Here is a 115,343-nt window from a genome sequence, read left to right on the forward strand (position 1 = left end):
GAAAATTATATTACAATCTCCTCGCTAATAACTATTTAGCGTTTTCTACAACTTCATATCCTCTTACAAACAATAGAGTCATATAAGAAACAATAAATGAGAAGATGCTATACATGCCAACCCAAAAGAAAAATTTTGGAGTAAAGGCGATAACACCTATTATTAAAAAACTAGCAAACGTTACAATCGGCATTACGTAATACGTTTTCGTCTTGCGCGTTCCAATAACAGAAACGATAAAGATAAGTAATGGACAAATTAATAAGACGAAAATCAATTCATTCATAGTTATGTCCCCTTTTCTAATTGAAGTAATCTGTTGCTCGTAAACGTTTTGAAATAATTACTCTCATAATATAATTTCGCTATGTAATAAATAAACCCTTTTGAAGGTTAGTATATTTCAATATTTAACCTAAAAAGGCGTAAGCAAGTATTATCTTGCTTACGTTACAGGATAAACATCACAACGATAGTGGTGACGATTAAGCCGATAATAACTGGCAAAAAATTTCGGCGTGCGAGTTCAAATGGATCTACTTTACAAATAGCAGCGGCTTCACAAGCTGATGTGGTTATGGGAACAAATAGCGCTATTCGTGAGGCAACAATCTTTTTATTTATTGGAAATGAGTTGCTATCACTGTTAGAAAATGCTGGTCGTATGGGAATCCCTTTACCTTCAGCATTAACGAATGCATTTGAAATTTTAGATTAGTATAATGATATTTGTGTAAAATAAAATCTACTTAATTGTAAATAAAGCCTATGTATATGTGAAATAAAGAAGAGCCGTCCTGTTGGGCGGCTTTTTTCTTATTGATTCTCCTAATGTTTCCTTATTCATATTTAAATCTCGATCTCTCTAAGTTTAAAAATTTTTCAAACCTATTTATCAGATCTTCTTTCGTAGTTGGGACTTCTTGAGGCATATAATTAACAAAACTCACCATATCTTCTGGGTAGTGATGATTTCCATAAAACTCTGCAATTTCATTTAATAATTCATTATCTTCTTTACATCTTTCTTTTATTTCAGATAAACAAACAAATCTTAGTTTTCTATTCTCCTCTACTAACATTGTGCTTTCTTCATCTAATTGAGGAAAATAATTAGTTTTTATTTCTAACATCACCTTATCTAAATCTTCACTAGATACTCCCCATGCAAGTTCACTAACAAACTCACTTTCATCACCAATATCCATCAATTCTACCGCATAATCGGAAATGACGTCTTTATTAAAATAATTTTCTTGGATGCCTATAAAAATAGTTTTCCAGTCATACTTAATATGTTTATTTTTTAAATCTTTTAAGTTCATATTATTTACCTCTTACTTTTTTGGAATTTGATTTGGCTTACCCGTCATAACACCATTTTCAATGAATCTCCTGTGGCTCACATCACCATTGGGCTCAACAATCCATTCAAAAACACCTTTATTACCATTGTTACTTCCTGTTATTTGATATAATTCCCTTTTAATACGGTCCCCTCCTACTAGTGGAAACTCCTCCGCAAATCTTGAATAATTATCAATAACATCAGAAAAACCATGTTCCTTTGATACATGAGGGAACTCTTTTTCTATAAAAGGTTTCCCTTTTTCATCTCTTCCCCAAACTGGTTTTACATTATCAACCTTTTTTCCACTTCCAACTCGTTTTCCATCTATAACAGGTCCTTTAAGTTCTTCAATTACTCTAAGATTAGCTCCGCTGTTTGTCCCAGCAGTGACTTTTTTAGCTGTATTTGCAGCCTCAGTAGCCTTAGCAGTCATTTTAACTCCTTTTCCTACTTTAGCTATCTTTCCAAAGGGTGTAAGGCCGGCTACAGCCATGACACCTGCCCCAGCACGCTCCCACCCCGAAAGTTTTTCGCCAGTAGATGGATCAATACCATCCCAAACACGACGAACATCATATTCACCACTTATTTCACCAGCAATATCTCTAGCTAATTTTTTACCATCAAAGCCATTCTCTTCAGAAGAAGGTTTACCACACATTGCACCTTCTTCCATTGTAACATCTTGATTATCTGTATTGCGGAATTTTTCGGCAATTCGTTTCAGATCTTCTTCCACTTGTATAATTGAATTGATAGATGTAAAAGCTTTTGGTCTCGCTTCATTGAACATTTGAATGAACTGTTGATTAGAGGCACCAATCCATTGAAAACACAAATGATCAATTTCTATACATAAATTATTATGTATAGATTCTAATGCGATTCTGGTATTACTTGCACGATTAGCAACTTCTTCTAGCATTTCAGGTGTCACTTTGATTTGAACCATTTCTTTCCTCCCTTTTCCCAATTAAAATTATGAGATAAAAAGAAAAAAATGTAAACACAGAAATTTTAGACTAGTATAGTAATATTTATATAAAATAAAATTTGCTTAATTGTAAATAAAGCCTATGTATATGTGAAAGAAGAGCCGTCCTGTCGGGCGGCTTTTTTTATTTATATGTAATTAAAATTTACTTTTAGATAATGCTTTTAATATAGGTTTAAAGATTTTACTCAATAAACGAAATGCGTGGAAGATTGAACGAATGACTTTCATAAAGGTAGAATCTCTCCTTATTTTAAACACCTACTTTTTGTGTACTAGTTACACTTTTACTGTAGATCAGATATCTTTCTAACTTCTTTTTCCTTCGCTTTAAATTCTCTTTTATATTGCTTGAAATCCTGTTTATCTACTCTGAACGTTTCCCCAGTGGCAACATTTTTTACTAAATATGTTTTAAATGCAAATTCCCTTAATAAAAAATACACCAAAAATAATAGCAAAGATATCCCAAGTGTTGGTAATAGCTCAGTAATGGCGTAAATGAAACTTTGAAAAATACCGCTAATAGCAAGAGGGAGAGAACTTGTAGCGGTTAATGCTAATAAAAAGATAAAAACAATACAAATAATTGTCGTATCTTTTCGAAGAATAAAAAAGGTAATAATAGTGAGTAAACAAAGAATATAGAGAGCATGTAAAAGCGTTAATTCAACTCCCATAACATTCACATCCTTTAGGCATTCGTGTAGTTCATTGTATGAAAGCGGTGAAGGTATGTGAGTATAGGAAAAAGAAAAAAGTGAAATTTCATGTACTGTAATGGTAAGAATAATAAATGGATGTTACAATACAATTAATCCTAAAAATGGAATTAAAGGAGGACTTATGCGCAAAAAAATTGGATTTTGGGGATTCATCATATCTTGTAGTCTATTAATCATTTTAAATCTGTTTACAAGCAATGAATGGATAAGTATCATACCTGTTTTCGGGTTTGTATTTATACTTTTATATAACTGGGATGATATGAAACAATATAGTAAGAAAAGTATCGGAATTATGATAGGTATCACTGTTGTTTGCTCATTTTTCGTAGGGTTTCTTTTAATAGAAGGGCAGAAACAAATGGAGAAAATGTCTATTTTTCAAGAATGGATGTCTTCTGCAAAAGGTCTTTATATTGTACTTGTAGTTGTTATTTTTCTAAGAATTGTTATAAGCATAGCAAGTTACATATTAAAGGAGAAGTAGAATGGGGGAGTACGAATGAGAGAGAAAATAGGGTATTTTGGTGTGCTCGTTTGTTTACTATTATCAGTTATTTCAGGGCAATTTCTTAAAAGTGAATGGGTACCAGTTATATTAAGTATAGGAGTATTGATTTTTGCTCCTATGTATCGCTGGAATGAATGGAAAGCATATAGCCGAAAAAAGAAAATTGTTTTCAGTATCGAGTTTGTTATTATAATTAGCACGATTCCGTTTTTGTTATTGAAAGGAAATGAGATAATAGATGGAATTGTAATGTTTCAAGGGTGGCTATTTATTGCGAAATTGCTATATTTAATATGCATTTTAATATCGGTAGCGGTAGTCGCTAAAAAAGTAAACGAAAAGTTATTCGTTAATGAATAAAAGAAAATGCCACCTTATTCGGTGGCATTTTCTTACTTTACTGAATGAGCTTTTTGCATCTTTTTAATTAAACGAATTTGTCCGCGATGATTGATTTCATCTTCAAATACGTGAAACCATTTAAAGTAGTTATTTGCTGGTTTGTCATGCCAAAAGTCGGTCGTTTTAAATAGCCATTCGTCAGGTAAAGACTGAAATGTTTCGATCGTTTTAGAGCGCACTTCTTGTAACGTATTTATGTAAAATTCTATTGAGTTGCCTTTTATTTTCTCGCGTCCAAGATTTCCTAACTCAACAGCAGGTAACCAACGTTCTAATTCAGCATCTGTTGGTTCACGATCTTCAAAAGTATGAATTTGGTAGTAAAATTCAATAGCAGCCATATGGTACAAAAGCATACCAATTGAATTTGCTTCATCATCATATAAATAATCAAGTTCTTCAATTGTTAAGCCTTCGACAGCCTGCATTGTTGTATAGCGAGCGTAATTCATCATGGAAACAAGTTTTGAAAATTCAGGCTGTAAACCATCTATTTTATCGATTACAAAGTTCAATTAAAATTCCCCCTCTTTAAACAATTACTCCAGAGAAGGAATTCTATGTGTAAAGAAAAACTCCTGTTAAAAAGCACATGATTTTTAACAAGGAATAACTATTAGTTCCCGATTCGCTTTTGTAATAACTTCATATCCGTCTTTTGTAATGACGATATCGTCTTCAATTCTACAACCGCCCCAGTTCGGAATGTAAATACCAGGTTCAACGGTAACAACCATACCTTCTTCTAAAGTAGCCTTACTTTCTTGGGATAGGCGAAGAGGTTCATGTATTTCTAACCCAAGACCATGACCAGTAGAGTGTCCAAAATATTGACCGTATCCATGTTCTATAATGTAATCTCTCGTTATATCATCGATACTTTTCGCAGTTTCTCCAGGCTTAATTGCTTCAGTTCCACGTTTTAATGCTTCTCGTACAACGTTGTATATCTTTTTGAATTCTTCTGATGGTTCCCCGATTGCTACAGTACGTGTTATATCGGAACAATATCCGTCGTAAAGTGCACCGAAATCTAATGTAACAACGTCGCCTCGTTCGATTATTTTATTTGATGCAACTCCATGGGGAAGTGAAGAGCGAACGCCAGAAGCTACAATAATTTGAAATGATGAGGATGTAGCCCCTTTTTTTCGCATGAAAAATTCTAATTCATCTCGGACATCAGTTTCACTTATTCCTGGTTTTAGAAATGTAAGGATGTGGTGAAATGCTTCGTCAGCAATATTAGCTGCAATTTTCATTGTTTCTATTTCAGGTGTGTCTTTAATAATACGAATATCCTCGATGATTTCGCACACTTGCACCATTTCCGCATGTATGTATTTTTGTAAGTTTTTATATTGTTGTAATGTCATGTTATTTTCTTCAATTCCAAGTTTTTGAATGTTTAATTTCGATACTTGATTTGCAACTTCTTTCTCTAAATTTCCTTTATGCATAACAATTTCAGCGTCTTTTATTTGTGATTTCGCTTGATCTACGTAGCGAAAATCGGTTATAAAAACCGCTTTATCCACAGAGATTAAGACGACGCCAGCGCTGCCTGTAAAGCCTGTTGCATATTGGCGATTTTCTTTTTTTGTAATAAGTAATCCGTCAATTTCATATTTTTGTAGTTGATTTTGGATTTTATTAATTCTTAAAGTCATGTTAATTTCCCCCTTTTCACAGTATTGAATAAAGCAAATAGCGTGCCAAAATGTATATTTGAAGAAAAGATAGTAGGAACTACATATATTTTAGGGGAGATAAAAAATTAGCCGGTTATTTGTGGGAGACGGTTTGTTCATAAAATTAGGATTACTTCAATAATCAGTGGGGGGATGAAAAAATATTGATTGGAGGTGCACTTTATATACATACTGTAAAAAAATTTATACAGATGTGAAATGACACTGTCAATTTTTTTGACAATATTGAAGGGAAGAAAGATGTTATGAATGAGTGAATGGATATATGAACTGAATTGAAACCGTATAAAAAATGCGTCGCTTGCAAGCAACGCATTTTTTAATATTTAAGCTTTTAATTTCATTACAGTATCAGCATCCGGTGTTACATATACGGTTTGCTGATTGTCGTACGTAACAAAGCCAAGTTTTGCGCCACTCGGTTTTTTGACATGACGTATTTTCGTGAAATCTACAGGAACAGAACTAGAATCTTTTGCTTTACTGTAATAAGCAGCGATTTTAGCGGCCTCTTGTAAAGTCTCTTCCGTAGGTTCAAGAGAACGAATGACAACGTGGGACCCAGGTATGTCTTTCGTATGTAACCAAATTTCATCACGACGGGAGAATTTCGTTGTTAAATAATCATTTTGCTTATTGTTTTTACCGACGAAAATTTCTGTGCCATCACTAGCTAAATATTTGTCCAATACTGGTTTTGTCGGTTTTTTCTTTGAGTTTTTCTTCTTACGATTACGTACATAACCTTCTTCGGTCAGTTCTTCACGAATCTCTTCAATATCTTTTGAAGAAGCAACCTCCATTTGTTGAAGTAAGCTATCGAAATAAAGAATTTCTTCATTTGTTTTTACGATTTGTTCTTCTACAATAGCAACTGAATTTTTCGCTTTTTGGTACTTTTGGAAATAGCGTTGTGCATTTTCAGATGGTGTTTTTAAAGGATTTAATGTGATTTTTACAGTCCCACCATTTTCGTCGTAATAGTTAACGACTTCTATCTCTTTATCACCTTTTTTCAAAGCGTACATATTGGCTGTAAGTAGCTCTCCAAATAGTTGATATTTATCTGCTTTTCCGGCATCTTGTAATGTTTTTTCTAGTTTAATTAGCTTCTTTTCGTTTTTTGTTTTTTCATTTTGCATAAAGCGTTCTAAATCGTGAGCTTGTTGTTTTACACGATCGCGCTCTGCTTTACCAAAGAAGAAACGATCTAATAATTCACTAACAGATGAAAATGTTTTTTCGTTTCCTTGTAAGTGAGAAAGAGGGAATAGGTAAAAGAACTCTTTTCCATTTGCTGTTATCATTGCTGGCACGTACTGATGTGTTAGCAAAGGTTTTTGCAAGCTGAAGAAAGCTTCAGATAATGCTTTTTCATTTGCCATACCTGCTTTTTTTACAACTTCTTTTGCAAATAATGGGGAAATTCCCATGAATGCTCCGACAAGTTGTTTGTCCATGTTGCCAGATAAAAAGTCTAGCGGTTTAATAAAATCATCTTCTGTTTCGATAAGAAGCGGATTAACTTTATGTTGTGCCGGTGGGGCAACATATTCAGCTCCAGCATATACAGTACGATGTCGGTTTACCGCTAAAGAAACGTGTTTTAAGCTATCTAAAATAACATTTGTTTTCGTATCTACTAAGATAATATTACTGTGTCGTCCCATTATTTCGATTACTAATGTTTTTACTGATTCGTCACCGATTTCATTGCGACTGCGGACTGTAATTTGAATAATACGTTCTAAGTCAATTTGTTCAATTTTTTCAATAAATCCACCTTCTAAATGTTTGCGAAGAAGCATACAAAACATCGGCGGTAGCGCTGGTGAATTGTAGTTTTGATTTGTTAAGTGCATACGCGCATATGTAGGGTGAGATGAAAGAATCAGTTTTTGATTCTTTCCGTTTGCGCGAATATGTAATAAAATCTCGTATTTTGAAGGTTGATATATTTTGGAAATTCTTCCCGTGTAAAGAGAATTTGCAATTTCATGTGTAATCGCTCTTGTAAATAATCCATCGAATGCCATAAATGAACACTCCTTTCTAACTAAAAGTTAATTATAGCATTTTTTTGGACGAGGCTGAATAAGCTTTCATTAGAGTATGTCTGGAATCAGGAGGTCGATGGCAGGATGAATTGGTATGAAATGCGAGCACATGAAGTGGAGGAAAGAACGAATACGAATGTGGAGGTAGGTCTTACAGAGCAAGAAGCAGAGGGCCGATTAAAGAAATTTGGCACAAATGAATTGCAAGAAGCAAAGCGGCCTTCTGCGCTTATGGTGTTTTTAGCGCAATTTAAAGATTTTATGGTACTTGTTTTATTTGGTGCTACAATTATTTCAGCTTTTTTAGGAGAGTATATTGATTCGATTGCAATTGTTGCAATTGTTATTATTAATGGTGTCCTCGGTTTCTTCCAAGAGAGGAAAGCTGAAAAATCGTTGGAAGCTTTAAAAGAATTGGCAGCTCCTCAAGTTACTGTACTAAGAAATGGGAAGTGGATAAAAGCGCCGTCAAAAGCGCTTGTACTAGGTGATATTATTAAATTTTCTAGTGGTGACCGTATTGGCGCGGATGTTCGCCTTGTGGAATCTTCAAGTTTATATATTGAAGAATCGGCTCTTACAGGAGAGTCATTGCCTGTACAAAAGAAGGTAGATGCGTTACAAGGTCAAGATGTTTCAATTGGTGATCAAAAAAACATGGCATTTATGGGGACGATGATAACGAGAGGTGCTGGAACAGGGGTAGTCGTAGCAACTGGAATGAATACAGCTATGGGGCAAATTGCAAATATGTTGCAAAATGCTGAGCAAATGGAAACGCCATTACAAAGAAGATTAGAACAACTTGGAAAAATTTTAATTATTGTTGCTCTTATATTGACGGCTCTTGTTGTACTAGCTGGTGTATATCAAGGGAATGAAGTGTATCACATGTTTTTGGCCGGGGTTTCGCTTGCTGTTGCAGCTATTCCAGAAGGATTGCCAGCTATCGTTACGGTTGCGCTATCACTTGGTGTACAGCGTATGATTAAAAAGAGGGCAATTGTGCGAAAGTTGCCAGCTGTAGAAACGTTAGGCTGTGCTTCTGTTATTTGCTCAGATAAAACAGGAACAATGACACAAAATAAAATGATGGTAACACATATGTGGTCAGGCGGAGAATTGTGGAAAGTAACAGGTCAAGGCTATGAGCCAACAGGTTCGTTTATGAAAGGTGAAGAAGTAATTGACCCTACTAAGACGAAATCACTGTATCAACTACTTACATTTGGCTGTTTATGTAATAATGCGAATGTTATTCAAAAGAAAAAGACGTATGTGTTAGATGGAGATCCAACAGAGGGAGCTCTCGTTGCTGCTGCAATGAAGGCGGGAATATCACGTGAAGCTCTTAAAGGAAAGTTTGAAGTCATTCGTGAATTTCCTTTTGATTCAACTAGAAAAATGATGAGCGTTATCGTTCGTGATCGTGAAGGTAAAAAATTTGTTATTACAAAAGGAGCACCAGATGTTCTTTTGCAGATGAGTCAAACAATTTTGTGGGGAAATAAGCAGCAGCCTTTAAGTGAAATGTATCGAAAAGAAGTGCAGGCAGCGATTCATAGTTTAGGAAGTCAAGCTTTACGAACGATTGCAGTGGCATTTAAACCGTTAAAAGCTACAGATTCAATTGAACATGAAAGAGAAGTCGAGCAGGATTTTATGCTTGTTGGAATACAAGGAATGATAGATCCGCCAAGACTAGAAGTGGCGCAAGCGGTGAAAGAGTGTAAGGAAGCTGGTATTAGAACGGTAATGATTACGGGAGATCATAAAGTGACGGCAATGGCAATTGCGGAACAGCTAGGGGTTTTACCGGCGGGTGGACGCGTTGTTGAAGGTGTAGAACTTGCGAATATGGATGTAGAGGCATTAGAAGATATTGTAGAAGATACGTATGTATTCGCTCGTGTGTCTCCTGAGCATAAATTGAAAATCGTTAAGGCGCTACAAAATAAGGGACATATAGTAGCTATGACAGGTGATGGAGTGAACGATGCTCCAGCTATTAAAACAGCTGATATAGGGATTGCGATGGGAATTACAGGGACAGATGTTGCAAAAGAAGCTTCGTCACTTGTGTTGTTAGATGATAACTTTGCTACGATTAAATCGGCGATTAAAGAAGGTAGAAACATATATGAAAATATTCGGAAGTTTATTCGGTATTTGTTAGCATCTAACGTTGGTGAAATTTTAGTTATGTTATTTGCGATGTTACTTGCACTGCCATTGCCGATGGTTCCAATTCAAATTTTATGGGTGAACTTAGTTACTGACGGTTTACCAGCGATGGCATTAGGTTTGGATAAGGCTGAAGGAGATGTGATGAAGAGAACACCACGCCATCCGAAAGAAGGGGTGTTTGCTAGAGGGCTTGCATGGAAAATTATAAGTCGTGGTTTTCTAATCGGAGCAGTGACATTAGTAGCGTTTATTATTGCATTTAACCAGCATCCGAATGAATTGAAGTATGCACAAACGGTAGCCTTCGCAACATTAGTACTGGCTCAGCTTATTCATGTATTTGATTGTCGTAGTGAACATTCTATATTTCACCGCAACCCGTTTGGAAATATATATTTAGTAGGGGCGGTTATTATTTCTTTACTGTTAATGCTTGTAGTTATATATTATCCACCATTACAGCCGATTTTTAGCACAATGCCGATACAAGCACGAGATTGGTTGTTAATTGGAGGATTATCATCTATTCCGACCTTCTTATTAGTAGGATCCTTATTAACAAGAAAAAAGGAGAAAAAGAAAAAGCCGCTGTTATATAAGAAGGGATTAAACTTGAAATAGTCAATGATATGAAAATATGATATAATTTACAGAAGGTAGTAGAGCCTTGTCTCTATTGCCTTTTTCATTGAGTTATTTCATGGCTTGGATGTGATAAAGATGATTTGTAGTATGACAGGATTTGGAAGATCGAAGGTAGAAAACGATACTTTTCAAATAACAGTAGAAATGAAGTCGGTGAACCATCGTTTTTTAGAAATGAGTATTCGGCTTCCGAAGCAAATGATGGCGTTTGAAGACAAGATTCGTAAAATAATTGCAAAGCAAGTTCGCCGTGGACGTATTGAAGTGTCTATTAGTATAACAGGTGAAGGGCTTGTTGAAAGAAAATTAACTGTGAATTGGGAACTTCTCAAGCAGTACCAATCCATTATGGAAGATATAAAAGGGAAATTTCAATTACAAGATTCTATTACACTCGGGCAACTAATGGGAATGCCAGAAGTAACGGCAGTTGAAGAAATAGAAAATGTAAATGAACAATTTGAAACCGGTTTATATGAAGCTGTTCGCCAAGCTGCTCATATGTTGAAAACGATGAGAGATGGCGAAGGAGAACGATTACATAAAGATATAGCATATCGTTTGCAAGAGATTCATAATTGTGTAAATGCAATTATTCCACATGCACCAATTGTTACACAAAAATATCGTGAACGATTAGAAAATCGCTTAAAAGAATTACATAATCAAGATTTAGATGAACAACGATTGTTGACAGAAGTAGCAATATTTGCAGAGCGTTCAGATATTCACGAAGAATTAGTTCGATTACAAAGTCATTTAGATCAATTTCGTGAAGCACTGCAAATTACAGAGCCTGTTGGAAGGAAAATGGACTTCATCGTGCAAGAGATGCATAGGGAAGTTAATACGATAGGTTCTAAGGCAAATGACTTAACAATTTCAAAATATGTCGTAGAAATGAAAAATAACCTTGAAAAAATTCGTGAACAAGTACAAAATATTGAGTAGCTTTCAAAAAATATATAAAGTTATACGTGGTGGAGAAATCGGATAGACTTACTAGGAGGCGCAAACTATGGCCATGCGGTTTTTAAATATTGGATACGGAAATATTGTATCTGCTCATCGAATTATTGCTATTGTAAGTCCGGAGTCAGCTCCTATTAAACGGACAGTACAGGAAGCGCGTGAACATAATGCTTTGCTTGATGCTACGTATGGGAGAAAAACAAGGGCGGTTATTGTTATGGATGATGGGCATGTAGTATTAAGTCCAATTCAGCCAGAGACGATTGCACATCGTTTGAATAATAAAGAAGATTTAAGTGAGGAAGGGTAGGTTTTACATATTTATGAGAAGTAGAAGAGGATTGCTCATCGTTCTTTCGGGACCTTCTGGTGTCGGGAAAGGAACGGTTCGAAAAGAGCTGTTTAGCCATGAAGACACACGTTTTCAGTACTCTATTTCAGTAACGACACGTAAACCGCGTGAAGGTGAAGTAGATGGTGTGGATTATTTCTTTAAAGAGAGAGAAGAATTTGAAGAAATGATTCGTAATGAAAAGTTACTTGAATGGGCTGAGTTCGTTGGTAATTATTACGGAACACCGATTGATTATGTTGAAAAAACGTTACAAGAAGGAAAAGATGTGTTCTTAGAAATTGAAGTGCAAGGAGCAATTCAAGTTAAGAAAGCCTTCCCAGCAGGTGTATTTATTTTCTTAGCACCTCCAAGTTTATCTGAACTAAAGAACCGAATTGTCGGCCGTGGTACAGAAACTGAAGATGTTATTGAAAATCGTTTAACTGTAGCGAAAGAAGAAATCGAAATGATGGACGCTTATGACTATGTTGTAGAAAACGATCAAGTTGAATTAGCTTGCGACCGAATTAAAGCAATTGTGGTTGGTGAACATTGCCGCCGCGAAAGAGTGGCAAAATACTATAAAGAAATGACGGAGGGTCTATAATTATGTTAAATCCATCAATTGACTCATTATTAACAAAAATCGATTCTAAATATACACTTGTAACAGTAGCTGCAAAGCGTGCACGTGAAATGCAAATTGCTGACAATTGTGTTATTGAAAAGCCTGTTTCTTATAAATGTGTAGGTAAAGCATTAGAAGAAATCGATTTAGAAGTATTAAAATATGTACCAAGCGATGACACAATAATTGATTAAGACATTCTTTTCGACAAATTAAAACATAGACTTTATAATTTTCTATGTAACGGTAACAACCTATTTACAAGTAGGTTGTTATTTTTTTACGATAGGGATGAAAAGGAATCGAAAAAGACGGAACGAAATACTGGTACTGACGAGCTGGAAATTCTATTTCAGTAGAATAAGTTTGAAAAAGAAAGAGGACGAGTCATATGCTAAAAGGGAAAAAGATACTTCTATGTGTAACAGGAGGCATTGCAGTTTTTAAGGCGGCTGCGTTAACAAGTAAATTGACACAAGCTGGCGCTCTTGTAAAAGTAATGATGAGTGAGTCGGCAATGAAGTTTGTTACGCCTCTTACATTTCAAGCACTTTCTCGCCATGATGTATATACGGATACGTTTGATGAGAAAGACTCGGCTGTTATTGCTCATATTGATTTAGCGGATTGGGCAGATGTTGTACTTGTTGCACCTGCTACAGCTAATTGCATTGGAAAGTTAGCTGGCGGTATTGCTGATGATATGATTACAACTACTTTGTTAGCTACTACAGCTCCAGTGTGGATTGCACCTGCTATGAATGTGCATATGTATGAAAATAAAATTGTTCAAAAAAACATGATGACGTTAAAAACATTAGGATATACATTTATTGAGCCTGGGGAAGGTTTTTTAGCATGTGGTTATGTAGCAAAAGGAAGACTGGAAGAACCTGAAGCAATTATTGGACGATTAGAAGAGGCTTTCTCGGAACAACAACCATTGCAAGGAAAACGAATATTAATAACAGCTGGACCGACACGTGAAAAGATTGATCCGGTTCGTTTTATGACGAATTTTTCTTCTGGAAAGATGGGGTATGCGATCGCAGAAGTTGCAGCAAGCTTAGGTGCTGATGTCATACTTGTGTCAGGACCGACAGCATTAGAGTCACCATTACATGTCACAACAATACAAGTAGAATCTGCACAAGATATGTTAGAGGCAGTCCTTCAGCATTATCAGAGTGTGGATGTTGTCATCAAAACAGCAGCCGTTGCAGATTACCGTCCGAAATATGTTCATGATAATAAAATGAAAAAGAAAAATGGCGATGCTGTAATTGAATTAGAAAGAACAGTGGATATTTTAAAAACGTTAGGTGAGAAGAAGGACCGACAGTTACTTATCGGTTTCGCAGCTGAAACGACAAACATAGAGGAATACGCAACGAGAAAATTACGTGAGAAAAATGCAAATATGATTGTTGCGAATGACGTGAAAGCGCAAGGAGCTGGGTTTGGTACGGATACAAATATTGTGACAATGTATAGAAAAGATGGAGAAATCATTGAGCTGCCACTTTTAACGAAGAAAGAAGTGGCTCGTGAAATATTAAAGCAAATAGAAATGATGTTAGAAGATGATTATGTATGAAGTTTGCAAGTGTAATTGTTGATGTACCTGCACGTCAAACAGATCGACCGTTTGATTATATTATCCCTAAAAAATGGGAAGATATCGTGCAAACAGGAATGCGTGTAGTAGTCCCATTCGGTCCGAGGAAATTGCAAGGTTTTATTATTGGCATAAAGGATTCGGTTGAACTAGAAAGTAAAAAGTTAAAAGCGTTGTATGAAATATTAGATGTCACTCCGGTTTTAAATGATGAATTATTAAAACTTGGGTATTGGCTTACAAGTGAAACGTTATGTTATATGATTTCAGCTTTTCAGGTGATGCTTCCGACGGCGATTAAAGCAACATATAAAAAGCGTCTGCAACTTCGTAACCGAGAAGAAGTAGCACCAGAAATTCTTTCTTTATTTCAAGGGAAGGAAACGATAGATTGGGAAGTTATCGAAGCACAGCCGCACCTATATCGCACTATTCAACAAGAAATTAAAAATGGTACGACTGAAGTGGTTTATCAAGTAAAGGATAAAGTGCAGAAGAAGAAACAAAGAGTAGTTCAACCGGAGTTGCCGGCAGATAAATTGGAATTAGCAGCATTTGAACTGAAAAGTAAAAAACAACAAGATGTACTCTATTATTTTGTAGAAAACTACAAAAGTGTACCGTTAAAAAATTTAACAGAAGAATTACAAATAACAGATGCTCCAATAAAAGCACTTGTTAAAAAGGGTCTAATCTCAGAAAAGTATGTAGAGGTATACCGGAGTCCGTATGACGATGATGATTTTGAACAAACGAAACCATTTCCGCTTACTGAGGAACAAAAACAAGTAATTACACCGATTTTGTCATCAATTACAAATGAAACTTACAATCCATTTTTACTATATGGTGTTACAGGAAGTGGTAAGACTGAAGTATATTTACAATCTATAGCAGCGGTGCTCGAGAAAGGAAAAGAAGCAATTGTGCTTGTTCCTGAAATTGCGCTAACGCCCCAGATGGTAGATCGCTTTAAAGGTAGGTTCGGTTCGCAAGTTGCAGTTCTTCACAGTGCGCTTTCTGTTGGCGAGAAATATGATGAATGGCGAAAGATATTAAGAAAAGAAGTGAAAGTTGTAGTTGGTGCGCGTTCAGCTATTTTTGCTCCATTCGAAAATTTAGGAATCATTATTATTGATGAAGAGCATGAATCAAGTTATAAGCAAGAGGATAACCCAAAGTATCATGCAAGAGATGTAGCAGTGTGGAGAGGACAATATCATAAGTGTCCAATCGTTCTCGGAAGTGCAACGCCGACACTTGAATCGTTTGCTAGAGCGAAAAAAGGTGTCTATGGGTTGCTTACAATGGAAAAACGTATGAACAAGCAAGCTTTGCCGACTGTAGAAATTGTTGATATGCGTGAAGAGCTTCGTGATGGAAATCGCTCAATGTTTTCAAAGGCACTGCATGAAAAAATAGCAGATCGATTAGAAAAGAAAGAACAAATGGTTCTCTTTTTAAATAGAAGGGGTCATTCTACGTTTGTGATGTGTCGTGATTGTGGGTATGTCGTACAATGTCCGCATTGTGATATTTCGTTGACATATCACAAAATGAACCATCGTTTAAAGTGTCATTATTGTAGTCATGAGGAAAATATGCCAACGGAGTGTCCTGCTTGTAATAGTACGTATATTCGTTTCTTTGGTACAGGGACGCAAAAGGTTGAAGAAGAAATCACAAAACTATTCCCTGAGGCGCGGGTCATTCGAATGGATGTGGATACAACAAGCCGTAAAGGAATGCATGAAAAATTATTAAAGGCGTTTGGTGAAGAGAAAGCAGATATATTACTTGGAACACAAATGATTGCGAAAGGGCTTGATTTTCCGAAGGTGACGCTTGTTGGCGTTTTAACGGCGGATACGATGCTTCATCTACCTGATTTTCGGGCGAGTGAAAAGACGTATCAGCTATTGACACAAGTAAGTGGACGTGCAGGAAGACATGAATTGCCAGGTGAAGTTGTAATTCAAACGTATACGCCGGAACATTACAGTGTAGAATTAGCAAAGAATCAACAATATGATGTATTTTATGAGCACGAAATGCAAATGAGGCAAATGAGACAATATCCGCCATATTACTACGTTGTACTTGTAACTGTATCTCATCCGGAGTTATTAAAGGCAGTCCAAGTGACGGAAAAAATTGTCGGTCATTTACGAACGCATTGTTCAAGGCAAACAATGGTGTTAGGGCCGGTTGCTTCAGCAATTCCAAGGATAAAAGATAGATATCGTTACCAATGCATGATAAAATACAAACGGGAACCAAACTTAAAGAACGTGCTCAAAATGGTAAATGAACATTATCAAGCAGAAATGCAAAAAGAGCTACAAATCTCAATTGATTTTAATCCAACAATGTTAATGTAGCGGAGGGAAATATGGCAGTTTTAGAAATTGTAAAGCATCCAAATGAAGTGTTAGAAACACCATGCGAAAGAGTAATTAACTTTGATAAAAAGTTAGTGAAATTGTTAAAAGATATGCATGAAACAATGTTAATTGCAGACGGAGTTGGTCTAGCTGCGCCACAAGTGGGTGTAAGCTTACAAGTTGCTGTTGTTGATATAGGTGATGATACGGGTAAAATTGAATTAATTAATCCTGTTATTTTAGAAAAACGTGGTGAACAAGTAGGTCCCGAAGGCTGCTTAAGCTTTCCGGGACTTTATGGTGAAGTGGAGCGTGCAGATTACATTAAAGTACGTGCACAAAATCGTCGCGGTAAAATATTTTTATTAGAAGCGGATGACTTCTTAGCGCGTGCAATTCAGCATGAAATCGATCATTTACACGGTGTTTTATTTACATCTAAAGTGAAAAGGTATTATGAAGCAGGCGAATTAGAATAGGTTTAAAAGGAGCGGTTTTTGAATGATGAAAGTAGTATTTATGGGGACACCGGACTTTTCTGTGCCGGTGCTTCGTCGTCTTATCGAGGACGGATATGACGTAGTTGGTGTTGTAACGCAACCTGATCGTCCAGTTGGTAGAAAAAAGGTTTTAACACCTACTCCTGTTAAAGTAGAAGCGGAGAAACATGGTATTCCAGTAGTACAGCCGTTAAAAATTCGTGAAAAAGACGAATATGAAAAAGTATTAGCACTAGAGCCAGACTTAATTGTAACAGCAGCATTTGGACAAATCGTACCGAATGAAATTTTAGAAGCGCCAAAGTATGGATGTATTAATGTCCACGCATCATTACTTCCAGAACTTCGCGGTGGTGCACCAATTCATTATGCGATCATGGAAGGTAAAGAGAAAACAGGTATTACAATTATGTATATGGTAGAAAAATTAGATGCGGGCGATATATTAACGCAAGTAGAAGTAGAAATTGAAGAGCGTGAAACAACAGGTTCATTATTTGATAAGTTAAGCGAAGCAGGAGCACACCTTTTATCTAAAACGGTTCCTTTACTAATTCAGGGTAAACTAGAACCAATTAAACAAAGTGAAGCTGAAGTGACGTTTGCATATAATATAAAACGTGAGCAAGAGATAATTGATTGGACAAAAACAGGTGAAGAAGTATACAATCACATTCGCGGATTGAATCCATGGCCAGTTGCTTATACGACTTTGGCAGGACAAGTTATTAAAGTATGGTGGGGAGAGAAGGTCTCTATTACAGAGAAAGCTGAACCAGGTACAATAGTAGCTCTTGAAGAAGATGGGTTTGTTGTTGCAACAGGGAACGAGACAGGCGTTAAAATCACTGAATTGCAACCATCTGGTAAAAAGCGTATGAGTTGTTCACAATTTTTACGTGGAACAAAACCTGAAATTGGTACGAAGTTAGGAGAAAATGCATGAGACAAAATGTTCGTGAGTTAGCTCTGGATGGCTTAATTCAAGTAGAAAAAAGTGGTGCATATAGCAACTTACTTTTAAATAATTTGATTGAAAAAAATACAATTGACAGAAAAGATATTGGTTTATTAACTGAAATGGTATATGGAACAATTCAACGTCGTGACACACTAGATTATTATTTACAACCATTTTTAAGAAAAAAGGTTGAAGCGTGGGTAAGAGTGTTGCTTCGCCTATCTCTATATCAAATGCTATATTTAGACCGAGTTCCAGAAAGAGCGGCTATTCATGAAGCAGTTGAGATTGCAAAGCGTCGTGGGCATAAAGGGATTTCAGGCATGGTGAACGGAGTATTGCGTTCGATTCAGCGAGAAGGTGTACCTTCGTTAGAAGAAATCGAAAATCCAGTAGAACGACTTGCGATTGCAACGAGTCATCCAATGTGGCTTGTACAAGAATGGGCATCCGAATATGGTTTAGAGACAGCAGAGAAAATGTGTGAAGTAAATATGTTGCCACCTGTACCAACAGCACGTGTAAATGTTGATAAAGTAACGGTAGAAGAAGCGGTTGCGTTATTAGCTGATGAGGGTATAGAAGCAAAACGTGGCGAATTGTCAGAGGATGCAATTCAAATTGAAAGAGGAAATGTCGCACATACAGAAGCGTTCAAAAAAGGTTTCCTTTCTATTCAAGATGAAAGCTCAATGCTTGTAGCACGTGCTTTAGAACCGAATAAAGGAGATACAGTTCTAGATAGTTGTGCTGCTCCTGGCGGAAAAACAACTCATATTGCAGAGCGTTTGGACGGAACTGGTAAGGTAATGTCGCTTGATTTACACGCACATAAAGTACGTTTAATTGAACAACAGGCGAAGAGACTTGGTTTAGAAAATGTAGAAACGATGGCTTTAGATGCTAGAAAAGTTCAAGAGCATTTTGCAAATGAATCTTTTGACAAAATATTAGTAGATGCACCATGTTCTGGATTTGGTGTTATTAGACGTAAACCTGATATTAAGTTAGGTAAAGATAAGGGCGATAGTGAAAGGTTATCAACGATTCAACTTGCGATACTAGAAAAAATAGCACCATTGTTAAAACAAGGTGGTCGCCTTGTTTATAGTACGTGCACAATTGAAAAAATAGAAAATGAACAAGTAATAAAGCAATTTTTACAAGAGCATCCTGAATTTGAATGGGATACTACGATAAAAGATCGCATGCCAGAAAAGTTAAATCCGTATATTGATGAAGGTCAAGTACGAATTTTACCGCATTATTTTGCAACAGATGGCTTTTATATTGCTTGTTTAAGAAAGAAGGTGTAGCATCATGGAAACGACTGTAAAAAAACAAAAGAAAAATCTAGAAACAAAGAAACCATCAATTTATTCTTTACAACTTCATGAAATGCAAGATTGGTTAAAGGAACAAGGAGAACCTAAGTTCCGTGCAGGACAAATTTTTGATTGGCTATATAAAAAACGTGTAAAAAATTATGAGGATATGTCAAACCTTGCTAAAGGATTGCGCGATAAATTGTCGAATTCCTTTGATATTACTACTTTAAACACTTTAGTAAAACAAACGTCTTCGGATGGAACGATTAAATTCCTATTCCAGTTATACGATGGATACTCTATTGAAACTGTACTAATGCGACATGAATATGGAAATTCCATTTGTGTAACAACACAGGTGGGTTGCCGCATTGGCTGTACGTTCTGTGCTTCTACACTTGGTGGGTTAAAACGAAACTTAGAGGCTGGAGAAATTGTAGCGCAAGTAGTAGAAGTTCAGCGTGCGCTTGATGAAACAGAAGAACGTGTAAGTTCTCTTGTTGTTATGGGAATTGGAGAACCATTTGATAATTATGATAACTTAATGTCATTCTTACGCATTGTAAATCATGAAAAAGGAATTCATATTGGTGCAAGACATATGACAGTTTCAACAAGTGGAATTGTTCCAAAAATTTATAAGTTCGCTGAAGAAGATATGCAAATTAATTTTGCGATTTCATTGCATGCTGCAAATACAGAGATACGTTCAAAATTAATGCCGATCAACCGTGCTTATAAGCTACCTGATTTAATGGAAGCTGTTAAATACTATGTAAATAGAACAGGGCGTCGTATTACATTTGAATATGGCTTATTTGGAGGAGAAAATGACCAAGTTGAGCACGCTGAAGAACTTGCTGCGCTCTTAAAAGGTGTAAAATGTCATGTAAACTTAATTCCGGTAAACTACGTGCCAGAACGTGATTATGTACGTACGCCACGAGAGCAAATTTTCTTATTTGAAAAGACGCTAAAAGATCGTGGAGTGAATGTAACCATTCGCCGTGAACAAGGTCATGATATTGATGCAGCCTGCGGTCAGTTGCGTGCAAAGGAGCGCAAAGAAGAGACGAGGTGACTAGATGAAAGCCGTGTTTCTATCGGATAAAGGAAAAGTTCGTCAACATAATGAAGATAGTGCAGGAGTTTTTCGCAATTTAGATGGAAATATTTTAGCGGTAGTAGCAGATGGAATGGGAGGTCATCGAGCTGGCGATGTAGCTAGCTCGATGGCTATTCAATTATTCCATGATTATTGGAAGCAAACGCATAATATGAATGAGCCTAAAAAGGTAGAAAAGTGGTTACATACTAACGTTGGAATTATTAATGAGCGCATATATGCTTACTCTAAGCAGCATGCAGAATGTAATGGCATGGGAACAACACTTATAATAGCCATTTGTACATCGAATTTTGTGACGATAGGTCATATAGGAGATAGTCGGTGTTATATGGTATCAGAGGGGAAAATGACGCTTGTAACGGAAGATCATTCGCTTGTAAATGAACTTGTGAGACATGGCGAAATTTCAAAGGAAGATGCAGAATATCACCCGAAAAAGAATGTTTTGTTAAGAGCATTAGGAAATGAAGAAACAGTTGGATTAGATGTTAAAACATTGGTGCTTGAAGAAGATGATCAATTACTTCTTTGCTCGGATGGATTGTCTAACAAAGTTTCTATTGCTGATATGCAACAAATTTTACAATTGAATGAACAGCTCGAGGCGAAGGGAGAGCATCTCATTCAATTAGCAAATGATCGTGGTGGAGAAGATAATATTACCCTCGTTATTATTGATTATACGGATTCGACAAACGAAAGTAGGTGAAGTGCAACGTGCTGATTGGAAAACGCTTAAATGACCGTTATAAGCTGCTGAAAATGATTGGCGGTGGAGGAATGGCCAATGTATATTTAGCTCATGATGATATACTCGGCCGAGATGTAGCGGTAAAAATATTAAGACTCGACTATTCAAATAATGAAGAGTTTATTAAACGTTTCCATCGAGAAGCGCAATCTGTTACAACGTTGTCGCATCCAAATATTGTGAATATGTATGATGTTGGGGAAGAGGATGATATATATTATCTTGTAATGGAATATGTACCTGGACGAACATTGAAGCAATACATAATTGATCGAGGGATGTTACCGATAGGAGAGGCTCTTGATATAATGGAGCAGTTAACGTCCGCTATGGCACACGCCCATCATTTTGAGATTGTACATCGTGATATTAAACCGCACAATATTTTGATTCGAGATGACGGAGTGGTCAAAGTAACAGACTTTGGAATTGCGACAGCTACAAGTGCAGCAACGATTACACATACAAATTCGGTGCTCGGTTCGGTGCATTATTTATCACCAGAACAAGCGCGCGGCGGTATAGCGAATAAACAATCAGATATTTATTCACTTGGGATTGTTATGTTTGAATTGTTAACAGGAAGACAACCGTTTTCTGGTGAATCTGCTGTTGCAATTGCGTTAAAACATTTACAAAATGAAATGCCATCTCCAAAAAGATGGAATGAAAATATTCCACAAAGTGTTGAAAATATTATATTAAAGGCAACTGCGAAAGATCCGTTCCATCGATATCAATCTGCTAACGCGATGAAACGAGATATTGAAACAGCACTATACCCAGAACGAATAAATGAACAACCATTTTACATACCAGAAGATATGGAAGCAACGAAAGCGATTCCAATTATTCAACAAGAACAACTATTTCAAAATGTAAGTGATGAAACGATTGTATTAAAAGGAAGTAAAGTGGATGAACAAGTAAGAAAAGAAGAGACCAAATCAGGTAAGAAGAAAAAGCGAAATAATAAATGGCTGAAAGTTTTAATTACAACATTTTTACTTTTAGCGATAGGGATAACATTAGCACTTACTGTTATTCCAGGCTTCTTTATTCCGAAAGATGTGAAGGTTCCTGATGTGGCTGGTATGAAATATACGACAGCTGTAAATACATTGGTTGAAAAAGGTTTTGAAGTTACTGAACCTAATCTTGTATATACAGATGATGTTGAAGCCGGAAACGTGATAAAAACAGATCCTATAGCAGGAAGAGTAGTGAAAGAAAACTCTAAAATTACTATCTATCAATCAGGTGGGAAAAAGAAAAGTAAGATGCGTGATTTGACAGGAAAAGATTTCGAGAGTATAAGAGCTGAGTTAGAAGAAAAATATAAACAAGTTACAATAAATTATATTGAAAATGATAAGCCGAAAGGTGAAATTGTAGAGCAAATACCAACGCCTGATCAAATGGTTATAGAGACAGAACAAGAGCTGAAAATTTGGGTAAGTAAAGGACCTTATCAAATAAGACCAGGTGATTTTTCAGGATGGACTGAAAATAGTGTAAAAGGTTATTTAAATGAAAGAAAGCTTGTTTCTGATATACAAAGAGAGTATTCAGATAAGGTTGATAAAGGTCTTGTTATTTCACAGTTACCAAAGCCTGGGACACCTTTAAAAGAAGGAGATAAAGTATCGATTGTTATCTCCGATGGTCCGAAGCCTAAAGTGACGAAAACGGTAAAAGTGGATAACATTTCTATCCCATATGAAGCTTCTGCAACAGGTGAGAAAAAGCCGCAAACAATAGAAATTTATAAAGAAGATATGCAGCAAAAAATGGATAAACCAGTTGAAACGAGAACAATTACTGAGTCAGCGATTATTTCTTTAGAATTTGTAATTCAAGAAGGTGCAAAGGGACACTATAAAATTGTCCGAGATGGAGTAACGATTATGGACAAGGAAGTACCATATCCAGCTCAATAATAGGGAATTCCATCGTCCTTATATGGAAGATGGAATTTATTACTCTTGCCTGTTATGCTGTCTACATCGTGGACTGTATAACAGGCAAAAATATATGATTCAAAAAGCTGTAAAAGTGATACTGTTGTAAATAATATTTCAAATTTGATGGTAGATTAAATATATGAACCTGGATATATATTTGGTGGGCTTTGAACTAATTGTTTACAGAACGCTAGTCTATTCATATTTAATTGCAGTTTCATTTTATACAAAATAAAGGAGAATTATATGCCAGAAGGAAAAATTGTAAAAGCTCTAAGTGGGTTTTATTATGTGCAGAATGAGGAAGGGATTACACAATGTCGTGGGCGTGGTGTATTTAGAAAGAATAAAATTACGCCACTTGTAGGAGACCAAGTTGTTTTTCAAGCGGATAATCCGAATGAAGGTTATGTGTTAGAAGTATTTGATCGGAAAAATGAACTTGTTAGACCTCCTATTGCTAATGTTGATCAAGCTATTCTTGTTTTCTCTGCGGTAGAACCAGATTTTAATCCAGGACTGTTAGATCGATTTTTAGTATTAATTGAATATCATAACATTAAACCAATTATTTGTATTAGTAAGATGGATTTAGTAGATGAAAAAATGAGAGAAACTGTTGAATCTTATGCAAATGATTATCGTGAAATGGGTTATGATGTGTTGTTTACTTCTATAAATACATCGGAAAGTATTGATATTCTGAAACCATTTTTAGAAGGTTGTATTTCCGTCGTTGCAGGCCAATCTGGTGTTGGGAAATCTTCAATGCTAAACGTATTACGTCCAGATTTAGAATTGAAAACTAATGATATTTCTTCACATTTAGGACGTGGAAAGCATACGACAAGACACGTAGAATTAATTACAGTTGGAAGCGGACTTGTTGCGGATACACCTGGTTTTAGTTCGCTTGATTTCATAGATATAGAGGTAGAAGATCTTACATATTGTTTTCCAGAGTTGAAAGAAGCGAGCCAATACTGTAAATTTAGAGGGTGTACACACCTTGCTGAACCGAAATGTGCGGTGAAAGCTGCGGTTGAAGAAGGAAAGATTACCGAATATCGTTATAAGAATTACAAACAATTCGTAGAAGAAATTAGAGAGAGAAAGCCGAGGTATTAGTCATGATTAAAATTGCACCATCGATTCTATCAGCAGATTTTTCAAGATTAGGGGAAGAGATTAAAGATGTAGAAAAAGGCGGAGCTGACTACATTCACGTCGATGTAATGGATGGGCATTTCGTACCAAATATTACGATTGGACCATTAATTGTAGAAGCAATCCGTCCTATTACATCATTACCGTTAGATGTACATTTAATGATTGAAAATCCTGATAACTATATCCCAACTTTCGCAAAAGCGGGAGCGGATATTATTACTGTTCATGTAGAAGCGTGTCCCCATTTACATCGTACAATTCAGTTAATTAAATCTCATGACATTAAAGCAGGGGTTGTATTAAATCCGCATACTCCAGTTTCAACGATTGAGCATGTATTAGAAGATATAGACATGGTATTACTTATGACAGTAAATCCTGGATTTGGCGGGCAGAAGTTTATTCATTCTGTATTACCGAAAATCAAACAAGTTGCAGAAATGGTTAAAGAGCGAAATCTAGAAGTGGAAATTGAAGTTGATGGTGGTGTCAACGCTGAAACGGCAAGACTTTGTATTGAAGCAGGAGCGAATGTTCTTGTAGCGGGATCAGCAGTATACAATCAAAAAGACCGCGGTGAAGCAATTCGTGTAATTCGCGGATAAAGAATGAACGAACCTTTATCCTAGTGAAGCTTCTAGTTCATTAAGACTTCACTATTTATACATGTTAGAGTGGCAAATAAGGAGAAAGGCAATCTACCGAATGGCAGATTGCCTTTTTACAATAGAAGGGGAAGGAAAAATGATTATTCATATTTTAGCGGGAGGACCTGCAGAATACTGCGCAGATTTTTCGCGGTATGAAAATGAAGAAGTAGTTTGGGCGGCCGTTGATAGAGGAGTGTACCGTTTGTTGAAAAGAGGAATCACTCCGGCTGTTGCGTTTGGGGATTATGATTCAGTTACTGATGAGGAATTAGCATGGATGAGGCAACAAACAAATGAATTACATATCGTCCCGCGAGAAAAAGATCAAACAGATTTAGAAATTGCAATTAGCTGGGCTTTAGAACAGAAACCAAAATTAATTCGTATTTTTGGTGCTACTGGTGGAAGACTTGATCATGGTTTAGCAAATATTCAGATGCTTTTAAAGGGATTAGAAGTAAATATAGAAATGTGTATTGTGGACAATAAAAATGAAATAATGGTGAAAAAGTTTGGTATGTATATAATTGAAGGAAACGAACATTTTCCATACGTATCATTTGTACCAGTTACTGAAAGGGTAGAAGGTATTACACTTCACGGTTTTAAGTATCCCCTTACTAATAAAACAATAGAGTGGGGATCGACACTTTGTATTAGTAATGAACTCGTTGAGGAAAAAGGTACTTTTTCATTCACTTCTGGCATATTAATGATGATAAGAAGCACTGATTGAAGAAACAATTTTGCTCCTTGCATCATATAGTGAACAAGTGGAGTAATGGGGATTAGGAGGGAAACCATGAGATTTTATACAATTAAGTTACCTAAATTTCTTGGTGGAATTGTTCGTGCGATGTTAAATACCTTCAAAAAAGACTAAAAAAAGCACCTATTACCGGTGCTTTTTCCAATGGTATAATAAAAAAAGAGCCTAGCGGCTCTTTTTTTTATTATTAAACACGTTCGATTTTGCCAGATTTTAATGCTCTAGCAGAAACGTAAACACGTTGAACTTTTCCGTCGATGCGTACGCGAACTTTTTGAAGGTTAGCGCCCCATTTACGTTTTGTAGCGTTCATTGCGTGAGAACGAGAGTTACCAGAACGAGCTTTTCTTCCAGTGATAGCACAAACACGAGCCATTTATATTTCCCTCCCTTAACTACCGTAACATACGTAATTTTTCAATATTAGTCTTTTATGCGATGCTAAAAACACTACTATAATTTAACACAACTAAAAAGAGAATGCAACACCGTAGGAAAAAGAAATCAAGAAAAAATACTTGACACTATATGTCAATGAAGAAAAGGTGAAATCAAGAAAAATTGCTTGACATATTATAGTGGTACATGTTGTATAATAACAATGGACTATTTTGCTCATCATAAAAAAATGTAATTTAAAACATAAAATATGAGAGTGAAAAAGAAAGAACGATGGAATTTTCTTTAAAAAGATTATATGATAGTAACTAAAGTAGTCTAGCTCACTTTCACCATTTATGAAGGGGGAAACGAGATGTCAATTGAAATTAAAACGAAGTACGGTCAAATTGATATTAGTACAGATGTAATTGCAACAATTGCTGGAGGTGCCGCAGTAGATTGCTACGGTATCGTAGGTATGGCATCAAAAAATCAGTTAAAAGATGGATTAACAGAAATTTTACGAAAAGAAAACTTCACTAGAGGCGTTATTGTTCGTAAAAATGAAGATGAAGTACATATTGATATGTATATTATTGTGAGCTATGGTACGAAAATTTCAGAAGTAGCACATAACGTGCAGACTAAAGTGAAATATACATTAGATCAAACTGTAGGACTAGCAGTAGATTCTGTAAACATCTACGTACAAGGAGTTAAAGTAATAAACTTGTAATGTGCATTAAGGAGGAAAATCTGTGTCAATTCAAAAAATTGATGGAAAACGTTTATCACAAATGATCATTCAAGGAGCCAATAATTTAACAAATAATGTTCAGCTTGTTGATGCATTAAACGTATTCCCAGTTCCAGATGGCGATACCGGTACAAACATGAACTTATCAATGACTTCAGGCGCACGTGAAGTGAAAGCAAATCCTTCGCAGCATGCTGGTAAAGTCGGTGTAAGTTTAGCCAAAGGATTATTAATGGGAGCTCGTGGTAACTCTGGGGTTATTTTATCTCAGTTATTCCGTGGTTTCTCTAAATCCATTGAACAAAAAGAAGAATTAACGACAGTTGATTTTGCTGCAGCTTTAGAAGCTGGAGTAGAGGCAGCTTACAAAGCGGTTATGAAACCAATTGAAGGAACGATTTTAACGGTTGCAAGAGAAACGGGTAAATATGCAGTGACAGTTGCGAAAAAACAGCGCGACTTTGTTTTGTTTATGGAAGACGTTGTAAAAGAAGCAAACGCATCGTTAAATCGTACGCCAGATTTATTACCTGTATTAAAACAAGTTGGCGTTGTAGATAGCGGTGGTAAAGGTCTTGTTGTTGTATATGAAGGATTTTTAGCTGACTTAAAAGGAGAAACGATTTCTTCTGATATGCCTGCCCAACCATCTATGAATGACATGGTACGTGCAGAACATCACCGTAGTGTACAAAGCCAATTGAGTACAGAAGATATTAAGTATGGATATTGTACGGAGTTCATGGTGAAATTAGAGCCTGGAAAAATGAAGGAACATAATTTCTCTGAACAAAAATTCCGTGAAGATATTAGTGTGTACGGAGATTCACTACTTGTTGTATCGGATGATGAGGTTGTAAAGGTTCATATTCATGCGGAACATCCTGGAGATCCTATGAACTATGGACAACGTTACGGTAGTCTAATTAAGATCAAAGTAGAAAATATGCGTGAACAGCATACTGCTTTATTAGATGAACCTACCATGGTACCTGAACAAACGAATCAGCCAATAGAGAAACAACCGTATGGTATTGTAACTGTAGCTATGGGATCGGGTATTAAAACTCTATTTGAGAGCATTGGTGCAACGAAAGTTATCGAAGGTGGCCAAACGATGAATCCGAGTACGGAGGATATTGTGAAGGCGATTGAAGAGGCGAATGCTGAAAAAATCATCATCTTACCAAATAACGGGAATATCGTGATGGCAGCAGAACAAGCAGCGTCAGTTGTAGAACAAGAAGTTATTGTTATTCGTTCAAAAACAGTTCCTCAAGGTATGGCTGCAATGTTAGCATTTAATCCAGTTGGAACGCTAGAAGAGAATGAAGAAAACATGAAAGAAGCTTTAGCTCATGTGAAAACAGGTCAGATTACGTATGCTGTTCGTGATACGGAAATTGACGGTGTAGCGATTCAAAAAGATGATTTCATGTGTATTGCAGATGGGAAAATTGTATCTACAAATGCTGAGAAAGTAGGAGCTGCAAAGCAATTACTAGAAGCGCTAATTGATGAAGATTCTGAAATCGTAACGATTCTACAAGGTGAAGATGCAACAGATGAAGAAGTGGCTAAATTAGTTGCGTTTGTAGAAGAGAACTTTGAAGATGCAGAAGTAGAAGTACATGCAGGGAACCAACCGGTGTATTCTTTCATCTTCTCTGTAGAATAAGAAAAGATTCGATTTGAAAATAAATGGGTTACTTACTTGCTAATAGATAAGAAATAGTGATATGAAGTTTATTACTAGTTTTTATTCAAAAGGCTAGCATATTGATGATAGAAAAGAGCCTTGCTGCTAATAGTGAGGCTCTTTTCTTACGTATTGTACAACTTTGTTTTATCCCGCTATTTGTGGGCAGTAAAACTTCCACCCCCTATATTCGGCTGGAGCAAAGAAGTTAAGTGGGAGATTAACTGCCCGTAAGCGCCCACTGATTATAGTTTCACTTTATATAGAGGGATTAGAGTAGTTTCTCTTAGAATGCCTATGATAGAATATATAAGGTGAAAGAGAGCGATTACAGATGTCAATGATAATAATGGATAATCAATAGAATGAATCAAAGAAAATAATGTGACGGAGCGTGAGAATCTTGAATGAAGTTGTACAAGTTCCTGTTACGGATGTAAAGGGAATCGGAGGAGAAACATCTGAGTTGTTACACGAGATGGGAATTTATACAGTTTCTCATCTATTAGAACATTTTCCGTACCGCTATGAAGACTATGCGATGAAAGATCTTGCTGAAGTAAAGCATGACGAGCGTGTAACGGTTGAGGGGAAAGTTCATAGTGCTCCTTTACTGCAATATTATGGGAAGAAGAAGTCACGTCTTACAGTTCGTGTTCTCGTCGGTCGTTATTTAATTACAGCTGTATGTTTTAATAGACCATACTATAAACAAAAGTTAAATTTAGATGAAACGGTAACGATTACTGGTAAATGGGATCAGCATCGCCAAACAATTGCTGTATCAGAACTGAATTTTGGACCGGTTGTACGACAACAAGAAGTAGAACCTGTATATTCAGTGAAAGGAAAACTGACAGTAAAACAGATGCGCCGGTTTGTTGCACAAGCATTTAAGGAGTATGGAGATTCTATAGTCGAAGTGTTACCAGATGGTTTGTTAAGTCGATATAAATTATTATCACGCTATGAAGCGCTCAGAGGGTTACATTTTCCAGTGGGACAGGAAGACTTAAAGCAAGCGCGTCGCCGTTTTGTATATGAGGAGTTTTTCTTGTTTCAGTTGAAAATGCAAACATTACGGAAAATGGAAAGGGAAAACTCGAAAGGGACGAAAAAGGAAATTTCATTAGTAGAATTGCAAGAGTTTACTGATGCGCTTCCGTTTCCATTAACTGGTGCACAACGCCGGGTTGTAGATGAAATAATGAAAGATATGATATCTCCGTACCGAATGAATCGATTATTGCAAGGGGATGTAGGTTCTGGGAAAACAGTTGTTGCTGCGATTGCTCTTTATGCGGCGAAATTGGCTCATTATCAAGGTGCTTTGATGGTTCCTACAGAAATTTTAGCCGAGCAACATTATCAGTCGCTCGCGGAGACGTTTTCACATTTCGGTATGAAGGTTGAATTGCTAACAAGTTCTGTTAAAGGTGCGAGACGTCGAGAAATTTTGTCGAGATTAGAACAGGGAGAAGTAGACATCCTTGTTGGAACGCACGCTTTAATTCAAGACGAAGTTATATTTCATAGGTTAGGTCTCGTTATTACCGATGAACAGCATCGATTTGGTGTGGCGCAGCGCCGGGTTTTACGTGAGAAAGGTGAAAGTCCAGATGTATTGTTTATGACGGCGACCCCAATCCCGCGTACGTTAGCTATCACTGCATTTGGAGAGATGGACGTTTCTATTATCGACGAAATGCCAGCTGGTAGAAAGGTAATCGAAACGTACTGGGCAAAACATGATATGTTAGATCGTGTCCTCGGCTTTGTGGAGAAAGAGATAAAAAAAGGAAGACAGGCATATGTTATTTGCCCTCTTATTGAAGAGTCTGAGAAGCTTGATGTACAAAATGCTATCGACTTACATAGTATGCTGACTCATCATTATCAAGGGAAATGCCAAGTTGGATTAATGCATGGGAGACTATCATCTCAAGAAAAAGAAGAGATAATGGGACAGTTTAGTGAAAATAAAGTGCAAATTCTTGTGTCGACAACAGTTGTTGAAGTAGGCGTGAATGTACCAAATGCGACTGTTATGGTTATTTATGACGCGGAACGTTTCGGTTTATCACAGCTCCATCAGCTGAGGGGGCGTGTTGGGCGTGGTAGTGAACAATCATATTGTTTATTAATTGCGGACCCGAAATCAGAAACGGGAAAAGAAAGAATGCGCATTATGACTGAAACAAATGATGGATTTGTATTGTCAGAAAAAGATTTAGAGTTACGAGGTCCTGGGGATTTCTTTGGAAGTAAGCAAAGTGGTCTACCAGAATTTAAGGTTGCTGATATGGTACATGATTATCGGGCGTTAGAAACAGCAAGACAAGATGCAGCGATACTAGTTGATTCAGAAGCGTTTTGGCATAATGATCAGTATGCTTCGCTGCGTACTTATCTTGATGGGACAGGTGTGTTCCAGGGAGAGAAGCTCGATTAAAAGTAGTCTGCAAAAGTTTTTGTTGCATTCTACTTTTAATGATTATATACTACTTTTAGTACCTAGTCATAAAAATGGATGGTGCGGTATGAAAAAAAGAAGAAGTAAAAAAGAAAGACAAGAATTATTACAACAAACAATAGAAACGAATCCTTTTATAACGGATGAAGATTTAGCGGAAAAATTTCAAGTGAGCATACAAACTGTTCGTCTTGATCGTATGGAATTATCTATTCCTGAATTAAGAGAACGAATTAAGCATGTGGCTACAAAACAACATGAAGAAGACGTGAAATCTTTACCGTTAGAAGAGGTTGTCGGAGAAATTATTGATATAGAATTAGATAGACATGCGATTTCTATCTTTGAAGTAAAGGTAGAACATGTATTTAAAAGAAATCAAATTGCTCGTGGGCATCATTTGTTTGCACAAGCAAACTCACTAGCTGTTGCGGTTATTGATGAAGAATTAGCTTTAACTGCAAAGTCCACCATTCGATATATTCGTCCTGTAAAATTAGGAGAGCGTGTTGTTGCAAAAGTACGTGTTGAAGATGTAGAGAATGATAAAGGACGGACGGTTGTCAAAGTGCGTAGTTTTGTTGGAGAAGAACTTGTCTTTACAGGCACTTTTGAAATGTATCGATCTAGTAATTATAGTGAGGAAGGTAACAACTTATGAAAATCGCAATAGATGCAATGGGCGGCGATCATGCACCAAAGGCTGTAGTATTAGGAGCAATGAAAGCTATTAAGGAATACTCAGATTTACATATTACGTTAGTAGGGAAAGAAGAGGGAATTCGTCAATATTTAACGAGTGAAGAGCGAATTACTATACTTCATACGGACGAAAAAATTGAATCGACAGACGAACCAGTAAGAGCGGTTCGTCGAAAAAAACAAGCTTCAATGGTACTAGCGGCGCAGCAAGTAAAAGACGGCGTAGCGGATGCTTGTATATCAGCAGGTAGTACAGGAGCTTTGATGGCAGCTGGATTGTTTGTTGTTGGTCGTATGGAAGGAATTGAACGACCAGCTTTATCACCTACAATGCCAACTGTTGATGGAGAAGGGTTTGTTATGTTAGATGTTGGAGCCAACGTTGATGCAAAACCAATTCATTTATATCAATATGCAGTAATGGGCTCTGTTTACGCAGAGAAGGTAAGAGGAATTAAAAATCCACGCGTTGGACTTTTAAACGTTGGAACAGAGGATGGTAAAGGAAACGAGCTTTCAAAACAAGTCTTTGCTATGCTCAAGGATGCACCAATTAATTTCGTTGGAAACGTTGAATCAAGAGATTTATTGCAAGGTGTAGCAGACGTTGTTGTATGTGATGGTTTTACGGGTAATGTAGCGCTAAAATCATTAGAAGGAACAGCACTTGCGTTATTCTCTATGTTAAAAGAACAATTAATGAGTTCGTTTACGAGCAAATTAGCAGCAGCGGTATTAAAACCAAAACTTATGGTATTGAAAGATAAAATGGATTATTCGGAGTATGGGGGAGCGGCGTTGTTTGGATTGAAAGCTCCTGTCATTAAGGCTCACGGTTCTTCTAATGACCAATCGATATTTAGTGCGATTCGTCAAACGAGAGAAATGGTAGCGAAAGAAGTAATTCCTACAATTTCAAGTGTAATGGAGAAGGAGCCGCTTCAATAAGAGGAGGATTTGAAATGGGAAAAATAGCATTTCTTTTTCCGGGCCAAGGTTCACAGGCAGTTGGAATGGGTAGACAATTAGCGGAGAATAATAAAGAGGTTGCGAAAGTGTTTGCAAAAGCGGATGAGGTTTTGCATGATTCTCTTTCAGAAGTTATTTTTGAAGGACCGCAAGAAAAGTTAACATTAACGACAAATGCGCAGCCGGCACTATTAACAACGAGCTTTGCAATTTTAACAGCTTTGAAGGAGTATGATATTACACCTGATTTTGTCGCAGGACATAGTTTAGGTGAATATAGCGCTCTTGTAGCTGCTGGTGCATTAACATTCGAAGACGCTGTATATGCTGTAAGGAAACGCGGGGAATATATGGAAGAAGCTGTTCCAGGCGGGGAAGGTGCAATGGCAGCTATTTTAGGTGCGGATCCGGATATGCTGAAACGAGTTACAGAAGAAGTAACAAGTGAAGGATATGCAGTACAAATTGCTAATATGAATAGTACGAAGCAAATTGTTATTTCTGGAACAAAGCAAGGAGTAGAACTTGCTTCTCAAAGAGCGAAAGAAAATGGTGCTAAAAGAGCAATTCCGCTCAAAGTAAGTGGACCGTTTCATTCCTCGCTTATGAAACCAGCTGCTGAGAAATTCCAAAGTGTTTTAAATGAAATTACAATTCAAGACACGAATATTCCTGTTATTGCAAATGTTACGGCAGATGTTATTACGCGTGGTACAGATATTCAAGCAAAGCTAATTGAACAGCTCTATTCGCCTGTATTATGGTACCCATCTATTGAGTATATGGTGAATCAAGGGGTAGATACATTTATTGAAATCGGACCTGGAAAAGTACTTGCTGGTCTTATGAAGTCGATTGATTCTTCAGTGAAAGCATATGCGGTATATGATGAAGAGACATTAAGAGATACCATTTCAAATTTGAGAGGAGAAAGCTGATGTTAAAAGGGAAAGTAGCATTAGTAACTGGTGCTTCACGTGGGATTGGTCGTGCGATTGCTATTGATTTAGCGAAACAAGGGGCAAATGTTGTAGTAAATTATGCTGGTAATGAGCAAAAGGCGAATGAAGTAGTTGATGAAATAAAGAAATTAGGTTCAGATGCCATTGCAGTAAGAGCAGATGTTGCAAATGCTGATGATGTTACTGCAATGGTGAAACAAACTGTAGATACGTTTGGACAAGTTGATATTCTTGTAAATAACGCTGGTGTAACAAAAGATAATTTATTAATGCGTATGAAAGAAGAAGAATGGGATACAGTTATTAATACAAACTTAAAAGGTGTTTTCTTATGTACGAAAGCAGTATCGCGCTATATGATGCGTCAACGTCATGGACGTATTATTAATATCGCTTCTGTTGTTGGTGTAACAGGAAACCCAGGACAAGCAAATTATGTTGCTGCTAAAGCTGGTGTAATTGGATTAACAAAAACATCAGCAAAAGAATTAGCGAGCCGAAATATTACTGTAAATGCAATTGCTCCAGGTTTTATTGCAACTGATATGACGGATGTATTAGATGAAAATATAAAAGCCGAAATGTTAAAATTAATTCCTGCAGCTCAGTTTGGAGAAGCACAAGATATCGCAAATACTGTAACGTTTTTTGCTTCTGATCAAAGTAAATATGTTACAGGTCAAACGTTAAATGTTGATGGCGGTATGGTAATGTAATAAAAGAATCGATTTCACCTAGTTTTTTTGGACAATATTTTATATAATATTTGAGGGGAGGTGAATAGAATGGCAGATGTTTTAGAGCGTGTAACCAAAATTGTCGTTGATCGTTTAGGAGTAGAAGAAACTGAAGTAGTACCAGCTGCAAGCTTCAAAGAAGATTTAGGCGCAGACTCCCTAGATGTAGTAGAACTTGTAATGCAATTAGAAGATGAATTCGAAATGGAAATTTCTGATGAAGATGCTGAAAAGATTGCTACTGTTGGCGATGCTGTGACTTACATAGAGAGTCATCTATAATGCTTAAGTGAAGTCCCGTTTTTTAACGGGGCTTCTCGGCTTATATCTGGAGGGACCTATGCCGTACCGAAAACATAGAGAAAAAAAATACGAAGCAAAATATCGTGAAGCTTTTAAAGTATTTCAAGAAGAGATAGGTATTACGTTTACAGATGAAAAATTATTGATTCAAGCGTTTACGCATTCATCGTATGTGAATGAGCATCGAAAAAAACCGCATGAGGACAATGAGCGTCTTGAGTTTCTTGGCGATGCTGTATTGGAACTCACTGTATCACAGTATCTGTTTCAAAAATATCCGACAATGAGCGAAGGAGAGTTAACAAAACTACGTGCAGCTATTGTATGTGAGCCATCTCTTGTTCGTTTTGCAAACGAAATGTCATTTGGTAGCCTTGTTTTATTAGGGAAAGGTGAGGAAATGACGGGTGGACGTGAACGACCAGCTTTATTAGCGGATGTCTTTGAAGCGTTTATTGGTGCCCTTTATCTTGATCAAGGGCTAGAAACAGTTTGGGGTTACTTAAAAGAAGTTGTATATCCAAAAATTAATGAAGGTGCTTTTTCTCATGTGATGGATTATAAGAGTCAATTGCAAGAATTGATTCAGCGTGATGGTAGTGGCAATGTTGAGTATCAAATTTTGCAAGAAAAAGGACCGGCCCATAACCGAGAATTTGTGTCCCGTGTAACTTTAAATAATGAGGCATTAGGTCTTGGAAGTGGTAAGTCAAAAAAAGAGGCAGAGCAACAAGCTGCTGCAGAAGCATTGAAAAAATTAAAAGAACAATCATGAGGAATCCCCCTTTGAATGAGGGGGATTCCTTATGCATAGAATGAAACTTTCCTTTTATTTATAAATAAAAGGAGTGGGAAATCCGTATAGTAGTTTGTTTTCGTACAGACAACGTTTACAACAACGGAGAATAGGAGGAAGGCCTTTCGTGTTTTTAAAAAGATTAGAAATAGCAGGATTTAAGTCTTTTGCTGAGCGTGTATCTGTCGATTTTGTTCCAGGTGTAACTTCTGTAGTAGGACCTAACGGGAGCGGGAAAAGTAATATTACTGATGCAATTCGCTGGGTACTTGGTGAACAATCTGCAAAGTCATTACGCGGTGCAAAGATGGAGGATATTATTTTTGCCGGCAGTGATACGAGAAGAGCGGTTAATGTTGCTGAAGTTACATTAACTTTAAATAATGAAGACCAACGCTTACCGATTGAGTATAACGAGGTGTGTGTAACGCGTCGTGTATCTCGTTCGGGTGATAGTGATTTTTATATTAATAAACAATCTTGTAGATTAAAAGATATTATTGATTTATTTATGGACTCTGGTATGGGAAGGGAAGCTTTTTCGATTATTAGCCAGGGGAAAGTCGAAGAGATTTTGAGTAGTAAATCAGAAGAACGTCGTGGTGTATTTGAAGAAGCTGCGGGTGTGCTGAAATATAAACTTCGTAAAAAGAAAGCTGAAGGGAAATTGGCGGAAACACAAGAAAACTTAAATCGTGTACAAGATATTATTCACGAATTAAGTAGTCAAGTAGAACCACTAGAAAGACAAGCTTCTATTGCGAAAGATTATCTTGAGAAAAAAGAAGAATTAGAGAAAGTAGAAGCTGCGCTTATTGTACATGAAATTGAAGAATTACATGAAAAGTGGGAAGCGCTTCGAAATCAATTTGGGCATAATAAAGATGAAGAAGCTAAAATGTCGGCGAACTTACAAAAAAGTGAAGAAGAGCTTGAGGAATTACGCGGGCAATTACAAGCCGTTGATGAATCTGTAAATTCCTTACAAGAAGTTCTACTTCTGTCTAGTAAAGAACTAGAAAAACTAGAAGGGCAACGCGAGCTGTTAAAGGAAAGAAAGCAAAATGCAACGACACATTGTGCGCAGCTTGAAAAGCTAATTGTTGAGTTAACAGAGAAAACTACAAGTTATGATGGCGAAATTGAAACAAGTACAGAAGCTTTAATGCAATTTGTGAATCAAGTAAAAGAATTGGAGAAGAAATTGCATGATAACGAGCAATTACTTGCGACTTTTGCTGAGAATTTAGAGGAACAAATTGAGAATTTAAAAGGTGACTATATTGAACTTTTAAATCAACAAGCAAGTCTTCGTAATGAATTATCTATGATTGAAGAACAATCAAAACAGCAAAACTCTAAAAACGAACGACTTGATGAAGAAAATGAAAAGTATGTACAGATGCGTGTGGAAATTACAGCGAAAAAGGCGAAACTTGTAGACAGTTATGAGCAAGCGAGAGAGAAAATAGCTGGCATTATTTCTAACATACAGAAGACAGAAACGGCACTTGGGAAATGTAAGTCACAGTATAGTGAAAATGAAACGAAACTGTATCAAGCGTATCAATTTGTGCAACAGGCGCGCTCTCGTAAAGAAATGTTAGAAGAGATGCAAGAGGACTACTCTGGCTTCTATCAAGGGGTACGTGAAGTATTAAAGGCTAGAGAAAATAGACTACAAGGTATTGAGGGAGCTGTTGCAGAACTTCTGACTGTGCCGAAAGAATATGAAATCGCAATGGAAATCGCCCTTGGGGCAGCGATGCAACATATCGTAGTACAAACAGAAGAGCATGCTCGTAATGCAATTGCATTTTTAAAGCAAAATAAACATGGCCGTGCAACGTTTTTACCTCAAGCTGTTATTAAAAGCCGATCGCTATCATTTGATCAATTACGCATTGTGAATCAGCATCCATCGTTTGTCGGTGTAGCGGCAGAACTTGTGCAGTACAATAATAAATATGAGAATGTAGTTTCAAGTTTATTAGGTACAGTTGTTGTTGCGAAAGATTTACGCGGAGCAAATGAGTTAGCGAAACAACTGCAATACCGCTATCGTATTGTAACACTCGAAGGTGACGTAGTGAACCCGGGTGGTTCTATGACGGGTGGAGCTGTAAAACAGGCGAAATCCTCTTTATTGGGACGTCAACGTGAACTTGAAGAGTGGACTAAAAAACTAACTGACATGGAAGAAAAAACAACAAAGCTAGAAAACTTTGTTAAAGCAGTAAAGCAAGAGATTCAAGAAAAAGAAGTACAAATACGAGAGCTACGCCAAGGTGTAGAGACCGAACGTGTAGATGAACAGAAGCTAAGAGAAGAAATTAATCGTTTAGAATTAGATGAACATCGTATTAATGATCGTTTATCGATTTACGATTTAGAGATTGAAGGATTTTTACAAGATCAAGTAAAAATGCAAGGGCGCAAAGAAGAGTTAGAAAAGATTTTAGCAACTCTTCAAGTTGAGATTGGGGAATTAGATAGCAAAATCGTCGTTTTAACGAAACAAAAAAGTGAACAATATTCTTCAAAAGAAAAAGTTCAGAAGGAAATGACGGAGCTAAAAGTACAATCTGCTGAACAACAACAACGTTTGTCTAATCAAAAAGAAAAAGTCGAACGTTTGACGAAGGAAAAGGAAGAGACTGATGCGACGCTTGTAAAAACGAAAGAAGATTTAGCGTTCTTAAAGCAAGAGATGACATCTAATTCAAGTGGCGAAGAACAAATTACGAATATGATTGAGAAGAAAGCGTATGATCGTAATCAAACTTCGGAGTTAATTCGTTCTCGTCGTGAACAACGCGTATCATTGCAAGAAAGAGTCGAGCATTTAGAGCGCGGTGTGAAAGAAACAATAGGTAAACATAAATATATTCTTGAGATGCTGAAAGATCAAGAAGTGAAAATTAACCGACTTGATGTAGAGCTGGAAAATAGATTGCAACATTTACGTGAAACATATACTATTTCATTTGAAGCAGCAAAACTTAAGTATACAATGATGATGCCTGCAGAAGATGCACGTAAAAAGGTGAAACTAATTAAACTATCCATTGAAGAGTTAGGCGCAGTAAATTTAGGGGCAATTGATGAATATGAACGTGTAGCAGAGCGCCATACATTCTTATTAGAGCAAAGAGATGACCTAGAAGAAGCGAAATCGACATTGCATCAACTTATTACGGAAATGGATGAAGAGATGAAAAAACGCTTTTCTACTACGTTCGAAGGGATTCGAACAGAGTTTCAATCTGTATTCTCTGAATTATTCGGAGGTGGAAGAGCGGATTTAGTAATGACAAACCCAGAAGATTTACTAAATACGGGTATTGATATTGTAGCGCAACCACCAGGGAAGAAACTACAAAATTTAGGTTTACTTTCAGGGGGAGAGCGTGCTTTAACGGCAATTGCGCTCTTATTTGGTATTTTAAAAGTACGCCCAGTTCCATTCTGTGTTCTAGATGAAGTGGAAGCAGCTCTTGATGAGGCAAACGTTGCTCGTTTTGCGCAGTATTTAAAGAAATTTAGTGATGAAACGCAGTTTATTGTAATTACACACCGAAAAGGTACAATGGAAGAGTCTGATGTATTGTACGGTGTAACAATGCAAGAATCAGGGGTGTCGAAGCTTGTTTCTGTTCGTTTAGATGATGGCGAAGAACTTGTTGCAAGTAGATAGGAAGGATGGGAAGTATGAGCTTTTTAAAAAAATTAAAAGAAAAAATTTCAAAACAAACGGATACGGTAACAGAGAAGTTTAAACAAGGATTAGAAAAAACGAGAAATTCATTTGCTGATAAAGTAAATGACTTAGTGTACCGTTACCGCAAAATAGACGAAGATTTCTTTGAAGAATTAGAAGAAATTTTAATTAGTGCGGATGTCGGAGTTTCGACAGTGATGGAATTAATTGATCAGTTGAAAGAAGAAGTGCAACGTCGTAACATTCAAGATCCGAAAGAAGTACAGGCTGTTATTTCTGAAAAGCTAGTGGGCATTTACAAAGGTGACAGCGATTTTAGTAATGAAGTTAATATACAAGAGGATCAATTAACAGTAGTTTTATTTGTTGGTGTGAATGGTGTGGGGAAAACGACGACGATTGGTAAGCTTGCACATAAATTTAAATCAGAAGGTAAGTCTGTCCTATTGGCGGCAGGAGATACATTCCGTGCTGGGGCGATTGAGCAATTAGAAGTATGGGGCGATCGTGTTGGTGTAGAAGTAATTAAACAAGGGTCAGGATCTGATCCAGCGGCTGTTATGTATGATGCTGTACAAGCGGCAAAGGCCCGTAAAGTGGATGTATTGCTATGTGATACAGCGGGACGCTTACAAAATAAAGTAAACTTAATGAATGAGTTAGAGAAAGTGAAGCGCGTAATTGAGCGTGAAGTACCAGGGGCTCCTCATGAAGTATTACTTGTTATTGATGCAACAACAGGGCAAAATGGTTTAAGCCAAGCGAAAACATTCCGTGAAGCCACGAATGTTACTGGTATTGTTTTAACGAAGTTAGATGGAACTGCTAAAGGTGGTATCGTCTTAGCGATTCGTAACGAAATGGATGTTCCGGTGAAATTTGTTGGGCTAGGAGAGCAAATGGATGATCTGCAACAGTTTGATCCAGAACAATATGTTTATGGTTTGTTTGCGAACGTAGTAGAAACAGAAGAAGTGTAAGTGAAAGAAGCGGTATTTCCGCTTCTTTTTTTATAAAAATATGTGATGTTAAGAAAAAAACTTGACACTCTTTTATACTCCATGTAAACTAAGTCATGTAAAGGGAAATCACTTAACAAAGGATGATCCAACATGCTCGAGAAAACAACGAGAATGAACTATTTATTTGATTTTTATCAATCGTTGTTAACGCAAAAACAAAGAAGTTATATGTCGCTTTATTATCTAGATGATTTATCTCTTGGTGAAATTGCGGAAGAATTTGATGTAAGTCGCCAAGCCGTGTATGATAACATTAAACGGACTGAAGCGATGCTTGAAGAATATGAAGATAAATTAGTATTACTTCAAAAGTTTCAAGAGCGACAGCGACTTGTTGCAAAGCTAAAACAGCTACTCAGCGAAGAAGAGCATGTGAATGAAGAAATGAAACAAGTTGTTGAAGCTATCGAAAAATTAGATTAGGAGGGCGGCAATATGGCATTTGAAGGATTAGCCGACCGACTTCAACAGACAATGCAAAAAATCCGCGGCAAAGGAAAAGTTTCTGAAGCCGATGTAAAAGAAATGATGAGAGAAGTTCGTCTAGCTCTTTTAGAAGCGGATGTTAACTTTAAAGTAGTAAAAGATTTTATAAAGCGTGTGTCTGAGCGTGCTGTCGGACAAGATGTAATGAAAAGTTTGACACCTGGACAACAAGTAATTAAAATCGTACAGGAAGAACTTACAGAACTTATGGGCGGAGAGCAAAGCAAAATTGCTGTTGCTAATAAGCCACCTACTGTTATAATGATGGTTGGTCTGCAAGGTGCGGGTAAAACAACGACGACAGGTAAGCTTGCAAATTTGCTTCGTAAAAAGCATAATCGTAAACCGATGCTTGTTGCAGCGGATATTTACCGTCCAGCAGCGATTAAACAGCTTGAAACATTAGGGAAGCAATTGGACATGCCTGTTTTCTCCTTAGGAGATCAAGTAAGTCCGGTTGAAATTGCGAAACAAGCGATTGCGAAAGCAAAAGAAGATCATCACGATTACGTTTTAATCGATACAGCGGGTCGCCTGCATATTGATGAAGAACTAATGGGTGAATTAGCAAAAGTCAAAGAAGTTGCGAAACCGGATGAAATTTTCCTTGTTGTCGATGCGATGACAGGACAAGACGCGGTAAATGTAGCACAAAGTTTCCATGAACAGTTAGGATTAACAGGTGTTGTATTAACGAAATTAGATGGTGATACGCGCGGTGGTGCGGCATTATCTATTAAGGCTGTAACAAACACACCAATTAAATTCGCTGGTATGGGTGAAAAACTAGATGCAATTGAAGCGTTCCATCCAGAACGTATGGCATCCCGTATTTTAGGGATGGGCGACGTCTTAACATTAATTGAAAAAGCGCAAGCTACAGTTGATGAAGAGAAAGCAAAAGAACTTGAGCAAAAAATGCGTACGCTTTCGTTTACGCTTGACGATTTCCTAGAACAACTTGGACAAGTGCGTCAACTTGGACCGCTTGACGAATTGTTAGGAATGCTTCCTGGTGCAAATAAAATTAAAGGGCTGAAAAATGCACAAGTTGATGAAAAACAAATTGGGCATATTGAGGCAATTATTCGTTCTATGACTAAAGTAGAACGAGAACAACCGGAAATAATCAATGCTAGTCGTAAAAAGCGCATTGCCAAAGGTAGCGGTACAACGGTACAAGAAATCAATCGTCTAATCAAGCAATTTGATGATATGAAAAAAATGATGAAGACGATGACGGGAATGCAAAAAGGTAAGAAAAAAGGACTAGGTGGATTGAAGTTTCCATTCATGTAAGGAAAAAAGATGGCTCTGTTAAGAAAAAATACTTTACAAAGCAATAGTCTTTTTGCTAATATAATTATCTGTGTGAAATAAATTCGGAGGTGCTTTATAAATGGCAGTTAAAATTCGTTTAAAACGTATGGGAGCTAAAAAAACTCCTTTCTATCGTGTAGTTGTTGCAGATTCTCGTTCTCCTCGTGACGGACGTTTCATTGAGGAAATCGGTACTTACAATCCGGTTGCTCAACCAGCGGAAGTTAAGATCAACGAAGAAGCAGCATTAAAATGGTTAGGAAATGGTGCTAAACCATCTGATACAGTTCGTAACCTTTTCTCTAACCAAGGTATCATGGAGAAATTCCACTTATCTAAACAAGGTAAGTAATTGAGGCAATGACAATGAAAATGTTAGTCGAGACAATTGTTAAACCTCTTGTGGATCATCCTGGAGATGTAAAAGTTACACAGGAACTTTGCAACGGAGAAATAAAGTATCGATTAACTGTACATCCTGAGGATGTTGGAAAAGTCATTGGAAAGCAAGGGAAAGTTGCGAAAGCGATTAGAATGCTCTTGTATTCAGTGGGACATCATAATGATGAGAACGTCACACTGGAAATTCAATAAACGTAAAAAGGGCGAGGAGTTATTTCCTCTCCCTTTTTTAACATTTAAAGAGAAATTGCATGTTCCATATATAAAATGGAAATGCTTAATTTATATAGAAACCAGGGGTGACATACTATTTATGACAAAATGGTTTAATGTAGGGAAAATTGTAAATACTCATGGCGTAAAAGGAGAAATTCGTGTTATTTCTCGTACTGATTTTCCAGAAGAGCGATATAAAGTAGGGAACACGTTATACATATGGGATGAGAAAGGTACAGACTATCTTACAGTGAAGGTAACTTCTCATCGTCAACATAAGACATTTGATTTATTAACACTTGAAGGATACAACAATGTAGATGAAGTAGAGAAGTTAAAAGGTTCTTTAATAAAAGTACCAGAAGAGCAGTTAGGCGAACTAGCTGAAGGTGAATACTACTACCATGAAATTATTGGTTGCAACGTTGTAACGGAAGAAGGAGAAGCGTTAGGGACAATCAAAGAGATTTTATCTCCTGGTGCGAATGACGTTTGGGTGATTAAACGTCCAAAGGGTCAAGATTTGTTGATTCCTTATATTGATGACGTTGTACTTCAAGTTAACATTGAAAATAAATTAGTAACCATTCATGTAATGGAAGGGCTACTATAATGAAAATTGACATTTTAACATTGTTTCCAGATATGTTTACGGGTGTATTTGGTTCTTCAATTTTAAAGAAAGCACAAGAAAAAGAAGCGGTAGAGCTTCGTGTTGTCAATTTTCGTGAGTATACAACTAGTAAGCATAATAGTGTAGATGATTATCCGTATGGTGGGGGCGCTGGTATGGTATTAACCCCACAGCCTATCTTTGACGCAGTAGAAGAGTTAACGAAGGAAACAGACCGTAAGCCGAGAATCGTCTTAATGTGTCCACAAGGAGAGCGTTTCACGCAGAAGAAGGCAGAAGAGCTTGCTGGAGAAGAGCATGTTATTTTTGTATGTGGCCATTATGAAGGATACGATGAACGAATTCGTGAGCATCTTGTAACAGATGAGATTTCTATTGGGGATTACGTATTAACGGGTGGGGAATTGGCTTCTATGGTAGTCACTGACAGTGTTGTACGTCTTTTGCCAGGAGTGCTTGGGAATCAAACGTCACAAGTGGAAGACTCTTTTAGCACAGGTTTGTTAGAACACCCACATTATACACGTCCTGCTGATTTTCGTGGTATGAAGGTACCGGATGTACTAATGTCAGGAAATCATAAAAACATTGATGAATGGCGCCATAAAGAGTCACTACGTCGTACGTACACACGTAGACCGGATTTGCTGGAAGAACGAGAATTATCTAAGCAAGAAGAGAAATGGCTGGAACAGATTAAAGAAGACCGATAAGGGCTTGATATATTTTCTATTGCAACAGTCCTAGCAATATGCTATTATAACATTTGTGCTACTGAAATCAGTAGCCGTATTAACGATGTTCCGCTGTAATTTAATAAGACTTTATAAGAGCATCTGTTTAAAGGAGAGAATTTAATATGCAACAATTAATCACAGAAATCACAAAAGGCCAATTGAAAACTGACCTTCCTTCATTCCGTCCTGGAGACACTTTACGTGTACACGTAAAAGTAGTTGAGGGAACTCGTGAAAGAATTCAGCTTTTCGAAGGTGTTGTAATTAAACGTCGTGGTGGCGGAATCAGTGAAACATTCACAGTTCGTAAGATTTCTTACGGTGTAGGTGTTGAGCGTACATTCCCAGTTCACACGCCAAGAATCGCGAACATCGAAGTACTTCGCCGTGGTAAAGTACGTCGTGCTAAGTTATACTACTTACGTAACCTTCGCGGTAAAAAAGCACGTATTAAAGAAATTCGATAAGACATGTATGGGAGCTTGTAAATACACAAGCTCCCTTTTTCCAATCTATATGAAATTTTGGTATAATACGAGCAGCTTACATAACAGTGGAGGGGAAAGCATGAAGAAAGAGAAGAGCTCACTTTGGGAATGGATCAAAGCAATTTTGATTGCTGTTGTATTAGCGGGCGTAATTAGACAGTTTTTCTTTGCCCCAATTCTCGTAGACGGTGTATCGATGTCGCCGACTTTACATGACCGTGATCGAATGATTGTTAATAAAATTGGCTATCACATAGGTGATCCGAAACGCTTTGATATTATTGTATTCCGAGCGACGGAAGAAAAAGATTATATTAAGCGTATTATTGGCCTGCCAGGCGACGAAATCGAATACCGTAATGATAAACTATATGTTAACGGGAAACCTTATGAGGAGCCGTATTTAGATAAGCAGAAAAAACAACTTGCTGACGGACCGCTTACATATGATTTTACTCTTGAAGAAATGACAGGAAAGAAAACTGTTCCAGAAGGTCAATTATTTGTTTTAGGCGATAATCGTCGTTTTAGTAAAGATAGCCGTTCGATTGGTACAATTTCAATGGACCAAGTGATTGGTAAAGCAAATATGCTATATTGGCCGTTAAAAGATGCGCGTATTGTGAAATAAAAGAAAAAGAAGGTGGCAACATGGTAATTCAATGGTTCCCAGGACATATGGCAAAGGCTAGACGCCAAGTAACAGAAAAATTAAAGTTAATTGATGTTGTAATTGAGCTTGTAGATGCTCGATTACCTTTATCTTCTCGTAATCCAATGATTGATGAAATTATTACACATAAACCAAGGCTTGTTGTTTTAAATAAAGCGGATATGGCGGATGATCGTCTTACAAAGCAGTGGATTGCATATTTTGATGAAAGAGGTCAAAAGGCAATTTCAATTAATGCGCAAGCTGGACAAGGTATGAAAGAAATTGCAGCAGCTTGTAAAGTTCTTGTCAAAGAAAAATTCGATAAAATGGTTGCTAAAGGCATTAGACCAAGAGCAATTCGTGCTTTAATTGTAGGTATTCCAAACGTTGGTAAATCTACACTAATTAATAAATTAGCGAAGAAGAATATAGCAAAAACAGGAGATCGTCCTGGTGTGACAACGGCCCAGCAGTGGATTAAAGTTGGGAAAGAAATGGAATTATTAGATACACCAGGTATTTTGTGGCCTAAATTTGAAGATGAATTAGTTGGTCTTCGTTTAGCGACGACTGGTGCAATTAAAGATTCTATATTAAATCTACAGGATGTAGCTATTTATGCGTTACGTTTTATGGAAAAACATTATCCGGAACGTTTAAAAGAGCGATATAATTTAAATGACATTCCAGAAGAAATTGTGGAGTTATTTGATGCAATTGGAAAAAATAGAGGTTGCTTAATGGGCGGCGGAATGATTGATTATGATAAAACATCTGAGCTTATACTTCGTGAGCTTCGTGGTGGAAGATTAGGAAAAATGACATTTGAAACACCAGAAGAGTTTGCAGAGCAGGTAGAAGATGCGGAAAAAGTAGAAGAAGTATAAGACGTGCGTTTGTACGTCTTTTCTTTTTGGTTACGTTTAAAAGGAGTGTAAATAGATGCAAAAAATGACTATTCATGAAGCGGAATGTTTGCTGCAAGAAATTATGAATGAAGAAGACGAGCGTTTTCAAATGTTAGTGAAAGATGAGCGAAAAGGTGTTCAAAAACTAATTTTGAAGTGGTATAAACAAAAAGAGTTAGCGCAAAAAGAAAGAGAAAAATTTCTAGAAATGTCAAAGTACGAAAATGAGTTACGTGAAAAAGGGCTCACATACATTGCTGGTATTGATGAAGTGGGTCGTGGGCCGTTAGCAGGACCGGTTGTGACGGCGGCAGTCGTCCTTCCGGAAGATTTTTATATTCCAGGATTAAATGACTCGAAAAAATTAAGTGAAGCGAAACGTGAGCGTTTTTATGATGAAATTAAAGAGCATGCAATTGCGATTGGAGTTGGAATTATATCACCACAAGTTATTGATGAAATAAATATTTATCAAGCGACGAAGCAAGCGATGTTAGATGCCGTTGCTAATTTATCATGTACACCAGAATATTTATTAATCGATGCGATGAAGCTTCCTACATCAATTCCGCAAACATCAATCATTAAAGGTGATGCGAAAAGTGTCTCTATTTCAGCTGCATCTATTATTGCGAAAGTGACGAGAGATCGCATGATGAAAGAGTTAGGAGGAAAGTATCCTGCATATGGATTCGAACAACATATGGGATATGGGACGAAACAGCATTTAGAAGCGATTGAAGTACATGGAGTATTAGAAGAACATCGAAAATCATTCGCGCCAATTAAAGATATGATTCAAAAATAAGCTGTATATTCACAGCTTATTTTTTATTTTGGTATATAAACATTATTATTTTCGAAAAAGAATAAAGCGATTTCAGTTTTCTGACACTTTATTGTAGACAGCGTGCCAATCATCTTATACAATGGCAATGTAATGTTTTTTAAACATTAAAAAACTTTTCGAGTAAAACAGGAAAACAGGGGAGGATGGGACCATGAATATCCATGAGTACCAAGGTAAGGCAGTCCTTAGAAGCTATGGGGTTAGCGTTCCGAACGGGAAGGTTGCATTTACAGTAGAAGAAGCTGTAGAAGCAGCGAAAGAATTAGGAACGGAAGTATGTGTAGTTAAAGCGCAAATTCACGCTGGTGGACGCGGCAAAGCTGGCGGTGTAAAAGTTGCGAAAAATTTAGAAGAAGTTCGTACATATGCAGAAAGCATTTTAGGAACTACACTTGTGACGCATCAAACAGGTCCTGAAGGTAAGGAAGTAAAACGCTTACTTATCGAAGAAGGTTGCGATATTAAAAAAGAATATTATGTAGGTCTTGTATTAGATCGTGCAACTTCTCAAGTTGTTTTAATGGCATCTGAAGAAGGTGGAACAGAAATTGAAGAAGTAGCAGAAAAAACGCCTGAAAAGATCTTTAAAGAATATATTGATCCAGCAGTAGGTTTACAAGGTTTCCAAGCGCGTAGAATCGCGTTTAACATCAATATTCCAAAAGAACTTGTAGGACAAGCTGTGAAGTTTATGATGGGCTTATACAGTGCGTTTATCGAAAAAGATTGCTCTATCGCTGAGATTAATCCACTTGTTACAACAGGTGACGGTAAAGTTATGGCGTTAGATGCAAAATTAAACTTTGATTCTAATGCGTTATATCGCAATAAAGACATTTTAGAACTTCGTGATCTTGAAGAAGAAGATTCAAAAGAAATTGAAGCTTCTAAATATGATTTAAACTACATTCCTTTAGATGGAAATATCGGTTGTATGGTTAATGGTGCAGGTTTAGCAATGGCTACAATGGATATCATTAAACATTACCATGGTGACCCGGCTAACTTCTTAGATGTTGGTGGCGGCGCAACAGCTGAAAAAGTTACAGAAGCATTCAAAATTATCCTTTCTGACAAAAATGTAAAGGGTATCTTCGTTAACATTTTTGGTGGCATTATGAAGTGTGATGTTATCGCAGAAGGTGTTATTGAAGCGACGAAGCAGGTAGGTCTTGAGTTGCCTTTAGTTGTACGTCTTGAAGGTACAAACGTAGAGCTAGGAAAGAAAATTTTAAATGAGTCTGGTTTAAATATTGTTGCAGCAGAATCTATGGCAGACGGTGCACAAAAAATTGTTTCACTAGTGGGCTAATAGAAAGCGGGGGAGAAAAATGAGCGTATTAGTTAATAAAGATACAAAAGTTATTGTTCAAGGTATTACAGGTTCTCAAGGGTTATTCCATACAAAGCAAATGATTGAATACGGTACGAAAATTGTAGGTGGTGTAACACCAGGTAAAGGTGGCACTGATATTGAAGGCGTACCAGTATTTGATACAGTAGAAGATGCTGTGAAAGCAACAGGCGCAAACGCTTCAGTTGTATACGTTCCACCCGCTTTTGCGGCTGATGCAATTATGGAAGCTGTTGATGCAAAGGTTGATTTAGTAGTATGTATTACTGAAGGAATCCCTGTATTAGATATGGTAAATGTAAAGAGATATATGGCGGGTAAACATACACGTTTACTTGGACCAAACTGCCCTGGTGTCATTACACCTGACGAATGTAAAATTGGTATTATGCCAGGGTATATTCACAAAAAAGGTCATGTTGGTATCGTATCTCGCTCTGGTACATTAACGTATGAAGCTGTACATCAGTTAACGCAAGAAGGTATTGGTCAATCTACTGCTGTAGGTATCGGGGGAGACCCTGTTAACGGTACGGACTTTATTGATGCGTTAAAAGCATTTAATGAAGATGAAGAAACGCATGCTGTAATTATGATTGGTGAAATCGGCGGTACGGCAGAAGAAGAAGCAGCAGAATGGGTACAAGCTAATATGACAAAACCAGTTGTAGGCTTCATTGGTGGTCAAACAGCGCCTGAAGGCAAACGTATGGGTCATGCTGGGGCGATCATTTCTGGCGGCAAAGGAACTGCTGCTGAAAAGATTAAAACAATGGAAGCTTGTGGTATTAAAGTAGCGGAAACACCAGCTGTTATGGGTGAAACATTAATCTCTGTTTTAAAAGAAAAGGGATTATTTGAGACTTGTAAAAACTACTAATCTTTTTGAAAGACACCTTCTTATTAGAGGGTGTCTTTTTACACATTTTTTGTTTACATAATAAAAATTATGGGTAAGGAGAATTGAGATGAAAAGAGAACGTTTATTGCACCTTCATTACATGTTGGCGGATCATTGGAAGGCGATGGAGAGACTACTATATGTTGATCCAGAACTGAAGGGAATATACACTTTTAGTCCGAAACAATTTGAATATTACGCTGGAATATCCTCGAAAAAATCTTTAGAACTAGTAAATTTTCTTCAAATTTCAAATCTCCAACAATATGTATCCCAGTTAGAAAAAAAGAGAATATTTTATATAACAATATGGGATAAGGACTATCCACAATTACTGCGAGAAATACAAGATCCCCCTTTTGTTTTATACGGAAAAGGAGAAAGAGATTTTCTAAATAAAGTAAATAAATTAGCGATTGTTGGAACGAGAGAACCGTCTTTATATGGAAAGGAGAGTATGAAGTTTATTTTACAACCTTTACTTGAAAAAGAATGGCTTATTGTTAGTGGGTTTGCAAGAGGGATAGATACAATTGCTCATGAAGTTACAGTAAGGCAGCATTGCCCGACCATTGCAATATTAGGACATGGATTATCTTATATGTATCCAAAGGAGAATAGAGGTTTATATGACACGTGGAAAGATTATATATTGTTATTGACAGAGTATCCGCCCCATTATGTGCCGAAAAAATGGTATTTCCCAAAAAGAAATCGAATTATTAGCGGTATAAGTAAAGGTGTTTTAGTTGTAGAAGCAAAAACGAGAAGTGGATCCCTTATTACTGCAGACCTTGCGCTAGAACAAAATAGAGAGGTGTTTGCGCTTCCTGGACCTATATTTATAGAGAGTGCAGCGGGAACGAATCATCTAATTCAACAAGGCGCAAAGCTAGTAAGAAATGCGGAGGATATCCTTGAAGAAATTTTAAATTAACCATATATTTTTATGTTTTTATTAAACAATTATTGACAAATGGTAGATTGTCGCTGTATGGTATATTCATTCTTGATTGACAAAAACAAGAGAAATCAATAAGATTGATGAAGACTTGAATCCACCTCTTAAGGAGGCACTAGCATGTCAGATTACCTCGTAATCGTGGAGTCGCCTTCTAAGGCGAAGACCATTGAAAAATATTTAGGGAAAAAATACAAAGTCGTCGCGTCCATGGGACATGTCCGCGATTTACCTAAAAGCCAAATGGGGATAGAAGTAAAGAATAACTTCACCCCGAAGTATATTACCATTCGTGGTAAGGGTCCCGTTTTAAAAGATTTAAAATCAGCGGCAAAAAAAGCAAAGAAAGTCTATCTCGCGGCCGATCCGGATCGTGAAGGAGAAGCAATTGCTTGGCATTTAGCAAATACGTTAAATGTGGACGTTGAATCAGATTGCCGAGTTGTATTTAATGAGATTACAAAAGATGCAATAAAAGAATCATTTAAATATCCTCGTGCAATTAATATGGATTTAGTAGATGCACAACAGGCAAGGCGTATACTCGATCGTCTTGTTGGTTACAATATTAGTCCTTTATTATGGAAGAAAGTAAAAAAAGGATTAAGTGCAGGACGCGTACAATCTGTAGCAGTTCGTTTAATCATCGAACGTGAAAAAGAAATTCAAAGTTTTGAACCTGAAGAATTCTGGACAATTAAAACAGAATTTGTGAAAGGGAAAGACACATTTGAAGCAAGCTTTTACGGTGTAGATGGTGAAAAAGTTCAATTAACGAACGAAGCACAAGTGAACGAAATAATCGAAAAGATGAAAGACAATGCGTTTTCGGTTGAAAATGTAACGCGAAAAGAGCGAAAGCGTAACCCTGCATTACCGTTTACAACATCTTCCTTGCAACAAGAGGCAGCGCGTAAGTTAAATATGCGAGCAAAGAAAACAATGATGCTTGCACAGCAGCTGTATGAAGGGATAGATCTTGGAAAACAAGGGACTGTAGGTCTTATTACGTATATGAGAACTGATTCAACACGTATCTCAGAAACAGCTCAAACAGAGGCTCGTGATTACATTACTGAGGCGTTTGGTGCGGAATACATAGGAACAGAGAAGAGGAAAGAAACGAAAAAGTCGAAAGCACAAGATGCGCATGAGGCGATTCGTCCTACTTCGGTAATGAGAAAGCCAGAGGAACTAAAAAGTTTCTTAAGTCGTGATCAACTCCGTTTGTATAAACTGATTTGGGAGCGATTTGTTGCAAGTCAAATGGCATCTGCTATAATGGATACTGTTACAGCGAAACTCATTAATAACAATGTTCAGTTCCGTGCAAGTGGATCAGTTGTAAAGTTCCCAGGATTTATGAAAGTGTACGTAGAGTCGAAAGATGATGGTGCGGAAGAAAAGGATAAGATGTTGCCACCGTTAGAAGTAGGTGAAACTGTATTTTCAAAAGATATAGAACCAAAGCAACATTACACACAGCCTCCGCCGCGTTACACAGAGGCTCGTCTAGTAAGAACACTTGAAGAGCTTGGAATTGGGAGACCGTCTACTTATGTACCGACACTTGAAACAATCCAAAAACGAGGATACGTTGCTTTAGATAATAAACGCTTCGTTCCGACTGAGCTTGGTGGAATAGTAATCGAACTTATTTTAGAGTTTTTCCCAGAAATTATTAACATTGAATTTACTGCCAATATGGAGCAAAGCCTTGATGAAGTAGAAGAAGGAAATGCAAATTGGGTGAAAATTGTTGATGATTTCTACGTAGGATTTGAACCGCGCTTAGAAAAAGCGGAAAAAGAAATGCGTGAAGTGGAAATTAAAGATGAACCAGCTGGGGAAGACTGTGAATTATGTAGTCACCCGATGGTCTTTAAAATGGGTAAATATGGGAAGTTTATGGCTTGTTCAAATTTCCCGGAATGTCGTAATACAAAACCGATTGTAAAAGAAATCGGTGTTACTTGTCCGAAGTGTGATAAAGGGCAAATTATTGAACGCCGTAGTAATAAAAAGAAACGCCTTTTCTACGGATGCGGTACGTATCCAGAATGTGACTTTGTATCTTGGGATAAGCCGATTGGTCGTAAATGTCCGAAGTGTGAAGGTATGCTCGTAGAGAAAAAGTTAAAAAAAGGCGTGCAAGTACAATGTATTTCGTGTGATTATGAAGAAGAACAACAAATGTGAGCGTAACTGCTCACATTTTTTTCGGGAAGAAAAGGAAAGGTGATATATATGACAACACAAGTAGTAAACGTCATTGGCGCAGGTCTTGCAGGAAGCGAAGCAGCTTACCAAATTGCAAAGCGTGGTGTCCAAGTAAAATTATATGAAATGAGACCAGTAAGGCAAACACCAGCTCATCATACAGATAAATTTGCTGAATTAGTATGTAGTAACTCACTTCGCGCAAACACATTGACAAATGCTGTTGGTGTTATTAAAGAAGAAATGCGTCTAATGGATTCTGTCATTATTCGTGCAGCTGATGAGTGCTCTGTACCAGCAGGAGGTGCTTTAGCTGTAGACCGTCATGAATTCGCGGCGAAAGTGACTGAATATGTGAAAAATCATCCGAACGTAACTGTAATGAATGAGGAAATCACTGAAATTCCAGAGGGACCAACTGTTATCGCGACAGGTCCACTTACGTCTCCGGATCTTTCTGCACAATTAAAAAAACTAACAGGTGAAGATTATTTTTATTTCTATGATGCTGCAGCGCCAATCGTTGAGAAAGACAGCATTGACATGAATAAAGTATATTTAAAATCCCGTTATGATAAAGGTGAAGCGGCATATTTAAACTGTCCAATGACAGAAGAAGAGTTTGATCGTTTTTATGAGGCTTTAATTGCTGCTGAGACAGTGCCTTTAAAAGAATTTGAAAAAGAAATTTTCTTTGAAGGTTGTATGCCAGTAGAAGTTATGGCAAGTAGAGGAAGACAGACGTTAGTATTTGGACCGATGAAGCCTGTTGGGTTAGAAGATCCGAAAACAGGGAAAACACCGTATGCGGTTGTTCAATTACGTCAAGATGATGCAGCAGGAACATTATATAATATTGTAGGCTTCCAAACACATTTAAAGTGGGGGCCACAAAAAGAAGTGTTACAGCTAATTCCAGGACTAGAAAACGCAGAGATTGTACGTTATGGTGTAATGCATCGTAATACGTTTATTAATTCGCCTAATTTACTTCGTCCAACATATCAATATAAACAACGTGATGATTTATTCTTCGCTGGTCAAATGACTGGTGTAGAGGGTTATGTTGAATCAGCAGCATCAGGATTATTAGCGGGTATTAACGCTGCTCGACTTGTAAAAGGTGAAGAGCCAGTTGTATTACCACCTGTAACTGCAATGGGAAGTATGGCAAATTATATTACTGCGACAAATGCGAAAAACTTCCAGCCAATGAATGCAAACTTCGGTTTATTTACACCGTTAGAGAAGAAAATTAAAAAGAAACAAGAGCGAAATGAAGCATATGCTACACGCGCTTTGGAAATAATTCAAAATTTTGTAAATATTTAATTAAATTTCTTGCAAAGGCTACTAAGTTGTGATACGATTTAGTAGCCTTTATTGAGGTGAATTATATGGATGTGAATGTGAAGAAATTGTTACAATTATTCGTTGGATATTTACAAATTGAAAGAAATTATTCAAAATATACAATTGCAAGTTATCAAAATGATTTAGAACATTTTGTGCAATTTATGGAGCGAGAAGGCATATCCTCTTTTTTAGATGTTACATACGCGGATGTTCGTTTATACTTGACGACGTTGCACGATCAGAAGTTAGCCCGTAAATCTGTCGCAAGGAAAGTATCAAGCTTACGAAGTTTATATCGTTTTTTGATGCGTGAAGGTTATCAAAAAGATAATCCGTTTGCACTTGCGTCACTTCCCAAGAAAGAATTGTCAATCCCAAAGTTTTTATATGCTGAAGAGTTAGAGGGATTGTTTGAAGTTTCTGATACAGGGGCACCATTAGGTCAAAGGAATCAAGCTTTATTAGAGTTGATGTATGCAACTGGGATTCGTGTAAGCGAATGCGTTAATTTGCAACTTACCGACATTGACTTTGCAGTGGGAACAATTTTAGTGATGGGAAAAGGGAAAAAACAAAGATATATTCCGTTCGGAAGCTATGCACAAGATGCTTTAATTACTTATATAGAGAACGGGAGAAAACAGTTAGCTCAAAAGTCTGAAGAACAATCTCATATGGTATTTTTAAATGCGAAAGGTAAGCCGTTAACAGATCAGGGTGTACGTTATGTTTTGAACGAACTCATTAAGAAAGCTTCACTTACAATGCGGATAAGTCCCCATATGTTAAGGCATACATTTGCTACACATATGTTGGATGAAGGAGCGGATTTACGTACTGTGCAGGAGTTATTAGGTCATGAGAATTTGTCAACCACACAAATTTATACGCATGTCTCTAAAGAAAGATTGCGTTCTGTGTACATGAAGCATCACCCGCGGGCATAAATTGCTTTTAAGGCTATAAAAACATATAAAGGAGTTTTTTCTATGGGAAATTTCCACGCTACAACGATATTTGCAGTTCATCATAATGGAGAATGTGCAATGGCTGGAGATGGTCAGGTAACGATGGGAAATGCTGTTGTAATGAAACATACAGCTCGCAAAGTTCGCAAACTTTTCCAAGGGAAAGTTTTAGCTGGTTTTGCAGGATCAGTTGCTGATGCATTTACTCTTTTTGAAATGTTTGAAGGAAAATTAGAAGAGTATAATGGCAACTTGCAGCGCGCTGCAGTTGAGATGGCGAAACAATGGCGTGGTGATAAAATGCTACGTCAGCTAGAAGCAATGCTCATTGTCATGGATAAAACAACGATGCTCCTTGTTTCAGGTACAGGAGAAGTGATTGAACCAGATGATGGTATTTTAGCAATTGGTTCAGGCGGACATTATGCACTTGCTGCTGGTCGTGCTTTAAAGCAACATGCAAGTGAACATTTAACAGCGAAACAAATTGCGAAGGCCAGTTTAGAAATTGCAGGCGATATTTGTGTTTATACGAACCACAACATAATTGTTGAAGAATTGTAGAATCGTAAGGGAGGCATTTTATATGCATTTACATTTTACTCCGCGTCAAATTGTGGAAAAATTAGATCAATACATCATCGGTCAAAAAGATGCAAAGAAAGCGGTTGCTGTAGCTCTACGAAATCGATACCGTCGCAGTAAATTAGTTGAAAATTTACGTGATGAAATTGCACCTAAAAACATTTTAATGATTGGACCGACAGGTGTTGGTAAAACAGAGGTAGCACGGCGAATGGCGAAACTCGTTGGAGCACCTTTTATTAAGGTTGAAGCGACGAAATTTACAGAAGTTGGATATGTGGGTCGAGATGTAGAGTCGATGGTCCGTGACCTTGTTGAAACGTCTGTTCGCATTGTGAAAGAGGAAATGGTAGTTAAAGTTCAAGATAAAGCAGAAGAGCAAGCGAATCAACGTCTTGTTGAAATTTTAGTGCCGAGTCCGGAGAAGCAATCTGGATTTAAAAATCCATTAGAAATGCTTTTTGGTGGTAATCAAAATTCAAACCAAACATCTGATGCACAGGAAGATGATGAAATCGAAAAGAAACGTCAAGATGTGGAAAGAAAGCTTGCGGCAGGCCTTCTTGAAGATGAAGTGATATCAATCGAAGTGACGGAACAACAGTCTTCTATGTTTGATATGTTGCAAGGAACTGGCATGGAACAAATGGGAATGAATTTCCAAGATGCACTAGGAAGTATCATGCCGAAAAAAACGAAAAAACGTAAACTTTCTGTAAAAGAAGCAAGAAAACTCTTGACAAATGAAGAGGCACAGCGCTTAATTGATATGGATGAAGTTACACAAGAGGCTGTTTATCGTGCTGAACAGCTCGGGATTATTTTTATCGATGAAATTGACAAAATTGCTGGTAAGCAGTCGAATAGCGTAGATGTATCGCGTGAAGGTGTGCAACGTGACATTTTACCGATTGTAGAAGGATCGAATGTAGCAACGAAATACGGATCAGTAAAAACCGATTATATTTTATTTGTTGCAGCTGGAGCGTTCCATATGTCTAAACCGTCGGATTTAATTCCGGAATTGCAAGGGAGATTTCCGATTCGAGTAGAATTAACAAAATTATCGGCGGATGATTTTGTTAAAATATTAATCGAGCCTGACAATGCGCTAATTAAACAGTACACGGCGTTATTAGCGACTGAAGGTATAGAAATTGAATTTTCAGACGAAGCTATTCGTAAGATTGCTGAGATTGCTTATCAAGTTAATCAGGATACAGATAATATTGGAGCGAGAAGACTTCATACTGTTATGGAGAAGCTCCTTGAAGATTTATCGTTTGAGGCATCTGAAATTACGTTAGAGAAAATAACGATAACACCTCAATATGTTGAGGAAAAATTAGCGACAATAGCTAAAAATAAAGATGTGAGCCAGTTTATTTTGTAATAGTGTCATCAGGTGACTCGCCCTAGTTTCCAAGTGATGAAAAAATATGTAAGTAACATGTAGGAGGAAATTTTGAAATGGAATTATTAGCAAAAACGAGAAAATTAAATGCGTTATTACAGAGCGCAGCAGGAAAGCCTGTAAACTTTAGAGAGATGTCTGACACAATGTGTGAAGTAATTGAAGCGAACGTGTTCGTTGTAAGTCGTCGCGGTAAATTATTAGGATATGCGATTCACCAACAAATCGAAAACGAACGTATGAAGCACATGCTTGCAGAGCGTCAATTCCCAGAAGAGTATACGCAAAGTTTATTCAATGTTACAGAAACATCTTCAAATTTAGGTGTGGATAGTGACTACACAGCATTCCCAGTAGAAAATAGAGAATTATTCGGTCAAGGTTTAACTACAATCGTACCAATCGTTGGTGGCGGTGAGCGTCTAGGTACACTAGTATTAGCTCGTCTTGGTCAAGAGTTCTTAGACGATGATTTAATTCTTGCTGAATACAGCTCAACTGTTGTAGGTATGGAAATCTTACGTGAAAAAGCAGAAGAAATCGAAGAGGAAGCACGTAGTAAAGCTGTTGTTCAAATGGCGATTAGCTCATTATCTTACAGTGAGTTAGAAGCAATCGAGCATATCTTCGAAGAATTAAATGGAACAGAAGGTTTACTTGTTGCAAGTAAAATTGCTGATCGCGTAGGAATTACTCGTTCGGTAATCGTAAATGCACTACGTAAATTAGAAAGTGCTGGTGTTATTGAGTCTCGCTCTTTAGGTATGAAAGGAACATACATTAAAGTGCTAAACGACAAGTTTCTACAGGAACTTGCTAAATTAAAAACAAACTAATTTATAAAAAAAACTCTCCTCGCTTGAGGAGAGTTTTTTGTTTTTTTAAGTGAATGATTTTGCTTACGTAAGGCGTCATGACAACATTCATTAGAAAACTATTAATTAACCTTCAATTCCTTGCTTAAAGGAATTGAAGGTTGGTAATACTAGGATTTGAGCGTGAAAAAAAGAAAGTTTTACATTGTTCGCATTTTCGACTTGATTGTAATATTTCAGTATGATATAGTAAGCAGTGGTGTCAGTACAAAGTACACACGTTTACTGATTTAAGTGTTGGTGCTACGTTCGTAGTTTCGCTTAGAGATGAAGTAAACGGAGGATATCAAAAAAACCATTTAGGAGGAACTAAATTATGTCAGTAATTTCTATGAAACAATTGCTTGAAGCTGGTGTTCATTTCGGACATCAAACTCGTCGTTGGAACCCAAAAATGAAGCGTTACATCTTCACAGAGCGTAACGGTATCTACATCATCGACTTACAAAAAACTGTGAAAAAAGTTGAGGAAGCTTACAGAACGATGCGTGACATCGCTGCTGAAGGTGGAGACATTTTATTCGTAGGTACTAAAAAACAAGCACAAGAAGCTATTAAAGAAGAAGCAACTCGTGCTGGTATGTACTTCGTTAACCAACGTTGGTTAGGTGGAACTTTAACAAACTTCCAAACAATCCAAAAGCGTATCAAGCGTCTTAAAGATATCGAAAGAATGCAAGAAGATGGTACTTTCGAAGTACTTCCTAAGAAAGAAGTTGTTCAACTTAAAAAAGAGTTAGAGCGTCTTGAGAAATTCTTAGGCGGTATTAAAGATATGAAAGGTCTTCCAAGTGCATTATTCATAGTAGACCCTCGTAAAGAGCGTATTGCAGTTGCTGAAGCACGCAAATTACACATTCCAATCATCGGTATCGTTGATACAAACTGTGATCCGGACGAAATCGATCACGTTATTCCAGCAAACGATGATGCAATTCGTGCTGTAAAACTTCTTACATCTAAAATGGCAGACGCGATCCTTGAAACAAAACAAGGTGAAGAAACTGTTACTGCGTAACAAATTTGGAAAGGTGATAAGGGGTTCGGCCTTTTATCACCTTTTTTAAGGTATAAACACCTTTATAAAAGGTATAAATACATATTTTAGGAGGATGAAAAATATGGCAATCACTGCACAAATGGTAAAAGAACTTCGCGAAAAAACTGGCGCAGGTATGATGGACTGCAAAAAAGCTTTAACAGAAACTAACGGCGACATGGAGAAAGCAATTGACTTCTTACGTGAAAAAGGTATTGCGAAAGCTGCTAAAAAAGCAGACCGCATCGCTGCTGAAGGTTTAACTTTCATCGAAACAAACGGTAACGAAGGTTTAATCTTAGAATTAAACTCTGAGACTGATTTCGTTGCGAAAAACGAAGGTTTCCAAGCGTTAATTAAAGAATTAGCTGCTCACTTATTAGCTAACAAACCTGCTAACGTTGAAGAAGCTATGGCTCAAACAATCGAAGGCGGCAAAACAGTAGAAGAGCACATCAACGAAGCAATCGCTAAAATTGGTGAAAAACTTACACTTCGTCGTTTCGAAATCGTATCAAAAACTGATGCTGATGCATTCGGCGCTTACCTACACATGGGTGGACGTATTGGTGTATTAACAGTTCTTGAAGGTTCTACTGACGAAGCAGCTGCTAAAGATGTAGCAATGCACATCGCAGCAGTTAACCCTAAATACATCGACCGCGATGCTGTAACAGCTGAAGAAGTTGAGCATGAGCGTCAAGTATTAACACAACAAGCTTTAAACGAAGGCAAGCCTGAAAAAATCGTTGCGAAAATGGTAGAAGGCCGTCTTGGCAAATTCTTTGAAGAGATTTGCTTACTTGACCAAACATTCGTTAAGAATCCTGACATGAAAGTTCGTCAATTCGTTGAGTCTAAAGGCGGAACATTAAAAGGATTCGTTCGCTACGCTGTTGGTGAAGGTATCGAAAAACGCGAAGACAACTTTGCTGAAGAAGTAATGAACCAAGTAAAAGGTAACAACTAATACAGATTAGGGAACACATTGTGTTCCCTTTTTTAAAATAAAGATGTAAGCAATTGGAGGTTCATTATGAGTAAACCGAAATATAATCGTGTCGTTTTAAAGCTGAGCGGAGAAGCTTTAGCTGGCGAGCAAGGATTTGGAATTAACCCAGCTGTTATTAAGTCAGTTGCGGAACAAGTGAAAGAAATTGCAGAACTTGATGTAGAGGTTGCTGTTGTTGTTGGTGGCGGTAACATTTGGCGTGGGAAAATTGGAAGTGAAATGGGCATGGATCGTGCAGGAGCAGATTACATGGGCATGTTAGCAACAGTTATGAATTCATTAGCTCTTCAAGATAGCTTAGAGAATATTGGAATTCAAACTCGCGTACAAACTTCAATTGAGATGCGTCAAGTGGCAGAGCCTTACATTCGTCGTAAAGCAATTCGTCACTTAGAGAAAAAACGTGTTGTTATCTTTGCTGCAGGTACAGGTAACCCATACTTCTCTACAGATACAACAGCAGCATTACGTGCAGCTGAAATCGAAGCGGACGTTATTTTAATGGCGAAAAATAATGTGGATGGCGTATATAGTGCAGATCCATCTATTGACCCAACAGCTACGAAATACGAAACACTTACTTACTTAGATGTATTAAAAGCAGGTTTAGGTGTAATGGATTCTACAGCTTCTTCTTTATGTATGGATAATGATATTTCATTAATTGTATTCTCGGTTATGGAAAAAGGTAACATTAAACGTGCCGTTTTAGGCGAAAATATTGGAACAGTTGTAAGGGGGAAATAAATTATGGGACAACAAGTATTGAAGTCTTCAAATGAAAAAATGGAAAAAGCAGTTGCTGCTTATTCTCGTGAATTAGCAACAGTTCGCGCTGGTCGTGCAAGCTCGTCTGTATTAGATAAGGTACAAGTTGATTACTATGGTGCACCAACACCAGTTGTGCAATTAGCGAACATTACAGTTCCAGAAGCACGTTTGCTTGTAATTCAACCTTATGATAAAACTTCTATCGGTGATATTGAAAAAGCAATTTTAAAAGCAGATTTAGGCTTAAACCCTTCTAATGATGGAACTGTAATTCGTATTGCATTCCCTGCATTAACAGAAGAGCGTCGTCGCGATCTTGTAAAAGTTGTGAAGAAATATGCTGAGGAAGCAAAAGTTGCTGTTCGTAACGTACGTCGTGACAGTAATGATGACCTTAAGAAGCTTGAAAAAGCTGGCGACATTACAGAAGATGATTTAAGAGGATATACTGAAGATATCCAAAAAGAAACAGATAAATATATTGCAAAAGTTGACGAAATCGCAAAAAACAAAGAAAAAGAAATTATGGAAGTGTAATAGCGATAATTTCGCAAATATGACCCTCTTCTTAAGGGGGTCTTTTTACACTTTTAGGCATACGTCTGCTTGTTGGAGGGTATGAATGATGTTTAAAAAGTTTCCTTTTTTTAAAAGTAAAAAGGTCACATCGTTTGATCATCTCATTGAAAAAGTGAAAAAAGGATATATCCCAGAACATATTGCTATTATTATGGATGGTAATGGAAGATGGGCAAAGAGAAGAGCCATGCCTCGCATTGCTGGTCATCATGAAGGTATGCAAGTTGTGAAGAAAATCACAAAATTTGCAAGTAAGCTTGATGTGAAAGTATTAACTCTTTATGCTTTTTCGACTGAGAACTGGAAAAGACCGAAAAAAGAAGTTGATTATTTGATGAAGCTTCCAGAAGAATTTTTAGGTGCATTTTTACCAGAGTTGATTGAAGAAAACGTACAAGTCCGAGTAATAGGGCAAAAAGATCGTCTTCCTACGCATACGCGCAGAGCGATGGAAAAAGCCATGGAAGATACGAAAGAGAATACGGGATTAATTCTTAATTTCGCGTTAAACTATGGAAGTCGAGATGAAATCGTTTCTGCTGTGCAACATATGATGAAAGATAGTGAGGAAGGAAAAATTCGTTCGGAAGAAATAAGTGAAGAAAAGATTTCTTCTTACTTAATGACGAGTTCTTTACCTGATCCAGAGTTGTTAATCCGTACAAGCGGAGAGCTACGTATTAGTAATTTCATGTTATGGCAAATTGCTTATTCGGAATTTTGGTTTACAGATGTGTATTGGCCAGATTTTACCGAGGAACATTTGCTAAATGCGATTACAGACTTTCAACATAGAGGGCGCAGATTCGGAGGCGTGTAGAAAGAGAGGGTTTGGTAGTGAAACAGAGAATTATTACTGGAGTGATTGCTGCCGCGCTATTCATTCCCATCGTAATTTACGGTGGCGTGCCTTTTACAGTTTTAGTGTATGCACTTGCTTCTATAGGTTTATATGAATTAATTCGTATGAACAAGCTTACGCTTATTTCGGTACCAACAGTTTTAGCTGCAGTATTATTGTGGATTATTTTAATTCCGAGTAGTGCATCAGAACTGTTTACGTGGATTGGGTTAGGTAAATTAGAAATCACATTTGTGATTGTTTTATTACTTTTATCATATACAGTCCTTTCTAAGAATACATTTACTTTTGACAATGCTTCATTTTTACTTATGGCAACGACATATGTTGGAATGGGATTCTTATATTTAAATGAAACGAGAATATTAGGAATCAAATATGTGTTCTGTGCACTATTTGTCATATGGGCAACTGATTCAGGTGCATATTTCATAGGGAAAGCATTTGGAAAAAGAAAATTATGGCCAGAAATTAGTCCGAATAAAACGATTGAAGGTTCATTAGGCGGTATTGTTTGTGGAATTGTTGTTGCACTTGTTTACAATATGTTCTTCCCAGTTGAAGCGAATGTAGGAGTTTTAATCGTTCTGACGATTATCATTTCTATTTTTGGACAAATTGGTGATTTAGTGCAATCTGCATTTAAACGCCATTATGGTGTAAAGGATTCAGGTACAATTTTACCTGGACATGGTGGTATTTTAGATCGAACAGATAGTTGGTTATTTGTGTTACCAATTCTATACTTCTTATTACAATACAATTAATAAATGAACGAGGGGTTGGAGTCATGAAAAACATTAGTTTACTAGGTGCAAGCGGATCAATCGGTACACAAACATTAGATGTGTTACGCTCGCACCCAGACCAATTCCGTCTCGTTGCTTTTTCTGTAGGGAAAAATGTTGATTATGCAGTAAAGGTAATTCAAGAATTTTCCCCGCAAATTGTCTCTGTGCAAAGAGAGGAAGATGTTTTAAAATTACAAGCTGTTTCTGGTAATACAAAAGTAGTATATGGTAGCGAAGGCTTATTAGAAGTAGCGCTGCACCCAGATACAGAAATTGTAGTGAATGCTGTTGTAGGTAGCGTAGGGTTGTTACCGACACTCCGCGCAATTGAGGCGAAAAAAACAATTGGAATTGCAAATAAAGAAACGTTAGTAACTGCAGGGCATCTTGTAATGGAAGCAGCACGAAAACATAATGTATCGTTACTTCCAGTAGACAGTGAACATTCAGCTATTTTTCAATGCTTGAATGGTGAAAATGAAAAAAGAATCTCTCGCTTAATTATAACTGCTTCAGGCGGAAGTTTTCGTGATAAAACGAGAGATGAATTGCATCAAGTGACCGTAGAAGATGCACTTCGTCATCCAAACTGGTCAATGGGTTCGAAAATTACAATTGATTCTGCTACAATGATGAATAAGGGGCTAGAAGTAATTGAAGCACACTGGCTTTTTGGTATCCCTTATGAGCAAATCGATGTTGTTCTACATAAAGAAAGTATTATTCATTCTATGGTTGAATTTGAAGATCGTAGTGTAATGGCACAGCTTGGCTCACCTGATATGCGAGTACCGATTCAATACGCGCTTACATATCCTGATAGATTGCCTCTTTCAGACACGAAACAGTTAAATTTATGGGAAATGGGAACATTGCATTTTGAGAAAATGAATCAAGAGCGTTTCCGTTGTCTACGTTTTGCGTATGAAGCTGGAAAGACAGGTGGAAGTATGCCGGCTGTAATGAACGCGGCAAATGAAGTAGCTGTTGAAGCTTTTTTACAAAAGAGAATTGGTTTCTTAACAGTGGAAGACCTCATTGAAAAAGCAATGCACCATCACACTGTCATTGCACGTCCGAGCTTAGAGGAAATTCAGGAAATTGACGCAGCCACAAGACGGTTTGTGATGGAACAAATTTAGCAAAGGTGGTTATGGAATTGAATACAGCGATTGCCTTTATATTAATTTTCGGTGCACTCGTATTTTTCCATGAGCTAGGGCATCTATATTTCGCAAAAAGAGCAGGTATTTTGTGCCGCGAGTTTGCGATTGGTTTTGGTCCGAAAATATTCTCATTTGAAAAGAATGAAACGGTGTATACGATTCGATTACTGCCCCTTGGTGGCTATGTAAGAATGGCTGGCGAGGATGCGGACACAGTTGAGTTAAAACCTGGAAAAAAGGTTGGACTTGTATTAAATGAAAAAGACGAAGTTGTGAAATTAGTTTTTGACGGACATGAAAAATATCCAAATGTTCGTGTCATTGAAGTCGAACAAGCTGATTTAGAGCATAATCTTACAATTTTGGGTTATGAAGAGTACGAGGAAGAGCTGCAAACATTCCGAGTAAATGAAAAAGCTCGTATCATTTCTGCGGGAGAAGAAATTCAAATCGCTCCGTACAATAGACAATTTGGCTCTAAAAAATTGGGCCAACGTGCTCTAACAATCTTTGCAGGTCCTGCAATGAACTTTATTCTAGCATTTGTTATTTTTGTGATTCTTGGATTTGTACAAGGAGTTCCTGTTGACAAACCAATGGTCGGAAAAGTAATGGAGAATAGTGCTGCAGAACAAGCTGGATTAAAAGAAAACGATACAATTCAAGCAATCAATGGGAAAAACACTAGTACATGGAAAGATGTTGTAACGATTGTACGTGAAAACCCAAATAAAGAAATTACGTTACATGTAAAGCGTGATAGTGAGCAATTTAATGTGAAAGTAACACCAACGCTTGATAAAGAAGGAAAAGACGAAGTTGGTAGAATTGGTGTTTATTCTCCTGTAGAGAAAACAGTGATGGGTTCTATTAAATCAGGGTTTGAACAAACATACGAATGGACGAAACTAATTTTTGATTCTCTTGTGAAATTAGTAACGGGTCAATTTTCTATTAATGAGTTGTCAGGTCCAGTAGGAATTTATAATCTAACAGATCAAGTTGTAGATTATGGATTTACGCGTGTACTAAGTTTAGCGGCAGTTTTAAGTATTAACCTTGGTTTATTTAATTTATTACCAGTCCCAGCTTTAGACGGTGGACGTTTGTTCTTCTTCTTAATTGAAGCATTACGAGGAAAACCAATTGATCGTCAAAAAGAAGGAATGGTTCACTTTATTGGGTTTGCATTATTAATGTTGCTTATGTTAGTTGTAACATGGAATGACATCCGTAAGTTTTTCTTGTAAAATAAGAAGAAGTTTATAATGAAATAGAGCTCATAGAATAAAATCCCTCACCTAACTCGAGGTGAGGGATTTTATTGCGTGTAAGAGTAAAATGAAGAGGTGCGAATAAATGAAACAAAGTATGGTATTCAGTCCTACATTACGTGAAGTTCCAGCAGATGCTGAAATTAAGAGTCATCAATTATTACTTCGCGCAGGGTTTATGCGTCAAAATGCTTCTGGTATTTATAGTTTTCTACCATTTGGTTTAAAAGTGTTACACAAAGTAGAACGTATTGTTCGTGAAGAAATGGAGCGCGCAGGGGCAGTAGAACTATTAATGCCAGCTATGCAAGCTTCTGAATTATGGCAAGAATCAGGTCGTTGGTATTCTTACGGATCAGAATTAATGCGTATGAAAGATCGTAATGCTCGCGAGTTTGCGCTAGGGGCAACTCATGAGGAAGTAATTACAGATCTTGTACGTGATGAAATTAAATCATACAAAAAACTACCATTAACATTATATCAAATTCAAACAAAATTCCGTGATGAGCAAAGACCACGTTTCGGTTTATTACGCGGAAGAGAATTTTTAATGAAAGATGCGTATTCTTTCCATGCAACACAAGAAAGTTTGGATGAAGTATATAGCGGTTTATACAAAGCGTATTCTAATATCTTTGCTCGTTGTGGTTTGAATTTCCGTGCAGTTATCGCTGATTCTGGAGCAATGGGTGGAAAAGATACACACGAATTTATGGTGTTATCTGATGTAGGTGAAGATACAATTGCGTATTCTGATACATCTGATTATGCGGCAAATATTGAAATGGCTCCTGTTGTTGCTACGTATACGAAGAGCGATGAAGCCGAAAAAGCACTTGAAAAAGTGGCAACTCCAGATCAAAAAGCTATTGAAGAAGTATCTGCATTCTTAAATATCGCAGCGGAAAAATGCATTAAATCTATGGTGTTTAAAGTAGATGCGAAATTAGTAGTAGTACTTGTTCGTGGCGATCATGAAGTCAATGATGTAAAAGTGAAGAATGTATACGGAGCTTCAGTCGTTGAGCTTGCTTCACATGAAGAAATAAAAGAGTTATTAAACTGTGAAGTGGGTTCTTTAGGACCGATTGGTGTTACAGGGGATATCGAAATTATCGCTGACCATGCTGTAGCATCAATTGTCAATGGATGTTCAGGAGCGAACGAAGAAGGGTTCCATTATGTAAATGTAAATCCAGAACGTGACTTTAAAGTAAGTCAATATACAGATTTACGCTTCATCCAAGAAGGAGACCAATCTCCAGATGGAAATGGAACAATTCTTTTCGCACGTGGAATTGAAGTTGGTCATGTATTCAAATTAGGAACTCGTTATAGTGAAGCAATGAACGCAACGTTCCTAGATGAAAACGGAAAAACAAAACCACTTATTATGGGTTGTTACGGTATCGGTGTATCTCGTACAGTGGCAGCAATCGCAGAGCAGTTTAATGATGAGAATGGTTTAGTTTGGCCAAAATCTGTTGCACCGTTCCATGTGCATGTAATTCCAGTAAATATGAAATCTGATGCACAACGTGAAATGGGTGAAAATATCTATAACTCATTACAAGAGCAAGGATACGAAGTATTACTAGATGATCGTGCAGAACGTGCAGGTGTTAAATTTGCAGATGCAGATTTATTCGGCCTTCCAGTTCGTGTTACAGTTGGTAAAAAAGCAGACGAAGGTATTGTAGAAGTGAAAGTACGTGCTACAGGCGAGTCTGAAGAAGTGAAAGTAGAAGAACTTCAAACATATATTGCTAATATTTTAAAATAAGAAGAGGTACCTCGTAATGAGGTACCTTCTCTTTCTTTGTAAACGTATTTTGTAAAAGAAGAAGGAAGAAATCTTTCTTTGTAGTACGTTTCAATTTATAATAGCAAATGGAAGGAGAGTGCTTATGTCATTAACAAATGAACAACAAGAGCGATTTCAAATTTTGCTCCAACAGTTGCAAATACCAGAAGACCTTATAAATCAATATTTACATGGCGGTGGTATTGAAAAGCTAGTTATTGATAAAGCGAATAAAAGTTGGCATTTTGACTTACAAGTGCCACGTATTTTGCCGACAGAATTATATGAGTTGCTAGAAACAAAGCTTAAGCAATCATTTTCTCATATTGCAAGAACAACATTTGCATTAGAAGCAGAGAATAAACAATTTACAGAAGAAGAAGTGAAGGCATATTGGCCGCTTTGTACAGAACGAATTACATTTTCACCTATGTTCGCGTACTTAAAGAAGCAACTTCCGCAGGTCAATGGCGTGAAGTTGCTATTAAATGTGAATAATGAGCTGGAATCTACTACTTTAAAGAAAAACGTTGCGAAACCAGTAGGTGATCAATACGAAGCTTTTGGATTCCCGCGTTTTCAGTTAGACACACATATAAAGCAAAATGCAGAAGAAATGCAAAAGTTTCGTGAGCAAACACAGGAAGAAGATCGTCAACGAGTTATACAGGCTATGGAAGAGATGGCTAAAAGGCAAGCTGAAGAAAGTGATGTTGTTCACGAAGGACCAGTTGTGCTTGGTTATCTTATTAAGCCAGATGAAGAGATTACGCCGCTGCGTGAAATTCAAGATGAAGAAAGAAGAAAAACCGTTCAAGGGTATGTTTTCCATGTAGAGACGAAAGAACTTCGTAGTGGACGTACATTATTAACTTTAAAGATAACTGACTATACGGACTCTATTATGATTAAGATGTTCTCACGTGATAAAGAAGATATCCCGATGTTACAATCCTTGAAAAAAGGAACTTGGGTAAAAGCGCGTGGTTCAGTTCAAAATGATACATTCGTGCGTGATTTAGTTATGATCGCAAATGATATAAATGAAATAACGGGACCTTCTCGTAAAGATAAAGCAAAAGAAGGAGAAAAAAGAGTAGAACTTCATCTTCATACTCCAATGAGTCAAATGGATGCTGTTACTTCTGTTTCTAAGCTCGTTGCCCAAGCCGGAAAATGGGGGCATGAGGCTATTGCAGTTACAGACCATGCTGTTGCACAGTCGTTCCCAGAAGCATATTCTGCTGGTAAAAAGGCTGGAGTTAAAGTTCTATATGGTGTAGAAGCAAATTTAGTTAATGATGGTGTGCCGATAGCATATAACGAAGCACATCGTCTACTTGCAGAAGAAACATATGTTGTCTTTGACGTTGAGACGACAGGGTTATCTGCGGTATATGATACAGTCATTGAGTTAGCTGCTGTAAAGGTAAAAGGTGGAGAAATTATTGATCGCTTTGAATCTTTCGCAAATCCCCATCAACCATTATCGGCGACGATTATTGAATTAACAGGTATTACAGATGATATGTTAACTGATGCACCAGAAGTGGACGAAGTGTTTAAAAAGTTTGAGGAATGGATGGGTGACCATACACTTGTTGCTCATAACGCAAGCTTCGATATGGGCTTTATTAACGTAGGTTTTAAAAAGGCTGGGATAGAAAAAACGAAAAATCCAGTTATTGATACGTTAGAACTTGCACGGTTCTTATTCCCAGAAATGAAAAATCATCGATTAAATACGATGTGTAAAAAGCTTGATATTGAATTAACGCAACATCACCGTGCGATTTATGATACAGAAGCAACGGGATATTTACTTGTGAAGATGTTAAAAGATGTGATTGAAAAGGGATTTGAATATCACGATCAACTAAACGATAGTATGGGACAAGGGGATGCGTATAAACGTGGGCGTCCAAGTCATATGACGTTACTTGCCACATCAGATGTTGGGTTGAAAAACTTATACAAACTTGTTTCATATTCTCACCTGAATTACTTTTATCGTGTACCACGTGTACCACGATCACTATTAAAAAAATATCGCGAAGGCATTTTAGTAGGAACAGCTTGTGACAAAGGTGAAGTATTTGAAGCTATGATGCAAAAAGCGCCTGAAGAAGTAGAAGAAATTGCACAGTTTTACGATTACATTGAGGTTATGCCTCCAGAAGTGTTACGTCATTTAGTGGAACGTGAACTCGTTCGAGATGAAGGACAGTTAAAAACAATAATTTCTAACTTAGTAAAACTAGGTGAGACGTTAGATAAGCCAGTTGTTGCTACTGGGAATGTGCATTATTTAGATCCAGAGGACGCGATATATCGGAAAATTTTAGTCAGTTCGCAGGGAGGAGCTAATCCGTTAAATCGCCATTCATTACCGCCTGTACATTTCCGTACAACAAATGAAATGCTAGATTGTTTTTCATTCTTAGGTGAAGACAAAGCAAAAGAAATTGTTGTGACAAATACACACAAAATCGCATCATTAATTGGTGATGTTCGTCCAGTAAAAGATGATTTATACACACCGAAAATTGAAGGTGCTGATGATGAAACACGTGATATGAGCTATATAATGGCAAGAAGTATCTATGGAGATGAACTACCGGAAATTGTAGAAGCTCGTTTGGAAAAAGAATTGAAAAGTATTATTGGACATGGATTCGCCGTTATTTATTTAATTTCACATAAGCTTGTGAAAAAATCGTTAGTGGACGGTTATCTAGTAGGTTCGCGTGGATCGGTAGGTTCATCATTTGTTGCAACGATGATGGAAATTACAGAAGTAAACCCATTACCACCGCACTATGTATGTCCAAAGTGTAAACAATCAGAGTTCTTTAATGACGGTTCTGTAGGTTCTGGTTTTGATTTACCAGATAAAGAATGCCCAACATGTAATGTTCCATATGTGAAAGATGGCCATGACATTCCTTTCGAAACGTTCCTTGGATTTAAAGGGGATAAGGTACCGGATATCGATTTGAATTTCTCCGGAGAATACCAACCACGCGCCCATAACTATACGAAATTACTGTTCGGTGAAGATTATGTATACCGCGCAGGAACAATTGGTACGGTTGCGGAAAAAACCGCTTATGGGTATGTGAAAGGTTATGCTAATGATCATAACTTAACAATTCGAAATGCAGAGATTGATCGCTTAGTTGCAGGATGTACAGGTGTAAAGCGTACGACCGGACAGCATCCAGGTGGTATTATCGTTGTACCAGATTACATGGATATCTTTGACTTTTCACCAATTCAGTTTCCGGCTGATTCAATAGGTGCTGAGTGGAGAACAACGCACTTTGACTTCCACTCAATTCATGATAATTTATTGAAACTTGATATATTAGGACACGATGATCCGACTGTTATTCGTATGCTTCAAGATTTAAGTGGTATTGACCCGAAAACAATCCCAACGGATGATCCAGAAGTAATGAAAATTTTCTCTGGTCCAGAATCTTTAGGGGTAACGGAAGAACAAATTAACTGTAAAACAGGTACACTTGGTATACCAGAGTTTGGTACGAAATTCGTAAGACAAATGTTAGAAGAAACGAAACCAACGACGTTTTCAGAGCTTGTCCAAATTTCTGGACTGTCCCATGGTACAGATGTATGGTTAGGTAATGCGAATGAATTAATTTATAACGGTACGTGTACACTGAGTGAAGTTATCGGTTGTCGTGATGACATCATGGTATATTTAATTTATCAAGGCTTGGATCCATCATTAGCCTTCAAAATCATGGAGTCGGTGCGTAAAGGTAAAGGTGTACCAGAAGAATGGGAAGAGGAAATGAGAAATAACAATGTACCAGGTTGGTATATTGATTCATGTAAGAAGATTAAGTACATGTTCCCTAAAGCCCATGCGGCTGCTTACGTACTTATGGCTGTACGTATTGCATACTTTAAAGTACATTTCGCACTTTTATTCTATGCGGCATATTTTACAGTTCGTGCAGATGACTTTGATGTAGAGGCGATGGCGAAAGGTTCAGCATCCATACGTGTAAAAATTGATGAAATTGCACAAAAAGGATTGGATGCAGCACCGAAAGAGAAGAGTTTATTAACGGTACTAGAAATGACACTTGAAATGTGTGAGCGTGGTTATTCATTCCAGAAGGTTGATTTATACCGCTCGCATGCAACCGAATTTATAATTGATGGGGATACTTTAATTCCTCCATTTAATGCGGTTCCCGGTCTTGGTACAAACGCAGCTTTCAGTATTGTTGAAGCTCGTAAAAATGGTGATTTCTTATCAAAAGAAGACTTACAGCAGCGCAGTAAGGTTTCTAAAACGATTATTGAGTATTTAGATGGTCAAGGTTGTCTAGGAGATTTACCGGATCAAAACCAATTGTCACTGTTCTAATAGGTAGGAAAAATCTTTGCAAATCAACATTTGCTATGGTATACTATAAACCGAGATAACCATGTCATGTATATTTTGTGAAAAAGAGAGTGGGGAAACCCACTCTTTCGTGTTACTATCTACATTTTGCTGATGTAGATAGTAAAGATATTTCTGTCGTATATACATATTTTGTTACAAGTTTTACTTCTTAAATTTGGTAATACTAAGACAGATATTCCCTGCTTAACGGCAGGGGCTTTTGTTAGCTAACGAGAAAGAATAAGATAGACCGTCTTTATGAACGGGATCTTTTCTTGTAAATGGTACATGGCGGCAGGAAGGAGGCTGTTTATGGATAAGAAAGTCACAGAAATTGTAGAAGCATTTGCGCAGCCAATCGTTGAAGAGTTAAATCTTGAACTTGTAGATGTAGAGTATGTGCAAGAAGGACAAGACTGGTTCTTACGCGTATTCATCGATTCTGAAAAGGGAGTCGAAATTGAAGAATGCGGTGCGGTAAGTGAACGTTTAAGCGAAGCTTTAGATAAAGAGGATCCAATTCCTCATCTTTACTTTTTGGATGTATCATCTCCTGGAGCGGAACGTCCATTAAAGAAAGAGAAAGACTTCCAGCAAGCGGTAGGAAAACAAGTGGCAATTAAAACATATAAGCCGATTGATGGTGAGAAGATGTTTGAAGGAAAGCTACTTTCCTACGACGGTAATACAATTACACTACTATTAACAATTAAAACACGTAAAAAAGAAATCCAAATTCCAATGGATAAAGTTGCAAATGCGCGACTTGCTGTTACGTTTTAGTAAGAAGGGGGATCTTCATGAGCACTGAGTTGTTAGATGCTTTGCTCGTATTAGAGTCAGAAAAAGGTATTAGCAAAGATATTATTATTGATGCGATTGAAGCAGCATTAATCTCTGCTTATAAACGCAATTTTAACCAAGCACAAAACGTTCGTGTGAGCTTTAACCCAGAAGTGGGAACAATTCAAGTTTTAGCACGTAAGGACGTTGTAGATAATGTGTTTGATCCACGTCTTGAAATCTCTGTAGAAGAGGCAAGACAAATTAATCCAAACTACCAAGATGGTGACGTACTAGAAATTGAAGTAACGCCAAAAGATTTTGGTCGTATTGCAGCGCAAACTGCAAAACAAGTTGTAACACAACGAGTTCGTGAGGCGGAACGTGGTGTAATTTATTCAGAATTTAGTGATCGTGAAGAAGACATTATGGTTGGTATTGTACAGCGCCAAGATGCTCGTTTCATCTATGTAAGCTTAGGTAAAGTAGAAGCTTTATTACCTGTAAGTGAGCAAATGCCAAATGAGCAATATAAACCACATGATCGTATTCGCGTATTTATTACAAAAGTAGAAAAGACAACAAAAGGACCACAAATTTACGTATCACGTACACATCCTGGTCTTTTAAAACGTTTATTCGAAATGGAAGTTCCAGAAATTTATGATGGAACTGTAGAAATTCGCTCTGTAGCACGTGAAGCAGGCGACCGTTCTAAAATTTCTGTATATGCAGAGAATATCGATGTTGATCCAGTAGGTTCTTGTGTAGGACCGAAAGGACAACGTGTACAACGCGTTGTAGATGAACTAAAAGGTGAAAAGATTGACATCGTTCGCTGGTCGAATGACCCAGTTGAATATGTTGCAAATGCTTTAAGTCCATCACAGGTTGTTAAAGTACTTGTAGATGAAGCAGAGAAAGCAACAACTGTTGTTGTTCCAGACCACCAGCTTTCATTAGCGATTGGTAAGCGTGGACAAAATGCGCGTCTTGCAGCTAAATTAACAGGCTGGAAAATTGATATTAAAAGTGAGTCTGATGCGAAACAACTTGGTATTGTGACAGAAGAAGATAGCGTAATCGCATTCGGATTCGATTCAGCTGAAGACGAAATCGAATAGAGGTGATGAGTATGAGCAATCGAAAAGTTCCGTTACGAAAATGTATTGCGACGCAAGAGATGAAATCAAAACGAGAGCTAGTTCGCATTGTTCGTTCCAAAGAGGGCGAAGTGTCTATTGATTTATCAGGAAAAAAATCAGGACGAGGTGCATATTTATCAAAAGATAAAGAAAGCATTATTCAAGCCCAAAAGAAAAACATTTTGGAACATCATCTAAAAGCGAAAATCGACAGTTCTCTGTACGAAGAGCTTCTTGAGCTTGTTGAGAAGGAGTCGAAATAAGTGTCTGATTGGAAATCATTTTTAGGACTAGCAAACCGCGCTCGAAAACTTATTTCGGGTGAAGAACTCGTTTTAAAAGAAGTACGAAGTGGCAAAGCAAAGCTAGTATTGCTTTCTGAAGATGCGTCAGCGAACACTACAAAACGTATCATTGATAAAACCACGTACTACAACATACCAATGAGAAAAGTCGAAAATCGACAACAATTAGGGCATGCGATTGGGAGAGACGAGCGAGTCGTTGTAGCTGTTTTAGATGAAGGCTTTGCGAAAAAGCTACGTAGCATGCTCGATACAAATTACCGGGGGTGAAGGTATGAGTAAAATTCGAGTACATGAATATGCAAAAAAAAATAATATCTCAAGTAAAGATCTTATGACAAAACTAAAAGAGATGAATATCGAGGTTTCGAATCATATGACAATGTTAGAAGATGAAGTAGTAAACAAATTAGATAATCAATATAGCGCTGGAGCGGAAAAACCTTCTGTTGCAGATGAGTTTGAAGTAGAAGAGAAAGTTGTTCGCAGTAAAAAGAACAGCAATAAGAATAAGAAAAAAGGCAAAGCAAATGAAGATAAACGTCAAGATAACTTTGCTGGAAGACAACAAACACCAATAGTAGAAACACCAGATAAAATCACTTTCTCTGGAAGCCTTACAGTAGGTGACCTTGCTAAAAAGTTAAGCAAAGAGCCATCTGAAATTATTAAAAAGCTCTTCATGCTAGGAATTATGGCGACAATTAACCAAGACTTAGATAAAGATACAATTGAGTTAATTGCTACTGATTACGGTATTGAAGTAGAAGAAGAAGTAGTTGTAAGTGAAACTGAATTTGAAACATTCATCGATGAGCAAGATGATGAAGAAAACTTAAAAGAACGTCCAGCTGTTGTTACAATTATGGGACACGTTGACCATGGTAAAACAACATTGCTTGACTCTATCCGTAATTCAAAAGTAACTGCTGGCGAAGCTGGTGGAATTACTCAGCATATCGGTGCATACCAAGTTGATGTAAATGATAAGAAAATTACGTTCTTAGATACACCAGGTCACGCGGCATTTACAACAATGCGTGCTCGTGGTGCACAAGTAACAGATATTACAATTCTTGTTGTTGCAGCTGATGACGGTGTTATGCCACAAACAGTTGAAGCGATTAGCCATGCGAAAGCAGCTGGAGTACCAATTATTGTTGCTGTGAATAAAATGGATAAACCAGCGGCAAATCCTGATCGTGTAATGCAAGAATTAACAGAATATGAATTAGTTCCAGAAGCTTGGGGCGGAGACACGATTTTCGTACCAATTTCTGCAATTCAAGGCGAGGGAATTGACAACTTACTAGAAATGATCCTTCTTGTGAGTGAAGTAGAAGAATATAAAGCAAATCCAAATCGCTATGCAGCTGGTACTGTAATTGAAGCACAGCTTGATAAAGGTAAAGGAACTATCGCGACACTACTTGTTCAAAACGGTACACTTCGAGTTGGAGATCCAATTGTTGTTGGAACATCATTCGGTCGTGTTCGTGCAATGGTAAGTGATATTGGTCGTCGTGTAAAAGTTGCTGGTCCATCAACTCCTGTTGAAATTACAGGTTTAAATGAAGTGCCACAAGCGGGAGATCGTTTCATGGCATTCGCTGATGAGAAGAAAGCTCGTCAAATTGGTGAATCACGTGCACAAGAAGCGTTAGTTGCACAACGTGGTGAGAAATCTAAATTCAGCCTGGAAGATTTATTCCAACAAATCCAAGAGGGCGATGTAAAAGAAATTAACTTAATTGTGAAAGCAGACGTACAAGGTTCTGTAGAAGCAATGGCAGCATCACTTCGTAAAATTGATGTTGAAGGCGTAAAAGTAAAAATTATCCATACAGGCGTAGGTGCGATTACAGAATCTGATATTATTTTAGCTTCTGCATCTAATGCAATTGTAATTGGATTTAACGTACGCCCTGATGTGAATGCGAAGCGTACAGCTGAATTAGAGAAAGTTGATGTTCGTTTACACCGTATTATCTATAAAGTAATCGAAGAAATTGAATCAGCAATGCAAGGTATGCTGGATCCAGAATTCGAAGAAAAAGTAATCGGTCAAGCGGAAGTTCGTCAAACATTCAAAGTAACAAAAGTTGGAACAATCGCAGGTTGTTACGTAATAGACGGTAAAATTACACGTGATAGTGGCGTTCGTATTATCCGTGATGGCGTAGTAGTCTTCGAAGGAAAACTTGATACGTTAAAACGTTTCAAAGACGACGTAAAAGAAGTTGCACAAAACTATGAGTGTGGTATTACAATTGAGAGATATAATGATCTTAAAGAAGGGGACATCATTGAAGCATACGTTATGGAAGAAGTGAAGCGATGATTATCGCTTCACTCTCATTCGAGTGTATGATTTACGATGTGCATTCTTTAAAAGAGAAACGAGCAATTTTGCAACGTGTGTTAACTCGTGTGAAACAGCGCTATAATGTAGCTGTTTCTGAAGTTGGGCATCAAGATGTATGGCAACGTACAGAAATTGCAATTGTTTCCGTATCCTCAAATCGTGTTGTCTGTGAAAAAGAAATGAATCGTGTACTTGAGTATATCGATTCATTTCCTGAAATTGAACGTACGATAACACATTTGGAATGGTATTGAATGAGGTGAAGAGTTATGAAATTACGTGCGAACCGTGTGGGCGAGCAAATGAAAAAAGAATTAGGCGACATTATCAGTCGTAAAATTAAAGACCCACGTATTGGATTTGTTACAGTAACAGATGTACAAGTGAGTGGAGATTTACAAATTGCTAAAGTATACATTTCTGTTTTAGGTGACGAAGAACAGAAAGAAAATACATTAAAAGGTTTAGCGAAGGCAAAAGGCTTTATTCGTTCAGAAATTGGCCAACGTATTCGTCTTCGTAAAACACCAGAAATTACCTTTGAGTTTGATGAGTCTATCGGATATGGTCATCGAATTGATACACTTTTACATGAAATTAATAAAGACGGTAAACGTGAAGAATAATGGATAGACATTTGTCTATCCATTTTTTCAATGTAAAATAAGTTTTGCATAATTGCAATTACTACAAAAGAATAATGATGAGGTGAGTATATGGAAGGTGTAGTATTATTACATAAGCCAAAGGGAATGACATCACATGATTGTGTGTTCAAATTAAGAAAGATATTGCGTGAGAAACGAATTGGTCATACAGGGACACTGGATCCAGATGTAACAGGAGTATTACCTATTTGTGTTGGGCGTGCAACAAAAATTGCGCAATTTTTAACAAGTGAAACAAAAACATACGAAGGTGAAGTGACATTAGGATTTTCGACAACAACAGAAGATGCTTCTGGTGAAGTTGTGGAGAAACAAGATGTAAATCGTGTCATTACACGTAAAGAAGTAGAAGAGGTACTAGCGGAATTAACAGGGACAATTGAACAAATGCCGCCGATGTTCTCAGCTGTAAAAGTTAACGGGAAAAAACTATACGAATATGCAAGGGCAGGACAAGAAGTTGAACGTCCAGTTCGTACAATTACAATTCATGAATTTGTATTACTTGATGAACGTGAAGTTTTTGAAGGGGAAAATATTTCATTTCGTTTCCGTGTAACGTGTAGTAAAGGAACATATGTAAGAACACTAGCAGTAATGATAGGTGAAAAGCTTGGATTTCCATCACATATGTCTCACCTTGTAAGAACAGCATCTGGTGAATTTTTACTAGAAGATTGCATATCATTTGAAGAAATTGAAGAAAACGTGCAAAATGGAACAGTAGAGTCTATTTTCATCTCAATTGATGAGGCGCTAAGTAAGTTTCCAAAAATGGTTGTAGATGAAAAGCAAGCTGAAAAAATAAAGAACGGTATGTTCTTAAAGAATGAATTAGAAACAACAGCACCATTTATTACAGTATTTGATAAAAATGATCGTTGCTTAGCAATTTATGAACATCACCCAAAACACCCTGGAATGCTAAAGCCAATGAAAGTACTTGTGAATAATCAAGAACTAAAGCTATAATGAATTATTGGAAGGATTATTACAGAAAAAGGTGAATTCAAGCGTGAAACTTATTCATTTAACTCATCCACATGAACAAAATAAAATAGAATTACCACCTACTGTAATGGCATTAGGATATTTTGATGGCATTCATTTAGGACATCAACGTGTGATTCGAACAGCGAAAAAAATAGCGGATGAAAGAGGATGTAAAAGTGCTGTCATGACGTTCCATCCACACCCATCTGTTGTATTAGGAAAAAAAGAAGCGCATGTGGAGTATATTACACCGATGCGCCTTAAAGAAGAAATCATCGCAAGTTTAGGAATTGATATCTTATATGTGGTGAAATTCGATGAGCCATTTGCTGGATTATTACCACAGCAGTTTGTCGATGAGTATATTATTGGTTTAAATGTAAAGCATGTAGTAGCAGGCTTTGATTATTCATATGGACGTTTAGGAAAAGGGAAGATGGAGACTTTACCATTTCATGCAAGAGGGGAGTTTACACAGACCGTGATCGAAAAAGTTGAATATCAAGAAGAAAAAGTAAGTTCTACTTCATTACGAAAGTTAATTCGAAACGGTGAAATGGAACAAATTCCATCTATTTTAGGGAGAGCTTACACGGTAGAAGGAACAGTTGTACACGGTGATAAGCGTGGACGTCAAATTGGTTTCCCAACTGCAAATGTAGGTTTAAGTGATGAATATTTGTTGCCACCTGTAGGTGTATATGCGGTAAGATTGAAGGTTCATGATGAATGGCATGATGGTGTATGTAATATCGGATATAAACCAACTTTCAAAGAGAATGAGCGTCAATTATCTATTGAAGTGCATCTATTTGAATTTAATAAAGACATATACGATCAAAGTGTTACAGTGGAATGGCACATGCGTATAAGAGAAGAAAAAAAGTTTAATGGAATTGATGAGTTAGTTGCTCAAATCGCTCAAGATAAAAAGGTTGCCCAAGAATATTTTGCGAGCGTAAAGAATATACTTGCTTTTTCAAATGAAAAGTAGTATTCTATGTTATGTACTTTATGACAACCATTACTTGGCATTGCGACTCACCGATGCTTGCTAGGTAACTGGGGGTTTAATTATTAGGAGGTGAAATAGGATGGCTTTAACACAAGAGCGTAAAAATGAAATCATTGCACAATTTAGAACTCATGAGACTGATACTGGTTCTCCAGAGGTTCAAATTGCTGTCCTAACGGAGCAAATTAACACTCTAAACGAGCACTTACGTACTCACAAGAAGGATCATCATTCACGTCGTGGTCTATTAAAGATGGTTGGTAAACGTCGTAACTTACTTACTTACCTTCGTAATAGCGATATCACACGTTACCGTGAATTAATCACAAAGCTTGGCTTACGTCGATAGTCAAAGAAGCGGGAATATTCCCGCTTTTTTGTTAGGTAAAAATATATCTTCTACTCTTTATAGCTTACTTAATTTTCGGCAATACTAGAGGAAAGAATATTGTGATATACTATCCATTTACATAGAAGAATTGAATATTTTAAATTGAGAGGGGTACTTAAATGAGTCAGGAAAAGCAAGTCTTCTCGATAGATTTAGCTGGTCGTCAGCTAACAATTGAAACAAGTCAGCTTGCAAAACAAGCAAACGGAGCAGTATTAGTAAGATACGGCGACACAGCAGTTCTATCTACAGCAACTGCATCAAAAGAGCCAAAAAATGTAGATTTCTTCCCGCTTACAGTAAACTATGAAGAGCGTTTATATGCAGTTGGAAAAATCCCAGGCGGTTTTATTAAGCGCGAAGGCCGTCCAAGTGAAAAAGCAATTTTAGCAAGTCGTTTAATTGACCGTCCAATCCGTCCACTTTTCGCAGATGGTTTCCGTAATGAAGTACAAGTTGTCAGCATCGTAATGAGTGTTGATCAAGACTGTTCTTCTGAGATGGCAGCTATGCTTGGTTCTTCATTAGCATTATCTATTTCAGATATTCCATTTGAAGGTCCAATCGCAGGTGCGACAGTTGGTCGTATTAATGGCGAGTTCGTTATTAATCCAACAGTAGAACAGCAAGAACAAAGTGATATGCACCTTGTTGTAGCTGGTACGAAAGATGCAATTAACATGGTTGAAGCAGGAGCGGATCAAGTACCTGAAGAAACAATGTTAGAAGCAATTATGTTTGGACACGATGAAATTAAACGTCTAATTGCATTCCAAGAAGAGATTGTACAAGCTGTCGGTAAAGAGAAAACAGCAGTGAAACTTTATGAAGTGGATGCTGATTTGAACCAAGCTGTACGTGAAATGGCTGAGACAGATATGCATTCTGCAATTCAAGTGCACGAAAAACATGCACGTGAAGATGCAATTAGCGTAGTGAAAAAGCGTGTAATTGAGCATTACGAAGCTGAGGAAGCTGATGCTGATACATTAGGACAAGTAAGTGAGATTTTATATAAAATTGTAAAAGAAGAAGTACGTCGTCTTATTACAGTTGAAAAAATCCGCCCAGATGGTCGTAAAGGTGACGAAATTCGTCCTTTAGCATCAGAGGTTGGCATTTTATCTCGTACACATGGTTCTGGTCTATTCACACGTGGACAAACGCAAGCATTAAGTATTTGTACATTAGGTGCATTAGGCGATGTGCAAATTTTAGATGGTCTAGGTGTAGAAGAGTCAAAACGCTTTATGCACCATTATAATTTCCCTTCATTTAGTGTTGGTGAAACAAGACCAATGCGTGGACCAGGTCGTCGTGAAATTGGTCACGGAGCACTAGGAGAACGTGCTCTTGAACCTGTACTTCCATCTGAAAAGGATTTCCCATATACAGTTCGTCTTGTATCTGAAGTATTAGAGTCAAATGGTTCTACTTCACAAGCGAGTATTTGCGGTAGTACATTAGCGATGATGGATGCGGGTGTACCACTTAAAGCACCAGTTGCTGGTATTGCAATGGGTCTAGTGAAATCTGGTGAGCATTACACAATTTTAACAGATATTCAAGGAATGGAAGACCATTTAGGTGATATGGACTTTAAAGTAGCAGGTACTGCAAAAGGTGTAACTGCACTACAAATGGACATTAAAATCGATGGTTTATCTCGTGAGATTTTAGAAGAAGCATTACAACAAGCGAAAGTTGGTCGTATGCACATTCTAAATCACATGTTATCTGTTATCGCTGAACCTCGCATTGAGTTATCTGCGTATGCTCCGAAGATTATTACAATGGCAATTAACCCAGATAAAATTCGTGATGTTATTGGACCAAGTGGTAAACAAATCAATAAAATCATTGAAGAAACTGGCGTTAAAATTGACATCGAGCAAGATGGTACAGTATTCATTTCATCAATTAATCAAGAGATGAATGAAAAAGCGAAGAAAATTATCGAAGATATCGTTCGCGAAGTACAAGTAGGCGAAATCTACTTAGGAAAAGTTAAACGCGTTGAAAAATTCGGTGCGTTCGTTGAATTATTTAGCGGTAAAGATGGACTTGTTCACATTTCTGAACTTGCACTTGAGCGTGTAGGTAAGGTAGAAGACGTTGTGAAAATCGGTGATGAGATTTCAGTTAAAGTTATCGAGATTGACAAACAAGGTCGTGTAAACTTATCTAGAAAAGTATTGCTAAAAGAAGAGCAAGAAAAAGAAGCAGCTAAAGAAGAAGCAGCTAAAGAAGAAAACGCACAAGAGCAACAATAAGTGAAAGCCAGTTTAGCTGGCTTTTTTTGTTATGTAAAAAATGTGATTCATTTAGATTTTTATGTGAGTATAGGTATAGTTTTCATCATAACGCTCAAATTAACAAAGATAAGAAGAAAATGGTTTCTTTTTTTATAGTTAATGGGAGGGTTTATATGAAAGCTCGTATATTAGCGTACATATTTATATTTTCTTTATATATGGGTTGTGGCTCTTATTCCGTTTTTGCGCAGGATAACTTGCATGAAGAGATTCAAAAGCATGTAAAACAGTACGAGATTATGCCGCAAAATGCGATGATTGATAAGATTTGGAAGGCGACGCCTGGGTATAATGGAAAACAAGTGGATATAGAAGCGTCCTATAATAATATGAAGAAAATCAAGAAGTTTGATCAAAAACAACTTGAATTTAAGGAAGTATCACCGAGTGTTCACTTAGAAGATTTACCACCAGCTCCCATTTATCGAGGACATCCAAATAAAAAGATGGTGGGATTAACAATTAATGTGGCCTGGGGTAATGAGTATTTGCCACGTATATTAGAGATATTGAAAAAACATGATGTGAAGGCGACTTTCTTTTTAGAAGGACGCTGGGTGAAAGAAAACTTACGATTTGCCAAAATGATTGTCGATGCAAATCAAGAAGTAGGAAATCATTCTTACACACACCCTAATATGAAAACGCTGTCTACAGATGAAATACGAGATCAATTACAAAAAACGAATCGAATGATAGAAGCAGCTACAAATCAGAAAGTGAGATGGTTTGCTCCGCCAAGTGGAAGCTTTCGGGATGAGGTAGTAAAAATAGCGGATGATTTCCAAATGGGGACGATTATGTGGACTGTAGATACAATTGATTGGAAGCGGCCAGAACCGGGTGTGCTATTGCAGAGAGTAATGCGAAAAATACATCCAGGTGCTATTGTGCTAATGCATCCTACTTCACCTACAACAGAAGCGCTAGATACTATGATTAAAAATTTAAAGGAACAAGGATATAAAGTGGGGAATATTACAGAATTACTAGATGAAAAACGTGTGGATTAAATACATTTGCATGACATTCATCTCTAAACTTGTTATCATTAAATAATAGCAATTATTTAGAGAAACTGGCATTAGGAGGAAAGTTTTTGATTAAAAAATATACGTGTAAAAATGGTGTAAGAATTGTTATGGAGAATATACCAACTGTACGCTCGGTTGCGATTGGTGTATGGATCCACGCAGGTTCAAGAAATGAAAATGAAAAAAATAATGGGGTTTCACACTTTTTGGAACATATGTTCTTTAAAGGGACAGAAACGCGAAGTGCAAGAGAGATTGCAGAATCATTTGATAGCATTGGTGGACAAGTAAATGCTTTTACTTCAAAAGAATATACATGTTACTATGCGAAAGTGCTAGATGAGCATGCTAAATATGCATTAGATGTTTTAGCAGATATGTTCTTTAATTCAACATTTGATGAGGAAGAACTGAAAAAAGAGAAGAATGTTGTATGTGAAGAAATAAAAATGTACGAAGATGCGCCAGATGATATTGTGCATGATATGTTAACGAAAGCAACATATGAAACGCATCCGCTTGGATATCCTATTTTAGGAACAGAAGAAACGCTTGAAACATTTACAGGTGATACGTTACGTCAATATATGAAAGATCATTACACACCTGAAAATGTTGTTGTATCAATTGCAGGGAATATTGATGAAGCATTTTTACAAACTGTAGAGCAATATTTCGGTAGTTACGAAGGGACAACAAATCGTGAACAAGTACATAGCCCAATCTTCCATTTCAATAAAGTAGCACGTAAGAAGGAAACAGAACAAGCTCATTTATGTTTAGGATATAAAGGCTTGCAAATGGGACACGAAGATATTTATAACTTAATTGTATTAAATAATGTTTTAGGCGGTAGTATGAGTAGCCGTTTATTCCAAGAAGTACGTGAGCAACGTGGATTGGCGTACTCAGTGTTCTCTTATCACTCTTCTTATGAAGATACAGGAATGTTAACACTTTACGGTGGAACAGGTAGTAAACAATTAGATACACTGTATGAAACAATGCAAGAAACGTTAAATACGTTGAAAAATACAGGTATTACAGAAAAAGAGCTTGTTAACAGTAAAGAACAATTAAAAGGAAACTTAATGTTAAGTTTAGAAAGTACGAATAGTCGTATGAGCCGTAATGGTAAAAACGAATTGCTTCTTCGTAAACATCGTTCTCTTGATGAGATTATTGAAAGTGTAAACACTGTAACAAAGCAAAATGTAGACGAGTTAATTCGCAATATGTTTACCGATGAATTCTCTGCGGCACTTATTAGTCCAGATGGAAAACTGCCAAAAGGAATGAAACTTTAATCGATCTTGTAATTCATTCGCTTTCGGAAATAACCGTATCTCTTTTATATGAGATACGGTTATTTTTTTTATATATGCAGAATAGGTACTTATTATAGGATAACCTTCATAAAAAGTAGGATAGGGGGAGATTTAATGCGTTTAAGTGAATTAAGTGGCAAAGAGATTGTGGATTTAGAAAGAGCAGAAAAAATGGGAGTTTTAGGTCATGCAGATTTAGAAATTGATGAGAGAGATGGAAAAATACAAGCGCTTATTATACCTGCTGGGAAATGGGGAGGTTTTAAAAGAGAACAGCAAGAAGTGAGAGTAGAATGGAGCAAAATAAAGAAGGTTGGAAATGATATGATACTTTGCGATCTTACGAACCATTCAAGATCATAGTGAAAGATGACCATTTTGGTTGTCTTTTTTTTATCTTTATATAAAGAAGATAAATCACGTGTGCTTTTTGTTTTTCAATCACCTCAAACTCGTACATTACATATGATGTGGAGGAAAAAGAAAAAGTAGGCATTTTTCTTATAAATGAAAGAAAAAGAAGGTGAATTAGGGAATGTTGACTGAGATGCATATTGCTGTCATAGGAGGAGATGCACGGCAGCTAGAAGTAATTCGCAAGCTAGTCGAACTGGACGCGAAACTTTCATTAATAGGGTTTGAACAGTTAGATCATGGCTTTACAGGGGCAGCAAAGGAAAGTATACAAGATTTAAATTTCACTTCTTTAGATGCAATTATTTTGCCGGTTGCAGGGACGAATGCCAGAGGAGAAGTAGATACTATTTTTTCAAATGAGAAAGTTTCCATAACGAAAGAACAAATTGAAAAGACGCCAGAAAACTTCACTATATATTCAGGTATTGGTACACCTTACTTGGAAAATCTCGTAGCTACTACAAATCGCAAACTTGTAAAATTATTTGATCGTGATGATGTTGCAATCTATAACTCTATTCCGACCGTAGAAGGTACACTAATGATGGTTATTCAACATACTGATTACACAATTCATGGATCGAATGTAATGGTTTTAGGATTTGGTAGAACTGGTATGAGTGTTGCAAGAGCCTTTCAATCATTAGGAGCACATGTCAAAGTTGGAGCGAGACGTTCGGAACATATTGCTCGTATTACAGAAATGATGTTTTCTCCTTTTCATATGCAAGACATAGAGAAAGAAGTAGGTAATATCGATATTGTTATTAATACAATTCCGCATCTTGTTGTGACAGCGAATGTTCTTTCAAAAATGCCAGCTCATACGCTAGTTATTGATTTAGCTTCTAAGCCAGGTGGCACGGACTTTCGCTATGCGGAGAAGCGTGGAGTGAAGGCACTATTAGCACCTGGTCTTCCTGGGATTGTTGCACCGAAAACAGCAGGACAAATATTAGCGAATGTTCTTTCTCAGTTATTAATAGCAGATGCAATCGCAAAGGAGGATGATGAGAAATGAGTTTGAAGGGAAAACGAATTGGTTTCGGATTTACAGGGTCACATTGTACGTATGAAGAAGTTATGCCACATTTAGAGAAGTTAATTGCAGAAGGTGCAGAAGTACGTCCCGTTGTTTCTTATACTGTCCAATCAACAAATACTAGATTTGGCGAAGGGGAAGAATGGATTAAAAAGATCGAAGAAATAACCGGTTTTAAGGCAATTAATTCAATCGTTGGCGCAGAGCCACTAGGACCGAAAATTCCACTAGATTGCATGGTGATTGCACCACTAACAGGGAATTCGATGAGTAAATTTGCAAATGCAATGACAGACTCTCCAGTATTAATGGCAGCAAAAGCGACGCTTAGAAATGGGAAGCCTGTCGTATTGGCTGTTTCGACGAATGATGCTTTAGGGCTTAATGGAGTAAATCTCATGCGCCTAATGGCTACAAAAGACATCTACTTTGTACCATTTGGCCAAGATGCACCAGAGAAAAAACCGAACTCAATGGTAGCTCGTATGGAGTTACTTGAAGATACAGTATTGGAAGCGCTACAAGGAAAACAATTACAACCTGTTGTTGTAGAAAAATTCAGATATATGAATTAAAAAACGAAAAAAACGTACAATTTTTGTTGAAACCATCATTCTTACTGTAGAATATGATAAAATTAACGTTATTAAGATTAGAGGGGGCATTGTAAGCTCCTTCTAATTCTAAGTTATAGAAGGATTGGTATCTAGAAAGGGGCATAGTGATGGAAAAGCAAAAAACTTTTCATGTCGCTGTAGTTGGAGCAACCGGCGCAGTTGGTGAACAAATGTTAAATACTTTAGAGAAACGAGAATTTCCAATTGGGAAGTTAACGTTACTTTCATCTAAACGATCTGCAGGTAAGAAACTTGTATTTAAAGGCGAAGAATTTACAGTTCAAGAGGCAACTCCTGAAAGTTTTGAAGGAGTAGATATTGCACTATTTAGTGCAGGTGGATCTGTATCGAAACAATTAGCGCCAGAAGCAGCAAAGCGCGGTGCAATTGTTGTTGATAATACAAGTGCATTCCGTATGACAGAAAACGTGCCACTTGTTGTACCTGAAGTAAATGAAAATGATTTAAAAGAACATAATGGTATTATTGCAAATCCAAACTGTTCTACAATTCAAATGGTAGTAGCTCTTGAACCAGTTCGCCAGCAATATGGTTTAAAACGAGTAATCGTTTCCACATATCAAGCTGTATCAGGTGCTGGTGCGGCAGCTATTGAAGAACTTCATGAACAATCACAAGCAATCTTAAATGGCGAAGAAGTAAAGGCGAATGTTTTACCTGTATCAGGTGACGAAAAGCATTTCCAAATCGCTTTTAATGCTATTCCACAGATTGATAAATTCCAAGATAATGGATTTACATTCGAAGAAATGAAAATGATTAATGAAACGAAAAAAATTATGCATATGCCTGAATTAGAAGTAGCTGCGACATGTGTACGTTTACCAGTTGTATCGGGTCATTCCGAGTCTGTGTACATTGAAGTAGATAAAGAAGGCGTAACAGTAGAAGAAATGAAAAACTTACTTGCAAATGCAGAAGGTATTGTACTGCAAGATAATCCAGCAGAGCAGTTATATCCAATGCCAGCTACTGCAGTAGGTAAAAATGAAGTATTCGTTGGAAGAATCCGTAAAGATTTAAATAATGATAAAGGATTCCACCTTTGGGTCGTATCTGATAACTTATTAAAAGGCGCTGCATGGAATTCTGTTCAAATTGCAGAGCGCTTAGTAAAATTACAATTAGTGTAAACGGCTAAGAGAAGGTGCAAAATATGAAAATTATTGTTCAAAAATTTGGTGGTACATCAGTACGTGATGACAATGGGCGCAAGCATGCGCTTCACCATATAAAAAAATCGTTAGCTGCTGGTTATAAAGTAGTTACTGTTGTATCAGCAATGGGCCGTAAAGGTGAACCGTATGCAACTGATACGTTATTAAGTCTTGTAAATCAAGAGGAACCTAATATTTCTAAACGTGAGCAAGATTTATTATTATCATGCGGAGAATTAATCTCAGCAATTGTTTTCTCTAACATGTTGAATGAGAATGGTATAAAAGCAGCAGCATTAAATGGTGCGCAAGCTGGTTTTGTAACGAATAATGACTTTACGAATGCTAAGATTATTGAAATGAATTGCGATCGTATACATGAAGAGTTACAAAATGTAGATGTTATCGTCGTGACTGGATTCCAAGGTCAAACGAAAAATGGAGATACGACAACACTTGGACGCGGAGGTAGTGATACCTCAGCTTCAGCATTAGGTGTTGCGCTTCATGCTGAATATATCGATATCTTCACAGATGTTGAAGGTGTTATGACTGCGGATCCTCGTATCGTAAAAGATGCACGTCATCTTCAAACTGTAACATATAACGAGATTTGTAACATGGCTTATCAGGGTGCGAAAGTTGTTCATCCGCGTGCGGTTGAAATTGCGATGCATGCAAAAGTACCACTTCGTGTACGTTCTACGTATTCTGATAGTGAAGGTACGCTTATTGCGGCATATGATGGTGCTACAAAAGGGCAGGATGTAGAAGAACGTCCTGTTACAGGGATTGCCCATGTGTCAAACGTAACGCAAATTAAAGTGCTTGCAAAAGAAACTGCATATGATTTACAACAACACGTGTTTAAAGAAATGGCTAATGAAGGGATTAGTGTGGATTTAATTAACATTTCTCCTACTGGTGTAGCTTACACAGTAAAGGATAGTGTATCAGCGCGTGCAGTTGAGGTTTTAAAGCAACTTGGATATGATCCAGTGGTGACAGAGCATTGTGCGAAGGTTTCTATCGTTGGTGCTGGAATGGCAGGTATTCCAGGGGTTACAGCGAAAATTGTCACAGCTTTAGCGGAAAAAGGTATTCAAATTCTGCAATCAGCAGATAGTCATACGACAATTTGGGTTCTTGTAAAAGAAGCCGATTTAGTGGAGGCTGTGAATGCATTACATAGTGCATTTGAGCTTTCAAAAGAAAAGCAACTGGAACAATAAGGAGTGAGATCATGATAGATTTTGGGACAATTGCAACCGCGATGGTAACACCGTTTGATAAAAATGGTAATATCGATTTTGCAAAGACAACGAAATTGGTAAATTATTTAATTGATAACGGTACAACAGCAATCGTGGTAGGAGGGACGACTGGAGAATCTCCTACATTAACATCAGAAGAAAAAGTAGCGTTATATCGCCATGTCGTATCTGTTGTCGATAAAAGGGTGCCCGTCATCGCTGGAACAGGTAGCAATAATACGCATGCTTCTGTCGATTTAACAAAAAAGGCAACTGAAGTTGGTGTTGATGCAGTTATGCTAGTGGCACCGTATTATAATAAACCGAGTCAAGAAGGGATGTACCAGCACTTTAAAACAATCGCTGAAAGTACTCCGCTTCCGGTAATGCTATATAATGTTCCAGGACGATCTATTGTACAAATCTCCGTTGATACAGTTGTTCGTTTATCAGAAATAGAAAACATTGTTGCGATTAAAGATGCAGGCGGCGATGTATTAACAATGACAGAAATCATTGAAAAAACAGCGGACGACTTTGCAGTATACAGCGGTGATGATGGTTTAACATTACCAGCTATGGCAATTGGAGCAAAAGGTATTGTTTCTGTAGCATCTCATGTTATCGGGAATGAAATGCAAGAAATGATTGCTGCATTCCAAGCTGGAGAGTTCAAAAAAGCGCAGAAATTACATCAATTACTAGTAAAAGTAACGGATGCACTATTTATGGCGCCGAGCCCAACACCAGTAAAAACAGCATTACAAATGGTGGGATTAGATGTAGGTTCTGTACGTTTGCCACTTCTTCCATTAACGGAAGAAGAAAGAATAACGTTACAATCCGTAATGCAATCTATTCCTCGTTAATAAAAATGACCTAGTGTGAAACTAGGTCATTTTTATTTTGACTAACTATATGTAAGTGATGAAAATTAGCTATAGTTAATAGGCTGTAATAAGAAGGGGATGGCAGGGGGGAGAATTAGTAAGAAACTGATTATAGAGATAAGATTTTTTTAGTGAATATCGTTTCATGTTTATGTAAAGAATTTACATGAATATTTTTCCATCAAACTCTTATTACGTAGGGAAAATAGTAAAACTGATATGAATTTTGCCCTCTTAAATTATAATCTCATTTTAGTGTCTTCTCTTGTCTTTCGCATAATTTAACTTGTGTTCTATTTCTTGTATCAGTTATAATATGGCTAAGTAGCTTAGTACGGGTATGCTTAGCAAAATTGGTAAAAATTAAGATTTAATGAAATTTTCATATCATATCGAATAAGATATTTGATTTATATAATGAAAGAGAGGTGAAACCTGGTTTAAAAAATTAACAAGGACATGATATCGCATAACGGTAAGGACATTCGTCTTGGACGGTGAATATATGGTGGTTGTAGAGTTTCCCCTGGTGTCTCTGCAATTTTAGTGAAATCAGTGTTTGCAAGATTTTTAAACCAGGCAACAACATGAAGAGAAAAGAGAATGAGTCTGTTAAAGTATTTGCTCTTGGCGGAGTAGGTGAAATCGGAAAAAACATGTACTGTGTTGAAATTGATTCTGAAATCTTTATTGTAGATGCCGGATTGATGTTCCCGGGAGATGAAATGTTTGGGATTGATATTGTTATTCCTGACATTACATATTTAGTAGAAAATCAAGAGCGAGTAAAAGGACTATTTATTACCCATGGTCATGAAGATCATATTGGTGGAATTGTTTATGTGCTTCGTAAATTATCTATTCCAGTATATGCGACGAAATTAACGGTAGGACTTATACAAGAAAAGCTTGGCGAAGCAGGAATGTTAGGCCGTGTAGACTTAAAAACAATTGACTCGAATTCAACAGTAGAGTTTAATTCAACAAATGTGTCATTCTTCGGAACGACACATAGTATTCCGGATTCTGTGGGTGTTTGTTTCCATACATCAAAAGGTGCTGTAGTATATACAGGAGACTTTAAATTTGATCAAACTCCAATCGGAAATAGTGGAGCAGATCTTGGGAAAATGGCGCAAATTGGAAATGAAGGCGTACTTTGCTTGTTATCTGATAGTACAAACGCTGAACGTCCTGGTTATACAGGTTCGGAAAAAGAAGTTGGTATAGAGATTTCTAAAGTATTCTATAGTTCAGAAGGACGTATTATTGTTGCTTCATTTGCCTCCAATGTACATCGTATTCAACAAGTGTTTGATGCAGCTGCTGAAACTGGAAGGAAAGTAGCGGTAGTAGGACGTAGCATGGTGAAAGTGGTAGATATTGCAAGACGTCTTGGTTATTTAGATGTTCCAGAAGGTATGGTTATTTCATTACAAGAAATAGACAATTTCCCGGAAAAAAAGGTAGCTATCTTAACGACTGGTAGTCAAGGGGAACCGATGGCAGCCCTTTCTAGAATGGCGAAACAAGCTCATAAACAAATTTCAATTCGTAAAGGTGATACTGTTATTATTGCAGCTTCTCCAATTCCAGGAAATGAAGTATCTGTATCAAAAATTATTGACTTGTTATTTAGATCTGGTGCTGAGGTTATTTATTACGGTGAAAGAAAAGTTCACGTTTCAGGTCATGGTAGCCAAGAAGAATTAAAGCTGATGATAAATTTAATGAAGCCGAAGTATTTTGTACCCGTACATGGTGAGTTCCGTATGCAAAAAGCACATGCGTATTTAGCGGAAGATGTAGGTATTGCGAGAGAGAATATCTTTATCGTAGAAAAAGGCGATGTAATTGCTTTTGGTGACGATGAAGCAAAATTAGCTGGTAAAGTGCAAGCTGGTAATGTTTTAATTGATGGATTAGGTGTAGGTGACGTCGGTAACATCGTTCTTCGAGATAGAAAGATGTTATCTCAAGATGGAATTTTAGTTGTTGTTGTAACACTTGGTAAGGATGAAAAGAAAATAATCTCTGGTCCAGAAATTATTTCACGCGGCTTTGTATATGTTCGTGAATCAGAAGCATTAATCGAACGATCCACAGATATTGTACGTATGATTGTTGAACAATCAATTAAAGAATATACAATTGAATGGTCTATGTTGAAACAAAATATTCGTGAATTATTAGGGCAGTTCTTGTACGAAGAAACGAAGAGAAAGCCAATGATTTTACCGATTATTATGGAAGTATAAAGAAGGTCACCTTTACAGGTGATCTTTTTCTTTTTTAACCCTATCGAATGAAATTCATAACTTAAGAAATAATAGTTATATACGAGTGAAAGGGGATGCGATATGACAGAACGTGATCGTTATACAAATGAAGAAAAAGAAGCTGAGCCGAAAGAAGTTCCAAAAGAGGCTTCTATAGTGGAGAAAATTCAGCAACTTGGACAGACAAATGTACCACAAATGAATGAATCGCGTATTCATTGCTTAACAATTGTTGGGCAGGTGGAAGGTCATATTCAGTTGCCACCACAAAATAAAACAACAAAATATGAACACATCATTCCGCAAATTGTCGCGATTGAACAAAATCCAAAAATTGAAGGTTTACTGTTAATATTAAATACAGTTGGGGGTGACGTTGAAGCTGGATTAGCGATTTCTGAAATGGTGGCTTCGCTTTCAAAACCAACTGTATCTCTTGTTTTAGGAGGAGGGCATTCAATCGGTGTACCGATTGCGGTCTCAACTGATTATTCATTTATTGCCGAAACAGCGACGATGACAATTCATCCAATTCGTTTAACAGGTCTTGTTATAGGTGTGCCACAAACATTTGAGTATTTGGATAAAATGCAAGAAAGAGTCATTCGATTTGTGACAAAGCATTCGAAAGTAACGGAAGATCGTTTTAAAGAGCTTATGTTTGCAAAAGGGAATTTGACGCGAGATATTGGGACGAATGTAATAGGTGGAGATGCAGTGAAGTATGGTCTTATAGATGGTGTCGGTGGTATTGGTAGCGCACTTCGAAAATTAAACGAATTAATTGATGAACGCAAGGATAATAGTACAGAAGGGACAATGCTACAATGATTTTATATACAATTATGCCAGAGCAACTTGTGTATCCGGCCGATTATTCACAATGCGAAAGCCAAAAAGTTGTGAATATAAATGGCGTGGAATTAGTGGTTTCTGAGGAGGATAATCAATGTTACTCTATTGTACGTGTATTAAGTACGAATCCGTCTCACTACCTAGAGTTTGAGCCTGGACAGAAAATTACCTTTTAGCAAAAAGAAGGATTTTGTTTAGGAGCTATGGTATAATATAAAAAACAAGACGGTTGAGCAGCCATGAGTAGGCTGCTTTCTTCTGTTTATTTAACATTTTACAAGAAGTGTAAAAATAGAAGATATAAAGACCTGAAAAATAGAGAGAAAGACATGTAAGTAGATCTTTTTTATAAGAAAGTTGTACTTAATTTCTAGAACACGAGGTGAAGAAATGGCAAAACAAAAGCAAAGAGGGACGAAGGCTAAGGCAAGACGTACGATAAAGCCAACTTTGTATTATGAAATCGTCGGGTTGACTCTTTTTGCACTTTCGATTATTACGATTTTACAGCTAGGTGTTGTAGGGAAATCGTTTGTGTTATTTTTTCGCTTCTTCTTTGGTGAGTGGTACATAATTGGTGTGTTAGGTGTAATAGCTTTATCTGTTGCGTTTGTAATAAAGCGGGGATGGCCCAACCTTTTAAATAAACGGCTAATAGGTGTTTATTTAATTGTACTAGCAATATTAATGTTTAGTCATATTACATTATTTAACCTGCTTACGAAAGATGGAGCTGTGCAAAATACTTCTGTAATTGTTAGTACAAAAGATTACTTCTTCCTTGAAATGAAAAAGGGCCCGGATAGTGTTCATTTAGGTGGTGGTATGTTCGGTGCATTGATGTTCGCAACGTGCTACTTCTTATTTGACGAAGTAGGGGCATATATCATTGGAATTATTTTAGTTATTCTTGGAATACTTTGTATAACAAATAAACATATTGGAGAAGTACTTGCTCCGGTAGGGAGAATTCTTAGAAGTCAGTTTCAAGTAATGCAAGGGGATTATAAAGATTGGAAATCTCAAAGGGTCGCCGAGCAAACTGAAAAGAAAAAAACAACAAGAAGCAAGAGGCGTGAACGTGTTGCTGAACAAGAAGAAGCTATTGAGCCAGTAGAAGAAATAGAAATTGGTCCACCAATTATTTCGAATTTTACTGAGAATTATCCAGTACGTGAAGAGACGGAAAAGCAGATAGAAGAAAATGATTTAATCACTCCTCCGTTTATTGAAGAGGCAGTTCCGCCTGCGCCAGAAGAACAACCTCACAAGAAACGAGGAGAAAAAATCGTTGAATCGCTAGAAGGTGAAACGAAAGCACCTCCTATGCAATTTTCTAATGTGGAAAATAAAGATTATAAGCTTCCTTCGCTTGATATATTAAAGTTTCCCCAAAATAAGCAAGTTACAAATGAAAATGCGGAAATTTATGAAAATGCTCGTAAATTGGAACGTACATTCCAAAGTTTTGGTGTGAAAGCGAAAGTAACAAAAGTACATAGAGGTCCTGCAGTTACGAAATATGAAGTGTATCCTGATATGGGAGTAAAGGTAAGTAAAATTGTTAGTTTAAGTGATGATTTAGCGCTTGCTTTAGCAGCGAAAGACATTCGTATTGAAGCACCTATTCCCGGGAAATCAGCTGTAGGGATTGAGGTTCCGAATTCAGAAGTTTCTATGGTAACGCTGAGAGAAGTTCTTGATTCAAAGGCGAATAACCACCCAGAAGAGAAGTTATTAATCGGTCTTGGACGTGATGTTACAGGAGAGGCTGTATTGGCACGTTTAAATAAAATGCCCCATTTATTAGTAGCTGGTGCGACTGGTAGTGGAAAGAGTGTATGTATTAATGGAATTATTGTAAGTATTTTAATGCGTGCAAAACCGCATGAAGTAAAATTAATGATGATTGATCCGAAAATGGTAGAGTTAAATGTATATAACGGTGTTCCGCACTTATTAACACCAGTCGTAACTGATCCGAAAAAAGCATCACAGGCTTTGAAGAAAGTTGTGAGTGAAATGGAGCGTCGTTATGAATTATTCGCGCATAGCGGTACGCGTAACATTGAAGGATATAATGATTATATTAAAGAACATAATAGCCAATCGGAAGCGAAACAACCTGAATTACCATATATTGTAGTAATTGTGGACGAGTTAGCTGATTTAATGATGGTTGCTTCTTCGGATGTAGAAGATGCGATTATGCGTTTAGCGCAAATGGCACGTGCTGCTGGTATTCATTTAATTATTGCGACTCAGCGCCCGTCAGTTGATGTCATCACAGGTGTTATTAAAGCGAATATTCCATCGCGTATTGCATTTGCTGTATCTTCCCAAATAGATTCTCGAACGATTCTTGACGGTGGTGGTGCAGAAAAGTTGCTAGGTCGTGGAGATATGTTATTCATACCAATTGGTGCATCGAAACCTGTTCGTGTACAAGGGGCATTTTTATCAGATGATGAAGTTGAGAGAGTCGTAGAATCTGTTATTGCGCAGCAAAAAGCGCAATATCAAGAGGATATGATTCCACAAGATGTTCCTGAAACAAAGCAGGAAGTAGAAGATGAATTATACGATGAAGCGGTTCAGCTTGTAGTAGAAATGCAAACAGCATCTGTTTCTATGTTACAACGTAGATTTAGAGTAGGATATACGCGAGCAGCTCGTTTAATTGATGCCATGGAAATGAATGGTGTAGTAGGTCCTTATGAAGGTAGTAAACCAAGGGGAGTACTCATTAAAGATGTGCAAGAAAAAAGTTCTTAAAAAAAGCCTAATTGTTTTTACAATTAGGCTTTTTTATATGCTGTTTTTGTTATATACTATAGTCACCGACTAAGAAAGGGCTTACATTTTTAAGGGTCCTTTAGAATACGAATGCTTATCGTTTTGGTTTTCAAAACGTTCGATATTTAATGTAGAAAAATGTTGAAATCTGTTGACACATATGGGAGCAAGTGGTAAGATTACTTCGAAAAGAATCACTGCCTCATATAATCTTGGAGATAAGGTCCATAAGTTTCTACCTGGCAACCATGAATTGCTAGACTATGAGGGGAAAAGTGTGTAACAAAGGATGTAAGGAATCTTTGTGCCGAACTTTTTCTCTATATGAGAAATGTTTATGGTACAAAGTTTTTTTTATGGAATAAAGTGTGAAAATTTCATCTTGAAAAATTATTAATATTTATTCGATAATTACGCTTATTTTTAGTATTTAGTAATTTATACTATGTTGTAAGTTGAAAAAAGAGAAAAGAAGTCTTACATCAGAGGTCGAATAATTGAAATGCGGGGGAGTCTTATGTCAGTAAAATCCGATAGTCGTCACCTATATTTGCGGGTGATTGATCACATCAAAGGAAAAATTAAAGATGGGGCTTACAAAGAAAAACAAAAGTTACCTTCAGAGTTTGATCTAGCGAAAGAACTTGGTGTAAGTAGGGCAACTTTAAGGGAAGCACTACGTATTTTAGAAGAAGAAAATGTTGTTATTCGTAGACATGGTGTAGGGACATTTGTAAATGCGAAGCCGTTATTTTCTTCCGGAATAGAGCAACTTTCTAGTATTACAGATATGATTTCTAGTGTGGGGAAAACACCAGGAACAATCTTTTTATCATCATCTACAACAACTTTAACAGAAGAAGAAAAAGAGAAATTTAATTGTGAAGATGCTTTTAGCGCAGTAATGATTGAACGTGTTCGTACAGCGGATGGGGAACCAGTTGTATATTGCATTGATAAACTGGCAAAAGAGATATTACCAGATTTATCGGGATACAATGAGGAATCGCTGCTTACAGTAATACATAATAATACGCACAAGCGTATCACATACGCAGTTGCTCACATTGAACCGATTGGTTATCACCCGAAAATTTCACCGATTTTAGAATGTGAACCTGAAACGGCACTGCTAGTTTTAAAACAAATGCACTATGATCAAAATGATGAGCCAATCTTATATTCTATTAATTACTTTAGAGCTGATAAGTTTAGCTTCCACGTATTAAGAAAACGTATGTAGGGAAGTTCCTTTTTAGGGAGGTGACAGCAAGAAGTAAGGGACAGCAGCGTATGAATCATTAGACAAAACATTTCAGGAGGGGTTTCTAGTATGAAGAAAAAAACAGGTCTTTTATTATCGTTAACGTTAGCAGCAAGTACAGTGTTAGGTGCATGTGGTAACTCGGATAAAGCGGATAGTGACAAAAAAGGGGATAAAGAGTTTAAGGTTGGTATGGTTACAGATGTTGGGGGCGTTGATGACAAATCATTTAACCAATCTTCTTGGGAAGGATTACAACAGTTTGGTAAAGATAATGGATTAAAAGAGAAGACAAATTATCGTTATCTTCAATCTGAAAAAGAAGCGGATTATATTCCGAACTTAAAGAAATTTTCAAAAGATAAGTATGATTTAGCTTTCGGTATTGGGTATAAATTAGAGGGAGCAATTAAAGAAGTAGCAAAAGAATCTCCAAAACAACAATTTGCAATTGTTGATACTGTTGTAGATGCACCAAACGTAACAAGTATTACATTTAAAGATCATGAAGGGTCATTCCTTGTAGGTGCGGTGGCAGCTATGTCAACAAAATCGAATAAAGTAGGATTTGTTGGTGGAATGAAGAGTGATTTAATTAGTAAATTCGAGAATGGATTTAAAGCTGGTGCTAAGGCAGTGAATCCAAATATTGAAATCGTATCTGAATATGCTGAAGCATTCGATAAACCTGAAAAAGGTACAGTTCTTGCGTCAGCAATGTATGGTCAAGGCGTAGATGTTATTTATCATGCTGCTGGTGGTACAGGTAACGGTGTATTCACTGAAGCGAAAAACCGTAAGAAAAAAGGTGAAAACGTTTGGGTAATCGGTGTTGACCGTGACCAAAATCAAGAAGGTATGCCTGAAAACGTAACATTAACTTCAATGGTAAAACGTGTTGATATAGCTGTACAAAAAGTAGCAAAAGAAGCGAAAGATGGAAAATTAAAAGGTGGTAAAATTGAAGCGTTTGGCTTAAAAGATGACGGTGTTGGTATTGCAAAAACAACTGATAACGTGAAAAAAGTTAACCCTGAGATTTTAACAAAAGTAGAAGAATTTGAAAAGAAAATTACAGCTGGAGAAATTAAAGTACCAGCTACAGATAAAGAATATAAAGAATATGAAGCTTCTCTAAAAAAATAAAGATAGAGAAATAGCAAAGGTTAGTTCTTAGAACTAACCTTTGTATGTATAAAACTTCCAAATTGCTTAATAAGTTAATAGTGTAATAGGGGAATGTTCCCTGTTAAAAGGAGGAACGAAATGGAATACGTAATTGAGATGAATAATATTACGAAAGTATTCCCAGGCATTGTAGCGAATGATGATATTACGCTGCAAGTAAAACAGGGAGAAATACATGCTTTACTTGGAGAAAATGGTGCAGGGAAATCCACATTGATGAATGTACTATTCGGTTTGTATCAGCCAGAACAGGGTGAAATTAAAATTAAAGGAACACCTGTAAAAATTACAAATCCGAATATTGCGAATGATCTTGGTATTGGGATGGTCCATCAACATTTTATGCTTGTTCATAATTTTACAGTTACAGAGAATATCATTCTCGGTAATGAACCGAAGAAAAAAGGGAAAATAGCTGTTGAAGAAGCTGCTAAAGAGATTCAAAAGTTGTCTGAACAATATGGTTTAGCTGTAGATCCATACGCGAAAATACAGGATATTTCTGTTGGTATGCAACAGCGTGTTGAAATTTTAAAAACACTTTACCGTGGAGCGGAAATTTTAATATTTGATGAACCGACTGCAGTGTTAACACCACAAGAAATTCATGAATTGATTCAAATTATGAAAAAGCTTGTGCAAGAAGGAAAATCTATCATTCTTATTACTCATAAATTGAAAGAAATTATGGAAGTTTGCGATCGTTGTACAATTATTCGCAAAGGAAAAGGGATTGGAACTGTTGACGTTGCAAATACGGATGAACATAAACTTGCAGAATTAATGGTCGGACGTCAAGTGAATTTTAAAACAGAAAAAATAGACGCTACGCCCAAAGAAGAGGTACTTTCTATTGCAAATCTTGTTGTTCACGATGCACGCCAACTGCCTTCTGTAAAAGGCCTTGACTTAACTGTTCGTGCGGGGGAAATTGTTGGTATTGCAGGAATCGATGGAAATGGACAAAGCGAATTAATAGAAGCAATTACTGGTTTACGAAAAGTTGAGTCAGGTTCTATTGCAATTAAAGGGAAAGAAATAACGAATTGGCCTGTTCGAAGAATTACAGAAGAAGGAATTGGTCATATTCCAGAAGATCGTCATAAGCACGGACTAGTTCTTGATTTTTCTGTTAGAGACAATATAGTTTTGCAAACGTACTATAAAAATCCATTTTCAAAGAAGGGGATTTTAAACTTTAGCAAAATCACAGGGAAAGCGAAGGCACTTATTGAACAGTTCGATGTACGTACACCTAGCGAACAAACATTAGCGCGTGCTCTATCTGGTGGGAATCAGCAGAAAGCTATTATTGCACGTGAAGTAGATCGTAATCCGGATTTATTAATTGCAGCACAGCCAACACGTGGTTTAGATGTAGGTGCAATTGAATTTATTCATAAAAAATTAATCGAGCAGAGAGATAATGGGAAAGCGGTTCTTCTTTTATCTTTAGAATTAGAAGAAATTTTAAATGTGAGTGATCGGGTTGCGGTTATCTATGAAGGGAAAATTGTAGCAATTGTGAATGCGAAAGGCACAAATGAACAACAGCTTGGTTTGCTAATGGCTGGAGGAACAGAGAAAGAGCAGGTGGGTACAAATGGCTAAAAAACTTTTAACAGAGCGAACGATAAATATTTTAGTCCCAGTACTATCCGTTATTTTTGGTTTAATTGTTGGAGCGATTGTAATGCTGGTTAGTGGCTATGATCCAATTGTTGGTTATAGTGCGCTTTGGACAGGTATGTTCGGCAGTGCTAGTGCGATTGGTGAGACACTTCGCACTATGATACCACTTATTCTTGCTGGATTATCGGTGGCGTTTGCATTTCGTACAGGTTTATTTAATATCGGGGTAGAGGGTCAACTATTAGTTGGTTGGCTTGCGGCAGTTTGGTTCGGTTATGCGGTCTCACTACCAGCGTTTCTTCATATTCCATTATCTATTTTATTTGCAGCAATGGTGGGTGGAATATGGGGCTTTATTCCTGGTTATTTAAAAGGGAAGTTTAAGGTTAATGAAGTTATTGTAACAATAATGATGAACTATATCGCGTTATATGTAACGTATGACATAATTAAACGCTTTTTACATGAGGGCAATGATAAAACATACGATATTAAAGCGAGTGCATCTTTATCTTCAGATTGGTTAGCTGCAATAACTGATGGTTCACGTCTTCACTGGGGAATTATTGTTGCAATTTTAGTAGCAATCTTAATGTGGTTCTTATTAGATCGAACAACTCTAGGTTATGAATTAAAGTCAGTAGGATTTAATCAACATGCTTCTCAATATGCAGGTATGAAGGTTTCTCGTAATGTAGTATTCTCCATGACAATTGCTGGTGCATTTGCTGGGATTGGTGGAGCAATGGAAGGGTTAGGAACATTCCAAAGCATGACAGCAATGTCTTCATTTACAGGGATTGGATTTGACGGAATTGCCGTAGCGCTTCTTGGAGGAAATAATCCATTTGGTATTATCCTTTCAGCATTGTTATTTGGTGGTTTGAAAAGTGCTTCCCCTCAAATGAACTTTGAGGCAGATGTACCATCAGAACTTATTAACGTAATTATTGCATGTATTATCTTCTTTGTTGCATGTAGTTATGTTTTAAGATGGGCGCTTACACGCATGAGCAAGGAGGGGAAATAAATGAGCTTTTTAGATATATTAGCCATTCTTGTGACAGGTACGTTATATACATCAGCACCTTTAATTTTTACAGCATTAGGTGGTGTATTTAGTGAACGATCAGGTGTTGTAAATATTGCGTTAGAAGGACTAATGCTATTTGGTGCATTTGTTGGAATTGTTACAACCTTATTAATGGGTGATACTTGGGGAACGATGACTCCATGGATTGCATTACTATTTGCGGCAATTGGTGGTGGATTATTTGCATTACTTCACGCGGTAGCATCTATTACGTTCCGTGCTGATCAGGTTGTAAGTGGTGTAGCGATTAACTTCTTATCTCTTGGTTTAACAGTATTTGCGATTAAGAAGATTTTTGATAAAGGGCAGACAGATTTTATTCAATACCGTATTGAAAAAATCGATGTCCCAGGTCTATCAGATATTCCAGTTATCGGAAAAATATTTTTCTCAAACGTACCGTTAACATCGTATATTGCCATTATTTTAGCATTTGTTGTTTGGTACATTATTTATAAAACACCGTTCGGTCTTCGTCTACGTGCTGTTGGTGAACATCCAATGGCAGCAGATACGATGGGGATTAATGTATATAAAATGCGTTATATTGCAGTTTGTATATCTGGAATGTTTGCAGGAGTGGGTGGTGCGGTCTTCGCAATGTCGATTTCTGGTAACTTCTCAGGTGCTACAATTACTGGACAAGGTTTCTTAGCACTAGCAGCTATGATCTTTGGTAAATGGAATCCACTTGGTGCTCTTGGAGCAGCATTGTTCTTCGGATTTGCTCAATCACTTGGGATAACAGGTGGTACAATTCCTATATTAAAAGAAATTCCAAGTGTATTCTTAACGATATTACCGTATGTATTTACAATATTAGCACTTGTTGGTTTTGTAGGCCGATCTGAAGCTCCAAAAGCATTAGGAACGCCTTATGAAAAAGGAAAACGATGAGTATTTAGAAAGTATAAAAAAAGCTCGCACATTAGTGCGGGCTTTTTTACATAGAATATATTTAATACGGAATTTTACTATGTTCCTTACATATTAAAGTTTTTAGAAAGACTCAAATGTAAGCATAATAAGGAAGAAAAGTTGATTTTTTATTTCTAAAAACTGTATATTGAAGAGGAATATTCCTACATACGTAAAGGAGGGCTATTAATGAAACTAATGGAACAGCAACTGCATGAATTAGGTGGCTTGCGAGTACATATTATTCCGACTGATAAATTTAAAACAAATACCTTTGTATTTCGTTTTAAAGCACCTTTAAATGAGGAGACGGTGACAGAGCGTGCCCTATTGCCGTACGTATTGCAAAGTGCGACAGAAAAACTGCCTTCTGTAATTCGTCTTCGTCAATATTTAGAAGAATTATATGGATCTTCTTTAGCGGTAGATGTAAGTAAAAAAGGGGAAGACCATATCATCTCTATTTATGTAGACATTGCAAATGAAACATATTTACGCGATGCACCACCGTTATTTGAAAAAGCGCTTTCTATGTTATCTGATATTGTTTTACATCCAGCAACAGAAGGGGACGGTTTTCTATCTTCTATTGTAGAAAGTGAGAAACGAGCACTCTTGCAACGAATTGAAGCTACTTATGATGATAAAATGCGTTATGCAAATGAGCGTTTAATTGCAGAAATGTGCAAAGTAGAACCATATCGCTTAAGTGCAAATGGAAAAAAAGAAAGTGTTGCTTCTATTACAAATGAAAGTTTGTACCAATATTATCAAAAAGTGTTAGCTGAAGATGAAATGGATTTATATATCATTGGTGATATTTCGGAAGATGCTGTGGAGCTTGTAAATAAGTATTTTTCGATCTCACCTTGCGCTATGAAAGAGAGAAATGTACTTCTTCATAAACGAAATAATGAAGAAAAAGAAATTGTTGAAAAACAAGAACTAAAGCAAAGTAAATTAAATATCGGCTATCGCACATTCATTACGTATAAAGATGAAGATTATTTTGCATTACAATTGTTTAACGGATTATTTGGAGGGTTTTCTCATTCGAAGTTATTCGTAAATGTCCGTGAAAAAAATAGTTTAGCGTACTATGCAGCATCGAGATTTGAAAGTCATAAAGGTTTGCTCTTCGTTATGTCTGGAATTGAAGCGAAGAACTTTGAAAAAGCTGTTGAAATTATTAAAGAACAGATGAAAGCAATGCAAAGCGGTGATTTTTCAGAGGAAGAGATTCAGCAAACGAAAAGTGTAATTCAAAATCAAATCTTAGAGGCAATTGATACACCACGTGGTTTTGTTGAAATGCTTTATCACGGGGTGATTTCAGAGCGTACGCGTCCAGTTGAAGAATGGCTAACGGGCATAGAAAGCGTGACGAAAGAAGAGATTGTGAAAGTTGCTAATAATATTGAACTAGATACAATTTACTTTTTACATGGAACGGAGGGAGAATAAATGGAGAAAATTGTGTATGAGCAATTAAAAGAGACGCTATATTATGAAAAACTTCCGAATGGATTAGACGTATATATCTTACCGAAACAAGGCTTCAACAAAACATTTGCAACATTTACGACGAAGTACGGTTCTGTTGATAATACATTTGTACCGCTTGGAAAAGAAGACATGACTCGTGTACCAGATGGAATTGCTCATTTCCTTGAGCATAAATTGTTTGAAAAAGAGGACCATGACGCGTTTCAATTGTTTAGTAAACAAGGTGCTTCAGCGAACGCTTTTACATCTTTTACAAGAACCGCTTATCTCTTTTCCTGTACATCAAATGTAGAGAGAAATTTAAATACGTTGTTAGACTTTGTACAAGAACCGTATTTCTCTGAAAAAACGGTTGAAAAAGAAAAAGGTATTATCGGTCAAGAAATTCAAATGTACCAAGATAACCCAGACTGGCGTTTATACTTTGGGTTAATCGATAGTTTGTTTGTGAAACATCCAATTAAAATTGATATTGCAGGGACGATTGAGTCTATTAGTAAAATTACAAAAGACCTACTGTATGAATGTTATGAGACTTTTTACCATCCGAGCAACATGTTATTATTTGTTGTTGGAGCGATTGATCCTGAAAAAACAATGGATTTAGTTCGTGAAAATCAAGCGAAAAAAGATTACGAAAATCAACCAGAAATCGTTCGCTCTTTTGAAGAGGAACCAGAAGAAGTAAATGAAAAGAAAAAGATTATTTCAATGCCTGTTCAAACTCCAAAATGTTTAGTTGGTATTAAGGCAACGAATTTAAAAGAAAAAGGGCAAGCTCTGTTAAAACAAGAAATTGCACTTACATTACTTTTAGATTATTTATTTGGAAAAGGGTCAGTTCATTACGAATCTTTATATAATGAAGGTCTTATTGATGATTCGTTCTCGTATGACTATACAGAAGAAAATAACTTCGGTTTTGCAATGGTTGGTGGAGATACGAAGCACCCTGATGAATTGGCAGAGCGATTAAAAGGTATTTTACTACAAACGAATTATGATCAGTTAGATGAGACTGCGCTGGAACGGGTGAAGAAAAAGAAAATTGGCGGATTTTTACGATCGTTGAATTCACCTGAATATATTGCAAATCAGTTTACACGATATGCGTTTAATGAATCTAGTTTATTTGATGCTCTTACAGTGTTAGAAGGATTAACTGTTCAAGACCTACAACAAGCAGCAAAAACATTATTAATTGAAGAGAAAATGAGTGTCTGCCAAGTGTTACCAAAAAAATGAAGTAATATGTGAATAAAAAACGCAGTATCTATATCCCTCATCTAACGTTTGGTTATTGCCAAATGGTAAGATGAGGGTATTATTTATTTATATATAAAAAGATAAGAGAGGGAATTTATGGAAAAGTATGCATTAGTAACTGGAGGAAGCGGAGGGATTGGCTCTGCTATTTCGAAGCAGTTAATCGAGGATGGTTATACAGTCTATATTCATTACAATAAAAGCGAAGAGAAGATAAGGGGGTTACAAAAGGAGTTTGATGCAGTGATTCCTGTGCAAGCAAATTTAGCTTCTATCGATGGAGCAGAGAAATTGTGGGGACAAATCGAACATCCTATTGATGTTATTGTATACGCAGCTGGAAAGAGTATATTTGGATTAGTAACGGATGTTACGAATGAAGAATTAGATTATATGGTGGAGCTTCAAGTGAAGAGTGTATATAGACTTTTATCGATGGCGCTTCCACCGATGATCGGGCGGAGAAGTGGTAATGTTGTTGTTATTTCATCCATTTGGGGGCAAATAGGAGCGTCTTGTGAGGTGCTGTACTCAATGGTGAAAGGTGCACAAAATTCATATGTGAAGGCTTTAGCGAAAGAAGTTTCTCTAAGTGGATTGCGCGTTAATGCGGTAGCGCCAGGTGCGATCGAAACAGAAATGTTAAATGTATTTTCAGAAGATGATAAAAATGAAATTGCTGAAGATATTCCATTAGGTAGAATAGGACTACCCGAAGAGGTAGCAAAAACAGTATCATTCCTCGTTTCGCCAGGAGCTTCTTATATTACGGGGCAAATTATCGGAGTGAATGGCGGTTGGCATTGCTAAAAAATTCTTACATAAAAAACAAGAAATTGTACAAATTAAGCATGATTCTATTACTAAAATAGTGAGGTGCTTAAACATGTCAGTGTTAGATAATTTTGATCAGTGGAAGAGCTTTTTAGGAGAACGTTTAGAACAAGCGGGGGGAAAAGGGCTTGATGGTGGTGCCGTATCAGATATGGCATTTCGTGTTGGTGATTATTTAGCAAATGAAGTAGAAGCGCGCAACGATCAAGAAAAATTATTGTCTGAGCTTTGGAAAGTTGCTGATGAACAAGAGCAACATACAATTGCAAATTTAATGGTGAAGTTTGTACAACATAAGTAAAAGTAGAGAGGAGCTTCTCCTCTCTACTTTTTTTGTATAGTAATTAGGAGGAATAGATTATACATTTAGCTTCCCTATTAAGGTGAAATCATATAATATAGTACGTAGGTGTAAAGTAAGCGTAGGGGAGTGATCTTGGATGATTGAATGGTATTTTGAATATGAAATACATAAAAACCGACCTGGCTTACTTGGTGACGTTTCTTCGTTAATCGGTATGCTTGGCATCAATATTGTCACAATTAATGGTGTAGATAATGCACGACGTGGACTTTTGCTTATGTGTGATAATCAAGAGCAAATCTCTAGACTTGAATCAATTTTAAATACGATGGATAATATAACGGTAACGAAATATCGTCCGCCAAAGCTTAGAGATAAGCTAGCAGTTAGACATGGTAGGTACATACAACGAGATGCAGATGATAAGAAAACATTTCGATTTGTGCGTGATGAATTAGGATTGCTTGTAGACTTTATGGCGGAGATAATGAAAAAAGAAGGTCATAAATTAATTGGGATACGAGGAATGCCTCGTGTCGGAAAAACAGAATCTATTGTTGCCGCAAGTGTTTGTGCAAATAAGAGATGGTTATTCGTATCATCTACTCTCATTAAGCAAACTGTTCGTAGCCAATTGATTGAAGATGAGTATAGCGACGATAATATTTTCATACTAGATGGAATTGTGTCGACAAAGCGTGCAAATGAAAGACACTGGCAGCTCGTTCGTGAAATCATGAGATTGCCTGCAACGAAAGTTGTGGAACATCCGGATGTGTTTGTGAGTCAGTCAGAATACACATTGGATGATTTTGATTATATTATCGAATTGCGTAACGATTATGATGAAGAAATTCAATATAATTTAGTAGATGAAATTGAGCAAGGTACGCAAAACAATTTCTCTATGTTCGACTTTTAAAGAAATATTGAGGTGTTAGTAGTGACGGAATTAGGACAAAAGCTGACAGAAGCAAGAGAAGCGAAAGGCTTATCTATTGATCAGCTGCATGAGATTACAAAAATTCAAAAACGCCATTTAGTAGCGATTGAAGAAGGCAATTATGATGTGTTGCCAGGAGCTTTTTATGCGCGTGCATTCATTAAACAATATGCAGATGCTGTTGGATTAAATGGAGAGGAACTGCTTGTGGAATATCAGAGTACGATACCACAGTCTGAAAAACGTGAAGTTCCACAAGTATCAACTGGACAAAAAACACAAGAAACAATGCAAAAATCTTCATCATGGCCAATTGCGGATCATATGCCCAAAATTTTGATTGCGTTGTTAGTAATCGCATTTGGAGTGGTAGTCTGGTTTGTTATTCAAGCGTTAACTGGAAAAGATGATAGGCAAGTTCAAAATGCTCAAAGTGAGAAAATTGAGGTTCAAAAAGCAAAAAATTCTCCGTTAGATACGAAGAAAGATGAAGCGAAAGCGGAAGAACCAAAAAAAGAAGAACCAAAAAAAGAAGAACCAAAGAAAGAAGAACCAAAGAAAGAAGAGCAACCAGCGCAACCAACTGGACAACAAGAAGTGAAGGTAGTTGGAACGAGTGGTAAGGTATCTACTTTGGAAATTCATAATAATAAAACATTAGAACTGGAAATTTCAGCGAAGGGTGCAAGCTATGTAGATGTTAAAGATGATGCGGGTAACGAAATTCTAAACACTACAGTACAAAGTGGTCAAACAGAAAAACGTGATTTATCAACAGTAAAAGAAGTGCGGCTTAATATTGGAAGTGCACCGAATGTTGAAATTAAACTGAATGGCCAAGTGGTTACTTTCCCATTAGATCCAGCAAAAGAATATCACCAAAGATTGGTGATAAAAAACCAAGGGATAGGGCAAGCTGCGCAATAACAGTCATCGCTTCGATGACTTTTTTCAATGAACAAATGTTTTTGACATGATGGAGGAATAGCTGTGAATTTACCAAATAAAATTACAATATCTAGAATCTTCTTAATTCCAATTTTTATGGTAATTATGTTAGCGCCCTTTGAGTGGGGCTCATTTATAATTGGTGATGTAGAGTTACCAATTCAACATTTAGTAGGGGCACTTATCTTTATTATTGCTTCGGCTACAGATTGGATTGATGGACATTATGCAAGAAAGTATAATCTTGTAACGAATTTAGGGAAATTCCTTGACCCGTTAGCAGATAAATTACTTGTTTCGGCAGCACTTATCACATTGGTAGAAATGCAATATGTACCTGCTTGGATCGTTATTGTAATTATAAGCCGTGAGTTTGCAGTAACAGGTTTACGCCTTGTACTTGCTGGGACAGGGGAAGTAGTTGCAGCAAATCAGCTAGGGAAAATTAAGACATGGACACAAATTATTGCAATTGCAGCATACTTATTACATGATGTACCGTTAAATCTACTTCATATTCCAGTTGCAGATATTTTCATATGGATTGCATTATTCTTTACCGTTATTTCAGGATGGGATTATTTCTGGAAAAATAAAGATGCTTTTGTAAACTCAAAATAGAAGTTTATGGGGGAATTGGGATGAATGCTGAAATTATTGCGGTTGGAACGGAATTATTACTTGGACAAATTGCAAATACAAATGCCCAGTTTTTATCTGAAAAGTTAGCTTCAATCGGAATTAACGTGTACTACCATACTGTTGTTGGGGATAATAACAAGCGATTACAGAAGGCAATTGAATTGGCTGAAGAACGAGCTGATATGCTCATTTTTACAGGTGGATTAGGACCGACAAAAGATGATTTAACGAAAGAAACAATAGCGTCTAGTTTAGATGAAGAGCTTGTGTATGATGAAAAGGCATTAACATCGATAAGCGATTATTTTAAGCGTACAGGCCGTGAATTTACGGAGAATAATAAAAAGCAGGCGCTCGTTTTAAATGGATCGACTGTATTTGCGAATGATCACGGTATGGCGCCTGGTATGGGATTAAATACGAATGGAAAAGTTTATATTTTATTACCAGGACCACCAAAAGAAATGAAGCCGATGTATATAAGTTACGTAGAGCCTTTTTTATGTAAGTTTACAACGGGGGAAAATATTTATTCTCGTGTTCTTCGTTTTTTTGGTATTGGGGAATCTCAATTAGAGGTGAAAGTTCAAGATTTAATTGATGGACAAACGAACCCAACCATTGCACCACTTGCAAATGATGGAGAAGTGACATTACGTTTAACTGCCAAACATCATGATGCTGATGAGGCGGAGAAACTGATTCAGCATGTGGAAGATTTGATTTTAGAAAGAGTAGGAGAATTTTTCTACGGATATGACCAAGATTTCCTTCATTACAAGGCAATAAGGCTATTGAAGGAAAAAGGGTTAACTTTAGCGTGTGCAGAAAGTTTAACAGGTGGTCTTTTTGGAAATCAAGTAACAGAAAATGCTGGTGTTTCGTCTGTATTTAAAGGCGGTGTCATTTGTTATCAAAATGATGTGAAGCAACAAATTTTACATGTACCTGAAGAAGTGTTACGTACTGATGGCGCGGTTAGTAAACAGTGTGCTCGCTATCTTGCTGAAAATGTAAAGAAACTGTTAAAAGCAGATATCGGAATTAGTTTCACTGGGGTGGCAGGACCGGATGCTTTAGAGCATAAAGAACCAGGAACAGTATTTATTGGATTGGTAATTAAAGATGAACCAGCTGTAGTCTTCTCGCTTAATTTAAGTGGAAGTCGTCAACAAATTAGAGAACGCTCTACAAAATATGGATTTTATCATTTATTTAAAAAGCTAGAAGAGATATAAATTTCTTCTAGTTTTTTTTGTTGGAAAACCTAGTTTTATTCGATGTAAAATAAAAAAATCGAATAAATGTTCGATTTTTGTTGGCAAATTGAATTGAAAATAGGTATAATAAGATTAGCAATTTAGTTAAGGAGGAATTTTGAATGAGCGATCGTCAAGCGGCATTAGATATGGCGTTAAAACAAATAGAGAAGCAATTCGGTAAAGGTTCAATTATGAAATTAGGAGAACAAGCGGAGCGTAGAATTTCTACAATTTCAAGTGGTTCTTTAGCACTTGATGTGGCACTAGGGGTAGGCGGATACCCACGTGGCCGTGTTATTGAAATTTATGGACCTGAAAGTTCAGGTAAAACAACAGTTTCATTACACGCAATCGCGGAAGTACAGCGTCAAGGTGGACAAGCAGCGTTCATTGATGCGGAGCATGCAATGGATCCTGTATATGCACAAAAATTAGGTGTTAACATAGATGAATTACTATTATCACAGCCTGATACAGGGGAGCAAGGACTAGAAATCGCAGAAGCACTTGTACGAAGTGGAGCGGTTGATATTATCGTAATTGACTCTGTGGCAGCTCTTGTACCGAAAGCTGAGATCGAAGGGGACATGGGTGACTCTCACGTTGGTTTACAAGCACGTTTAATGTCACAAGCACTTCGTAAACTTTCAGGTGCAATCAACAAATCAAAAACAATCGCAATCTTTATCAACCAAATTCGTGAAAAAGTTGGGGTTATGTTCGGGAACCCAGAAACAACTCCAGGTGGTCGTGCGTTGAAATTCTATTCAACTGTCCGTCTTGAAGTACGTCGTGCTGAGCAGTTAAAGCAAGGTAACGATATTGTTGGTAATAAAACGAAAGTAAAAGTAGTTAAAAATAAAGTAGCACCGCCATTCCGTGTTGCTGAAGTTGATATTATGTACGGAGAAGGTATTTCAAGAGAAGGTGAAATCTTAGATATGGCTTCTGAACTTGATATCGTTCAAAAGAGCGGTGCTTGGTACTCTTATAATGAAGAACGCTTAGGACAAGGTCGTGAAAATTCGAAGCAATTCTTAAAAGAGAATACGGATTTAAGAGAAGAAATTGCCTTCTTTGTTCGTGAACATCACGGAATTGGTGAAAACTCTGGTGTTGAAGACACGGAAGATTCAACTCGTCAAGATTAAAAAATAAAAGACACGGTCCCGTGTCTTTTATTTTTTAATCCACTATGAAAGCGTTATATATAGCTGGAGATAAAATATTTATTCTATCCAAAAGGCTATGTGTAAAGGGGAATATTCATATATTTTAAGTGAATGAATTGGGATTTTCTAAGGTTTTCCAGGATAATATGCTGTCTGTTTTTTAAATCCATATAAGATTCAGGGCTTAAGGTAAAGAAAGTAAAAGTAGACAACGCTTGACAATGAAAATTGCGATAGATACAATGAGAATGTATATTTTTTCTTATATACGATATACTCTTCTCAAGAAGAGAAGTAATATTCGGAGTAAGACTTAAATCTTGCCGAAATAATAATATGACATTTTAATTGTGAAATGAAGAAAGTCCCTTAAAAAAGCGGGACGACGGTCTTTGCTGTACGTTGTAATTCAATGTACATGCCGACAGTCTTTTTTCATTCATAGCAAGGGGAGGTGAAATCATGAGTAGTAGTACAGTTTGGATACTCATCTCCATTTTGCTTGCAACAGTCGGTGCAGTTGTTGGCTTTTTTGTTCGAAAGTCTATTGCTGAAGCGAAGATTAATGGTGCAGCTAATGAAGCAAAACGTATTCTAGACGAAGCGAATCGTGATGCTGAAGCACTTAAGAAAGAAGCGCTTTTAGAAGCAAAGGATGAAATTCATACACTTCGTACAGAAGCTGAATTAGAAATTCGTGACCGTAGAAGCGAATTACAAAAACAAGAAAATCGTTTAATGCAAAAAGAAGAGAACCTTGATCGTAAAGACGAAACGCTCGATAACCGCGAGCGACAGTTAGAAAAGAAAGAGGAATCTCTTGTAGCGAAACAACAACAGATTGAAGAGTTGGAAAGCAAAGTGGGAGAGTTAGTTCAAAAGCAACAAACAGAATTAGAGCGCATTTCCAATCTGACCCGCGAACAAGCGAAAGCAATTATTCTTGGTAAAGTGGAAAGTGAAGTTTCTCATGAAATTGCCGTTATGGTAAAAGAAAGTGAAGTTCGCGCGAAAGAAGAAGCGGATAAGAAGGCAAAAGAGATTTTATCTCTTGCAATGCAAAGATGTGCAGCTGATCATGTTGCTGAAACAACCGTTTCGGTTGTAAATCTTCCAAATGACGAAATGAAGGGACGTATTATCGGACGTGAAGGTCGTAACATTCGTACGTTAGAAACGTTAACAGGTATTGACCTTATTATCGATGATACACCAGAAGCTGTAATTCTATCTGGATTTGACCCGATTCGTCGTGAAACAGCTCGTATCGCTCTTGATAAACTAGTACAGGACGGACGTATTCACCCAGCGCGTATTGAAGAGATGGTCGAAAAATCAAGACGTGAAGTGGACGAGTATATTCGTGAAGTCGGAGAGCAAACAACGTTTGAAGTGGGTGTTCATGGCTTACATCCAGATTTAATTAAAATTTTAGGTCGTTTAAAATACCGTACAAGTTACGGACAAAACGTCTTAAAACACTCTATGGAAGTTGCATACTTAACTGGACTTATGGCAGCGGAGCTTGGTGAGGATGAAAAACTAGCAAGACGTGCTGGTCTATTACATGATATCGGAAAAGCAATCGATCATGAAGTAGAAGGTAGCCACGTTGAAATTGGTGTTGAACTCGCAACGAAATATAAAGAGCATCCTGTTGTAATAAACAGTATCGCATCTCACCATGGTGACACAGAACCAACTTCTATCATTGCAGTTCTAGTTGCTGCAGCAGATGCATTATCAGCTGCAAGACCGGGAGCTCGTAGTGAAACGCTTGAGAATTACATTCGTCGTCTTGAAAAGTTAGAAGAAATTTCAGAGTCTTATGAAGGCGTAGAAAAATCTTTCGCAATTCAAGCAGGACGTGAAGTTCGTATTCTGGTAAAACCAGATACAATTGATGATTTAGAAGCCCATCGTTTAGCTCGTGATATTCGAAAACGTATTGAAAATGAACTGGATTATCCAGGACATATTAAAGTAACTGTTATTCGTGAAACACGTGCAGTGGAATACGCAAAATAAAGTGGTGAAACACCACTTTATTTTTTTGTGTTGGAATTGGGTAAAATAAAGAAAATTATTTATGAGCAGTATGCAAGTGAAAGAAACTTATAATAGATAAATTGTAACTGTTGTAAGGAAATAGCTTTAAGGTTATAGTATGGTAATAAAAAATGTAGTACATAGAAAGGGTAAGACATATGAGAATATTATTTGTTGGGGATGTAGTAGGATCTCCTGGTAGAGACATGATTCAACAGTACGTACCGGCATTAAAGAAGAAATATACACCGACAGTAACAATTATTAATGGAGAAAATGCTGCGGGTGGACGTGGAATTACGGAAAAAATATATCGAAACTTTTTAGAGTGCGGGGCACAAGCGGTTACGCTTGGAAACCACGCTTGGGATAACCGTGAAGTATTTGAATTTATCGATGATGCAAAATATCTTGCAAGACCAGCTAACTTCCCGGAAGGAACGCCAGGAAAAGGGCTTATCTTTGTAAATTGTAATGGAACAGAAGTTGCAGTTATTAACTTACAAGGACGTACTTTCCTTCCTCCAATTGATTGTCCATTCCGTAAAGTGGATGAGTTAATCAGTATTGCAAAAAAACGTACAAACATTATCTTTGTTGATTTTCATGCTGAAACAACAAGTGAGAAGCAGGCGTTAGGTTGGTATGTAGACGGTCGTGCTACAGCGGTAGTAGGTACACATACACACGTTCCTACAGCTGATAATCGTATTTTACCAAGCGGAACAGCTTATATTACAGATGTTGGTATGACAGGCCCATATGATGGGATTTTAGGTATGGATCGCGAAGCGGTATTGAAGAAGTTTTTAACGAACTTACCAGTGCGTTTTGAAGTGACGAATGGTAGAACACAATTAAGTGCAGTGTTAATTGATGTGGATCCTAATACAGGGAAAGCAAAGAAAATTGAGCGCATTTTAATTAATGATGACCAGCCATTTTTTGACTGATTTTTAACGAAAAGTTAGAGAATTCGTTATATTTTAATTTTTTAGAAAAATTACAGAAATTTAGCAGGAATACGTGCCATTCCTCGTGAATATAAGTTAAAGTGAAATAATTGCTATTACTTTTTATAGAAACGAGGAGGAAACGCGGAATGGAAATATTAAAAGTTAAAGCAACGTCGGTCCCTAATTCTGTAGCTGGTGCACTTGCAGGTGTTATTCGCGAACGCGGAACAGCAGAAATTCAAGCTATTGGTGCAGGTGCATTGAACCAAGCGGTAAAGGCAGTAGCAATTGCAAGAGGATTTGTAGCGCCTAGCGGTTTGGACTTGATTTGTATCCCAGCGTTTACAGATATTATGATTGATGGTGAAGAGCGTACAGCGATAAAATTAATTGTAGAACCTCGTTAAGTTGAAACAACCTGTTTGCATGTATGCAAACAGGTTGTTTTTGTAATGGAGGAATGAAAATGAAAATTTTTGATGCACATTGCGATGTACTCTTTCAGTTATGGAGTGCAAAGGGAAAAAAAGACTTTCAAAACGATTCACAATTACATATTACATTTGAACAATTAATGAAAAGAAAAGGAAGTATACAATGCTTTGCTATATATATACCAGAAACAGTAGCGTATGAAAAGCGTTTTGAAGTTGCGCTGCAAATGATAGATATTTTTCATAATGAAATTCTATCGCTACCAGGAATGAAGTTTATTCAGACAAAAAACGATATTAACATGCTAAAACAGGACGAGATTGGAGCATTATTAACATTAGAAGGATGCGAAGCAATTGGAAAAGAAGAGATGAAATTACGTTTGTTTTATCGCTTAGGTGTACGTTCCTTTGGATTGACATGGAACTATGCCAATCTGTTAGCTGATGGAGCGCTAGAGGCACGTGGAGCAGGTTTAACTACATTTGGTAGACAAGTTGTACAAGAACTTAATACGTTACATTTATGGACCGATGTGTCTCACTTAAATGAAAGAAGCTTTTGGGATGTTATTGAAATTGCTAAAAACCCAATTGCATCTCATTCAAACTGTTATCAACTTTGTGGGCATCCACGCAATTTAACCGATGAACAAATAAGAGCCCTTATAAAGAAAAATAGCATTATTGGTATTACTTTCGTACCGCAGTTTTTAACGAATGAAAGACAAGCGAATATAGCAGATATATTAAGGCATGTGGAATATATTTGTTCATTAGGTGGAGAAAAAAATATAGGATTCGGTTCTGATTTTGATGGGATTTTAGAAACTGTTGTAGGTGTAGAAGTATATAGGGATTATGAAAATATAATTAATCAACTGTGTAAAAAGTATAATGAATCAACTGTAGAGCGATTTTTGTATAAAAATTTTGTTGACTGTATAACGTTCTAAAGAATATGTTTTAAAAATTCAGAAGAATTAAAATAAATTCACTTGAATTTATTGATTTTTTTAAGACCTAATACTAGAATGGTAAACGAAATAGCATTATACTAAAGATTCAGGGAAAACAGAAGAGGCATAATTTGCGTCCATTGTAGTTTATTTGCATAAAAAATGCTAAACTAATACTGTAAAAAAATACACTACAATGAATGCAGCCAAAAGGGGTGTAGGAGATGATTAGTCAACTTTCATGGAAAGTTGGAGGCCAACAAGGTGAAGGAATTGAAAGTACAGGGGAAATCTTCTGTATTGCATTAAACCGATTAGGATATTACCTATACGGTTACCGCCACTTCTCATCACGTATTAAAGGCGGCCATACAAATAATAAAATTCGTGTAAGTACAACAGAAGTACGCGCGATCTCAGATGATTTAGATATTTTAATTGCTTTTGATCAAGAAACAATTGATTTTAACTTCCACGAACTACGTCCGGGCGGAATTGTAGTTGCGGATGCGAAATTTAATCCGACAATACCTGATAATACAGATGTAAATCTATATGTGATACCGTTTACAGATATTGCTTCAGAATTAGGCACATCTTTAATGAAAAATATGGTTGCTGTTGGGGCATCTAGTGCGGTATTAGGATTAGACGAAACAGCTTATTTAGAGGTTGTTGAAGAAATCTTTGGTCGTAAAGGAGAGCAAGTCGTTCAAAAGAATATGGAAGCAATTAAACGCGGCTCTCAATACATGAAAGAATTGCTTGGTGAGAAAGTAAACATGATGCAGCTTGAAAAAGCTGACGGTAAGAAACGCATGTTTATGATTGGAAACGACGCAATCGCATTTGGTGCGGTAACTGGTGGCGCTCGCTTTATGTCTGCATATCCAATCACACCTGCATCTGAAATTATGGAATATTTAATTAAAAAGTTACCGAAAGTCGGCGGAACAGTAATCCAAACTGAGGATGAAATCGCA

The 115,343-nt window shown here is 37.0% G+C and carries 109 protein-coding genes, 2 pseudogenes and 1 riboswitch (1 of these 112 running past the window's edge); of the genes and pseudogenes, 102 read left to right on the top strand and 9 right to left on the bottom strand.

The window, feature by feature from the left end; all coding sequences use genetic code 11:
* Positions 1-31: 31 nt before the first annotated feature.
* Positions 32-286, bottom strand: a complete 255-nt coding sequence (locus AC0IXC_RS12435; protein ID WP_087985066.1) for a YbeF family protein — start codon at positions 284-286, stop codon at positions 32-34.
* A 164-nt stretch (positions 287-450) separates the two neighbouring features.
* Positions 451-558, bottom strand: a pseudogene (locus tag AC0IXC_RS12440) (MFS transporter); the annotation flags it as partial.
* Between AC0IXC_RS12440 and AC0IXC_RS12445 the strand changes: the two are divergent.
* A pseudogene (locus AC0IXC_RS12445) lies at positions 542-718 on the top strand (phage holin family protein); the annotation flags it as partial. The pseudogenes AC0IXC_RS12440 and AC0IXC_RS12445 overlap by 17 nt on opposite strands.
* Before the next feature lie 121 nt (positions 719-839).
* Here AC0IXC_RS12445 and AC0IXC_RS12450 read toward each other — a convergent pair.
* The 3 genes from AC0IXC_RS12450 to AC0IXC_RS12460 form a co-directional block, all read right to left on the bottom strand.
* The gene (locus tag AC0IXC_RS12450) at positions 840-1,325 is read right to left on the bottom strand and encodes a DUF2247 family protein (protein WP_193651961.1); all 486 of its coding nucleotides are present in this window, start codon (positions 1,323-1,325) and stop codon (positions 840-842) included.
* Positions 1,326-1,337: 12 nt separating this feature from the next.
* Positions 1,338-2,303, bottom strand: coding sequence for a WXG100 family type VII secretion target (locus AC0IXC_RS12455; RefSeq protein ID WP_471652926.1), 966 nt, complete (start codon positions 2,301-2,303; stop codon positions 1,338-1,340).
* Between the two features lie 329 nt (positions 2,304-2,632).
* Positions 2,633-3,025, bottom strand: coding sequence for a hypothetical protein (locus AC0IXC_RS12460; protein WP_012261596.1), 393 nt, complete (start codon positions 3,023-3,025; stop codon positions 2,633-2,635).
* 100 nt (positions 3,026-3,125) lie between these two features.
* Between AC0IXC_RS12460 and AC0IXC_RS12465 the strand changes: the two genes are divergently transcribed.
* Positions 3,126-3,557, top strand: a complete 432-nt coding sequence (locus tag AC0IXC_RS12465; RefSeq protein WP_193651960.1) for a YoqO family protein — start codon at positions 3,126-3,128, stop codon at positions 3,555-3,557.
* A 15-nt stretch (positions 3,558-3,572) separates the two neighbouring features.
* On the top strand, positions 3,573-3,941 hold the full coding sequence (locus AC0IXC_RS12470) for a YoqO family protein (RefSeq protein ID WP_429690132.1): 369 nt from the start codon (positions 3,573-3,575) through the stop codon (positions 3,939-3,941).
* 32 nt (positions 3,942-3,973) lie between these two features.
* Here the strand turns inward: AC0IXC_RS12470 and AC0IXC_RS12475 are convergent, their stop codons facing one another.
* The 3 genes from AC0IXC_RS12475 to AC0IXC_RS12485 form a co-directional block, all read right to left on the bottom strand.
* A complete protein-coding gene (locus AC0IXC_RS12475) occupies positions 3,974-4,498 on the bottom strand; it encodes a DinB family protein (RefSeq protein WP_326996568.1) in 525 nt (174 codons plus the stop codon).
* An 84-nt stretch (positions 4,499-4,582) separates the two neighbouring features.
* Positions 4,583-5,653, bottom strand: coding sequence for a M24 family metallopeptidase (locus AC0IXC_RS12480; protein WP_193651957.1), 1,071 nt, complete (start codon positions 5,651-5,653; stop codon positions 4,583-4,585).
* A gap of 368 nt (positions 5,654-6,021) precedes the next feature.
* Positions 6,022-7,731 carry an Rqc2 family fibronectin-binding protein gene (locus tag AC0IXC_RS12485; protein ID WP_471652927.1) on the bottom strand — a complete coding sequence of 570 codons (1,710 nt, stop codon included), beginning with the start codon at positions 7,729-7,731 and terminating at the stop codon, positions 6,022-6,024.
* A 105-nt stretch (positions 7,732-7,836) separates the two neighbouring features.
* Here AC0IXC_RS12485 and AC0IXC_RS12490 point away from each other — a divergent pair, with 105 nt between their 5' ends.
* The 17 genes from AC0IXC_RS12490 to spoVM all read left to right on the top strand — a co-directional run bounded on the left by AC0IXC_RS12490 (position 7,837) and on the right by spoVM (position 25,856).
* Positions 7,837-10,560, top strand: a complete 2,724-nt coding sequence (locus tag AC0IXC_RS12490; protein WP_002033778.1) for a calcium-translocating P-type ATPase, SERCA-type — start codon at positions 7,837-7,839, stop codon at positions 10,558-10,560.
* 99 nt (positions 10,561-10,659) lie between these two features.
* Complete coding sequence (locus tag AC0IXC_RS12495; protein WP_002088227.1) at positions 10,660-11,535, top strand: YicC/YloC family endoribonuclease; 876 nt, start codon at positions 10,660-10,662, stop codon at positions 11,533-11,535.
* A gap of 67 nt (positions 11,536-11,602) precedes the next feature.
* Positions 11,603-11,866 (top strand): extracellular matrix/biofilm regulator RemA, encoded by a 264-nt coding sequence (remA, locus tag AC0IXC_RS12500; RefSeq protein ID WP_001251456.1) that lies wholly within the window; start codon positions 11,603-11,605, stop codon positions 11,864-11,866.
* A gap of 13 nt (positions 11,867-11,879) precedes the next feature.
* Positions 11,880-12,497: a guanylate kinase gene (gmk, locus tag AC0IXC_RS12505; RefSeq protein WP_002014492.1), complete on the top strand. Its 618-nt coding sequence runs from the start codon at positions 11,880-11,882 to the stop codon at positions 12,495-12,497.
* Positions 12,498-12,499: 2 nt separating this feature from the next.
* Positions 12,500-12,712: a DNA-directed RNA polymerase subunit omega gene (rpoZ, locus tag AC0IXC_RS12510; RefSeq protein ID WP_002014493.1), complete on the top strand. Its 213-nt coding sequence runs from the start codon at positions 12,500-12,502 to the stop codon at positions 12,710-12,712.
* Between the two features lie 197 nt (positions 12,713-12,909).
* The gene (gene coaBC / locus AC0IXC_RS12515) at positions 12,910-14,115 is read left to right on the top strand and encodes a bifunctional phosphopantothenoylcysteine decarboxylase/phosphopantothenate--cysteine ligase CoaBC (protein ID WP_002033779.1); all 1,206 of its coding nucleotides are present in this window, start codon (positions 12,910-12,912) and stop codon (positions 14,113-14,115) included.
* Complete coding sequence (priA, locus tag AC0IXC_RS12520; protein ID WP_002128835.1) at positions 14,112-16,517, top strand: primosomal protein N'; 2,406 nt, start codon at positions 14,112-14,114, stop codon at positions 16,515-16,517. Before coaBC ends, priA begins: the two co-directional genes overlap by 4 nt.
* An 11-nt stretch (positions 16,518-16,528) precedes the next feature.
* The gene (gene def / locus AC0IXC_RS12525; RefSeq protein ID WP_002014496.1) at positions 16,529-16,999 is read left to right on the top strand and encodes a peptide deformylase; all 471 of its coding nucleotides are present in this window, start codon (positions 16,529-16,531) and stop codon (positions 16,997-16,999) included.
* Positions 17,000-17,021: 22 nt separating this feature from the next.
* Complete coding sequence (gene fmt, locus AC0IXC_RS12530; RefSeq protein ID WP_002014498.1) at positions 17,022-17,966, top strand: methionyl-tRNA formyltransferase; 945 nt, start codon at positions 17,022-17,024, stop codon at positions 17,964-17,966.
* Entirely contained in the window at positions 17,963-19,297 is a 1,335-nt protein-coding gene (gene rsmB / locus AC0IXC_RS12535; protein ID WP_002128834.1) for a 16S rRNA (cytosine(967)-C(5))-methyltransferase RsmB, read from the top strand. Before fmt ends, rsmB begins: the two co-directional genes overlap by 4 nt.
* Before the next feature lie 4 nt (positions 19,298-19,301).
* A complete protein-coding gene (rlmN, locus tag AC0IXC_RS12540) occupies positions 19,302-20,390 on the top strand; it encodes a dual-specificity RNA methyltransferase RlmN (protein ID WP_002014500.1) in 1,089 nt (362 codons plus the stop codon).
* Between the two features lie 4 nt (positions 20,391-20,394).
* A complete protein-coding gene (locus AC0IXC_RS12545) occupies positions 20,395-21,147 on the top strand; it encodes a Stp1/IreP family PP2C-type Ser/Thr phosphatase (protein WP_002014501.1) in 753 nt (250 codons plus the stop codon).
* Between the two features lie 8 nt (positions 21,148-21,155).
* Entirely contained in the window at positions 21,156-23,129 is a 1,974-nt protein-coding gene (pknB, locus tag AC0IXC_RS12550) for a Stk1 family PASTA domain-containing Ser/Thr kinase (RefSeq protein ID WP_088034475.1), read from the top strand.
* 270 nt (positions 23,130-23,399) lie between these two features.
* Positions 23,400-24,281 (top strand): ribosome small subunit-dependent GTPase A, encoded by an 882-nt coding sequence (gene rsgA / locus AC0IXC_RS12555; RefSeq protein ID WP_002014503.1) that lies wholly within the window; start codon positions 23,400-23,402, stop codon positions 24,279-24,281.
* Positions 24,282-24,283: 2 nt separating this feature from the next.
* Positions 24,284-24,928, top strand: a complete 645-nt coding sequence (rpe, locus tag AC0IXC_RS12560) for a ribulose-phosphate 3-epimerase (protein WP_002014505.1) — start codon at positions 24,284-24,286, stop codon at positions 24,926-24,928.
* A gap of 100 nt (positions 24,929-25,028) precedes the next feature.
* Positions 25,029-25,709, top strand: a complete 681-nt coding sequence (locus AC0IXC_RS12565) for a thiamine diphosphokinase (protein WP_002014506.1) — start codon at positions 25,029-25,031, stop codon at positions 25,707-25,709.
* 66 nt (positions 25,710-25,775) lie between these two features.
* Positions 25,776-25,856 carry a stage V sporulation protein SpoVM gene (spoVM, locus tag AC0IXC_RS12570; protein ID WP_001213599.1) on the top strand — a complete coding sequence of 27 codons (81 nt, stop codon included), beginning with the start codon at positions 25,776-25,778 and terminating at the stop codon, positions 25,854-25,856.
* A 73-nt stretch (positions 25,857-25,929) separates the two neighbouring features.
* Here the strand turns inward: spoVM and rpmB are convergent, their stop codons facing one another.
* Positions 25,930-26,118, bottom strand: a complete 189-nt coding sequence (gene rpmB / locus AC0IXC_RS12575; protein WP_000124776.1) for a 50S ribosomal protein L28 — start codon at positions 26,116-26,118, stop codon at positions 25,930-25,932.
* Between the two features lie 378 nt (positions 26,119-26,496).
* Here rpmB and AC0IXC_RS12580 point away from each other — a divergent pair, with 378 nt between their 5' ends.
* From AC0IXC_RS12580 to AC0IXC_RS12985, 82 genes are all read left to right on the top strand, one after another.
* Positions 26,497-26,859 carry an Asp23/Gls24 family envelope stress response protein gene (locus tag AC0IXC_RS12580; RefSeq protein WP_002014507.1) on the top strand — a complete coding sequence of 121 codons (363 nt, stop codon included), beginning with the start codon at positions 26,497-26,499 and terminating at the stop codon, positions 26,857-26,859.
* A gap of 22 nt (positions 26,860-26,881) precedes the next feature.
* Positions 26,882-28,558, top strand: a complete 1,677-nt coding sequence (locus AC0IXC_RS12585; RefSeq protein ID WP_002033789.1) for a DAK2 domain-containing protein — start codon at positions 26,882-26,884, stop codon at positions 28,556-28,558.
* A gap of 424 nt (positions 28,559-28,982) precedes the next feature.
* The gene (gene recG / locus AC0IXC_RS12590; RefSeq protein WP_002014510.1) at positions 28,983-31,031 is read left to right on the top strand and encodes an ATP-dependent DNA helicase RecG; all 2,049 of its coding nucleotides are present in this window, start codon (positions 28,983-28,985) and stop codon (positions 31,029-31,031) included.
* An 88-nt stretch (positions 31,032-31,119) separates the two neighbouring features.
* Positions 31,120-31,713: a transcription factor FapR gene (fapR, locus tag AC0IXC_RS12595; protein ID WP_000747354.1), complete on the top strand. Its 594-nt coding sequence runs from the start codon at positions 31,120-31,122 to the stop codon at positions 31,711-31,713.
* Positions 31,710-32,702 carry a phosphate acyltransferase PlsX gene (gene plsX, locus AC0IXC_RS12600; RefSeq protein ID WP_002128828.1) on the top strand — a complete coding sequence of 331 codons (993 nt, stop codon included), beginning with the start codon at positions 31,710-31,712 and terminating at the stop codon, positions 32,700-32,702. The genes fapR and plsX overlap by 4 nt, the downstream gene beginning before the upstream one ends.
* 14 nt (positions 32,703-32,716) lie before the next feature.
* Entirely contained in the window at positions 32,717-33,661 is a 945-nt protein-coding gene (fabD, locus tag AC0IXC_RS12605; RefSeq protein WP_002190506.1) for an ACP S-malonyltransferase, read from the top strand.
* Positions 33,661-34,401 (top strand): 3-oxoacyl-[acyl-carrier-protein] reductase, encoded by a 741-nt coding sequence (gene fabG, locus AC0IXC_RS12610; protein WP_002014514.1) that lies wholly within the window; start codon positions 33,661-33,663, stop codon positions 34,399-34,401. The genes fabD and fabG overlap by 1 nt, the downstream gene beginning before the upstream one ends.
* 69 nt (positions 34,402-34,470) lie before the next feature.
* Positions 34,471-34,704, top strand: a complete 234-nt coding sequence (acpP, locus tag AC0IXC_RS12615) for an acyl carrier protein (RefSeq protein WP_002014515.1) — start codon at positions 34,471-34,473, stop codon at positions 34,702-34,704.
* Between the two features lie 58 nt (positions 34,705-34,762).
* Positions 34,763-35,500 (top strand): ribonuclease III, encoded by a 738-nt coding sequence (gene rncS / locus AC0IXC_RS12620; protein WP_002033792.1) that lies wholly within the window; start codon positions 34,763-34,765, stop codon positions 35,498-35,500.
* Positions 35,501-35,648: 148 nt separating this feature from the next.
* Entirely contained in the window at positions 35,649-39,218 is a 3,570-nt protein-coding gene (gene smc, locus AC0IXC_RS12625) for a chromosome segregation protein SMC (RefSeq protein ID WP_215588456.1), read from the top strand.
* A 14-nt stretch (positions 39,219-39,232) separates the two neighbouring features.
* On the top strand, positions 39,233-40,222 hold the full coding sequence (ftsY, locus tag AC0IXC_RS12630; RefSeq protein ID WP_002088200.1) for a signal recognition particle-docking protein FtsY: 990 nt from the start codon (positions 39,233-39,235) through the stop codon (positions 40,220-40,222).
* Positions 40,223-40,354: 132 nt separating this feature from the next.
* Positions 40,355-40,687, top strand: coding sequence for a putative DNA-binding protein (locus AC0IXC_RS12635; RefSeq protein ID WP_002033794.1), 333 nt, complete (start codon positions 40,355-40,357; stop codon positions 40,685-40,687).
* A gap of 12 nt (positions 40,688-40,699) precedes the next feature.
* Positions 40,700-42,049 carry a signal recognition particle protein gene (gene ffh, locus AC0IXC_RS12640; RefSeq protein ID WP_002014519.1) on the top strand — a complete coding sequence of 450 codons (1,350 nt, stop codon included), beginning with the start codon at positions 40,700-40,702 and terminating at the stop codon, positions 42,047-42,049.
* A gap of 100 nt (positions 42,050-42,149) precedes the next feature.
* Complete coding sequence (gene rpsP / locus AC0IXC_RS12645; protein ID WP_000268750.1) at positions 42,150-42,422, top strand: 30S ribosomal protein S16; 273 nt, start codon at positions 42,150-42,152, stop codon at positions 42,420-42,422.
* A 14-nt stretch (positions 42,423-42,436) separates the two neighbouring features.
* Positions 42,437-42,664: a KH domain-containing protein gene (locus tag AC0IXC_RS12650; protein ID WP_002088196.1), complete on the top strand. Its 228-nt coding sequence runs from the start codon at positions 42,437-42,439 to the stop codon at positions 42,662-42,664.
* Between the two features lie 121 nt (positions 42,665-42,785).
* Positions 42,786-43,301: a ribosome maturation factor RimM gene (gene rimM / locus AC0IXC_RS12655; protein ID WP_002014521.1), complete on the top strand. Its 516-nt coding sequence runs from the start codon at positions 42,786-42,788 to the stop codon at positions 43,299-43,301.
* Positions 43,301-44,035, top strand: a complete 735-nt coding sequence (gene trmD, locus AC0IXC_RS12660; RefSeq protein WP_002014522.1) for a tRNA (guanosine(37)-N1)-methyltransferase TrmD — start codon at positions 43,301-43,303, stop codon at positions 44,033-44,035. Before rimM ends, trmD begins: the two co-directional genes overlap by 1 nt.
* A 146-nt stretch (positions 44,036-44,181) precedes the next feature.
* On the top strand, positions 44,182-44,526 hold the full coding sequence (gene rplS / locus AC0IXC_RS12665; protein ID WP_002014524.1) for a 50S ribosomal protein L19: 345 nt from the start codon (positions 44,182-44,184) through the stop codon (positions 44,524-44,526).
* A 100-nt stretch (positions 44,527-44,626) separates the two neighbouring features.
* Positions 44,627-45,178, top strand: a complete 552-nt coding sequence (gene lepB / locus AC0IXC_RS12670) for a signal peptidase I (RefSeq protein WP_002066791.1) — start codon at positions 44,627-44,629, stop codon at positions 45,176-45,178.
* Between the two features lie 20 nt (positions 45,179-45,198).
* Positions 45,199-46,089 (top strand): ribosome biogenesis GTPase YlqF, encoded by an 891-nt coding sequence (ylqF, locus tag AC0IXC_RS12675; protein ID WP_002014526.1) that lies wholly within the window; start codon positions 45,199-45,201, stop codon positions 46,087-46,089.
* Positions 46,090-46,144: 55 nt separating this feature from the next.
* Positions 46,145-46,918: a ribonuclease HII gene (locus AC0IXC_RS12680; RefSeq protein ID WP_002014527.1), complete on the top strand. Its 774-nt coding sequence runs from the start codon at positions 46,145-46,147 to the stop codon at positions 46,916-46,918.
* A 193-nt stretch (positions 46,919-47,111) separates the two neighbouring features.
* On the top strand, positions 47,112-48,272 hold the full coding sequence (gene sucC / locus AC0IXC_RS12685; RefSeq protein ID WP_002014529.1) for an ADP-forming succinate--CoA ligase subunit beta: 1,161 nt from the start codon (positions 47,112-47,114) through the stop codon (positions 48,270-48,272).
* A 19-nt stretch (positions 48,273-48,291) separates the two neighbouring features.
* Positions 48,292-49,194 carry a succinate--CoA ligase subunit alpha gene (gene sucD / locus AC0IXC_RS12690; RefSeq protein ID WP_002033796.1) on the top strand — a complete coding sequence of 301 codons (903 nt, stop codon included), beginning with the start codon at positions 48,292-48,294 and terminating at the stop codon, positions 49,192-49,194.
* Between the two features lie 88 nt (positions 49,195-49,282).
* On the top strand, positions 49,283-50,152 hold the full coding sequence (dprA, locus tag AC0IXC_RS12695) for a DNA-processing protein DprA (RefSeq protein ID WP_002014531.1): 870 nt from the start codon (positions 49,283-49,285) through the stop codon (positions 50,150-50,152).
* Between the two features lie 144 nt (positions 50,153-50,296).
* Positions 50,297-52,375 carry a type I DNA topoisomerase gene (topA, locus tag AC0IXC_RS12700; protein WP_002088184.1) on the top strand — a complete coding sequence of 693 codons (2,079 nt, stop codon included), beginning with the start codon at positions 50,297-50,299 and terminating at the stop codon, positions 52,373-52,375.
* 48 nt (positions 52,376-52,423) lie between these two features.
* Positions 52,424-53,728, top strand: a complete 1,305-nt coding sequence (trmFO, locus tag AC0IXC_RS12705) for an FADH(2)-oxidizing methylenetetrahydrofolate--tRNA-(uracil(54)-C(5))-methyltransferase TrmFO (protein WP_159147015.1) — start codon at positions 52,424-52,426, stop codon at positions 53,726-53,728.
* A 71-nt stretch (positions 53,729-53,799) separates the two neighbouring features.
* Complete coding sequence (gene xerC / locus AC0IXC_RS12710; protein WP_471652944.1) at positions 53,800-54,699, top strand: tyrosine recombinase XerC; 900 nt, start codon at positions 53,800-53,802, stop codon at positions 54,697-54,699.
* 42 nt (positions 54,700-54,741) lie between these two features.
* The gene (gene hslV, locus AC0IXC_RS12715) at positions 54,742-55,284 is read left to right on the top strand and encodes an ATP-dependent protease proteolytic subunit HslV (RefSeq protein WP_002014538.1); all 543 of its coding nucleotides are present in this window, start codon (positions 54,742-54,744) and stop codon (positions 55,282-55,284) included.
* A 22-nt stretch (positions 55,285-55,306) separates the two neighbouring features.
* Positions 55,307-56,698: an ATP-dependent protease ATPase subunit HslU gene (gene hslU, locus AC0IXC_RS12720; protein WP_002014539.1), complete on the top strand. Its 1,392-nt coding sequence runs from the start codon at positions 55,307-55,309 to the stop codon at positions 56,696-56,698.
* Between the two features lie 77 nt (positions 56,699-56,775).
* On the top strand, positions 56,776-57,555 hold the full coding sequence (codY, locus tag AC0IXC_RS12725) for a GTP-sensing pleiotropic transcriptional regulator CodY (RefSeq protein WP_002014541.1): 780 nt from the start codon (positions 56,776-56,778) through the stop codon (positions 57,553-57,555).
* 355 nt (positions 57,556-57,910) lie between these two features.
* Entirely contained in the window at positions 57,911-58,612 is a 702-nt protein-coding gene (gene rpsB / locus AC0IXC_RS12730) for a 30S ribosomal protein S2 (protein WP_002088178.1), read from the top strand.
* A 103-nt stretch (positions 58,613-58,715) separates the two neighbouring features.
* Complete coding sequence (gene tsf / locus AC0IXC_RS12735; protein ID WP_002088177.1) at positions 58,716-59,603, top strand: translation elongation factor Ts; 888 nt, start codon at positions 58,716-58,718, stop codon at positions 59,601-59,603.
* Positions 59,604-59,669: 66 nt separating this feature from the next.
* Complete coding sequence (gene pyrH, locus AC0IXC_RS12740; RefSeq protein ID WP_002014544.1) at positions 59,670-60,392, top strand: UMP kinase; 723 nt, start codon at positions 59,670-59,672, stop codon at positions 60,390-60,392.
* A 3-nt stretch (positions 60,393-60,395) separates the two neighbouring features.
* Complete coding sequence (gene frr / locus AC0IXC_RS12745) at positions 60,396-60,953, top strand: ribosome recycling factor (protein ID WP_000531506.1); 558 nt, start codon at positions 60,396-60,398, stop codon at positions 60,951-60,953.
* 85 nt (positions 60,954-61,038) lie between these two features.
* Positions 61,039-61,815, top strand: a complete 777-nt coding sequence (locus tag AC0IXC_RS12750; protein ID WP_002014545.1) for an isoprenyl transferase — start codon at positions 61,039-61,041, stop codon at positions 61,813-61,815.
* 17 nt (positions 61,816-61,832) lie between these two features.
* Positions 61,833-62,624: a phosphatidate cytidylyltransferase gene (cdsA, locus tag AC0IXC_RS12755; RefSeq protein WP_002088171.1), complete on the top strand. Its 792-nt coding sequence runs from the start codon at positions 61,833-61,835 to the stop codon at positions 62,622-62,624.
* Positions 62,625-62,647: 23 nt separating this feature from the next.
* Entirely contained in the window at positions 62,648-63,790 is a 1,143-nt protein-coding gene (gene dxr / locus AC0IXC_RS12760) for a 1-deoxy-D-xylulose-5-phosphate reductoisomerase (protein WP_002014547.1), read from the top strand.
* A gap of 17 nt (positions 63,791-63,807) precedes the next feature.
* On the top strand, positions 63,808-65,064 hold the full coding sequence (rseP, locus tag AC0IXC_RS12765) for an RIP metalloprotease RseP (protein ID WP_002088169.1): 1,257 nt from the start codon (positions 63,808-63,810) through the stop codon (positions 65,062-65,064).
* A 109-nt stretch (positions 65,065-65,173) separates the two neighbouring features.
* On the top strand, positions 65,174-66,874 hold the full coding sequence (locus tag AC0IXC_RS12770) for a proline--tRNA ligase (protein WP_002142912.1): 1,701 nt from the start codon (positions 65,174-65,176) through the stop codon (positions 66,872-66,874).
* A gap of 124 nt (positions 66,875-66,998) precedes the next feature.
* Positions 66,999-71,300 (top strand): PolC-type DNA polymerase III, encoded by a 4,302-nt coding sequence (locus tag AC0IXC_RS12775; RefSeq protein WP_002033677.1) that lies wholly within the window; start codon positions 66,999-67,001, stop codon positions 71,298-71,300.
* A gap of 333 nt (positions 71,301-71,633) precedes the next feature.
* On the top strand, positions 71,634-72,104 hold the full coding sequence (gene rimP / locus AC0IXC_RS12780) for a ribosome maturation factor RimP (protein WP_002088165.1): 471 nt from the start codon (positions 71,634-71,636) through the stop codon (positions 72,102-72,104).
* Between the two features lie 17 nt (positions 72,105-72,121).
* On the top strand, positions 72,122-73,228 hold the full coding sequence (gene nusA / locus AC0IXC_RS12785) for a transcription termination factor NusA (protein WP_002014554.1): 1,107 nt from the start codon (positions 72,122-72,124) through the stop codon (positions 73,226-73,228).
* An 11-nt stretch (positions 73,229-73,239) separates the two neighbouring features.
* Positions 73,240-73,512, top strand: coding sequence for an RNase P modulator RnpM (gene rnpM, locus AC0IXC_RS12790; protein ID WP_002088161.1), 273 nt, complete (start codon positions 73,240-73,242; stop codon positions 73,510-73,512).
* Positions 73,513-73,824, top strand: a complete 312-nt coding sequence (locus tag AC0IXC_RS12795) for a YlxQ family RNA-binding protein (protein ID WP_002033679.1) — start codon at positions 73,513-73,515, stop codon at positions 73,822-73,824.
* Positions 73,825-73,828: 4 nt separating this feature from the next.
* Positions 73,829-75,895 (top strand): translation initiation factor IF-2, encoded by a 2,067-nt coding sequence (gene infB / locus AC0IXC_RS12800; protein ID WP_002014558.1) that lies wholly within the window; start codon positions 73,829-73,831, stop codon positions 75,893-75,895.
* The gene (locus AC0IXC_RS12805) at positions 75,892-76,173 is read left to right on the top strand and encodes a DUF503 domain-containing protein (protein WP_002088157.1); all 282 of its coding nucleotides are present in this window, start codon (positions 75,892-75,894) and stop codon (positions 76,171-76,173) included. The genes infB and AC0IXC_RS12805 overlap by 4 nt, the downstream gene beginning before the upstream one ends.
* A 15-nt stretch (positions 76,174-76,188) precedes the next feature.
* A complete protein-coding gene (rbfA, locus tag AC0IXC_RS12810; RefSeq protein ID WP_000776437.1) occupies positions 76,189-76,545 on the top strand; it encodes a 30S ribosome-binding factor RbfA in 357 nt (118 codons plus the stop codon).
* A gap of 90 nt (positions 76,546-76,635) precedes the next feature.
* Positions 76,636-77,559: a tRNA pseudouridine(55) synthase TruB gene (truB, locus tag AC0IXC_RS12815; RefSeq protein ID WP_002033681.1), complete on the top strand. Its 924-nt coding sequence runs from the start codon at positions 76,636-76,638 to the stop codon at positions 77,557-77,559.
* Between the two features lie 43 nt (positions 77,560-77,602).
* Complete coding sequence (gene ribF, locus AC0IXC_RS12820) at positions 77,603-78,574, top strand: bifunctional riboflavin kinase/FAD synthetase (RefSeq protein WP_002128800.1); 972 nt, start codon at positions 77,603-77,605, stop codon at positions 78,572-78,574.
* Positions 78,575-78,674: 100 nt separating this feature from the next.
* On the top strand, positions 78,675-78,944 hold the full coding sequence (rpsO, locus tag AC0IXC_RS12825) for a 30S ribosomal protein S15 (protein ID WP_001229392.1): 270 nt from the start codon (positions 78,675-78,677) through the stop codon (positions 78,942-78,944).
* A 161-nt stretch (positions 78,945-79,105) separates the two neighbouring features.
* A complete protein-coding gene (gene pnp, locus AC0IXC_RS12830; RefSeq protein WP_002033682.1) occupies positions 79,106-81,259 on the top strand; it encodes a polyribonucleotide nucleotidyltransferase in 2,154 nt (717 codons plus the stop codon).
* A gap of 155 nt (positions 81,260-81,414) precedes the next feature.
* Positions 81,415-82,314 carry a polysaccharide deacetylase family protein gene (locus AC0IXC_RS12835; protein ID WP_193651947.1) on the top strand — a complete coding sequence of 300 codons (900 nt, stop codon included), beginning with the start codon at positions 81,415-81,417 and terminating at the stop codon, positions 82,312-82,314.
* A gap of 86 nt (positions 82,315-82,400) precedes the next feature.
* Positions 82,401-83,642, top strand: a complete 1,242-nt coding sequence (locus tag AC0IXC_RS12840) for a M16 family metallopeptidase (RefSeq protein ID WP_085312221.1) — start codon at positions 82,401-82,403, stop codon at positions 83,640-83,642.
* 135 nt (positions 83,643-83,777) lie between these two features.
* A complete protein-coding gene (locus tag AC0IXC_RS12845; RefSeq protein ID WP_002014571.1) occupies positions 83,778-84,026 on the top strand; it encodes a YlmC/YmxH family sporulation protein in 249 nt (82 codons plus the stop codon).
* 172 nt (positions 84,027-84,198) lie between these two features.
* Positions 84,199-85,101: a dipicolinic acid synthetase subunit A gene (gene dpaA / locus AC0IXC_RS12850; RefSeq protein WP_002088148.1), complete on the top strand. Its 903-nt coding sequence runs from the start codon at positions 84,199-84,201 to the stop codon at positions 85,099-85,101.
* Positions 85,098-85,697: a dipicolinate synthase subunit B gene (gene dpaB / locus AC0IXC_RS12855; protein ID WP_002111357.1), complete on the top strand. Its 600-nt coding sequence runs from the start codon at positions 85,098-85,100 to the stop codon at positions 85,695-85,697. Before dpaA ends, dpaB begins: the two co-directional genes overlap by 4 nt.
* A 149-nt stretch (positions 85,698-85,846) precedes the next feature.
* On the top strand, positions 85,847-86,893 hold the full coding sequence (gene asd / locus AC0IXC_RS12860) for an aspartate-semialdehyde dehydrogenase (protein WP_002014577.1): 1,047 nt from the start codon (positions 85,847-85,849) through the stop codon (positions 86,891-86,893).
* Positions 86,894-86,916: 23 nt separating this feature from the next.
* A complete protein-coding gene (dapG, locus tag AC0IXC_RS12865) occupies positions 86,917-88,149 on the top strand; it encodes an aspartate kinase (RefSeq protein ID WP_002088068.1) in 1,233 nt (410 codons plus the stop codon).
* A gap of 11 nt (positions 88,150-88,160) precedes the next feature.
* Positions 88,161-89,039, top strand: a complete 879-nt coding sequence (dapA, locus tag AC0IXC_RS12870) for a 4-hydroxy-tetrahydrodipicolinate synthase (RefSeq protein ID WP_002014579.1) — start codon at positions 88,161-88,163, stop codon at positions 89,037-89,039.
* A 608-nt stretch (positions 89,040-89,647) separates the two neighbouring features.
* Positions 89,648-91,318, top strand: coding sequence for a ribonuclease J (locus tag AC0IXC_RS12875; protein WP_002014581.1), 1,671 nt, complete (start codon positions 89,648-89,650; stop codon positions 91,316-91,318).
* A gap of 102 nt (positions 91,319-91,420) precedes the next feature.
* Positions 91,421-92,170, top strand: a complete 750-nt coding sequence (gene tepA, locus AC0IXC_RS12880; RefSeq protein ID WP_002014582.1) for a translocation-enhancing protein TepA — start codon at positions 91,421-91,423, stop codon at positions 92,168-92,170.
* The gene (locus AC0IXC_RS12885) at positions 92,167-92,370 is read left to right on the top strand and encodes a YlzJ-like family protein (protein WP_002088064.1); all 204 of its coding nucleotides are present in this window, start codon (positions 92,167-92,169) and stop codon (positions 92,368-92,370) included. The genes tepA and AC0IXC_RS12885 overlap by 4 nt, the downstream gene beginning before the upstream one ends.
* Positions 92,371-92,584: 214 nt before the next feature.
* The gene (locus AC0IXC_RS12890; RefSeq protein ID WP_002014584.1) at positions 92,585-94,969 is read left to right on the top strand and encodes a DNA translocase FtsK; all 2,385 of its coding nucleotides are present in this window, start codon (positions 92,585-92,587) and stop codon (positions 94,967-94,969) included.
* Between the two features lie 203 nt (positions 94,970-95,172).
* A riboswitch (purine riboswitch) is annotated at positions 95,173-95,274 on the top strand.
* A gap of 233 nt (positions 95,275-95,507) precedes the next feature.
* Positions 95,508-96,233: a GntR family transcriptional regulator gene (locus tag AC0IXC_RS12895; RefSeq protein WP_002088063.1), complete on the top strand. Its 726-nt coding sequence runs from the start codon at positions 95,508-95,510 to the stop codon at positions 96,231-96,233.
* 90 nt (positions 96,234-96,323) lie between these two features.
* A complete protein-coding gene (locus tag AC0IXC_RS12900; RefSeq protein WP_002190493.1) occupies positions 96,324-97,400 on the top strand; it encodes a BMP family lipoprotein in 1,077 nt (358 codons plus the stop codon).
* 120 nt (positions 97,401-97,520) lie between these two features.
* Positions 97,521-99,053, top strand: a complete 1,533-nt coding sequence (locus AC0IXC_RS12905) for an ABC transporter ATP-binding protein (protein ID WP_113769746.1) — start codon at positions 97,521-97,523, stop codon at positions 99,051-99,053.
* Positions 99,046-100,104, top strand: a complete 1,059-nt coding sequence (locus tag AC0IXC_RS12910) for an ABC transporter permease (protein ID WP_002190491.1) — start codon at positions 99,046-99,048, stop codon at positions 100,102-100,104. The genes AC0IXC_RS12905 and AC0IXC_RS12910 overlap by 8 nt, the downstream gene beginning before the upstream one ends.
* On the top strand, positions 100,105-101,064 hold the full coding sequence (locus AC0IXC_RS12915; RefSeq protein ID WP_002033690.1) for an ABC transporter permease: 960 nt from the start codon (positions 100,105-100,107) through the stop codon (positions 101,062-101,064). It begins immediately after the preceding gene.
* A 210-nt stretch (positions 101,065-101,274) separates the two neighbouring features.
* Entirely contained in the window at positions 101,275-102,549 is a 1,275-nt protein-coding gene (yfmF, locus tag AC0IXC_RS12920; protein WP_471652928.1) for an EF-P 5-aminopentanol modification-associated protein YfmF, read from the top strand.
* A complete protein-coding gene (yfmH, locus tag AC0IXC_RS12925; RefSeq protein ID WP_002014592.1) occupies positions 102,550-103,836 on the top strand; it encodes an EF-P 5-aminopentanol modification-associated protein YfmH in 1,287 nt (428 codons plus the stop codon).
* A 117-nt stretch (positions 103,837-103,953) separates the two neighbouring features.
* The gene (gene ymfI / locus AC0IXC_RS12930) at positions 103,954-104,667 is read left to right on the top strand and encodes an elongation factor P 5-aminopentanone reductase (RefSeq protein WP_002137913.1); all 714 of its coding nucleotides are present in this window, start codon (positions 103,954-103,956) and stop codon (positions 104,665-104,667) included.
* Between the two features lie 76 nt (positions 104,668-104,743).
* Positions 104,744-104,992, top strand: coding sequence for a DUF3243 domain-containing protein (locus AC0IXC_RS12935; RefSeq protein WP_000114449.1), 249 nt, complete (start codon positions 104,744-104,746; stop codon positions 104,990-104,992).
* Positions 104,993-105,131: 139 nt separating this feature from the next.
* Positions 105,132-105,917 (top strand): DUF3388 domain-containing protein, encoded by a 786-nt coding sequence (locus tag AC0IXC_RS12940; RefSeq protein WP_000574107.1) that lies wholly within the window; start codon positions 105,132-105,134, stop codon positions 105,915-105,917.
* Between the two features lie 21 nt (positions 105,918-105,938).
* On the top strand, positions 105,939-106,865 hold the full coding sequence (locus AC0IXC_RS12945) for a helix-turn-helix domain-containing protein (protein WP_002165210.1): 927 nt from the start codon (positions 105,939-105,941) through the stop codon (positions 106,863-106,865).
* Positions 106,866-106,928: 63 nt separating this feature from the next.
* Complete coding sequence (pgsA, locus tag AC0IXC_RS12950; protein WP_002014596.1) at positions 106,929-107,507, top strand: CDP-diacylglycerol--glycerol-3-phosphate 3-phosphatidyltransferase; 579 nt, start codon at positions 106,929-106,931, stop codon at positions 107,505-107,507.
* A gap of 20 nt (positions 107,508-107,527) precedes the next feature.
* Positions 107,528-108,766, top strand: coding sequence for a competence/damage-inducible protein A (locus AC0IXC_RS12955; protein WP_471652929.1), 1,239 nt, complete (start codon positions 107,528-107,530; stop codon positions 108,764-108,766).
* Positions 108,767-108,909: 143 nt separating this feature from the next.
* Positions 108,910-109,941: a recombinase RecA gene (gene recA / locus AC0IXC_RS12960; RefSeq protein ID WP_002014599.1), complete on the top strand. Its 1,032-nt coding sequence runs from the start codon at positions 108,910-108,912 to the stop codon at positions 109,939-109,941.
* A 483-nt stretch (positions 109,942-110,424) separates the two neighbouring features.
* Positions 110,425-111,990 carry a ribonuclease Y gene (gene rny, locus AC0IXC_RS12965; protein WP_002014600.1) on the top strand — a complete coding sequence of 522 codons (1,566 nt, stop codon included), beginning with the start codon at positions 110,425-110,427 and terminating at the stop codon, positions 111,988-111,990.
* A gap of 179 nt (positions 111,991-112,169) precedes the next feature.
* The gene (locus AC0IXC_RS12970; RefSeq protein WP_002014601.1) at positions 112,170-112,964 is read left to right on the top strand and encodes a TIGR00282 family metallophosphoesterase; all 795 of its coding nucleotides are present in this window, start codon (positions 112,170-112,172) and stop codon (positions 112,962-112,964) included.
* A 149-nt stretch (positions 112,965-113,113) separates the two neighbouring features.
* Entirely contained in the window at positions 113,114-113,374 is a 261-nt protein-coding gene (spoVS, locus tag AC0IXC_RS12975) for a stage V sporulation protein SpoVS (RefSeq protein ID WP_000404341.1), read from the top strand.
* Positions 113,375-113,433: 59 nt separating this feature from the next.
* Complete coding sequence (locus tag AC0IXC_RS12980) at positions 113,434-114,357, top strand: dipeptidase (RefSeq protein WP_012261534.1); 924 nt, start codon at positions 113,434-113,436, stop codon at positions 114,355-114,357.
* A 227-nt stretch (positions 114,358-114,584) separates the two neighbouring features.
* Positions 114,585-115,343 carry the beginning of a 2-oxoacid:acceptor oxidoreductase subunit alpha gene (locus AC0IXC_RS12985; RefSeq protein ID WP_002014603.1) on the top strand. 999 nt of this gene lie beyond the right edge of the window, so the window shows 759 of its 1,758 coding nt (coding positions 1-759); it begins with the start codon at positions 114,585-114,587; its stop codon lies off the right edge, out of view.

The organism is Bacillus sp. AC266 (assembly GCF_979253805.1).

Excerpts from the sequence above, each read along its gene's own strand:
- AC0IXC_RS12435 (WP_087985066.1), bottom strand. The coding sequence starts at position 286 with ATGAATGAATTGATTTTCGTCTTATTAATTTGTCCATTACTTATCTTT.
- AC0IXC_RS12450 (WP_193651961.1), bottom strand. The coding sequence starts at position 1,325 with ATGAACTTAAAAGATTTAAAAAATAAACATATTAAGTATGACTGGAAA.
- AC0IXC_RS12455 (WP_471652926.1), bottom strand. The coding sequence starts at position 2,303 with ATGGTTCAAATCAAAGTGACACCTGAAATGCTAGAAGAAGTTGCTAAT.
- AC0IXC_RS12460 (WP_012261596.1), bottom strand. The coding sequence starts at position 3,025 with ATGGGAGTTGAATTAACGCTTTTACATGCTCTCTATATTCTTTGTTTA.
- AC0IXC_RS12465 (WP_193651960.1), top strand. The coding sequence starts at position 3,126 with ATGGTAAGAATAATAAATGGATGTTACAATACAATTAATCCTAAAAAT.
- AC0IXC_RS12470 (WP_429690132.1), top strand. The coding sequence starts at position 3,573 with ATGAGAGAGAAAATAGGGTATTTTGGTGTGCTCGTTTGTTTACTATTA.
- AC0IXC_RS12480 (WP_193651957.1), bottom strand. The coding sequence starts at position 5,653 with ATGACTTTAAGAATTAATAAAATCCAAAATCAACTACAAAAATATGAA.
- AC0IXC_RS12485 (WP_471652927.1), bottom strand. The coding sequence starts at position 7,731 with ATGGCATTCGATGGATTATTTACAAGAGCGATTACACATGAAATTGCA.
- AC0IXC_RS12490 (WP_002033778.1), top strand. The coding sequence starts at position 7,837 with ATGAATTGGTATGAAATGCGAGCACATGAAGTGGAGGAAAGAACGAAT.
- AC0IXC_RS12495 (WP_002088227.1), top strand. The coding sequence starts at position 10,660 with ATGATTTGTAGTATGACAGGATTTGGAAGATCGAAGGTAGAAAACGAT.
- remA (WP_001251456.1), top strand. The coding sequence starts at position 11,603 with ATGGCCATGCGGTTTTTAAATATTGGATACGGAAATATTGTATCTGCT.
- gmk (WP_002014492.1), top strand. The coding sequence starts at position 11,880 with ATGAGAAGTAGAAGAGGATTGCTCATCGTTCTTTCGGGACCTTCTGGT.
- rpoZ (WP_002014493.1), top strand. The coding sequence starts at position 12,500 with ATGTTAAATCCATCAATTGACTCATTATTAACAAAAATCGATTCTAAA.
- coaBC (WP_002033779.1), top strand. The coding sequence starts at position 12,910 with ATGCTAAAAGGGAAAAAGATACTTCTATGTGTAACAGGAGGCATTGCA.
- priA (WP_002128835.1), top strand. The coding sequence starts at position 14,112 with ATGAAGTTTGCAAGTGTAATTGTTGATGTACCTGCACGTCAAACAGAT.
- def (WP_002014496.1), top strand. The coding sequence starts at position 16,529 with ATGGCAGTTTTAGAAATTGTAAAGCATCCAAATGAAGTGTTAGAAACA.
- fmt (WP_002014498.1), top strand. The coding sequence starts at position 17,022 with ATGATGAAAGTAGTATTTATGGGGACACCGGACTTTTCTGTGCCGGTG.
- rsmB (WP_002128834.1), top strand. The coding sequence starts at position 17,963 with ATGAGACAAAATGTTCGTGAGTTAGCTCTGGATGGCTTAATTCAAGTA.
- rlmN (WP_002014500.1), top strand. The coding sequence starts at position 19,302 with ATGGAAACGACTGTAAAAAAACAAAAGAAAAATCTAGAAACAAAGAAA.
- AC0IXC_RS12545 (WP_002014501.1), top strand. The coding sequence starts at position 20,395 with ATGAAAGCCGTGTTTCTATCGGATAAAGGAAAAGTTCGTCAACATAAT.
- rsgA (WP_002014503.1), top strand. The coding sequence starts at position 23,400 with ATGCCAGAAGGAAAAATTGTAAAAGCTCTAAGTGGGTTTTATTATGTG.
- rpe (WP_002014505.1), top strand. The coding sequence starts at position 24,284 with ATGATTAAAATTGCACCATCGATTCTATCAGCAGATTTTTCAAGATTA.
- AC0IXC_RS12565 (WP_002014506.1), top strand. The coding sequence starts at position 25,029 with ATGGCAGATTGCCTTTTTACAATAGAAGGGGAAGGAAAAATGATTATT.
- spoVM (WP_001213599.1), top strand. The coding sequence starts at position 25,776 with ATGAGATTTTATACAATTAAGTTACCTAAATTTCTTGGTGGAATTGTT.
- rpmB (WP_000124776.1), bottom strand. The coding sequence starts at position 26,118 with ATGGCTCGTGTTTGTGCTATCACTGGAAGAAAAGCTCGTTCTGGTAAC.
- AC0IXC_RS12580 (WP_002014507.1), top strand. The coding sequence starts at position 26,497 with ATGTCAATTGAAATTAAAACGAAGTACGGTCAAATTGATATTAGTACA.
- fapR (WP_000747354.1), top strand. The coding sequence starts at position 31,120 with ATGAAAAAAAGAAGAAGTAAAAAAGAAAGACAAGAATTATTACAACAA.
- plsX (WP_002128828.1), top strand. The coding sequence starts at position 31,710 with ATGAAAATCGCAATAGATGCAATGGGCGGCGATCATGCACCAAAGGCT.
- fabD (WP_002190506.1), top strand. The coding sequence starts at position 32,717 with ATGGGAAAAATAGCATTTCTTTTTCCGGGCCAAGGTTCACAGGCAGTT.
- fabG (WP_002014514.1), top strand. The coding sequence starts at position 33,661 with ATGTTAAAAGGGAAAGTAGCATTAGTAACTGGTGCTTCACGTGGGATT.
- acpP (WP_002014515.1), top strand. The coding sequence starts at position 34,471 with ATGGCAGATGTTTTAGAGCGTGTAACCAAAATTGTCGTTGATCGTTTA.
- rncS (WP_002033792.1), top strand. The coding sequence starts at position 34,763 with ATGCCGTACCGAAAACATAGAGAAAAAAAATACGAAGCAAAATATCGT.
- ftsY (WP_002088200.1), top strand. The coding sequence starts at position 39,233 with ATGAGCTTTTTAAAAAAATTAAAAGAAAAAATTTCAAAACAAACGGAT.
- AC0IXC_RS12635 (WP_002033794.1), top strand. The coding sequence starts at position 40,355 with ATGCTCGAGAAAACAACGAGAATGAACTATTTATTTGATTTTTATCAA.
- ffh (WP_002014519.1), top strand. The coding sequence starts at position 40,700 with ATGGCATTTGAAGGATTAGCCGACCGACTTCAACAGACAATGCAAAAA.
- rpsP (WP_000268750.1), top strand. The coding sequence starts at position 42,150 with ATGGCAGTTAAAATTCGTTTAAAACGTATGGGAGCTAAAAAAACTCCT.
- AC0IXC_RS12650 (WP_002088196.1), top strand. The coding sequence starts at position 42,437 with ATGAAAATGTTAGTCGAGACAATTGTTAAACCTCTTGTGGATCATCCT.
- rimM (WP_002014521.1), top strand. The coding sequence starts at position 42,786 with ATGACAAAATGGTTTAATGTAGGGAAAATTGTAAATACTCATGGCGTA.
- trmD (WP_002014522.1), top strand. The coding sequence starts at position 43,301 with ATGAAAATTGACATTTTAACATTGTTTCCAGATATGTTTACGGGTGTA.
- rplS (WP_002014524.1), top strand. The coding sequence starts at position 44,182 with ATGCAACAATTAATCACAGAAATCACAAAAGGCCAATTGAAAACTGAC.
- lepB (WP_002066791.1), top strand. The coding sequence starts at position 44,627 with ATGAAGAAAGAGAAGAGCTCACTTTGGGAATGGATCAAAGCAATTTTG.
- ylqF (WP_002014526.1), top strand. The coding sequence starts at position 45,199 with ATGGTAATTCAATGGTTCCCAGGACATATGGCAAAGGCTAGACGCCAA.
- AC0IXC_RS12680 (WP_002014527.1), top strand. The coding sequence starts at position 46,145 with ATGCAAAAAATGACTATTCATGAAGCGGAATGTTTGCTGCAAGAAATT.
- sucC (WP_002014529.1), top strand. The coding sequence starts at position 47,112 with ATGAATATCCATGAGTACCAAGGTAAGGCAGTCCTTAGAAGCTATGGG.
- sucD (WP_002033796.1), top strand. The coding sequence starts at position 48,292 with ATGAGCGTATTAGTTAATAAAGATACAAAAGTTATTGTTCAAGGTATT.
- dprA (WP_002014531.1), top strand. The coding sequence starts at position 49,283 with ATGAAAAGAGAACGTTTATTGCACCTTCATTACATGTTGGCGGATCAT.
- topA (WP_002088184.1), top strand. The coding sequence starts at position 50,297 with ATGTCAGATTACCTCGTAATCGTGGAGTCGCCTTCTAAGGCGAAGACC.
- trmFO (WP_159147015.1), top strand. The coding sequence starts at position 52,424 with ATGACAACACAAGTAGTAAACGTCATTGGCGCAGGTCTTGCAGGAAGC.
- hslV (WP_002014538.1), top strand. The coding sequence starts at position 54,742 with ATGGGAAATTTCCACGCTACAACGATATTTGCAGTTCATCATAATGGA.
- hslU (WP_002014539.1), top strand. The coding sequence starts at position 55,307 with ATGCATTTACATTTTACTCCGCGTCAAATTGTGGAAAAATTAGATCAA.
- codY (WP_002014541.1), top strand. The coding sequence starts at position 56,776 with ATGGAATTATTAGCAAAAACGAGAAAATTAAATGCGTTATTACAGAGC.
- rpsB (WP_002088178.1), top strand. The coding sequence starts at position 57,911 with ATGTCAGTAATTTCTATGAAACAATTGCTTGAAGCTGGTGTTCATTTC.
- tsf (WP_002088177.1), top strand. The coding sequence starts at position 58,716 with ATGGCAATCACTGCACAAATGGTAAAAGAACTTCGCGAAAAAACTGGC.
- pyrH (WP_002014544.1), top strand. The coding sequence starts at position 59,670 with ATGAGTAAACCGAAATATAATCGTGTCGTTTTAAAGCTGAGCGGAGAA.
- frr (WP_000531506.1), top strand. The coding sequence starts at position 60,396 with ATGGGACAACAAGTATTGAAGTCTTCAAATGAAAAAATGGAAAAAGCA.
- AC0IXC_RS12750 (WP_002014545.1), top strand. The coding sequence starts at position 61,039 with ATGATGTTTAAAAAGTTTCCTTTTTTTAAAAGTAAAAAGGTCACATCG.
- dxr (WP_002014547.1), top strand. The coding sequence starts at position 62,648 with ATGAAAAACATTAGTTTACTAGGTGCAAGCGGATCAATCGGTACACAA.
- AC0IXC_RS12770 (WP_002142912.1), top strand. The coding sequence starts at position 65,174 with ATGAAACAAAGTATGGTATTCAGTCCTACATTACGTGAAGTTCCAGCA.
- AC0IXC_RS12775 (WP_002033677.1), top strand. The coding sequence starts at position 66,999 with ATGTCATTAACAAATGAACAACAAGAGCGATTTCAAATTTTGCTCCAA.
- rimP (WP_002088165.1), top strand. The coding sequence starts at position 71,634 with ATGGATAAGAAAGTCACAGAAATTGTAGAAGCATTTGCGCAGCCAATC.
- nusA (WP_002014554.1), top strand. The coding sequence starts at position 72,122 with ATGAGCACTGAGTTGTTAGATGCTTTGCTCGTATTAGAGTCAGAAAAA.
- rnpM (WP_002088161.1), top strand. The coding sequence starts at position 73,240 with ATGAGCAATCGAAAAGTTCCGTTACGAAAATGTATTGCGACGCAAGAG.
- infB (WP_002014558.1), top strand. The coding sequence starts at position 73,829 with ATGAGTAAAATTCGAGTACATGAATATGCAAAAAAAAATAATATCTCA.
- AC0IXC_RS12805 (WP_002088157.1), top strand. The coding sequence starts at position 75,892 with ATGATTATCGCTTCACTCTCATTCGAGTGTATGATTTACGATGTGCAT.
- rbfA (WP_000776437.1), top strand. The coding sequence starts at position 76,189 with ATGAAATTACGTGCGAACCGTGTGGGCGAGCAAATGAAAAAAGAATTA.
- truB (WP_002033681.1), top strand. The coding sequence starts at position 76,636 with ATGGAAGGTGTAGTATTATTACATAAGCCAAAGGGAATGACATCACAT.
- rpsO (WP_001229392.1), top strand. The coding sequence starts at position 78,675 with ATGGCTTTAACACAAGAGCGTAAAAATGAAATCATTGCACAATTTAGA.
- pnp (WP_002033682.1), top strand. The coding sequence starts at position 79,106 with ATGAGTCAGGAAAAGCAAGTCTTCTCGATAGATTTAGCTGGTCGTCAG.
- AC0IXC_RS12835 (WP_193651947.1), top strand. The coding sequence starts at position 81,415 with ATGAAAGCTCGTATATTAGCGTACATATTTATATTTTCTTTATATATG.
- AC0IXC_RS12845 (WP_002014571.1), top strand. The coding sequence starts at position 83,778 with ATGCGTTTAAGTGAATTAAGTGGCAAAGAGATTGTGGATTTAGAAAGA.
- dpaA (WP_002088148.1), top strand. The coding sequence starts at position 84,199 with ATGTTGACTGAGATGCATATTGCTGTCATAGGAGGAGATGCACGGCAG.
- dpaB (WP_002111357.1), top strand. The coding sequence starts at position 85,098 with ATGAGTTTGAAGGGAAAACGAATTGGTTTCGGATTTACAGGGTCACAT.
- asd (WP_002014577.1), top strand. The coding sequence starts at position 85,847 with ATGGAAAAGCAAAAAACTTTTCATGTCGCTGTAGTTGGAGCAACCGGC.
- dapG (WP_002088068.1), top strand. The coding sequence starts at position 86,917 with ATGAAAATTATTGTTCAAAAATTTGGTGGTACATCAGTACGTGATGAC.
- dapA (WP_002014579.1), top strand. The coding sequence starts at position 88,161 with ATGATAGATTTTGGGACAATTGCAACCGCGATGGTAACACCGTTTGAT.
- AC0IXC_RS12875 (WP_002014581.1), top strand. The coding sequence starts at position 89,648 with ATGAAGAGAAAAGAGAATGAGTCTGTTAAAGTATTTGCTCTTGGCGGA.
- tepA (WP_002014582.1), top strand. The coding sequence starts at position 91,421 with ATGACAGAACGTGATCGTTATACAAATGAAGAAAAAGAAGCTGAGCCG.
- AC0IXC_RS12885 (WP_002088064.1), top strand. The coding sequence starts at position 92,167 with ATGATTTTATATACAATTATGCCAGAGCAACTTGTGTATCCGGCCGAT.
- AC0IXC_RS12890 (WP_002014584.1), top strand. The coding sequence starts at position 92,585 with ATGGCAAAACAAAAGCAAAGAGGGACGAAGGCTAAGGCAAGACGTACG.
- AC0IXC_RS12895 (WP_002088063.1), top strand. The coding sequence starts at position 95,508 with ATGTCAGTAAAATCCGATAGTCGTCACCTATATTTGCGGGTGATTGAT.
- AC0IXC_RS12900 (WP_002190493.1), top strand. The coding sequence starts at position 96,324 with ATGAAGAAAAAAACAGGTCTTTTATTATCGTTAACGTTAGCAGCAAGT.
- AC0IXC_RS12905 (WP_113769746.1), top strand. The coding sequence starts at position 97,521 with ATGGAATACGTAATTGAGATGAATAATATTACGAAAGTATTCCCAGGC.
- AC0IXC_RS12910 (WP_002190491.1), top strand. The coding sequence starts at position 99,046 with ATGGCTAAAAAACTTTTAACAGAGCGAACGATAAATATTTTAGTCCCA.
- AC0IXC_RS12915 (WP_002033690.1), top strand. The coding sequence starts at position 100,105 with ATGAGCTTTTTAGATATATTAGCCATTCTTGTGACAGGTACGTTATAT.
- yfmF (WP_471652928.1), top strand. The coding sequence starts at position 101,275 with ATGAAACTAATGGAACAGCAACTGCATGAATTAGGTGGCTTGCGAGTA.
- yfmH (WP_002014592.1), top strand. The coding sequence starts at position 102,550 with ATGGAGAAAATTGTGTATGAGCAATTAAAAGAGACGCTATATTATGAA.
- ymfI (WP_002137913.1), top strand. The coding sequence starts at position 103,954 with ATGGAAAAGTATGCATTAGTAACTGGAGGAAGCGGAGGGATTGGCTCT.
- AC0IXC_RS12935 (WP_000114449.1), top strand. The coding sequence starts at position 104,744 with ATGTCAGTGTTAGATAATTTTGATCAGTGGAAGAGCTTTTTAGGAGAA.
- AC0IXC_RS12940 (WP_000574107.1), top strand. The coding sequence starts at position 105,132 with ATGATTGAATGGTATTTTGAATATGAAATACATAAAAACCGACCTGGC.
- AC0IXC_RS12955 (WP_471652929.1), top strand. The coding sequence starts at position 107,528 with ATGAATGCTGAAATTATTGCGGTTGGAACGGAATTATTACTTGGACAA.
- recA (WP_002014599.1), top strand. The coding sequence starts at position 108,910 with ATGAGCGATCGTCAAGCGGCATTAGATATGGCGTTAAAACAAATAGAG.
- rny (WP_002014600.1), top strand. The coding sequence starts at position 110,425 with ATGAGTAGTAGTACAGTTTGGATACTCATCTCCATTTTGCTTGCAACA.
- AC0IXC_RS12970 (WP_002014601.1), top strand. The coding sequence starts at position 112,170 with ATGAGAATATTATTTGTTGGGGATGTAGTAGGATCTCCTGGTAGAGAC.
- spoVS (WP_000404341.1), top strand. The coding sequence starts at position 113,114 with ATGGAAATATTAAAAGTTAAAGCAACGTCGGTCCCTAATTCTGTAGCT.
- AC0IXC_RS12980 (WP_012261534.1), top strand. The coding sequence starts at position 113,434 with ATGAAAATTTTTGATGCACATTGCGATGTACTCTTTCAGTTATGGAGT.